The 113471-nt window shown below is 70.5% G+C and carries 102 protein-coding genes and 1 tRNA gene (2 of these 103 only partly in view); 46 read left to right on the top strand and 57 right to left on the bottom strand.

Annotated elements, in window-relative coordinates; all coding sequences use genetic code 11:
• Both frc and AC3IF1_RS12355 read left to right on the top strand, forming a co-directional pair.
• On the top strand, window positions 1-326 hold the 3' end of the coding sequence (frc, locus tag AC3IF1_RS12360) for a formyl-CoA transferase (protein ID WP_489217749.1). 952 nt of this gene lie to the left of the window's left edge; only the last 326 of its 1278 coding nucleotides appear in the window; its start codon lies off the left edge, out of view; the stop codon is at window positions 324-326.
• A gap of 234 nt (window positions 327-560) precedes the next feature.
• A complete protein-coding gene (locus AC3IF1_RS12355) occupies window positions 561-1493 on the top strand; it encodes a methionyl-tRNA formyltransferase (RefSeq protein ID WP_489217748.1) in 933 nt (310 codons plus the stop codon).
• 15 nt (window positions 1494-1508) lie between these two features.
• On the opposite strand, the gene AC3IF1_RS12350 is transcribed toward AC3IF1_RS12355, so the two are convergent.
• Window positions 1509-2177 carry a class II aldolase/adducin family protein gene (locus AC3IF1_RS12350; RefSeq protein ID WP_489217746.1) on the bottom strand — a complete coding sequence of 223 codons (669 nt, stop codon included), beginning with the start codon at window positions 2175-2177 and terminating at the stop codon, window positions 1509-1511.
• An 87-nt stretch (window positions 2178-2264) separates the two neighbouring features.
• Window positions 2265-3542, bottom strand: a complete 1278-nt coding sequence (gene oxlT / locus AC3IF1_RS12345) for an oxalate/formate MFS antiporter (protein WP_489217744.1) — start codon at window positions 3540-3542, stop codon at window positions 2265-2267.
• Between the two features lie 474 nt (window positions 3543-4016).
• Here oxlT and AC3IF1_RS12340 point away from each other — a divergent pair, with 474 nt between their 5' ends.
• The 4 genes from AC3IF1_RS12340 (at window position 4017) to AC3IF1_RS12325 (ending at window position 7025) form a co-directional block, all read left to right on the top strand.
• Window positions 4017-4709 (top strand): GntR family transcriptional regulator, encoded by a 693-nt coding sequence (locus tag AC3IF1_RS12340; RefSeq protein WP_243967096.1) that lies wholly within the window; start codon window positions 4017-4019, stop codon window positions 4707-4709.
• Between the two features lie 227 nt (window positions 4710-4936).
• A complete protein-coding gene (locus tag AC3IF1_RS12335) occupies window positions 4937-5221 on the top strand; it encodes a hypothetical protein (protein WP_489217743.1) in 285 nt (94 codons plus the stop codon).
• A 132-nt stretch (window positions 5222-5353) separates the two neighbouring features.
• Window positions 5354-6403, top strand: a complete 1050-nt coding sequence (locus AC3IF1_RS12330) for an HD-GYP domain-containing protein (protein ID WP_243967094.1) — start codon at window positions 5354-5356, stop codon at window positions 6401-6403.
• 127 nt (window positions 6404-6530) lie between these two features.
• Complete coding sequence (locus AC3IF1_RS12325) at window positions 6531-7025, top strand: CAP domain-containing protein (RefSeq protein ID WP_243967177.1); 495 nt, start codon at window positions 6531-6533, stop codon at window positions 7023-7025.
• Window positions 7026-7031: 6 nt separating this feature from the next.
• Here AC3IF1_RS12325 and recJ read toward each other — a convergent pair whose 3' ends face one another.
• The 8 genes from recJ to AC3IF1_RS12285 all read right to left on the bottom strand — a co-directional run bounded on the left by recJ (window position 7032) and on the right by AC3IF1_RS12285 (window position 16712).
• Window positions 7032-8849 carry a single-stranded-DNA-specific exonuclease RecJ gene (gene recJ, locus AC3IF1_RS12320; protein WP_489217742.1) on the bottom strand — a complete coding sequence of 606 codons (1818 nt, stop codon included), beginning with the start codon at window positions 8847-8849 and terminating at the stop codon, window positions 7032-7034.
• Window positions 8850-8987: 138 nt separating this feature from the next.
• A complete protein-coding gene (locus AC3IF1_RS12315; RefSeq protein WP_243967091.1) occupies window positions 8988-10388 on the bottom strand; it encodes an NAD(P)(+) transhydrogenase (Re/Si-specific) subunit beta in 1401 nt (466 codons plus the stop codon).
• 4 nt (window positions 10389-10392) lie between these two features.
• A complete protein-coding gene (locus AC3IF1_RS12310; RefSeq protein ID WP_243967089.1) occupies window positions 10393-10848 on the bottom strand; it encodes a proton-translocating transhydrogenase family protein in 456 nt (151 codons plus the stop codon).
• Between the two features lie 24 nt (window positions 10849-10872).
• Window positions 10873-12102, bottom strand: coding sequence for a Re/Si-specific NAD(P)(+) transhydrogenase subunit alpha (locus AC3IF1_RS12305; protein ID WP_489217741.1), 1230 nt, complete (start codon window positions 12100-12102; stop codon window positions 10873-10875).
• A gap of 203 nt (window positions 12103-12305) precedes the next feature.
• Complete coding sequence (locus tag AC3IF1_RS12300) at window positions 12306-12599, bottom strand: aa3-type cytochrome c oxidase subunit IV (RefSeq protein ID WP_243967087.1); 294 nt, start codon at window positions 12597-12599, stop codon at window positions 12306-12308.
• Between the two features lie 118 nt (window positions 12600-12717).
• Window positions 12718-14079, bottom strand: a complete 1362-nt coding sequence (locus AC3IF1_RS12295; RefSeq protein WP_243967086.1) for an ABC1 kinase family protein — start codon at window positions 14077-14079, stop codon at window positions 12718-12720.
• 165 nt (window positions 14080-14244) lie between these two features.
• Window positions 14245-14556 (bottom strand): type II toxin-antitoxin system death-on-curing family toxin, encoded by a 312-nt coding sequence (locus AC3IF1_RS12290; protein ID WP_489217739.1) that lies wholly within the window; start codon window positions 14554-14556, stop codon window positions 14245-14247.
• A gap of 284 nt (window positions 14557-14840) precedes the next feature.
• On the bottom strand, window positions 14841-16712 hold the full coding sequence (locus AC3IF1_RS12285) for a M3 family oligoendopeptidase (RefSeq protein ID WP_489217737.1): 1872 nt from the start codon (window positions 16710-16712) through the stop codon (window positions 14841-14843).
• Window positions 16713-16959: 247 nt separating this feature from the next.
• Between AC3IF1_RS12285 and AC3IF1_RS12280 the strand changes: the two genes are divergently transcribed.
• The 3 genes from AC3IF1_RS12280 (at window position 16960) to AC3IF1_RS12270 (ending at window position 22323) form a co-directional block, all read left to right on the top strand.
• Window positions 16960-18444, top strand: a complete 1485-nt coding sequence (locus AC3IF1_RS12280) for a sigma-54-dependent transcriptional regulator (RefSeq protein WP_243967082.1) — start codon at window positions 16960-16962, stop codon at window positions 18442-18444.
• 245 nt (window positions 18445-18689) lie between these two features.
• Entirely contained in the window at window positions 18690-20684 is a 1995-nt protein-coding gene (locus tag AC3IF1_RS12275) for a L,D-transpeptidase family protein (RefSeq protein WP_489217735.1), read from the top strand.
• Between the two features lie 124 nt (window positions 20685-20808).
• Window positions 20809-22323, top strand: a complete 1515-nt coding sequence (locus AC3IF1_RS12270) for a peptidoglycan L,D-endopeptidase MepK (RefSeq protein ID WP_489217733.1) — start codon at window positions 20809-20811, stop codon at window positions 22321-22323.
• A 92-nt stretch (window positions 22324-22415) separates the two neighbouring features.
• Here AC3IF1_RS12270 and AC3IF1_RS12265 read toward each other — a convergent pair whose 3' ends face one another.
• From AC3IF1_RS12265 to AC3IF1_RS12195, 15 genes are all read right to left on the bottom strand, one after another.
• Complete coding sequence (locus AC3IF1_RS12265; protein WP_489217732.1) at window positions 22416-22664, bottom strand: hypothetical protein; 249 nt, start codon at window positions 22662-22664, stop codon at window positions 22416-22418.
• 201 nt (window positions 22665-22865) lie between these two features.
• Entirely contained in the window at window positions 22866-25556 is a 2691-nt protein-coding gene (ppdK, locus tag AC3IF1_RS12260; RefSeq protein ID WP_489217731.1) for a pyruvate, phosphate dikinase, read from the bottom strand.
• A 222-nt stretch (window positions 25557-25778) separates the two neighbouring features.
• Entirely contained in the window at window positions 25779-25922 is a 144-nt protein-coding gene (locus AC3IF1_RS12255) for a DUF3096 domain-containing protein (RefSeq protein ID WP_243967076.1), read from the bottom strand.
• 225 nt (window positions 25923-26147) lie between these two features.
• A complete protein-coding gene (gene pufC, locus AC3IF1_RS12250; RefSeq protein WP_243967075.1) occupies window positions 26148-27251 on the bottom strand; it encodes a photosynthetic reaction center cytochrome PufC in 1104 nt (367 codons plus the stop codon).
• A gap of 10 nt (window positions 27252-27261) precedes the next feature.
• The gene (pufM, locus tag AC3IF1_RS12245; protein WP_243967074.1) at window positions 27262-28242 is read right to left on the bottom strand and encodes a photosynthetic reaction center subunit M; all 981 of its coding nucleotides are present in this window, start codon (window positions 28240-28242) and stop codon (window positions 27262-27264) included.
• A gap of 89 nt (window positions 28243-28331) precedes the next feature.
• Window positions 28332-29156, bottom strand: coding sequence for a photosynthetic reaction center subunit L (pufL, locus tag AC3IF1_RS12240; RefSeq protein ID WP_243967073.1), 825 nt, complete (start codon window positions 29154-29156; stop codon window positions 28332-28334).
• Window positions 29157-29234: 78 nt separating this feature from the next.
• Window positions 29235-29423, bottom strand: coding sequence for a light-harvesting antenna LH1, alpha subunit (pufA, locus tag AC3IF1_RS12235; protein ID WP_243967072.1), 189 nt, complete (start codon window positions 29421-29423; stop codon window positions 29235-29237).
• Window positions 29424-29433: 10 nt separating this feature from the next.
• The gene (gene pufB / locus AC3IF1_RS12230; RefSeq protein ID WP_210028951.1) at window positions 29434-29670 is read right to left on the bottom strand and encodes a light-harvesting antenna LH1, beta subunit; all 237 of its coding nucleotides are present in this window, start codon (window positions 29668-29670) and stop codon (window positions 29434-29436) included.
• 124 nt (window positions 29671-29794) lie between these two features.
• Complete coding sequence (locus AC3IF1_RS12225; protein WP_243967071.1) at window positions 29795-30016, bottom strand: hypothetical protein; 222 nt, start codon at window positions 30014-30016, stop codon at window positions 29795-29797.
• 35 nt (window positions 30017-30051) lie between these two features.
• On the bottom strand, window positions 30052-31518 hold the full coding sequence (gene bchZ, locus AC3IF1_RS12220; protein WP_489217730.1) for a chlorophyllide a reductase subunit Z: 1467 nt from the start codon (window positions 31516-31518) through the stop codon (window positions 30052-30054).
• Window positions 31518-33062 carry a chlorophyllide a reductase subunit Y gene (gene bchY, locus AC3IF1_RS12215; protein ID WP_489217729.1) on the bottom strand — a complete coding sequence of 515 codons (1545 nt, stop codon included), beginning with the start codon at window positions 33060-33062 and terminating at the stop codon, window positions 31518-31520. The genes bchZ and bchY overlap by 1 nt, the downstream gene beginning before the upstream one ends.
• A gap of 3 nt (window positions 33063-33065) precedes the next feature.
• Window positions 33066-34070 carry a chlorophyllide a reductase iron protein subunit X gene (locus AC3IF1_RS12210; RefSeq protein ID WP_243967066.1) on the bottom strand — a complete coding sequence of 335 codons (1005 nt, stop codon included), beginning with the start codon at window positions 34068-34070 and terminating at the stop codon, window positions 33066-33068.
• Window positions 34067-35005: a chlorophyll synthesis pathway protein BchC gene (gene bchC, locus AC3IF1_RS12205; RefSeq protein WP_489217728.1), complete on the bottom strand. Its 939-nt coding sequence runs from the start codon at window positions 35003-35005 to the stop codon at window positions 34067-34069. The genes AC3IF1_RS12210 and bchC overlap by 4 nt, the downstream gene beginning before the upstream one ends.
• A gap of 93 nt (window positions 35006-35098) precedes the next feature.
• Window positions 35099-36259: a methyltransferase gene (locus AC3IF1_RS12200; protein WP_489220383.1), complete on the bottom strand. Its 1161-nt coding sequence runs from the start codon at window positions 36257-36259 to the stop codon at window positions 35099-35101.
• Window positions 36256-37125 (bottom strand): polyprenyl synthetase family protein, encoded by an 870-nt coding sequence (locus AC3IF1_RS12195; RefSeq protein WP_489217727.1) that lies wholly within the window; start codon window positions 37123-37125, stop codon window positions 36256-36258. The genes AC3IF1_RS12200 and AC3IF1_RS12195 overlap by 4 nt, the downstream gene beginning before the upstream one ends.
• A 107-nt stretch (window positions 37126-37232) precedes the next feature.
• Here AC3IF1_RS12195 and crtD point away from each other — a divergent pair, with 107 nt between their 5' ends.
• The 10 genes from crtD (at window position 37233) to AC3IF1_RS12145 (ending at window position 51057) form a co-directional block, all read left to right on the top strand.
• The gene (gene crtD / locus AC3IF1_RS12190) at window positions 37233-38768 is read left to right on the top strand and encodes a 1-hydroxycarotenoid 3,4-desaturase CrtD (RefSeq protein WP_489217726.1); all 1536 of its coding nucleotides are present in this window, start codon (window positions 37233-37235) and stop codon (window positions 38766-38768) included.
• The gene (locus AC3IF1_RS12185; protein ID WP_243967062.1) at window positions 38765-39628 is read left to right on the top strand and encodes a carotenoid 1,2-hydratase; all 864 of its coding nucleotides are present in this window, start codon (window positions 38765-38767) and stop codon (window positions 39626-39628) included. Before crtD ends, AC3IF1_RS12185 begins: the two co-directional genes overlap by 4 nt.
• 114 nt (window positions 39629-39742) lie before the next feature.
• On the top strand, window positions 39743-40981 hold the full coding sequence (locus AC3IF1_RS12180) for a glycosyltransferase family protein (RefSeq protein WP_489217725.1): 1239 nt from the start codon (window positions 39743-39745) through the stop codon (window positions 40979-40981).
• Window positions 40978-42258, top strand: a complete 1281-nt coding sequence (locus tag AC3IF1_RS12175; RefSeq protein ID WP_489217724.1) for a glycosyltransferase — start codon at window positions 40978-40980, stop codon at window positions 42256-42258. Before AC3IF1_RS12180 ends, AC3IF1_RS12175 begins: the two co-directional genes overlap by 4 nt.
• On the top strand, window positions 42246-44198 hold the full coding sequence (locus AC3IF1_RS12170) for a glycosyltransferase (protein ID WP_489217723.1): 1953 nt from the start codon (window positions 42246-42248) through the stop codon (window positions 44196-44198). The genes AC3IF1_RS12175 and AC3IF1_RS12170 overlap by 13 nt, the downstream gene beginning before the upstream one ends.
• A complete protein-coding gene (locus AC3IF1_RS12165) occupies window positions 44195-46036 on the top strand; it encodes an ABC transporter ATP-binding protein (protein WP_243967057.1) in 1842 nt (613 codons plus the stop codon). The genes AC3IF1_RS12170 and AC3IF1_RS12165 overlap by 4 nt, the downstream gene beginning before the upstream one ends.
• On the top strand, window positions 46036-46914 hold the full coding sequence (locus tag AC3IF1_RS12160) for a hypothetical protein (protein WP_489220382.1): 879 nt from the start codon (window positions 46036-46038) through the stop codon (window positions 46912-46914). The genes AC3IF1_RS12165 and AC3IF1_RS12160 overlap by 1 nt, the downstream gene beginning before the upstream one ends.
• Before the next feature lie 74 nt (window positions 46915-46988).
• Window positions 46989-48899, top strand: a complete 1911-nt coding sequence (locus AC3IF1_RS12155) for an ABC transporter substrate-binding protein (RefSeq protein WP_489220381.1) — start codon at window positions 46989-46991, stop codon at window positions 48897-48899.
• Window positions 48896-49912, top strand: a complete 1017-nt coding sequence (locus AC3IF1_RS12150; RefSeq protein ID WP_243967056.1) for an ABC transporter permease — start codon at window positions 48896-48898, stop codon at window positions 49910-49912. The genes AC3IF1_RS12155 and AC3IF1_RS12150 overlap by 4 nt, the downstream gene beginning before the upstream one ends.
• The gene (locus AC3IF1_RS12145) at window positions 49909-51057 is read left to right on the top strand and encodes an ABC transporter permease (RefSeq protein ID WP_489217722.1); all 1149 of its coding nucleotides are present in this window, start codon (window positions 49909-49911) and stop codon (window positions 51055-51057) included. Before AC3IF1_RS12150 ends, AC3IF1_RS12145 begins: the two co-directional genes overlap by 4 nt.
• An 18-nt stretch (window positions 51058-51075) precedes the next feature.
• Here the strand turns inward: AC3IF1_RS12145 and AC3IF1_RS12140 are convergent, their stop codons facing one another.
• On the bottom strand, window positions 51076-53247 hold the full coding sequence (locus AC3IF1_RS12140) for a sensor histidine kinase (protein WP_489220380.1): 2172 nt from the start codon (window positions 53245-53247) through the stop codon (window positions 51076-51078).
• 100 nt (window positions 53248-53347) lie between these two features.
• Window positions 53348-53689 carry an Rdx family protein gene (locus AC3IF1_RS12135; protein ID WP_243967054.1) on the bottom strand — a complete coding sequence of 114 codons (342 nt, stop codon included), beginning with the start codon at window positions 53687-53689 and terminating at the stop codon, window positions 53348-53350.
• A gap of 167 nt (window positions 53690-53856) precedes the next feature.
• Here AC3IF1_RS12135 and AC3IF1_RS12130 point away from each other — a divergent pair.
• Window positions 53857-53931, top strand: a tRNA-Val gene (locus tag AC3IF1_RS12130).
• 151 nt (window positions 53932-54082) lie between these two features.
• Complete coding sequence (locus AC3IF1_RS12125) at window positions 54083-55615, top strand: acyl-CoA carboxylase subunit beta (protein ID WP_489217721.1); 1533 nt, start codon at window positions 54083-54085, stop codon at window positions 55613-55615.
• A gap of 27 nt (window positions 55616-55642) precedes the next feature.
• On the opposite strand, the gene AC3IF1_RS12120 is transcribed toward AC3IF1_RS12125, so the two are convergent.
• Window positions 55643-56104 carry an ABC transporter ATPase gene (locus AC3IF1_RS12120; RefSeq protein WP_489217720.1) on the bottom strand — a complete coding sequence of 154 codons (462 nt, stop codon included), beginning with the start codon at window positions 56102-56104 and terminating at the stop codon, window positions 55643-55645.
• Between the two features lie 73 nt (window positions 56105-56177).
• Window positions 56178-57098: a metallophosphoesterase gene (locus AC3IF1_RS12115; protein WP_243967051.1), complete on the bottom strand. Its 921-nt coding sequence runs from the start codon at window positions 57096-57098 to the stop codon at window positions 56178-56180.
• Window positions 57099-57295: 197 nt separating this feature from the next.
• Here AC3IF1_RS12115 and hemC point away from each other — a divergent pair, with 197 nt between their 5' ends.
• On the top strand, window positions 57296-58219 hold the full coding sequence (gene hemC / locus AC3IF1_RS12110; protein WP_243967049.1) for a hydroxymethylbilane synthase: 924 nt from the start codon (window positions 57296-57298) through the stop codon (window positions 58217-58219).
• A gap of 12 nt (window positions 58220-58231) precedes the next feature.
• Here the strand turns inward: hemC and AC3IF1_RS12105 are convergent, their stop codons facing one another.
• From AC3IF1_RS12105 to AC3IF1_RS12095, 3 genes are read right to left on the bottom strand one after another with little or no spacing between them, the layout of a single operon-like run.
• A complete protein-coding gene (locus AC3IF1_RS12105; protein WP_489217719.1) occupies window positions 58232-58378 on the bottom strand; it encodes a hypothetical protein in 147 nt (48 codons plus the stop codon).
• Window positions 58379-58387: 9 nt separating this feature from the next.
• Window positions 58388-59458: a phytoene/squalene synthase family protein gene (locus tag AC3IF1_RS12100; protein ID WP_243967046.1), complete on the bottom strand. Its 1071-nt coding sequence runs from the start codon at window positions 59456-59458 to the stop codon at window positions 58388-58390.
• The gene (locus AC3IF1_RS12095) at window positions 59439-60962 is read right to left on the bottom strand and encodes a phytoene desaturase (RefSeq protein WP_489217718.1); all 1524 of its coding nucleotides are present in this window, start codon (window positions 60960-60962) and stop codon (window positions 59439-59441) included. The genes AC3IF1_RS12100 and AC3IF1_RS12095 overlap by 20 nt, the downstream gene beginning before the upstream one ends.
• 236 nt (window positions 60963-61198) lie before the next feature.
• Here AC3IF1_RS12095 and fcl point away from each other — a divergent pair, with 236 nt between their 5' ends.
• The 3 genes from fcl (at window position 61199) to AC3IF1_RS12080 (ending at window position 63946) form a co-directional block, all read left to right on the top strand.
• The gene (gene fcl, locus AC3IF1_RS12090; protein ID WP_489217717.1) at window positions 61199-62170 is read left to right on the top strand and encodes a GDP-L-fucose synthase; all 972 of its coding nucleotides are present in this window, start codon (window positions 61199-61201) and stop codon (window positions 62168-62170) included.
• 63 nt (window positions 62171-62233) lie between these two features.
• A complete protein-coding gene (locus tag AC3IF1_RS12085; protein ID WP_489217716.1) occupies window positions 62234-63271 on the top strand; it encodes an SGNH/GDSL hydrolase family protein in 1038 nt (345 codons plus the stop codon).
• A 3-nt stretch (window positions 63272-63274) separates the two neighbouring features.
• Window positions 63275-63946 carry a GDSL-type esterase/lipase family protein gene (locus tag AC3IF1_RS12080; protein WP_489217715.1) on the top strand — a complete coding sequence of 224 codons (672 nt, stop codon included), beginning with the start codon at window positions 63275-63277 and terminating at the stop codon, window positions 63944-63946.
• Here the strand turns inward: AC3IF1_RS12080 and ilvD are convergent, their stop codons facing one another.
• Window positions 63947-65776, bottom strand: coding sequence for a dihydroxy-acid dehydratase (ilvD, locus tag AC3IF1_RS12075; protein ID WP_489217714.1), 1830 nt, complete (start codon window positions 65774-65776; stop codon window positions 63947-63949). It lies immediately after the preceding gene.
• Window positions 65777-65900: 124 nt separating this feature from the next.
• Here ilvD and ade point away from each other — a divergent pair, with 124 nt between their 5' ends.
• Together ade and AC3IF1_RS12065 are read left to right on the top strand one after the other, a co-directional pair.
• On the top strand, window positions 65901-67622 hold the full coding sequence (ade, locus tag AC3IF1_RS12070; RefSeq protein WP_489217713.1) for an adenine deaminase: 1722 nt from the start codon (window positions 65901-65903) through the stop codon (window positions 67620-67622).
• Between the two features lie 88 nt (window positions 67623-67710).
• The gene (locus AC3IF1_RS12065; RefSeq protein ID WP_243967039.1) at window positions 67711-68136 is read left to right on the top strand and encodes an organic hydroperoxide resistance protein; all 426 of its coding nucleotides are present in this window, start codon (window positions 67711-67713) and stop codon (window positions 68134-68136) included.
• 133 nt (window positions 68137-68269) lie between these two features.
• Here the strand turns inward: AC3IF1_RS12065 and AC3IF1_RS12060 are convergent, their stop codons facing one another.
• From AC3IF1_RS12060 to AC3IF1_RS12035, 6 genes are all read right to left on the bottom strand, one after another.
• A complete protein-coding gene (locus AC3IF1_RS12060) occupies window positions 68270-69103 on the bottom strand; it encodes an HTD2 family dehydratase (RefSeq protein ID WP_489217712.1) in 834 nt (277 codons plus the stop codon).
• A 1-nt stretch (window position 69104) separates the two neighbouring features.
• A complete protein-coding gene (locus AC3IF1_RS12055; RefSeq protein WP_489217711.1) occupies window positions 69105-70253 on the bottom strand; it encodes an acyl-CoA dehydrogenase family protein in 1149 nt (382 codons plus the stop codon).
• A 10-nt stretch (window positions 70254-70263) separates the two neighbouring features.
• On the bottom strand, window positions 70264-71013 hold the full coding sequence (locus tag AC3IF1_RS12050) for a glucose 1-dehydrogenase (protein WP_489220379.1): 750 nt from the start codon (window positions 71011-71013) through the stop codon (window positions 70264-70266).
• Between the two features lie 17 nt (window positions 71014-71030).
• Window positions 71031-72185 (bottom strand): CaiB/BaiF CoA transferase family protein, encoded by a 1155-nt coding sequence (locus AC3IF1_RS12045; protein ID WP_489217710.1) that lies wholly within the window; start codon window positions 72183-72185, stop codon window positions 71031-71033.
• A gap of 150 nt (window positions 72186-72335) precedes the next feature.
• On the bottom strand, window positions 72336-75506 hold the full coding sequence (locus AC3IF1_RS12040; protein WP_489217709.1) for an efflux RND transporter permease subunit: 3171 nt from the start codon (window positions 75504-75506) through the stop codon (window positions 72336-72338).
• A 49-nt stretch (window positions 75507-75555) separates the two neighbouring features.
• Window positions 75556-76839 (bottom strand): efflux RND transporter periplasmic adaptor subunit, encoded by a 1284-nt coding sequence (locus AC3IF1_RS12035; RefSeq protein WP_489217708.1) that lies wholly within the window; start codon window positions 76837-76839, stop codon window positions 75556-75558.
• Window positions 76840-77126: 287 nt separating this feature from the next.
• Here AC3IF1_RS12035 and AC3IF1_RS12030 point away from each other — a divergent pair, with 287 nt between their 5' ends.
• Window positions 77127-77354, top strand: a complete 228-nt coding sequence (locus AC3IF1_RS12030; protein ID WP_243967031.1) for an HOOK family protein — start codon at window positions 77127-77129, stop codon at window positions 77352-77354.
• Between the two features lie 418 nt (window positions 77355-77772).
• A complete protein-coding gene (locus AC3IF1_RS12025; RefSeq protein WP_243967030.1) occupies window positions 77773-77952 on the top strand; it encodes a hypothetical protein in 180 nt (59 codons plus the stop codon).
• Here AC3IF1_RS12025 and AC3IF1_RS12020 read toward each other — a convergent pair whose 3' ends face one another.
• From AC3IF1_RS12020 to AC3IF1_RS12010, 3 genes are read right to left on the bottom strand one after another with little or no spacing between them, the layout of a single operon-like run.
• A complete protein-coding gene (locus AC3IF1_RS12020; protein WP_489217707.1) occupies window positions 77953-78174 on the bottom strand; it encodes a hypothetical protein in 222 nt (73 codons plus the stop codon). It abuts the gene before it with no gap.
• Complete coding sequence (locus tag AC3IF1_RS12015) at window positions 78161-78772, bottom strand: cysteine hydrolase family protein (RefSeq protein ID WP_243967028.1); 612 nt, start codon at window positions 78770-78772, stop codon at window positions 78161-78163. Before AC3IF1_RS12015 ends, AC3IF1_RS12020 begins: the two co-directional genes overlap by 14 nt.
• A complete protein-coding gene (locus tag AC3IF1_RS12010; RefSeq protein WP_489217706.1) occupies window positions 78772-79884 on the bottom strand; it encodes a GNAT family N-acetyltransferase in 1113 nt (370 codons plus the stop codon). The genes AC3IF1_RS12015 and AC3IF1_RS12010 overlap by 1 nt, the downstream gene beginning before the upstream one ends.
• 235 nt (window positions 79885-80119) lie before the next feature.
• Here AC3IF1_RS12010 and AC3IF1_RS12005 point away from each other — a divergent pair, with 235 nt between their 5' ends.
• From AC3IF1_RS12005 to ureG, 6 genes are all read left to right on the top strand, one after another.
• Window positions 80120-81133 carry a LysR family transcriptional regulator gene (locus tag AC3IF1_RS12005; RefSeq protein WP_243967026.1) on the top strand — a complete coding sequence of 338 codons (1014 nt, stop codon included), beginning with the start codon at window positions 80120-80122 and terminating at the stop codon, window positions 81131-81133.
• A gap of 93 nt (window positions 81134-81226) precedes the next feature.
• Complete coding sequence (locus AC3IF1_RS12000; RefSeq protein ID WP_489217705.1) at window positions 81227-81847, top strand: urease subunit gamma; 621 nt, start codon at window positions 81227-81229, stop codon at window positions 81845-81847.
• Between the two features lie 2 nt (window positions 81848-81849).
• Window positions 81850-83577: an urease subunit alpha gene (ureC, locus tag AC3IF1_RS11995; protein WP_489217704.1), complete on the top strand. Its 1728-nt coding sequence runs from the start codon at window positions 81850-81852 to the stop codon at window positions 83575-83577.
• Between the two features lie 135 nt (window positions 83578-83712).
• Window positions 83713-84204, top strand: a complete 492-nt coding sequence (locus AC3IF1_RS11990; RefSeq protein ID WP_243967170.1) for an urease accessory protein UreE — start codon at window positions 83713-83715, stop codon at window positions 84202-84204.
• Window positions 84137-84880: an urease accessory protein UreF gene (locus tag AC3IF1_RS11985; RefSeq protein WP_489217703.1), complete on the top strand. Its 744-nt coding sequence runs from the start codon at window positions 84137-84139 to the stop codon at window positions 84878-84880. Before AC3IF1_RS11990 ends, AC3IF1_RS11985 begins: the two co-directional genes overlap by 68 nt.
• Window positions 84881-84898: 18 nt before the next feature.
• Window positions 84899-85519, top strand: coding sequence for an urease accessory protein UreG (gene ureG / locus AC3IF1_RS11980; protein ID WP_243967168.1), 621 nt, complete (start codon window positions 84899-84901; stop codon window positions 85517-85519).
• A gap of 30 nt (window positions 85520-85549) precedes the next feature.
• Here the strand turns inward: ureG and AC3IF1_RS11975 are convergent, their stop codons facing one another.
• Window positions 85550-85774 (bottom strand): hypothetical protein, encoded by a 225-nt coding sequence (locus tag AC3IF1_RS11975; RefSeq protein ID WP_489217702.1) that lies wholly within the window; start codon window positions 85772-85774, stop codon window positions 85550-85552.
• Between the two features lie 188 nt (window positions 85775-85962).
• On the opposite strand from AC3IF1_RS11975, the gene AC3IF1_RS11970 reads away from it, so the two are divergent.
• Window positions 85963-86166: a DUF3311 domain-containing protein gene (locus AC3IF1_RS11970; RefSeq protein WP_243967022.1), complete on the top strand. Its 204-nt coding sequence runs from the start codon at window positions 85963-85965 to the stop codon at window positions 86164-86166.
• Window positions 86163-87623 carry a sodium:solute symporter family protein gene (locus tag AC3IF1_RS11965; protein WP_489217701.1) on the top strand — a complete coding sequence of 487 codons (1461 nt, stop codon included), beginning with the start codon at window positions 86163-86165 and terminating at the stop codon, window positions 87621-87623. Before AC3IF1_RS11970 ends, AC3IF1_RS11965 begins: the two co-directional genes overlap by 4 nt.
• Window positions 87624-87686: 63 nt before the next feature.
• On the opposite strand, the gene AC3IF1_RS11960 is transcribed toward AC3IF1_RS11965, so the two are convergent.
• Genes AC3IF1_RS11960 through AC3IF1_RS11945 form a run of 4 tightly spaced genes read right to left on the bottom strand, consistent with a single transcriptional unit; the run spans window position 87687 to window position 91111 of the window.
• Window positions 87687-88460, bottom strand: coding sequence for an ABC transporter permease (locus AC3IF1_RS11960; RefSeq protein ID WP_489217700.1), 774 nt, complete (start codon window positions 88458-88460; stop codon window positions 87687-87689).
• Window positions 88457-89368: an ABC transporter permease gene (locus AC3IF1_RS11955; RefSeq protein WP_489217699.1), complete on the bottom strand. Its 912-nt coding sequence runs from the start codon at window positions 89366-89368 to the stop codon at window positions 88457-88459. Before AC3IF1_RS11955 ends, AC3IF1_RS11960 begins: the two co-directional genes overlap by 4 nt.
• A complete protein-coding gene (locus AC3IF1_RS11950; protein WP_489220378.1) occupies window positions 89365-90411 on the bottom strand; it encodes an ABC transporter ATP-binding protein in 1047 nt (348 codons plus the stop codon). The genes AC3IF1_RS11955 and AC3IF1_RS11950 overlap by 4 nt, the downstream gene beginning before the upstream one ends.
• A 13-nt stretch (window positions 90412-90424) precedes the next feature.
• The gene (locus AC3IF1_RS11945) at window positions 90425-91111 is read right to left on the bottom strand and encodes a Crp/Fnr family transcriptional regulator (RefSeq protein WP_243967016.1); all 687 of its coding nucleotides are present in this window, start codon (window positions 91109-91111) and stop codon (window positions 90425-90427) included.
• 198 nt (window positions 91112-91309) lie between these two features.
• On the opposite strand from AC3IF1_RS11945, the gene AC3IF1_RS11940 reads away from it, so the two are divergent.
• Window positions 91310-92287 carry a UDP-3-O-acyl-N-acetylglucosamine deacetylase gene (locus AC3IF1_RS11940; RefSeq protein ID WP_489217698.1) on the top strand — a complete coding sequence of 326 codons (978 nt, stop codon included), beginning with the start codon at window positions 91310-91312 and terminating at the stop codon, window positions 92285-92287.
• Between the two features lie 13 nt (window positions 92288-92300).
• Here AC3IF1_RS11940 and AC3IF1_RS11935 read toward each other — a convergent pair whose 3' ends face one another.
• Window positions 92301-93371 carry an HD-GYP domain-containing protein gene (locus AC3IF1_RS11935; RefSeq protein ID WP_489217697.1) on the bottom strand — a complete coding sequence of 357 codons (1071 nt, stop codon included), beginning with the start codon at window positions 93369-93371 and terminating at the stop codon, window positions 92301-92303.
• A gap of 312 nt (window positions 93372-93683) precedes the next feature.
• On the opposite strand from AC3IF1_RS11935, the gene AC3IF1_RS11930 reads away from it, so the two are divergent.
• Window positions 93684-95549 (top strand): ABC-F family ATP-binding cassette domain-containing protein, encoded by a 1866-nt coding sequence (locus AC3IF1_RS11930; RefSeq protein ID WP_489217696.1) that lies wholly within the window; start codon window positions 93684-93686, stop codon window positions 95547-95549.
• 6 nt (window positions 95550-95555) lie between these two features.
• Here the strand turns inward: AC3IF1_RS11930 and AC3IF1_RS11925 are convergent, their stop codons facing one another.
• Window positions 95556-96857: an aspartate aminotransferase family protein gene (locus tag AC3IF1_RS11925; protein WP_489217695.1), complete on the bottom strand. Its 1302-nt coding sequence runs from the start codon at window positions 96855-96857 to the stop codon at window positions 95556-95558.
• Window positions 96858-96952: 95 nt separating this feature from the next.
• Between AC3IF1_RS11925 and AC3IF1_RS11920 the strand changes: the two genes are divergently transcribed.
• Complete coding sequence (locus AC3IF1_RS11920) at window positions 96953-97807, top strand: LysR family transcriptional regulator (protein WP_489217694.1); 855 nt, start codon at window positions 96953-96955, stop codon at window positions 97805-97807.
• Between the two features lie 13 nt (window positions 97808-97820).
• Here the strand turns inward: AC3IF1_RS11920 and AC3IF1_RS11915 are convergent, their stop codons facing one another.
• Window positions 97821-98552: a hypothetical protein gene (locus AC3IF1_RS11915; RefSeq protein ID WP_489217693.1), complete on the bottom strand. Its 732-nt coding sequence runs from the start codon at window positions 98550-98552 to the stop codon at window positions 97821-97823.
• A 718-nt stretch (window positions 98553-99270) separates the two neighbouring features.
• Complete coding sequence (locus AC3IF1_RS11910; RefSeq protein WP_243973948.1) at window positions 99271-100602, bottom strand: MFS transporter; 1332 nt, start codon at window positions 100600-100602, stop codon at window positions 99271-99273.
• A gap of 184 nt (window positions 100603-100786) precedes the next feature.
• Between AC3IF1_RS11910 and AC3IF1_RS11905 the strand changes: the two genes are divergently transcribed.
• Window positions 100787-101860 carry a WcbI family polysaccharide biosynthesis putative acetyltransferase gene (locus AC3IF1_RS11905; RefSeq protein ID WP_489217692.1) on the top strand — a complete coding sequence of 358 codons (1074 nt, stop codon included), beginning with the start codon at window positions 100787-100789 and terminating at the stop codon, window positions 101858-101860.
• A gap of 82 nt (window positions 101861-101942) precedes the next feature.
• Entirely contained in the window at window positions 101943-102971 is a 1029-nt protein-coding gene (locus tag AC3IF1_RS11900; protein ID WP_243973946.1) for an alpha/beta fold hydrolase, read from the top strand.
• Here the strand turns inward: AC3IF1_RS11900 and AC3IF1_RS11895 are convergent.
• Window positions 102940-103671 (bottom strand): dihydrofolate reductase family protein, encoded by a 732-nt coding sequence (locus AC3IF1_RS11895; RefSeq protein ID WP_489217691.1) that lies wholly within the window; start codon window positions 103669-103671, stop codon window positions 102940-102942. The genes AC3IF1_RS11900 and AC3IF1_RS11895 overlap by 32 nt on opposite strands.
• A gap of 314 nt (window positions 103672-103985) precedes the next feature.
• Here AC3IF1_RS11895 and AC3IF1_RS11890 point away from each other — a divergent pair, with 314 nt between their 5' ends.
• From AC3IF1_RS11890 to AC3IF1_RS11875, 4 genes are read left to right on the top strand one after another with little or no spacing between them, the layout of a single operon-like run.
• The gene (locus AC3IF1_RS11890; RefSeq protein WP_489217690.1) at window positions 103986-104423 is read left to right on the top strand and encodes a GlcG/HbpS family heme-binding protein; all 438 of its coding nucleotides are present in this window, start codon (window positions 103986-103988) and stop codon (window positions 104421-104423) included.
• Between the two features lie 2 nt (window positions 104424-104425).
• Window positions 104426-106012: a peptide ABC transporter substrate-binding protein gene (locus AC3IF1_RS11885; protein WP_489217689.1), complete on the top strand. Its 1587-nt coding sequence runs from the start codon at window positions 104426-104428 to the stop codon at window positions 106010-106012.
• Window positions 106009-106932: an ABC transporter permease gene (locus AC3IF1_RS11880; protein WP_489217688.1), complete on the top strand. Its 924-nt coding sequence runs from the start codon at window positions 106009-106011 to the stop codon at window positions 106930-106932. Before AC3IF1_RS11885 ends, AC3IF1_RS11880 begins: the two co-directional genes overlap by 4 nt.
• Window positions 106929-108032, top strand: a complete 1104-nt coding sequence (locus tag AC3IF1_RS11875) for an ABC transporter permease (protein ID WP_489217687.1) — start codon at window positions 106929-106931, stop codon at window positions 108030-108032. Before AC3IF1_RS11880 ends, AC3IF1_RS11875 begins: the two co-directional genes overlap by 4 nt.
• Before the next feature lie 2 nt (window positions 108033-108034).
• Here AC3IF1_RS11875 and AC3IF1_RS11870 read toward each other — a convergent pair whose 3' ends face one another.
• From AC3IF1_RS11870 to AC3IF1_RS11850, 5 genes are all read right to left on the bottom strand, one after another.
• Window positions 108035-108991 carry a D-2-hydroxyacid dehydrogenase family protein gene (locus AC3IF1_RS11870; RefSeq protein WP_489217686.1) on the bottom strand — a complete coding sequence of 319 codons (957 nt, stop codon included), beginning with the start codon at window positions 108989-108991 and terminating at the stop codon, window positions 108035-108037.
• 106 nt (window positions 108992-109097) lie between these two features.
• Window positions 109098-110015, bottom strand: coding sequence for an alpha/beta fold hydrolase (locus AC3IF1_RS11865; protein ID WP_243973940.1), 918 nt, complete (start codon window positions 110013-110015; stop codon window positions 109098-109100).
• A 30-nt stretch (window positions 110016-110045) separates the two neighbouring features.
• Window positions 110046-111710 carry a dihydroxyacetone kinase subunit DhaK gene (locus AC3IF1_RS11860; RefSeq protein ID WP_489217685.1) on the bottom strand — a complete coding sequence of 555 codons (1665 nt, stop codon included), beginning with the start codon at window positions 111708-111710 and terminating at the stop codon, window positions 110046-110048.
• Window positions 111711-111927: 217 nt separating this feature from the next.
• Window positions 111928-112866, bottom strand: a complete 939-nt coding sequence (locus AC3IF1_RS11855) for a carbohydrate ABC transporter permease (protein WP_489217684.1) — start codon at window positions 112864-112866, stop codon at window positions 111928-111930.
• A protein-coding gene (locus AC3IF1_RS11850) for a carbohydrate ABC transporter permease (RefSeq protein WP_489217683.1) crosses the window boundary here: on the bottom strand, window positions 112863-113471 show its 3' portion. The gene runs 348 nt beyond the window's last position; 609 of the gene's 957 nt are visible here — the last part of the coding sequence; the start codon falls outside the window, past its right edge; it ends in the stop codon at window positions 112863-112865. Before AC3IF1_RS11850 ends, AC3IF1_RS11855 begins: the two co-directional genes overlap by 4 nt.

The following is a 113471-nucleotide window of genomic DNA, read 5'->3' as shown; positions in this document are numbered from 1 at the left end:
TGTCGAAGTTCGAGGCGATGGACACCCTGAACAAGCACGACATCCCCTGCGGGCCGATCCTGTCGATGAAGGAGATCGCCGAGGACGAGGCCCTGCGGAAGACCGGCACCATCGTGGAGGTCGATCACCCGACCCGCGGCAAGTACCTGACGGTGGGCAACCCCATCAAGCTCTCGGCGAGCCCGAGCGACGTGGTGCGCTCGCCGCTGCTCGGCGAGCACACGGAGGAGATCCTGCGCAGCGTGCTCGGCTACTCCGAATCGGAGTTCGACGAGATCGCGAATTCGGGGGCGATCGGGTCGGTCCAGAAGATCGCTGCGGAATGAACTAATCGCCGCCGCCAACGGCGGCGATCGGATATCGCGGTCACCCTGGGCGGCCTGGTCGGGCCGCCCGAAGCGCCGCGTCTCGGATATCGGAACCGGCGCGACGACCTGCTGTTTTGAGTCGCATCGTCCGTCTCCGAGCGCCGATGACCGCATATCGGGACGGGTCTCGCTCCGCTCGGAGTTTCCTCATCTGTCCCCACGGCCCGGGTGGGACGACGCTCAGGAGCTTGCATGCGCATCGCCTTCATCGGTCAGCAGGATTTCGGAAAAGCCGTGCTGGAGGCGTTCCTGAAGCGGGGCGACACGGTGGCCGCCGTCTTCTGCGCGCCGGAGAAACCGGGCGCGAAGCCGGACGTCCTGAAGACCGCGGCGGAGGAGAAGGGGCTCCCGGTCTTCCAGTTCCCGAGCCTGAAGAGTCCCGAGGCCGAGGCGGCGATGCGCGGCCTCGACGCCGATATCGGCATCATGGCCTATGTCCTGCAGTTCGCGCCTCAGAGCTTCGTCACCATCCCGAAGCACGGCACGATCCAGTATCATCCGAGCCTGCTGCCGCGCTATCGCGGGCCATCGTCGATCAACTGGCCGATCGCCCGGGGCGATGTCCAGACGGGCCTCACGATCTTCCGGCCGACGGACGGGCTCGATGAGGGGCCGGTGATCCTCCAGAAGACCTGCCCCATCGGCGCAGATGCGACGTTGGGCGAGGTCTATTTCGATGCCCTCTTCCCGATGGGGGTGGACGCGATGCTCGAAGCGGCCGACCTCGTCGTGGCCGGCCAGCACATCGAGGTCGATCAGGATGAGGACGCGGCGACCTACGAGGGCTGGTTCCGCGCCGCCGAGGCCGAGATCCATTGGTCGGCCCATGCCGAGCAGATCTACAACCTGATCCGCGCGGCCAACCCTGCCCCCGGGGCCTGGACCACCCTCGATGGCCGGAAGCTCCAGATCTTCGATGCCTGCCTGCACCCGGTACGGCGGCTGGCCGACGTGAAGGGCAAGCCCGGCGAGGTGATCGCCGTCGATGAGGACGGGTTCAGCGTCTGCGCGCAGGGCGGCCGGATCGCGATCCGCAAGGTCAAGGCGGAGGGCGGCAAGAAGGTCTCGGCCGCCGAGTATGCCAAGGAGACGGGGCTCGCAGTCGGTCAGACGCTCGGCCGCTGAGGCGGCCGAAAGCTCTCAACCGCGGTCCCGATCCGGTCCGGCGGCATTCAGCCCATAGCCGCGGAAGCGTTCGACCGTTGTGCCGATCTCGTGATCGGACAGGATCGTCGGCGTGCCGACCTGAAGCGCCACCGCGTATTGGTGGCAGAGCGTCTCCAACTCGACGGCGAGCCAGAGGGCCTTCTCCAGGCTCGCCCCCGCGGCGATCATGCCGTGATTGGCCAGGAGGCAGACCGTGCGGTCGGCGAGCGCGGCGAGCGCGAGATCCGACAGCTCCGCGGTGCCGTAGGGCGCATAGGGGGCGCAACGCACGTTCGGCCCCCCGAAGGCCGCGATCATGTAGTGGACCGCCGGGATCTCCCTCCGGCACAGGGCGAAGGCCGTGCAGTAGACCGGATGTGCATGGACGACGGCGCCGCAATCCCGCCGGGACGCGAGGATGTCGCGATGGAAGCGCCATTCCGATGAGGGCTTCTGATCCGGTGGGTGCGTGCCGTCGAGGGCCATGGGGACCACGTCGTCCGGCCCCATCCGCGCCGTGGGCAGGCCCGAGGGCGTGATCAGCAGGCCGTCGCGGAAGCGCACCGAGACGTTGCCGGAGGTGCCGCGGTTCAACCCCTGCGCGTCGAGATCCCGCGCCGCCGCCACGACGCTCTCCCGCGCGCTGCGCTCGTCCCTGTCCATGACCGATCTCCGGAAGGCCCGGCCCCGGGTAGGCGCAAAAGCCCGACGCCGTAAAGGCGCCGGGCTCTCCGGTGTGCGCGCGGCGGGTTACTGGGCCAGCGCCGGGGCGAGGCTGGTGTCCCGCTTCCTGGTGTAGGCCGCGCGCATCGGCTTCAGCACGAAGAGCGCCAGCAGGGCCGCCAGGATGTTGAGCGCGGCGGCCGCCAGGAACACCGTGTGCCAGCTTCCGGTCATGGTCGTGAGCACGCTGGTATACGGGACGATGAGCGCCGCCGTGCCCTTGGCGGTGTAGAGCAGGCCGGCATTGGTGGCCGCGTATTTCGACCCGAAGGTGTCGCCGCAGGTGGCGGGGAACAGGGAGTAGATCTCGCCCCAGGCGAAGAACACGAGGCCGGTCAGCAGCACGAAGGCGATCGGGTTCTGGCCGAGCTGGCTGAGCGCGTAGATGCCGAGCCCCTCGATGGCGAAGGCGACGAACATCGTGTTCTCGCGCCCGATATGATCGGAGACCCAGCCGAAGAACGGCCGCGTGACGCCGTTGAGCACCCGGTCGAGGGTCGCCGCGAAGGTCAGCGCCGGCAGCGTGATCCCGAGCAGCGAGACCGGCACGTCGGCGATCTTGAAGTCCTTTGCGATGGGGCCGAGCTGCGCGGTCGCCATCAGGCCGCCGGCGGCCATCATGACGAACATGGCGTACATCACCCAGAAGATCGGCGTGCGCACCATCTCGGAGGGCTTGAAGTCGCGCTTCGACTGGCTGACCCGGGCGACATCCGGGACCTGACCCTTGGCCGGCGCCCGCAGGAACAGCGCGATCAGCATGACGATGACGCCCTGCCCGATGCCGAAGGCGAAGAACGCGGCCTCGTAGCCCTGGGCTTTGATCATCGCCTGGATCGGCACGACGGTCAGCGCCGAGCCGGCGCCGAAGCCCATCGCGGTGATGCCGGCGGCGAGGCCGCGGCGGTCCGGGAACCACTTCAGCGAGTTGCCCACGCAGGTCCCGTAGACCGCGCCGGCCCCGGTCCCGCCGATCGCGGCGGCGATGTAGAGCATGGTGAGGGTGTCGGCGTAGGCGTTCATCACCCAGGCGACGCCGCAGAGCAGCCCGCCGAACAGGGTGACGATGCGCGGACCGTACTTGTCGACGAACCAGCCCTCGATCGGGACCAGCCACGTCTCCGTGACCACGAACAGCGTGAAGGCGACCTGGATCGCCGCCCGGTCCCAGCCGTGGCGCTCCTGCATCGGATTGACGAAGAAGGTCCAGCCGTACTGCATGTTGGCGATCATGCACATGCAGACGACGCCGAAGGCGAGTTGCAGCCAGCGGCCGCGCCCCACGAGTCTGCGGATCTCAGACATTCGCTTCCCTCCCAGCCAGTTTTATTGTTGTCGATGATCTCGTGCGGTCTGTATGCCCCGCCATGCTACGCAGCGGCAGAGCAAAGCGACCGCCATGCGTTGAAAAATTCTTGCGTCACCGAAAAATTAAGTCTTCCGGTCCGAAGTCGTGTTGCTCGAACGACTTCGACAACAATTGGTCGACGGTATGCCAGCAGAATGGTGCTTATATTGCGGGTTCGTGTCAATCGAACTTGCAGAAAAATACATGGTCCCGGCTCGGGATTAAAGAGGCAGTCCGGGACGTGAAGCCAGACATGGCCCGGCGGCGGTGTCTTGCGACGGTGTGCGCTCCGGGCATCACGTCGCCGTCAGAGGTCTGTGGGCGTGGTCCGAGCTCGACTAGGATCCGGATAAGGTTTGCGTTAGTCCACAGAGACGCGCACGACTGAGAATGCGTGCGGTACATCATGCATGTGAGCCGCCGGACCAGGGATGTCGAACTCCGAACCGCTGAGCGTCAAGCCGATCGTTGCCAGTTCAAGTCTCCGGACCTTGGCCTATGAGGCACTCAAGACAGCCATCACCAACATGGACATCTATGGGCGGCCGGACGAGGTGCGGCTCGACGAGCGCAAGCTCTCGCAAGATCTGGGCGTCAGCCGCACACCGGTGCGCGAGGCGCTGACGGTTCTTGAGCAGGAGGGCTTCGTCCGCTCGGAGGCGCGGCGCGGCGTGTTCGTGATCAAGAAGAACAAGCGCGAGATCGTCGGCATGATCCACGCCTGGACGGCGCTGGAGAGCATGGCGGCCCGGCTGGCCTGTACCGGAGCCACGGATGCGCAGTTGCGGTCCCTGCGGGATTCGTTCCCGGAGTTTTACGAAGGCCAACCGTCCGAACACATCGACGAATACTCGGATGCCAACATCCGCTTCCATCAGCGGATCATCGCGCTCGGCCATTGCGAGGCGATCGCCGACCTCACGAGCAATCTCCTGATGCATGTCCGCGGCATCCGCAGCACGGCGCTGCGCCAGGGCGATCGGGCGGAGCGGTCGATCCGCGAGCACGTGGCCATCATCGCCGCGCTCGAAGCCCGGGATGCCGACCTGGCCGAGCGGCTCGTGCGCGAGCACGGGCTCGGCCTCGCCCAGCACGTCGACACCTACGGCGATTACCTCGACTGATCGCAGCTGGACTGCCCCCTCGGGGAGCGCCGAGCGCATCCGCATGCCGCCCGGTTATGGAAAGCGGTCGCGCCTGAACGGGACTATGTCGCAGGCGATGCTGCGATCAGTGAGGTTTCGCCGGGGCATCGGCCGACCGCACCGCAGCATCGCGTCAAGACGGGCGCGGTCCGCGACCTCGGCACTCTGTACCCCGCGCCCGTCCGACGACATCGCGAACCGGTGTTTTGAGCCCTGACGGCGCGTCATGCACCGGCGGCATGGTCGGCATTCCGTATCTGGTATACCAGTTTGCGGAGCGGCATGACATCTACCGCATCGCAACATACGGCCTGTCCCGCCGCTTCGGAGTGCCCCCCATGATCGCCAGCTTCGCTCTGATCTTCGTCGCGTTCGCGGCCTGCCAGGCCGTCCTCACCGTCAAGTTCGCGGATTTCGTGAGCCCGGCCGGTGATTCGGATCGCGCCGCCACCACGCCCGCGCGCGCCGTGGGCAGCGCCAGACTCGCCTGACATCGATTGCTCGGATCGCGCTGACTGCTTAGGGTTAACACTTTCCTCGGAACTTCCCGTTAGGGTCAACGCATCGTTGACCAAGCGGGCGGGGGAGCAACCGTGTTGGCCCTCGGCGCGACAGATGGAACATTGAACCAGCCGTTCGTCCTGCTGATCTCCGATCGGCCGACGGAGCGGGCGGCGCTGGAGCGGGCCATCGCGCTGGTGATGGATTGCCGCGCCCTCGCGCCCCAGGCCGCGATCCCGACCGCGCGGCCTCACCTCATCCTCCTCGACGTGCCGCCGGACCGGGCCGCCGCGCTCGAACCGGCCCTCACCTTCCCGCGGCCGCCGGTGCCGCGTCTGGTCCTGGCCCGCGGCGCAGGTCCGATGCCGCCCGCCCCGCATCTGCGTCAGATTCCCGCCGCCGCTCCGCGCCAGATCGTCCTGGCGAACGCCTTCGCCATGATCGAGGAGGCGACGCGATCGGTGGCGACGCGTGAGCGACGATTGCTGGAGCAGGTGACCGGCGCCACCGCGATCGTGACCGAACTGTTCGACAGCGCCGCCCTCGGTGCCGGGCTCCAGCGGGCCGATGTCGAACGGGGGACCGAACTGGTGCTCGCCGCCGTGTCGGAAGCGGGTATCGGCGCCTGGCTCGACGCGGTCTGGCGCCACGATATCGGCGTGTATCAGCATACGCTCGGCGTCGCCGGCCACGCCGCGACCTTCGGATCGCAGATCGGCCTGAGCCGCGGCGATCTCAGTCGGCTCGTTCGCGCCGCCCTGCTGCACGACATCGGCAAGTCGCGGATCCCGGTCGAGATCCTCAACAAGCCGGGGCCGCTTGATCCCGAGGAATTGCGGCTGATGCAGCGCCATCCCGATATCGGCGCCGCCCTGCTGCTGGCGCAGGGGGAGTTCGAGGGCGCGGTGATCGACGTGGTGCGCCACCATCACGAGCGGCTCGACGGCAAGGGATACCCGGACCGCCTCGCAGGCGCGGCCGTCACCGACCTCGTCCGGATCGTCAGCATCTGCGACGTGTTCTCGGCCCTGACCGAGCGCCGCACCTATCGGCAGCCCGCCACCGCCGCGGAGGCCCTGGCCATCATGGTCGAGAGCCATGGCCATCTCGACACCGATCTCCTGCGCGCCTTCGCGCCGGCGATGCTCGGGGGCAACGCCCTGGCGGCCTGACCGCACCGGGCGTGGCGCCGCGGCCACGACCGTGGCCAACGGACCGCGCCCCTCCGAGCCCGCCGCGCTTTCGCCGCAAGGCGGCCGGAGGGAGGCTGGCGATTTCCTCGAACCCGCTGTCCGGACCGTGCCGATCCTCACCCGCACCCTCGCCGCCGCCTTGCTGCTCGCCCTCGCCGGATGCGGCGGCCTGTCCTTCACCCCCGAGCCGAGCGTCGAGAACGCGACGCAGACCACGGTTCTGGACGAGGTCGCGGCTGCGGCGGCGATCTCGGCCTACCGCGTCCAGCACGGGTTGAGCCCGGTGATCGTCGATCCGACCCTGGTCAAGGCGGCGGCCTTCCAGGCGGGCAACAATGCCCGCAACGGGCAGCTCAGCCACGAGATCGGCGGCAGCTTCACGTCGCGCATGGCGTCGGCGGGTCTGGCGAAGTCCTATGCGGCCGAGAACCTCAGCGCCGGCTCCGAGACCCTGGAGCAGGTGCTCGCCCGGTGGAAGGCCAGCCCCGAGCACAACAGGAACATGCTGATCCCGCAGATCCGCCGGATCGGCATCGCCCGGGTGGACGCCCCCGGCACCCGCTACAAGCGGTTCTGGGCGCTGGTGATGGCCGGCGCCTGAAGCCGATCAGGGATCCGCAACCGCCAGATCCACGATCCGCAGCTGCGCCCGTTCGGCACCGCGCCAACGGTCGCACGACAGGGTGCCGGCGACGTGCATCTCGCGCCCGATCCCGTTCAGCAGGGCGAGGCCGAGGGGCCGCTCCGCGGCCCGGAAGCAGATCGCCCCCACGGCTTGCCCATCGCGGCTGCGCAGGCGCGCCCGGACATGGCTCGACCCGACCAAGGCCGCATCGACGAGCCGGTGCCGTCCGAGGGCGAAGACCGGCTCCGGCGCGCCCTGTCCGAACGGGCCGGCCCGCTGGAGCAGCCGGACGGTCTCGGCCGTGGCGCCGCCGGCGCTGAGTCCTCCGTCGATCAGCAGGGCCTCCGCCGACCGTGCCAGGGCGATGCTGGCCCCGAGGAGGGCGGTGAGATGCGCCTCGAAGCGCGGAATGTCGTCGGCCCGCAGGGTCACGCCCGCCGCCATCGCGTGCCCGCCGCCCTTGCTGGCGATCCGGGCCTCCACGCAGGCGCGCACCGCGAGCCCGAGATCCGCCCCGGGGATCGAACGGCCCGAGCCGGTGGCGCTGCCGTCCGGACGGATCGCGAAGGCGAAGGCCGGCCGGTTGAAACGGTCCTTCAGCCGCGATGCGATCAGGCCGACGATGCCCGGGTGCCATGCCGCGTTCGCCGCGACCAGCACGGCCCGGGCGGGATCGCGGGTCACCGCGTGGTCCATCTCGGCCTCGGCCTCCATCACGGCCTGCGCTTCGATGGCCTGACGCTCGCGGTTCAAGTGATCGAGATCGGCGGCGATACGGGTGGCCTCGTGCGGATCGGCCGTGGTCAGCAGCCGGGCGCCGAGGGCCGAATCGCCGATGCGACCGCCGGCATTGATGCGCGGCCCGAGCACGAAGCCGAGGTGCCACGCCTCGGGCGGCTCGCTGAGCGAGGCGGCGTCGAGGAGCGCCGTCAGGCCGGTCCGGCCGCGATGGCGCATCACCGTCAGCCCCTGGGTCACGAAGGCCCGGTTGAGGCCGGTGAGCGGCACCACGTCGGCGACGGTGGCGAGGGCCACGAGGTCGAGGGCATCGGTCAGGACCGGCTCGGGGCGGTCCGGGCCGAAGAATCCCTCCTGCCGCAGGGCGCGGCTGAGGGCGACGAGGGTCAGGAACACAACACCGGCCGCGCAGAGATGGCCGAGGCCCGAGAGATCGTCGAGGCGGTTCGGATTCACCACGGCGCGGGCCGGGGGCAGCACCTCGGCGGCGGCGTGGTGATCGAGGACGATCACGTCGAGGCCCGATTTCTCGGCCTCCTCCAGGGGGCCGTGGCCGCTGGTCCCGCAATCGACGCAGACCAGCAGGGTCGCGCCGTCCGCCGCGAGCGCGGTGATCGCCGCGATGTTGGGACCGTAACCCTCGGTGATCCGGTCCGGGATGTGGATCGGCACCTGAAGGCCGAGGCTGCGGAGATAGCCGGCCAGGAGGGCGGCGCTCGCGGCACCGTCGACGTCGTAATCGCCGAACACCGCCACGGTCTCCCGCCGCCGCACGGCGCGCATGAGGCGGCGGACGGCCGCGTCCATGTCGAGCAGCGTGTCGGGATCCGGCATCAGGTCGCGCAGGCGCGGGGCGAGGTGACGCGCGGCGTCCTCCGGGGCCACGCCCCGGCCGGCGAGGACGCGGGCGAGCAGCTCCGGCAGCCCGTGGGCCTGCACCATCTTGGCGATGTGGTTCTGGACGGCCGCGCCGCCGCAACGCTCCTGCCAGCGTCGGCCGGTCACGGAGGCGGCGACACCCAGGAAGGGCGGCGGATCGGCGAGGAGCGCGGCGCAGGACACGGGGCCATCCTACACGGGCCGGATCACGGAATCCCGGGCCTGACCGCAACAGCCGGCTGCGCCGAGACGACCAATCCCTGAAACGAGACGGGGCGGGCATCGCTGCCCGCCCCGGCCGACCGCGCGCGGGTCGGCGCTTCAGAGTGCCTTGAGGATGTTGTCGACGACCTTCTTGGCGTCGCCGAACAGCATCATCGTGTTGTCGCGGAAGAACACCTCGTTCTCGACGCCCGCGTAGCCGGAGCCCATGCCGCGCTTGATGAACAGCACGGTCTTGGCCTTCTCCACGTCGAGGATCGGCATGCCGTAGATCGGCGAGGCCTTGTCGGTCTTGGCCGCCGGGTTGGTGACGTCGTTGGCGCCGATCACGAAGGCGACGTCCGCCTGCGGGAACTCGCCGTTGATGTCCTCGAGTTCGAACACCTCGTCGTAGGGCACGTTGGCCTCCGCGAGGAGCACGTTCATGTGGCCCGGCATGCGGCCCGCCACCGGGTGGATGGCGTATTTCACGTCGACGCCCTCCTTCTTGAGCATGTCGGCCATCTCGCGGAGCGAATGCTGCGCCTGGGCGACCGCCATGCCGTAGCCCGGGACGATGATGACCCGCTCGGCGTTCTTCATGATGTAGGCGGCATCGTCCGACGAGCCCTGCTTCACGGGCCGCGTCTCGACCTGCCCGCCGGCGGCGGACGCCGCGGCATCGCCGCCGAAGCCGCCGAGGATGACCGAGATGAACGACCGGTTCATCGCGTGGCACATGATGTAGGACAGGATCGCGCCCGAGGAGCCCACCAGCGAGCCGGTGATGATCAGCGCGAGATTGCCCAGGGTGAAGCCGATCCCCGCCGCGGCCCAGCCCGAGTAGGAGTTGAGCATCGACACGACCACCGGCATGTCGGCGCCGCCGATCGGGATGATGATCAGGCCGCCGAGCACCAGCGCGACGATGACGATCAGCCAGAACAGGGCCTTCGACTCGGTGCCGATGAACAGGGCGATCAGCAGCACAAGGCCGGCAGCCAGCAGCGCGTTGATGAGATGGCGCTGGGGTAGCATGATCGGCTTGCCGGACATCCGCCCGTCGAGCTTGGCGAAGGCGATCACCGAGCCGGTGAAGGTGATGGCGCCGATGGCGACGCCGAGCCCCATCTCGAACAGCGACTGCTTGTGGAAGTGGCCGTTCTCGATGATGCCGAAGGCCTGCGGCGCGTAAAGGGCGCCCGCCGCCACGAACACCGCTGCCAGGCCGACCAGAGAGTGGAAGGCCGCCACCAGCTGGGGCATGGCGGTCATCGGCACGCGCTTGGCGATCACGGCGCCGGCGCCGCCGCCGATGCCGAGACCCAGCAGAACCAGGATCCAGGCGCCGAACCCGGCCGGCGGATGGCCGACCAGGGTGGTCAGGATCGCCAGCCCCATGCCGATCATGCCGTACAGGTTGCCCTGCCGGGAGGTGGTGGGGTGCGAGAGCCCCCGCAGCGCCATGATGAACAGGACGCCAGCGACGATATACAGAAGGGAGGAGACGTTCTCTGACACCGGCTCAGCCCTTCTTCTTGTACATGCCGAGCATGCGCTGCGTGACCAGGAAGCCGCCGAAGATGTTCACGCTGGCCAGCACGATGCCGATGAAGCCGAAGAACCGGGCGAAGCCGGTGCCCTTCTCGATCAGCGGGACGCCGACCGCGAGGATCGCACCGACGATGATCACCGAGGAGATCGCGTTGGTGACCGACATCAGCGGGGTGTGGAGGGCCGGGGTCACCGACCAGACCACGTAGTAGCCGACGAAGATCGCCAGCACGAAGATCGCCAGACGGAACACCGTGGGGTCGACGGCACCGCCGGTGGCGGCACTGAGGCCGTGGCCCATGCCGTCGGCGATGGCCTGGGCCTGATCGGCGGCGTTGCGCGCCACGTCGGCGGCGGCGCGGGCGGCGTCGGCCAGCACGCGGGCCTGATCGGTCGCCTGATCGGGAGGGATGATGACGGTTGCCATTCTGCTACTCCTCTCGACGGGGGATCACTGCGCGCCCGCCGGGGCGGCCGTGCCGGACGCCTTGTTGGCCTCCGACTTGGACAAGCCCACGGACGCGGCTTCCGACGCGGCGCCGTCGCTCTTGGACTGGAAGGATGCGTGGGTGACCGAGCCATCCCGGGTCAGGTTCGTGGCCTTGACCAGCTCGTCGTCCCACTTGATGGCCAGCGCCTTCGACTCCTTGTCGATCAGGGTCTCGACGAAGGCGTAGAGGTTGCGCGCGTAGAGGCTGGACGCGGTGGCGGCGAGCCGGCCCGCCACGTTGACGTGGCCGACGATCTTCACGCCGCGCTCGTTGGTGACGACTTCGCCCGCCTTGGCGCCGGCGACGTTGCCGCCGCGCTCGACTGCGAGGTCGACCAGGACAGAGCCCGGCTTCATGGACGCCACCATCTCCTCGGAGACGAGCTTCGGCGCCGGGCGGCCGGGGATCAGCGCCGTGGTGATGACGATGTCCTGCTTGGCGATGTGACCCTTCACCAGCTCGGCCTGCTTGGCCAGGTAGCCGGCCGACATCTCCTTGGCGTAGCCGCCCTTGGTCTCGGCCTGCTTGAACTCGTCGTCCTCCACCGCGACGAACTTCGCGCCGAGGGACTCCACCTGCTCCTTGGTGGCCGGGCGCACGTCGGTGGCGGTCACGATGGCGCCGAGGCGGCGCGCGGTGGCGATGGCCTGGAGACCAGCGACGCCCACGCCCATCACGAAGACGCGGGCCGCCGGGACCGTCCCGGCGGCGGTCATCATCATCGGCATGGCGCGGCCGTACTCGGCGGCACCGTCCACGACCGCGCGGTAGCCGGCGAGGTTCGCCTGCGAGGACAGCACGTCCATGACCTGCGCACGGGTGATGCGGGGCATCAACTCCATGGCGAAGCCGGCCACGCCGGCATCGGCCATCGCCTTGAGGGCGTCCTCGTTGCCGTAGGGGTCCATGATCGCCACCACGGTGGCGCCGTGCTTGAACAGCGGCAGCTCTTCGGCGCTCGGGCGCCGGACCTTGAGGACGAGATCGGCGTCGCGCGCAGCGTCTGCGGCGCTGCCGGCCACCTCGGCGCCGGCCGCCTCGTACTCACCATCGAGAAGACCGGCTTTCACGCCGGCGCCGGACTGCACCACCACGTCGGCGCCGAGGGCCTTGAACTTCTTGACGGTCTCCGGAACCGCGGCCACGCGCGGTTCCGCGGAGTCCGTCTCGGACAGCACAGCGATGCGCATGCGAGGTTTCCCCTGGATAAGCTCGGCCCTTCGAATGCGCGAACCGACGCGGCTTTTCGAGACTGGGACCGGCGATGAAATAATGAAACCGCGTTGAATGTAACTTGTGGCCAATCGAATCGAGAGCCACGCGTCAGCGCCCCGGGCCGATCACCGGGCATGCGGCCCGTCGGCGGGAGGCGGCCGGGGCCGCCCCGGCGGATTCAGGCGAAGAACAGGTACAGCAGGAGCAGGATTGCGACGACGAGCGGGCCGCGCCAGCCGACGGCGGGCGCCAGGGCCCCAACGGCGCCGGCCGCGCCCGCGAGGATCACCCCGAGGATCGCCAGCAGCCACGCCTCACGGATCCCGCCGATGGCGAGGGCCAGAACCCAGCAGATCACGACGCCGGTGGCGATCTCGACGAAGCGGACGAAGCCGCGATAGGTCTGCTCGTGGGTCTTCGCGTCCATCGCCGGGCTGTAGGTGTGCCCGGCCACCGTCTCACTCTCGGCCATCGTGCGCTCGTGTCCCTAGACGCGACTTCTTGCGGTCACGGTGGGATGTAGCTCAAGCGTTTATCTGCCGCAATCGGACGCCCGCAATTGATCACGCCCCAATCGGGTGCCGAGCCGTTCAAGCGGGCGTGGCCAACCCCGCCGCGGTGAGGGCGCGGCCCTGGCGCTTCGCCAGTTCGTCCAGGGAGAAATGCTCGATCTCCGCCTCGAACAGCCGGTGGTAGTTCAGCTCCGAGCGCAGGTGGAGGAACACGGCGCCAAGCCCCACCGCCGCGCGATCCATGAACACAAATTCCTGAGGCACCGTCACCGGCCCCCGTTCCTTGAGGGCCTGATGCACCTGGAAAGCCTGGTGGCGGCCGTAATCCCCCGGCTTCACCCCGTCTGCGACGGTGCGGGTCCGATCCTCCAGGAGCGGGCCGTAGATGAACCGCGCCCAGATGTTCAGGATGTCGATCTTCTCCTTGTCGAGGGCCTTGAAGCCCCAGACCTCGTAGGCATGGACGATGCGGGCCGAATCGCCCTCGAGGAGGCCGCGGTAGAGGTCCACGACGCCGCCGACGAAGCGAGGATGGAAGATCCGCACGCAGCCGTAATCGAGCAGGTTGATGCCGGCCGCCTCCCCGCCCTCGGAGAAGACCGTGTAATTGCCGAGATGCGGATCGCCGTGGATCACGGCGGCCCGGCTGAACGGATGCCACCACGCCTTGAACATCGCCTGCGCGATGCGGTTGCGGATCTCGACCGGCTCCTCGGCGAAGCCCAGGATCTTGTCGCCGTCGAGCCAGCCGAGGGTCAGCAGGCGCTTGGTGGACAGGTCCGGGAAGACGCTGGGGACGCGCACCGCCGCGATGTCCTTGAGCACGGCGCCGTACAGGGTGGCGTGCTTGGCCTCCCGCTCGTAATCGAGCTCCTCGCGTACCCGGGCCCCAATCTCCTTGGCGATCTCGCGCGTATCGAGCCAGGAATTCATCCGGCGGTGGAGGGCGAACGCCACCTCCAGTTGCTTGAGGTCGGCCTCGACGGCCGATTGCATGTCCGGATATTGGAGCTTGCAGGCGAGCCGTGTTCCATCCTGTCCGGTGGCGCGATGGACCTGACCGAGGGAGGCCGCGGCGGCGGGCTTCAGGTCGAAACTGCCGAACCGCTGCTGCCATCCGGCGCCCAGCTCGGACTGCATCCGGCGCTTCACGAAGGCCGCGCCCATGGGCGGCGCGTCGGCCTGGAGCTTCTGGAGTTCGGCGGCGTATTCGGGGGGCAGCAGGTCCGGGACGGTGGCCAGGAGCTGGGCCACCTTCATGATCGGGCCCTTCAGCCCGCCGAGCGCCTGGGCGAGCGCCGCGGCGTTGGTGGTGCCCTCCTTGCCGAACAGCCGCGACATGGCCATCCGCGCGGCGACACCGCCGACATTGGCGCCGACGCTGGCGTAACGCCCGGCGCGGGCGGAGAAGCGGTTGGCTTCGCGATCGGTCTCGGCCATTGTCCAGGATCTTCCTCGGTGCTGACGAGGACATAAGTCGTTCCGCACCGCGCACCAGACGGTAGGGGCGCTGCGCCGCGGCGGCTCAGGGCGCCGGCCCGTTGTCGCGGATCCAGCGGGCGAGGCCGGAATCGTCGATCGCGTCGGCCGCGAGGCCGCGTATCGTCACCGCGGCCTCGGCCTCGTCGGCGACGACGTCGTTGAGGCCCGGGACCGTGATGAGCCCCGGCAGGGCAGCCCCCTGTTGTGGTCGACGAACGGGTGGGTCTGGGCGATGCCGAACGCGTAAGCCGCGGCGCGTTCGATATCGGCGCCATCCTCGACATGGGCAACGCGGTTGATCGGCCGTCCCAGCGCCGATTCGAGCGCCCCCTCGTCACGTATGCCAGTGGGCCCGCCGAACTGCTTCCGGTGCAGCCCGTGGAACGCCGTGACGAGTTCGCCCGTGAGCCGGACGATCTCGCGATCGGTGGTCATCTCGCGAGTTCTGGCAGGGCGTTCCGATAGGTTTTTGTGGCCTTCTCCGCGACCTTCATGCCTTTCTCGAAGGCGGGGCCGTGGGACGACGGCCTGACGGAGCCATCGGCGTCCTCGGTGACGCAGCGCCAATCGTCCTGAGCCAGATTCAGGCGGCTGACGAAATCCTTCGGCAGGATCAGGCTGGTCGAGTTCCCGACGCGCCTGACCTCGAGCGTCAGGGTGATCTCCGCGGTGTCATACGGCGCGTATGACGCCGCGGAGCCTGGGCAGCAGGTGGTTGGCTAGGCGTAGCCCTCCATCCCCTCCAGCTCGACGATCATCCCTTCGATCATCCCGAGGCCGATCTGCCAGAAGCCCGGATCCTTGGCGTCGAGGCCGAAGGGGGCGAGCAATTCGCCGTAGGGCTTCGAGCCGCCGGCCGCGAGCAGGGCGAAATAGCGCTCCACGAAGCCCTCCTCGGCCTGGGCGTAGACCCCGTAGAGGGAGTTCACGAGGCAATCGCCGAACGCGTAGGCGTAGACGTAGAACGGCGAGTGGATGAAGTGCGGGATGTAGGCCCAGAACGGCTCGTAACCCGAATCCAGCGCGATGGCCGGTCCGAGTGATTCCGCCTGGACCGAGAGCCATAGGGCATTGATCTGATCCATGGTCAGCTCGCCCTTGGCGCGGGCCAGATGCACCTTCCGTTCGAACGAGTAGAACGCGATCTGGCGCACCACGGTGTTGATCATGTCCTCGACCTTGGCGGCGAGCATGGCCCGGCGCTGGGTCGGATCGGTGGTCGCCGCCAGCAGCTTGCGGAAGGTCAGCATCTCGCCGAACACGCTGGCGGTCTCGGCGAGCGTCAGCGGTGTCGGCGCCATCAGGGCGCCGTTGGGCCCGGCCAGTACCTGATGGACGCCGTGGCCGAGCTCGTGGGCGAGGGTCATCACGTCCCGGGGCTTACCCTGGTAGTTGACCAGCACGTAGGGGTGGACGGAGGGCACCGTCGGGTGCGCGAAGGCGCCGGGCGCCTTGCCGGGGCGGGTCGGCGCGTCGATCCAGCGCTCGTCGAAGAAGCGCCGGGCGATCCCGGCCATCTTCGGCGAGAAGGCGTCGTAGGCGGAGAGCACCGTGTCGCGGGCCTCCGTCCACGGGATCGTGCGCTGCTCGACCTTCGGCAGCGGCGCGTTGCGGTCCCAGTAGGGCAGCGTCTCCTGCCCGAACCACTTGGCCTTCAACTTGTAATAGCGGTGCGACAGGCGCGGATAGGCCGCCCGCACGGCGTCCACCAGCGCCTCGACCACTTCCGGCTCGACCCGGTTGGCGAGATGGCGCGCCTCGGCCACGTCCTTGAAGCCGCGCCAGCGGTCGGAGATCTCCTTGTCCTTCGCCAGGGTGTTGGTGATCAGCGTGAACACCCGCAGGTTCCCGCGCAGCACCGTGCTGATCGTCTCGGCGGCCTCCTTGCGGACGGCGCCGTCCGGATCCTGAAGCTTGTTGAGGGTCGGCTCCAGCGGCATCTCCTCGCCCTGGACCGTGAAGCGCAGGGCGGCGATCGTCTCGTTGAACAGCCGGTCCCAGGCGGCGTTCGACGTGACCGACTTCTCGAGGAACAGCTTCTCGGTCCGGTCGTCGAGCTGGTGCGGCTTCTCCCGGCGGAGATCCTCGATCCACGGCGCGTATTGGGCGAGCGGTCCCTCGGCCATCGCGGCGTTCATCACCGCGTCCTCGACCCGGTTCAGTTCGAGGGCGAAGAACAGCAGGTCGGCCGAGGCGCTGGTCAGGCGCTCGCGGGTGTCGCCGTAGAACTTGGCCCGGGCCTCGTCGGTGGTGTCGCCGGAATAGACCAGCCCGGCGAAGGACATCAGCTTGCCGAGCAGGTCCTCGATCCGCTCGTAGGCGCGCACCGCCTCGGCGAGGCGCCCGGATGCGTCCGGCCCGGCGGCCATCTCCGCGATGCTTCCGGCATAGCTCTCCGAGAAGCGGCGGCACTCCTCCTCAGCGCGGGTCATGTCGGCGGAGAATTCCGGCGCGTCGAGGCCGGAATAGAGGTCGGACAGGTCCCATTCCGGGAGATGGCCGAGGTCGGCGGCCTTCGCGGCGGCGCGGGCAGCGCTCACACCCTCGGGCAGACGGACGTTCACCGGCGCGGCGGTGTGGCTCGGCATCATAGCGTGCGTTCCTTCAAACGGGCGTGGCTCCCTACCCTGATATCGAGTGGGCCGCCACGCGTTCAACGCGGCGGGTTGGCGGGGCCCTCCGCCGAGCCCCGGGGGAGCCGGGCAAACGTCGTTAAGCGCCACTTTACGTCTCTCGGTCACCCTGCGGATCGAAACGGAACACGTGCCGAATCGGAATCTGCGCCCGGGATCGATCCCGGGCTGCCGGCCCGAGCCTCGCGCCGGTCAGGGAGCCGCCATGTCCACCACCGTGCTCATCGTGGACGACGATCCGGTCCAGCGGCGCCTCGCCGAGGCGGCGGTGCGCCGGTTCGGCTTCGAGGCCCGGGTCGCCGAGACCGGGGCGGACGCGCTCGCCCTGCTCAAGACCGAGGGCGCGGACGTGGTCCTGCTCGATCTCGTGATGCCGGGGCTCGACGGGCTCGGCGTGCTGGCCGAGATGCGCAAGGGTGGCCTCGCAACACCGGTCATCGTGCAGACCTCCAACGGCTCCATCGACGCCGTGGTCACCGCCATGCGGGCCGGCGCGGTCGATTTCGTGGTCAAGCCCGCGGGCGCGGAGCGGCTGCAGGTCTCGATCAAGAACGCCCTGCGGGTCGACACGCTGGAGGAGGAGGTGCGCCGCATGCGCCGTCGCGCCTCCGGGGCGCTGACCTTCAAGGATCTCACCTCGAAGAGCCCCGACATGGAGCGGGTCATCCGCCTCGCCGAGCGTGCGGCGAAGTCGAACATTCCGGTGCTGATCGAGGGCGAATCCGGCGTCGGCAAGGAGGTTCTGGCCCGGGCGATCCAGGGCTCGGGGGACCGGCGCGGCAAAGCGTTCGTCACGGTCAATTGCGGCGCGATCCCGGAAAACCTCGTGGAATCGACCCTGTTCGGCCACGAGAAGGGGGCGTTCACGGGCGCCACCGAGAAGCATGCCGGCAAGTTCGTGGAGGCCTCGGGGGGGACCCTGTTCCTGGACGAGATCGGGGAATTGCCCCTCGACGCCCAGGTGAAGCTGCTGCGCGCGCTCCAGGAGGGCGAGGTCGATCCGGTCGGCGGCAAGCGCGCGGTGCGGGTCGACATCCGCCTCGTCTCGGCGACCAACCGCTCGCTCCTCGACCTCGTGAAGCAGGGCCGCTTCCGCGAGGACCTGTATTACCGTCTCAACGTGTTCCCCATGACGCTGCCGCCGCTGCGCGCGCGCCGGGAGGACATCCCCGATCTGGTCCGCTCGTTCTGCGCCCGATTCTCCGCTGAGGAGGGCAAGCGCGTCCGGGCGATCACCCCGGAGGCGATGGCGCTGCTGACCCGCTATCCCTGGCCCGGCAACGTCCGCCAGCTGGAGAACGCCCTGTTCCGCGCCGTGGTGCTCGCCGACGGCGACGAGCTCACGGTCGCCGAATTCCCGCAGATCGCCGCGCAGGTCGAGGGCTTCGATGTCCGGATCCCGCCGGCGCCCAGCCAGCCGTCGACGCCGTCCTACGCCCCCGAGCCGGTGCGCGAGATCGTCCGCGTCGAGGTGCGCGACCCCCACGCCATGTCGCTCGTCGCCGAGGAGACCGGCGAGATGAAGCCCATGGATGTGCTGGAGGCCGAGATCATCCGCTACGCCCTGCAATTCTATCGGCAGCGCATGTCGGAGGTGTCGCGCCGCCTCGGGATCGGCCGATCCACCCTGTACCGCAAGCTGAAGGACCTCGGCCTCGAGGGCGACGACAAGGCCGAGGACGCGGCCTGACCGGCGTTCAGGTGTGCTAGCGCACCGGGCGGGCGACGGAGCTGCCCGCCCAGTCTTCATGCCAAGCTCTTACACGAAAACACTCGATCTTCGTGACATCCAGAAATTCTGCAGCATTGATAGCAAGTCGGCATCGGTATAGCGCGGCTTCGACTACTCAAGACTGCGGTTGCCCAACGCCACGCTTGGGCGGATAATCACAATCCAAGCGTGCGGCCCTGCTGCCGCTTTCCCGGGAGATCACGATGCGCGTCCCGCGCTCCAGCCTGATGGCGCTGGCCGCCCTGATGACCGGAACGCTGGCCTCGGCCGGCGCCTTCGCCGCCGAGATGGCCGCGCTCGACAAGGCACCGGTCGATACCCCGGCCCCGGCCCCGGCGCAGTCGCCATCGCCGGAACCGGGCCCCGCCCCGGCCGCGCTGCCGGATTACAAGCCCGAGGCACCGGCCGCCGAACCGGCCCCGGCCCCGGCGGCTGCCGCACCCGTCGCCCCGACCGATCCCCTCGGCGCCGCGGTGTTCGCCCGGCTCGCCGATCCGGCCCCGCTCCTGCTGCGCCTGACCACCCGGGACCGCGACGCGATCCGTTCGCTCTACGAGGCCCGCGTCGACAAGCCCCTCTGGATCGCCGACGGCGGCTGGAGCGAGACCGCGAAGGCGGTCTCGGCGCGGCTGGCGGCGGCCGGGGAGGACGGACTAGACGCCCGCGCCTACACGATCCCGAACCTCCCCGAGAAGCCGGACGCGAAGGCGGTGGCCGACGCCGACCTTCGCCTCTCGGCGGCGGCGGTTCTCTATGCCCGGGATGCGCGGGGCGGCCGGGTCAACCTCGCCTCGATCTCGCGTCTGATCACCCCGACCCTGGACCTTCCGGCCGGCAACGACGTCCTGGCCAAGCTCGCCGACGCCGGTGCCAAGGCCGGAGAGACCCTGCAGGCCTACAACCCGGCGACGCCCGGCTATCGCGCCCTGAAAAGCCGGCTCGCGTCGCTGCGTGGGCCGGCCCCGGCGGCGGCGAAGCCGTTGCGGCTGCCGACCGGACCCGCCCTGCGGATCGGCATGCGCGATGCCCGCGTCCCGCTGCTGCGGGCGCATTTCGATCTGGAGAACCGCCCGGCCGGGACGCTCGATCAGGGACCCGGTGAGCCGGACACTTACGACGCCACGGTGGCCGATGCAGTCAGCCGCTTCCAGCGCAGCCACGGGCTGCCCGCCAGCGGCGTCCTGAACGTCCAGACCGTCCTGGCGCTGGCCGATCCCGGACGCGCCAACCGACCGACCGGCGGCGAGGCCGAGCTGATCGTCAACATGGAGCGGTGGCGCTGGCTGCCCGGCGACCTGGGTCCGGACTACATCCTCGTCAACGTCCCGGAATATCGCCTTCGGGCCTATCGCGGCGGGGTTCTGCGGGACGAGGCGCGGGTGATCGTCGGCAAGCCGGACTCGCGCACGCCGCTCTTCTCCGGGCTGATGGAATACGCCGTCGTCAACCCGTCGTGGTACGTGCCGCCCTCCATCCTGAAGACCATGGCGCCGAAGCTCGCCGGATACGGCGGCAAGACCTGGGGCGGCTACGAGGTCGTGCGGCACGGCGGCCACATCGCGCTGCGCCAGCCGCCGGGGGAGCGCAACGCCCTCGGCTTCATCAAGTTCATGTTCCCGAATCAGCACGCGGTCTATCTGCACGACACGCCGAACCGCTCGCTGTTCTCGGCCGCGAAGCGCGACTTCAGCCACGGCTGCGTGCGCGTCGATGATCCCTTCCGTCTCGCCGACACCGTCCTGCCGAACTGGTCCGCGGAGCGCCTTAAGAAGCTGATCGGCAAGGGGGAGCGCACGATCCGGCTGCCGGAGAAGCTGCCGGTCCACCTCGCCTACTTCACCGCCTACGTGGACGACGGCGGCAGCTACCGCACCCTGCCCGACCTCTACGGCTACGACGCGCCGATGCGCGCGGCCCTGGGCCTGCCGGGCGGCGGCGGTCCGGCCCTCGCCCGGCTGCCGGACGAGCCCTCCCGAAAGAAAGCCGACAGCGTGCCGACGCCGCCCCAGGCCCGCACCGCCCAGCGCCACCCGACTCATCGCCGCGTCGCCGACGATTGGCCGGACGATCGCTACGAGGAGGTCGAGCCGACGCGCCATCTGCGCCGGGCCGCGCGCGCCGGTGGCGCGCCGGAATACGGCGAGCCCGGCCTATGGACCCCGGCGCCGCAGCAGGCCGCGCCCCGGAGCTGGTGGTAGGCTTCGCCGCCACCCGCAACTTTCACGTGCGGGACCACACATCCGGGCACGATTTCGCCACGGTCCAACCTTAACCGTTGCCGCCGATAGCCGCGCGCGATCCGCGCCGGCCGGACGGGAGTGGATGAGGACCATCGTGCCGAGCCTTCTCCACGCCCTTCGACGGGTCACCCTCGCCCTGTCCGGCATCGCGTTCGGCCTCGCCGCCGGGACCGCGGAGACCGAGAACGCGGTCGCCAACGGCGACACCCGCACGCTCACGATCTACCACACGCATACCCAGGAGAGCGCGACCATCACGTTCAAGCGTGACGGGCGCTACGACCGTGCGGCCCTCGATCAGCTGAACTGGCTCCTGCGCGACTGGCGCATCAACGAGCCGACCAAGATGGATCCGCGCCTGTTCGATACGGTCTGGGAGGCCTATCGGCAGGTCGGCGCGGGCCAGCCGATCCACATCGTCTCGGCCTATCGCTCCCCCGGCACCAACGCGATGCTGCGCCGGCGCTCCAAGATGGTGGCGGAGTACAGCCAGCACATGCTCGGCAAGGCGATGGACTTCTTCCTGCCGGACGTGCCGATCGACCGGATCCGCGAGGTCGGGCTGCGGATGCAGCGCGGCGGCGTCGGCTGGTATCCGCATGCCGGCACGCCCTTCATCCATCTCGACGTCGGCTCGGTGCGGATGTGGCCGCGCATGACCCACGACCAACTCGCCCGCCTGTTCCCGGACGGCAAGACCGTGCTGCTGCCGAGCGACAACCGGCCGTTCCCCCGCTACGAGGAGGCCAAAGCCGAGATCCTCGCCCGGGGCGGCACCGTGGCCGGCATCACCACCCAGATGGCCGACGGCGAGGAGGAGGACGGGCCCAGCCTGTTCGGCTTCCTGGCGAGCCTGTTCGGGGGCGGCCGATCCGAACCCGCACCCCCGCCCGCACCGCCGCCGGTGGCCGTGGCGGCGAAGACCCGCCGCGCCCCCGTCATCGCCGTGGCGAGCGCCGATCCGCAGGATCCGGTGGGGACGCGCGCCGCCCTCGCCTACGCGGCCCCCGCCGCCGACGACGCCCTGCGAGGCTCGCTGGTCCAGCGCGAGTTGGCGAAGGCGTCGGGCGGGCGGGACGCGGACGCGAAGTCCCTGCTGACCGCGGACCGCCCGGCTCCGGCGATCGACGACGCCGTGGCCGTGGTGGCGCCGCTGCCGCCGCGCCGGCCCTCCGACCTCGCCGCCGTCGCGGCGGCCCTCACTATGCCGCTGCCGCCGCCACGCCCCGTACAGTTCGCCGCCCTGGATGGCGGCATGGCCAATCTGGCGGCGCCGGGCGAACTCCGCGCCCTGGCGCGGGCAACCCTGCCCGAGCCGGTCCACCCCCGCACCCTGGTTGCCCCGAATGCCGACGCCAAGGCGCAGCTGCGCGCGCTGTTCGAGGCGGCCTCGTCCGGGCCCGTGACGGCGCCCGCGAGCCGCAGCGCACCGGTCCGAATCGCCGCCACCCGGGTCCGTGACGCCGCCCCCGACGCCGTCGTGGCCGCGGCCCCCGAGCGCCTGGCGACGCGGTTCAGCACCCGCAGTCCCGGGGACGATCTCACCGCGGCGCGGTTCACCGGCTCGGCGGCGCGGGCACCGTCCGGCGGACGCTGAGCCGGCGGCTCGGCGGGACGGCGCTGCCGATCCGTCAGGCTCTGGCTGCCCGGGACGTTTGCGTTGAACTCTGGCTGGTCCCGCTCAGCGCCTCAGCGCAGGGGCTTCGCAAGATCGACCGCCAGGGCGGCGACGAGCGTCGCGACGTAGCCGTCATCCGGCATGGCGGCGATACGCTCCGCCTCCTCACCGCTGTTCGCGGCAACCGATGTCGCCAGCAGGAGCGCGGTGATCAACCCGCCCCCGACGGCCGTCAGGGCCAGGTAGGCGCGCCGCGCTGCCCGCGGCGTTACCGCTCCGGTCTCGCTGAGGCACAGCGGTGTGGAATCGAGCTGCATCATGGCCGGTGATTCTGACGGGTTATGCTGGACCCGCCGCGGATCGATAAGACGCACGCACGATCAGTCGGCTCAACGGGGCAACGTGCCGTACCCGGCCGGGTTCGCGACGGGGGACGGATTTTTCAAATGGTATTGGTCCGTTTGGTTGACGAACCCGCGGGAGGGCACCGGCCGGCCCCCTCCCCGTCCTGTCGCAGCCGCTCAGCCTTCCTTGCCGGACACCTTCCCGAGCGCCGCCTGGGCCGCCGCGAGGCGGGCGATCGGCACCCGGTAGGGCGAGCAGGACACGTAATCGAGCCCGACCTCCTGGCAGAAGCCGACCGAGGCCGGGTCGCCACCGTGCTCGCCGCAGATGCCGAGCTTGATGTTCGGACGGGTCTTGCGGCCGCGCTCGACGCCGATGCGCACCAGCTCGCCGACACCCTCCTGGTCGATGGTGATGAACGGGTCGGCCGGAAGGATGCCCTTCTGGGTGTAGGGGCCCAGGAAGGTCGCGGCGTCGTCGCGGGAGATGCCCAACGCCGTCTGGGTCAGGTCGTTGGTGCCGAACGAGAAGAATTCGGCGGTCTCGGCGATCTGGCCGGCCATCAGCGCCGCCCGGGGCAGCTCGATCATGGTGCCGACCTGATAATCGAGGGTGGCGCCCTTCTCCGAAGCCACGGCCTTGGCCATGGCGTCGATGTGCCCTTTGACGATGTCGAACTCGGCGCGGGTGAAGACCAGCGGTACCATCACCTCGGGGGTGACCGGCGCGCCGGTATCGGCGGCGGCCTGCACGGCCGCCTCGAAGATCGCCCGGGCCTGCATCTCGGCGATCTCCGGGAAGGCGATCGCCAGGCGGCAGCCGCGGAAGCCGAGCATCGGGTTGTGCTCGGACAATTCCCGCATCCGGTGCCGGATCTTCTCCTCGGACACGCCGGTGGCCTTCACGACCTCGGCGACCTCGGCGTCGGTATGCGGCAGGAACTCGTGGAGCGGCGGGTCGAGCAGCCGGATCGTCACCGGCAGGCCGGACATGATCGTGAACAGCTCCAGGAAGTCCTGGCGCTGGTAGGGCAGAATCTTGGCCAGAGCCGCCCGGCGGCCCTCGGCGTCGTCCGCCAGGATCATCTCGCGGACCGCGATGATGCGGTCACCCTCGAAGAACATATGCTCGGTGCGGCACAGGCCGATGCCCTCGGCGCCGAAGTTGCGCGCGGTGCGGGCGTCGGTGGGCGTATCGGCGTTCGCCCGGACCTTCATCCCCCGGAAATCGTCGGCCCATTCCATCAGCGTGGCGAAGTCGCCGGAGAGCTCGGGCTCCAGCATCTTCACCGCGCCCTGGATCACCTGGCCGGTCGATCCGTCGATGGTGATCCGGTCGCCGGCCTTGAGCGTGACGCCGCCGACCGTAAGGGTCTGCGCCTTGTAGTCGATCCGGATCGAGCCGACGCCGGACACGCAGGGCTTGCCCATGCCGCGGGCGACCACGGCCGCGTGGCTGGTCATGCCGCCGCGGGTGGTCAGGATGCCCTCGGCGGCGTGCATGCCGTGGATGTCCTCGGGCGAGGTCTCGATCCGCACCAGGATGCACTTGCGCTCGGCCTTGCGGTGCGCCTCCGCGTCCTCGGAATTGAACACGATCTCGCCGGTGGCCGCGCCGGGCGAGGCCGGCAGGCCCGACGCGACGACCTTGCGCTCGGCCTTGGGGTCGATGGTCGGATGCAGGAGCTGGTCGAGGGCGCCCGGCTCGACCCGGCCGATCGCCTCCTCCCGGGTGATCAGCCCCTCCCCCGCCAGGTCCACGGCGATGCGCAGGGCGGCCTTGGCCGTGCGCTTGCCGTTCCGGGTCTGGAGCATCCAGAGCTTCCCCTTCTCGATGGTGAACTCCATGTCCTGCATGTCGCGGTAATGGCTCTCCAGGATCCCGTAGATCCGGGTCAGCTCCGCGAAGCTCTCGGGCATGGCCTTCTCCATGGAAGGCTTGTCGCTCTCGGCCTCGATGCGGGCCTTCTCGGTGATGTTCTGCGGAGTCCGGATGCCCGCCACCACGTCCTCGCCCTGAGCGTTGATCAGGAACTCGCCGTAGAGCGCCTTCTCGCCGGTGGAGGGGTTGCGGGTGAAGGCGACGCCGGTCGCCGAGGTGTCCCCCATGTTGCCGAACACCATGGCCTGCACGTTCACCGCCGTGCCCCAGCTCTCCGGGATGCTGTTCAACTCCCGGTACTTCTTGGCCCGCGGGATCATCCAGGAATCGAAGACCGCGCTGATCGCCCCCCAGAGCTGGTCCTCCGCGCCCTGCGGAAAGTCGGAGCCGTGCTCGTCGCGGACGATCTTCTTGTAGGTCTGGATCAGGGTCTTCCAGTCCTCGGCGCCGAGTTCGGTGTCGAGGTCGAAGCCCTTGCCCTCCTTGTAGTGCTCCAGCGCCTCCTCGAAGGCGTGGTGCTCCACGCCGAGCACGACGTTCGAGTACATCGTGATGAAGCGGCGGTAGGAATCGTAGGCGAAGCGCTCGTCCTCGGCCTCCTTGGCGAGCGCCAGGACGGTCTGATCGTTCAGGCCGAGGTTGAGCACCGTGTCCATCATGCCGGGCATCGAGGCCCGGGCGCCCGAGCGGACCGAGACCAGCAGCGGGTTCGTGGCGTCGCCGAACCGGCGGCCCGTGAGCGTGCCGATCTGGCCGAGCGCCTCCGTGACCTGAGCCTTCAGCTCCGGCGGATAGGACTTGCCGTTGTCGTAGTAGGCGGTACAGACCTCGGTGGTGATCGTGAAGCCGGGGGGAACCGGCAGGCCGAGGTTGGACATCTCGGCGAGGTTGGCGCCCTTGCCGCCGAGCAGGTCGCGCATCTGCGACTTGCCCTCCGCCTTGCCGTCGCCGAAGGCATAGACCCACTTCGCGCTGCCGGTCGCCATGTCGATCCCGTCCGTCTCTGATGCCCGGCGCGCGCCGAGCCGATGGGCGGGGTTGGACCATCACGCACCGCAACGCAAGATGAACACCCGGCGGCGTTGTGCGCACGCGGCTGACGGCGATGGCGGTCTGTCAGACCGGCGCCGTTCCCGACCCGATCCCGCGGTGGCTCCGGCGCGATGGAGGACGGCCCGCGCCCGTTCACCGCGGCGCGGCGCCGACGCTCACCGGAGGATGCCCAGTCCGAGCACGCCGACGACGATCAGATAGATCGCCACGATGTAATTGAGGAGCCGCGGCATCACGAGGATCAGGATCCCGGCGAGGATCGCGATGAGCGGCTGGAGGTTCGAGATGGTGATCGTCACGGGCGCCTCCCGGGGCCGAGCTTGGCCGCCGATATCGACGCCCCTACCCCACGGAGGTTCCCTGAAGCTTGAGCGGAGCGGCCGGAAAGTCCGACCGCCCCCACAATTCCAAGCCTCACGGATCTTCACCCAGGGACGGGATCCGTGAGGTTCGTCGGCCCCCCGCCGCTGCTCGGTCGCGCGGGCAGACCCCGATGAGTCGGGCTCATCGAGGTCTGGTCAGGGTCAGGGTTTGGGCGTCGGCGTCTGGGTGCCGGGGATCGGATCCTTGGCCTCGCCGGTGGGCAGGTTCACCGCGACCGTCGGGTGCGCCAGCTCCGGATAGGGCTCGATCACGTTGGCACCGTTGAGCGGCTTGTTCGCGCCGTTGTGGCAGGTGGCACAGTTGATCTTCGGCGCATCGCCGAGCGCCCCGAGGCGGTTGCGGGGAAACGTCGAGGTCAGCGGCGTCATGTAGTCCTGGTTGAGGTCGCGGACCATGCGGATGCCGTACCAGGCATGGACCCGGTTGGGGGTGCTGGTGTCCCACTGCGCCACCGAGCGGGTGTTGTGGCAGAAGGTGCAGTTCACCCCGAGCGACTGGGACATGCTGATCATGATCGCGAAGGTCTTCTCTGCGTCCTGGATCGGCTTGCCCTTCGACACCGGCAGCGCCGTCGTGGCGTTGACGCGGACCGCGTCCTCGGACGTGTCCTTGTACTGGTAGAAGGCCTGGTAGACGTCGTAGGGCAGCGAGGTGTTGCCGACCTCCGCGGAGGCCAGGTTCTGGCTGTTATTGCGCGGGATGAACCGTCCGGCGCCCTGGACCGGGTGGTCGAACCAGATGTTGGCCGGCACCGGATTGCCGCGGTGGCAGGTGTAGCAGGTCACGCCCGCCTCATGGACGTGATTCTCCTTCCAGGACGAATTGATATACTGCGTCATCTGCAGCATCCGCCGGGCGACGCGCTTCTGGTAAAGTTCGTCGGAGGCCATGTTCTCGGTGCTGTGGCAGTAGGTGCAGCCCTGCTGGGGCGCGACCCACTCGGTGATCGACACCATCAGCCGGTTGAACTGCTCGGCCGAGAGGTCGCCGAGCACCTGCACGTTCTCGTAGACCGCCGAGGCCTTGTCGCCCCCCGCCTCCGCCGGGTCGGCCGGGGCCGGCGCGACGTTGGCGGCGGTCAGCGCCGCGTTGCCGGCGCGGGTGCGGATCAGGTCCATCCCGGTGCCGCGGAAGCCGGTCTGCTTGACCGCCATGGGCGGGTGGGTCCAGCCCGCGCCGCCGAACATCGCGATGGTGAGGAACAGGGCCAGCGCCCCGCCGACTACCGCCAGTATCGTCTTCATGACGGCCTCCTCACGGCTTCATGCCGGGTGCGAGATGGGCGGGATCGATGATCGGTCCGTAGACCTGCGGATAGGACGGCGCGACGCCGTGCTTGACCGCCCAGAGGTACCAGTTGTCGACCACGGTGCCGGTTAGCAGGATGCCGATGCCGCCGGTGAGCGTGGTCAGGACCGCGAACCACCAGGCCCAGCGGTGGATCGACTCCATCGTGGCGTTGAAGCCCATGGTCCAGCGCCAGAACAGGGCGGCGCGCTCGGTCGCCGTGCCGCGGTCGACGATCTGGTCGATCTCACGCTCGGCGCCGTAGCGCGAGCAGGCCAGGATCGTGCCCCCGTGCATCGCGAACAGCAGCGTCGATCCGTAGAGGAACGTGATCGAGAGCATGTGGAACGGGTTGTAGAACAGGTTCCCGTAGCGGAGCGAGAAGGCCGCCGTCCAATCGAGGTGCGGGAAGATGCCGAAGGGGACCGCCTCCGACCAGGAGCCCATCAGCACGGGGCGGATGAAGCCGAGGACGAGGTAGAGCCAGATCGCCGAGGCGAAGGCCCACGGCACGTGGGTGCCGAGACCCAGGGCCCGCGCCCGCCGATAGAGGTGGACCCACCAGAGCAGGATCGCGGCGGTGAGGAAGAAGCCGGCGATCAGCCACCAGCCGCCCTCGTTGAGGGGCGGCAGGACCTTCAGGCCGTATTTCGGCAGGGGCGGTTCCAGGGCGAGCCAGGGCAATTGCCGGACGAACTGGACGGGACTCCAGTTCACCGAGGCCCACATGTTGAGGCCGATGATCTCGAAGGCGATCAGCCCGCAGACCATCGATAGGGCCGCGATGTAGCCGATGTAGATCGGCCCGACCTGGCTGTTCCCGAAGAGCCCGAACAGGTAGCTGTTGAACGGCTTGCCGACCCGGTCGTCGATCTCGACCGGGATGCCCTGCTCCGGCTTCAGGGGGCGGACTTGAACCTGCGTGAAGATGTTCTGGTAATAGGCCATCGCCCGCCCTCCCCGGTGAGCCGCGCGAGCCGCCGGCCCGCCTCATCCCGTGTGGTTTCTTTTCGGTCGCGTGGTGCGCCGTCCCGCCCTCAGCGCCAGACCGGCAGGTTGAGCCACCAGCCCCACCATTGCGGCCAGCCCTGCGTCCAGAACGGCCCGCTGATCACGATGCACACGGCGCTCCAGAACCCCGCCGACAGGGCCAGGAACAGGCCCAGGCGGTGGATGCCCAGGGTGCCGATCGAGTAGCCGATCGTGTCGCGGAAGAAGGTGTCCTCGTGCTCCGGGGTCTTCACGGTCTCACCCTTCTTCGGGTTGGTCGCCGCGAGGATCAGGCCGCCGTGCATCGCCAGGGCCAGCGTGGTCGTGAAGAAGAACGTCACGGCCAGCATGTGCGCCGGATTGTAGTGGAAGTGGAGGTACTGGTACCCGGTGTTGGACACCCAATCGAGGTGGCTGAGGATGCCGTAGGGGAAGCCGTAGCCCCAGGCGCCCATCAGGAACGGGCGGATCACCTCCAGGGTGAAGTAGGCGAAGATCGCCATCCCGAAGGCCGCCGGCACGTGGTAGCCGATGCCGAGCTTGCGGCAGATCTCGACCTCGCGCAGGGCCCAGGAGACGAAGGAACCGAGCGCGCAGAACGTGATGATCTGCCAGAGCCCGCCCTCCCTGAGCGGGGCGAGCTTCAATCCGTAGCTGATGTCGGGGGGCGCGATGTTGATCTGCCAGACGTTCCAGGTCGGGCCGATCGCCGCGCCGTAGATCACCAGGGCGGTGCCGAGCACCGTGAAGAAGATCCCGACAACGCCGAAGAAGCCGACGAAGAACGGCCCGACCCAGAAGTCGAACAGGTCGCCGCCGAGCAGCGTGCCGCCGCGAATCCTGTATTTGCGCTCGAAGCTCAGCATCGCCATGGCGGCTGCTCCCCAGTCAGGCCGAAGAAGGGATGGGGGGTGACCGCGGCCCTCGCGCGCCGCGGTCCGGACCGGCACTCAGGCCGGCAGTTGCGGCAGCGCGAGCGTGATCGCGTTCGCGGCCTTGTTGTTCTTCGGGCCGTCCAGCCAGTTGAACCGGTCGGTCGAGAGCAGAATGAAGTGGATCAGCAGCGCCAGGATGAAGAGGAAGGTGAACAGGGCCACCAGCGTGCGCCGCGGATCGAACAGCAACCAAACCTTGTGCATCCGATCCTCCTCAACCGATCATCGTGACGAGGGCGTGGGCCGCATCGCGGACGCCTTCGAGCGAGGCATAGCCCTGCGGTCCGGGAAGCCACGGGCGCCACAGCCAGACGAGGATGTGGGCGACCACGGCGATCGCCGTGAAGATGAGGAAGCTCGTCAGGAAGATCGCGTGGAACTCCTTGGCTTCCGGTTCCGTCAGCCCGGACAGGCTGCTCGGTCTTTCTGTTGCAACGGGTCCACCGGCCATCGTTCAGACCTCCGTGTGTTGGCCGCGCTTCTGACGAAGCGCGACGGGTGCTGCCGTGTTGCTCTAGGCGGTCACGGCTTGACTTCCCCCGCGTCACCGGACGGAAGCGTCTCGGACAGGGCGTTCAGCCCATGAAGGCAAAGGGAATGGCCTGGACGGCCATGGCGCGGGCCTCGCCGAAGACCGAGCGGCGCGCCGGTACCAGCCCCGGGCGCGCCGGAGCGCGGGTCGGCATGACCCGGTTCAGCGTCGCCGCGGCGAGGAAGAACGGGTAGGTCGCCGCCAGGATCAGCCGGAATTGGATCTCTTCCTGGTGCTGGCGGGCGGTCGGGACCATCGTTCGCATCGTCAGGTCTCCTCTGGGTGAAACGGAAAGGCGGCTCATGCGGGGACACCCCCGGCGAGATCGGCCCGGGCCCGCGCCACATGGGCGGGCGCGACGGCGGCGGATTCGGCGTTGCGGGCGGCGCGCTCGGCGGCGTCCCGCAGGCGTTTGGCGGCGGAGATCCGGGCCAGAACCGGCTGCGCCTCGACCAGGTCGTCGAGGGCCGCGCGCGCGGCCTCGTCCCAGGGCAGCTCGCGATGGTGGCGCGCCGGGGTCGCCTCAACCTTGTCCATGTCGCGGGCGAGCGGCAGGATGTGGAAGAGCGTGTCGAACAGGGCGTTGCAGACCTCTTGGACGAGGTAGGTCGCGCCGGAAAAGCCCATGAACGGCGTTCCGGTGTGCCGCCGGATGATCGCCCCCGGGAACGAGGCCGGGACGTAGGTCGCGCGGGCTCCGCATTCCGCGAGGTACATCCGCTCGTTGAACGAGCCGAACAGGACCAGCGGCGGCCTGGCGGCGATGGCCTTCCGCACGGCGTCGTTGTCGGGCTTGAGGCCCGGCGACCGTCCGAAGGCGAAGTGGCAGGGCAGGCCCATCTCGTCTTCGAGGAAGTGGCGGACGCCCCGGGCGTAGGTCTCGGTGGCGACGATGCCGAAGCTCGCGGTCCCGAAAAAATCCTGCGTCACCGACCGCCACAGGTCCCAGACCGGCTTGATGGTCGTGTGCCGCTCCCGCTCGATGAACGGCTCCGGATCGAGGCCGAGGATCGCGCCGAGGGAACGCAGGAACTTGGTGGTCGACAGGATGCCGATTGGCGCCTGGAGGTAGGGCCGCTCCAGATCCTCGCAGAGCAGGCGGCCGAACTCCCGGTAGAGGCAGATATTGGCGTCGGCGTTGACGAGCTTGGGCACGTCCGCGAGGTGCGAGCCCAGCGGGAAGGTCAGGTTGACTTCGGCGCCGATCCCCTCGACCAGCCGCCGGATCTCGGCGAGGTCGGAGGGCATGTTGAAGGTGCCGTAGGCCGGGCCGATCAGGTTGACCCGCGGCTTCTCGCCGGGCTTCTTCTCCGGCCGGGCCGGGATGCCCTTCTTGGCGAATTTCTTGGCCCCGTATTCCTGCCAGAGCCAGCGCATGGCCCGGTCGGCCGCCTGCCACTGGTCCTCGTCGATGGTGCGCGGCAGGAACCGCTGGAGGCCGGTGCCCTCGGGGGTCACGCCGCCGCCGATCATCTCGGCGATGGAGCCGGTGACGACCACGCTGGGCAGTCCGGGATCGAGGGTGGCGTGGGCGCGTTTCATCGCGCCCTCGGTGCCGTGGCGTCCGAGTTCCTCTTCCGCCAGCCCGGTGACGACGATCGGAAGCTCGTGCGGCGGCAACGCGTCGGTGTAGTGCAGCACCGAGGTCACCGGCAGGTTCTCGCAGCCGACCGGTCCGTCGATGACGACCTGAAGACCCTTGATCGCCGTGAAGACGTAGACCGCGCCCCAGTAGCCGCCGGCCCTGTCGTGATCGAGGATCAGCATCACGCCATCTCCCCGATCGGCTTCGCTGCGCCCTCGATCTTCGGGCCCTGGCGCCTCTGCGGCACCTCCTGCCAGACGCCGGCGGCGTAGCCGGTGCCGACGCCCTCGAAGAAGTCGCGCATGGCGTCGAACCGCGCCTTGTTGCCGAGCGCGGCGTTAATCACCGTGGCGAGGGATCCGGCGCCGGCCGCGCCCATCAGCGGGCGGGCCGAGATCAGGTTGGTGAAGTAGAGCGCGGGGGTACCGCGCTCCTTGGCCCGCTGGACCACCGGCGTCGTGCCGATGGCGAGGTCGGGCTTGAGCGAGTCGAGGGCGTAGAGGTCGTCCTCCAGGGAGGCGCGGTACTGCACCTGCGTGCCGCGGGCTTCCAGCCAGTCGCGGTCGGCTTCGGACCACGGCGTGCGCGGGCAGGCGGTGCCGACATAGGGCACCTCGGCGCCGCTCTCGACGAGGAGGCGCGCCACCAGCAGCTCCGAGCCCTCGTAGCCCGAGAGCGTGATCCGGCCCTTGATCGGCATCGCGGCGAGCGCCCCGCGGATGCCGGGCAGGATCCGGTTCTTGGCCGCCTCGACGGTGCCGCGGGCGACCCCGCAGGCCGCGCCGATCCGGTCGAGCCAGTCGGCGGTACCGTCGACGCCCACCGGCGCGGAGCCGACGATCGGCCGGCCGGCGGCCTCGAACTCGCGGATCGAGGCCGTGTAGAACGGGTGGATCGCCGCCACGGCGGCGCAATCAAGGGCCGCGTAGAGCTCCCGCCACTCCCGGGTCGGCACCACCGGCCCGGCCGCGAGGCCGAGGGGCTCGAGCAGCGCGCCGATCACCACCGGGTCGGCGGGAAAGACCTCGCCCAGCAGCGCCACGCTCGGACGCTCCGAACGGCCGCCGCGGGGCGCCGCCACCGGGCCCTGCTCGGCCTCCGAGCGGGCGACCTTGAGCATGGCGCCGGCCAGAACGTCCTTGGCCTCGGCATGGGTCGGGACACCGAAGCCCGGGACGTCGATACCGATCACCCGGACGCCGTCGATCTCCTTCGGCAGCAGCCGAAGCGGGACGCCCGAGGCGGTCGGCACGCAGAGGTTGATAACGACGACGGCGTCGTAATCCGCGGGCTTGGCCGTGGCGTAGACCGCCTCGCGGATGTCCTCGAACAGCTTGCCTGTGACCAGCGTCTCCGAATTGAACGGCACGTAGCCGACGCTGCGCCGGGCTCCGTAGAAATGCGACGTGAAGGTCAGGCCATAGACGCAGCAGGCCGATCCCGAGAGGATCGTGGCGGTCCGGCGCATCCGGAGGCCGACCCGGAGCGAGCCGAAGGCCGGGCACATGCTCTGCGGCTGGTCGTGCGGCCCCTGCGGGTAGTCCTCGCGGAGCTGCGCCAGCGTCTCCGACATCCCGGCCGCCTCGGCGGCTTCCCGCATCGCGTCCTTGCCGGAATGGCAGCCCAGCCCGTCGCCCTTCGTGGCGTCGAGGTTGATCGCCTCGGCCGGCGGGGCGGCGGCGCGGGGGCGGGCCCGCAGATCGGCGATGTCGAGGGAGACGGCCATGCCTCAAACCTCGTCGTAGACGACTTCGAGGGACGGCTTGGTCACGTGGGCGACGCCGCACATGTCCTCGTGGGTCGCCGGGACCAGCACCACGTCGCGGCCGGTCACGTCGCTGGAGAACAGGCCGAGCAGCCCGTCCTGTGTCAGCGGCGTTGGCCGGTGCGGCGCGGCGTCGGCGACGTTGGCGGCGAGGTCGGAGAACAGCGAGCCCCAGCGGCTCTCCGGCCGGCCGATGATCTCGTAATTCGCGCTCTTGCGGCGGATGTCGTCGTCGGCCGGGATCGAGGCCAGGACCGGGATGCCGGCGGCGTCCGCGAAGGCCTGGGCCTCGCCGGTGCCGTCGTCCTTGTTGATCACCAGGCCGCCGACCCCGACATTGCCGCCGAGCTTGCGGAAATACTCCACCGCCGAGCAGACGTTGTTGGCGACGTAAAGGGATTGCAGGTCGTTCGAGCCGACGACGATGACCTTCTGGCACATGTCCCGGGCGATCGGCAGGCCGAAGCCGCCGCAGACCACGTCGCCCAGGAAGTCCAGCAGGACGAAGTCGAAGCCCCAATCGTGGAAGCCCAGCTTCTCCAGCAACTCGAAGCCGTGGATGATGCCGCGGCCGCCGCAGCCGCGTCCGACTTCCGGGCCGCCGAGTTCCATGGCGTAGACGCCGTCGCGCTTGAAGCAGACGTCGCCGATGGCTACCGCCTCGCCGGCGAGCTTCTTGCGGGTCGAGGTCTCGATGATGGTCGGGCAGGCCTTGCCGCCGAACAGCAGCGAGGTGGTGTCGCTCTTCGGGTCGCAGCCGATCAGCAGGACCTTCTTGCCCTGCTGGGCCATCATGTAGCTGAGATTGGCCAGGGTGAACGACTTGCCGATGCCGCCCTTGCCGTAGATCGCGATGATCTGCGTCTCCTTCTTCACCGGGGCGGTCGGGACCGCGTCCGGCTCGATCGCCGCTTCGGCGCGGAGCTGGGTGGCCTGGCTGAGGGCGGCTTTGTTGAGCTGAACGTTCACGCGGCGTCCCTCCAGTCGAGAATCATCTTCAGGCAGGCGGGATCGGCGAAGGCTGTGCGATAGGCGTCCTCGGCCCGAGCGGCCGGGGTGCGGTGCGTGATCAGCCCGTCGAGATTGAGCCGGCCGCCCTCGATCAGCGCCGTCACGGCGGCGAGATCCTCGGGGCGGAATTCGGCGGAGATCCGGATCCGGGCCTCCCGCATGAAGGCGGGGGGGAAGGTGAAGCTGAGCGGCGCCTCGTAGAAGCCGGCCAGCACGATCTCGCCGCCGGGGGCGAGGCGGGCGATCAGCGCGTCCAGCCCGGAGGCATCGCCGCTCACGTCTGTGACGACCGCGTAGTCGCGCCGCGGATCCGCCTGGGGCGTCACCACCGGGTAGCCGTGGTCCCCCGCGATGCGGGTCAGGTCCGTCTCCCACACGGTGGGCTCCGCGCCGGCCACCAGGGTCAGGCGGGCGAGCAGCCGCCCGAGCACCCCGTGCCCGACGATCAGCGGGGTCGCGCCGGGACGGATTCCGCCCAGCGCCCGGTAGGCGGTCGCCGCCAGGGCGAGCAGGCAGGCACGGTCGCCCAGCGCCGCATCCACCGCAACGAGACGCGCGGCCGGCGCCACGAGATGGGAGGCGGCGCCGCCGAACAGGCCGCGCACGGGGCCGAAGCAGCGCGCCCCCGGGACGTAGACGGTCTGGCCGACCCGGACCGCACCGGCGGCATCGGCCTCCACGACCGTGCCCACCGACTCGTAGCCCGGCACCAGGGGATAGCCCATGCCCGGGAACGGCGGCATCCGGCCCGACCAGAGCAGACGCTCGGTCCCGGTGCTGATCCCGCTCCAGGCCACGGCGACGACCGCGTCGGCCTCGCCGGGAGGGGTCAGCGGAAGATGCTGGATGGCGAGGCGCTCCGGTCCTTCGAGGATGACGGCGAGAGCGTCCATGGCTGGGAGATTCCGCCCTGTGTGACGCGACTCTCGCCGATCGGAGCCGCTAAGTGTCATCCTAGATAGACACATCAAAGCGTCAAGTCATTCTTACGCAAGCGGGCCCGTTTTTTGGGCGACGAGCACGCGGGTGAGCAGCGGACGCCGCGTCGGCCGCTCGCGGACGGCGGTGAAACCGGCGGCCGTCAGCATGGTGTGGAGCTCCTCGCGGCGGCGCGGGCGTCCGGATCCCATCGCCAGGAGGTAGAAGCCGAAATAGGCGTCCCCGACCGGCTCGGCGCCGGGCGTGCCGGCCATCGGCTCGGCCAGCAGCAGCAGCCCGCCCGGCGCCAGAGCGCGGTGGGCCGCCGCGAGCAGGGCCTGCGCCGGGCCGTCGTCATGGTCGTGGACTACGCGCACCAGCGTGATGGCGTCGGCGCCCGCCGGCAGATCGGCGTGGAAGTCGCCGCCGCGGCAGGCGATCCGCTCGGACAGGGCCGCCCGCGATAGGCGCGCCGCGGCCCGTTCGGCGACGGCGGGCAGGTCGAACAGGGTGAGTCGCGGCCCGGCATGGCGCGCGGCGACGGCCTCCAGGAAGGCCCCCTCGCCGCCGCCGACATCCATCAGGTGCCGGATCCGGGACAGGTCGCAGGCGTCGAGCACATCCTCCGAGATGAGCGCCTGCGAGGCGCCCATCAGGCCGCCATAGGGGGCGACCGTCCGCGCATCCCCCTCCGCGCCGGTGGCGTAGGGCCAGTAGCCGGAGAGGCGCGTCGGCGGCGCCTGCCCACGCAGGAGCGCCACCGGATCGGCGAGGTCGGTATAGAGCAGCGCGTGATGCGCGACCATGGCGCCGATCCCGGGGTTACCGACCAGGGCCGCGCCCAGATCGGCGAGCCCGAACCGGTCTCCTGGGAGGGACCGCAACAGCGCGAGGGATTCGGCCGCCCGCAACAGGCGCCGGGCGTTCTCCGGCGGCAGGTCGAGGCGCGCCGCCAGGGCATCGACGGTCAATGGACCCGCCGCCAGGATGGCGAACAGGTCGAGCCGGATGCAGGCGGCGAGCACCTGTGCGTAGACGAAGCCGGCGCAGAGATCGAACAGTGCCCGGGTATTCCGGCGGGCGATGCCCCGGGTCAGCGGGAAGCCCGCTGCCCACCGCTGGAACCGCGGGCTCGCCACCAGACGATTGCGCCACGCGAGCCACCGGTCGCGCAGGGCCGTCGGGACCGGCGCCGCGGCACCGGACCCCGGGAGCGAGCCGGCGCTCAGGCTGCGACCGCGCGCAGGCGCGCGGGCAGGAACAGCCGCGCCTGCGCCTCGATCTCGGCGGTGAGTGCGGCCGCGCCGGGGCAGGCCGGGATCGCCGCCACCGCCTCCCGGGTCAGGCGCGACAGGCGGTCCAGCGCGCCGCCGGTCCCGAGCAGAGCCGCCGCGTTGGGGCGCCCGAGCGTGGCATCGCGCCCCGCCGGCTTCCCGATCTCCTCCTGGCGGCAGGCGACGTCACGCAGGTCGTCGGCGACCTGATAGGCCTCCCCGAGGCATTCCCCGAGGCGCCGCCACGGCTCCGGCTCTGCGCCGGCTGCGGCCGCCCCGGCCGCCGTGGCGGCGGCGAACAGGGCCCCGGTCTTGGCCTGCTGATAGTCGCTGAGGCTCACATGGGCCTCGGATTCCCAGGCCTGTCCCGCCGCGATGCCGGACGGCGAGCCCGCGGCCCGGCCGAGCAGCCCCACCAGGCGGACCAGCCGTCCCTGATGGGGGCCCGCGGCCCGGGCCAGGGTCTCGAAGGCGAGGACGATCAGCGCGTCGCCGGTCAGCACGGCGATCGGTTCGCCGAAGGCCACGTGGACCGAGGGCTTCTGGCGCCGCATCGGCGCGTCGTCGAAACAGGGCAGATCGTCGTGGACCAGGGAGGCGCAGTGGAGCAATTCGATCGCCGCCGCCGCCGCTTCGGACCCGGCGGGATCGTCGTCGCCGCAGGCGCGGGCCACCGACAGGCACAGGCGTGGGCGAATCCGGTGCCCGCCCGGGAAGACGGCGTAGCGCAACGCCTCCGCCAGCAGGGGGGGCGCGCCCGGCGCCTCCGCGTAGGCTACGGCGCGATCTAGCGCCATCTCGATCCGCCGGCCCGACTCCATCGCGTTGCCTCCTGTGTGATGTTGGCTTGTCAGCGACAGGTGTCATTTCTTATTGACACTCCGGTGGCGGGAGATCAATCCCTCCCGGGGTGCAGAGCGGGGCGAACGTGGCGCAGGAACGCGTCGTCGTGATCGGGGCCGGGATCGGCGGCTTGGCCGCCGCCCTCCGGCTGGCGCAGGCCGGCCTCGACGTCACCGTCCTGGAACGGGCCGCGCGTCCCGGCGGCAAGATGCGCAGCGTTCCGGTCGGAGACCGGGCGGTCGAGGCCGGGCCGACCGTCTTCACCATGCGCTGGGTGTTCGAGGAGCTGTTCGCAGAATGCGGCGCGCACCTCGAAGACCGGGTTGCGCTGACGCGGGCGAACCTCCTTGCCCGGCACGCCTGGAGCCGCACGGAACGGCTCGATCTGTTCGCCGATATCGAGGCCTCGGCGGCCGCCGTCGAGGCCTTCGCGGGCCCCCGGGAGGCCGAGGGCTACCGGCGGTTCTGCGCCCGCTCGGCGGAGGTCTACCGCACGCTGGAGGGGCCGTTCATCCGCGACGGGCGGACCAGCCCGGCGGGCCTCGCGCAGCGGGTCGGGCTGTCCGGGCTCGGCGATCTCTGGCGGATCCAGCCCTTCGCCACCCTGTGGTCGGCGCTCGGCACGTTCTTCCGCGATCCGCGGCTGCTGCAGCTGTTCGGACGCTACGCCACCTATTGCGGCGCCTCGCCGTTCAGCGCGCCGGCGACCCTGATGCTCGTCGCCCATGTGGAGCAGGCGGGAGTCTGGACCGTGGCGGGGGGCTTGAGCGCCCTGGCGCGGGCGGTGGCGGATCTCGCCGCCGCGCGGGGCGCGGCGTTCCGCTACGGCGCCCATGTGGAGCGGATCGTCGTCGAGCGCGGCCGGGTCGCCGGGATCGTGCTCGCGGGCGGCGAGCGGATCGCTACCGACCGCATCGTCTGCAATGCCGATTGCGCCGCCCTGGGGGCCGGGCTGCTCGGGCCGGACGCGGCCGCGGCCGGCGCGCGGCTGGCGCCCGCCGAGCGCTCGCTCTCGGCCGTGACCCTCTGCACCGCGGCGGTGCCCACGGGCTTCCCCCTGGCCCACCATTCCGTGTTCTTCTCGCGGGACTACCGCGCCGAGTTCGACGCGATCCTGCGCGACCGGCGCCTGCCCGACGACCCGACCGTCTACATCTGCGCGCAGGACAGGACCGAGTCCGGCACCGTTCCCGCCGGACCGGAGCGGCTGCTCCTGCTCGTCAACGCCCCGGCGGATGGCCGGGACCGCCCGCTCACGCCGCCGGAGATCGAGACATGCACGCGGACCCTGTACCGCCGGCTGGAGGCCTGCGGGCTGAGCCTGGACGCGGCGTCGGCCCCGGCGGTGACGACGCCGGCGGCGTTCGAGGCCTTGTTTCCCGGGACGGGGGGCGCGCTCTACGGCCGGGCGGCACAGGGCTGGGCGGCGACGTTCAAACGGGCCGGGGCGCGGACGGCGGTGCCGGGCCTCTATCTGGCGGGGGGCTCGGTCCATCCGGGCCCCGGCGTGCCGATGGCGGCGCAGTCGGGCCGGCTGGCCGCGGCGGCGATCCTGGACGACCTCGCTTCGACGGCCCGGTCGCCCAGGGCGGCTACGCGTGGTGGTACGTCGATGCGGTGAGCGACGACGGCCGCCAGGGCCTCACGATCATCGCGTTCATCGGCAGCGTGTTCTCGCCCTACTATGCCTGGAGCGCCGAGCGGGATCCGTTCGCCCATTGCGCCATGAACGTGGTCCTCTACGGCGCGCGCAGCCGCTTCGCCATGACGGAGCGCCGGGGCCATAGCCTGTCGCGGGACGCCGACCATATCGCCATCGGTCCGAGCGCCATGCACTGGGACGGCACGGCGCTGACGATCCGCATCGACGAGCGCGGTGCGCCCCTGCCCTTCGCCCTGCGCGGCACCGTCCGGCTGGAGCCGCCGGGCTTCACCGCCGGCCCGTTCCACCTCGACCGGGCCGGACGCCACCGCTGGTGGCCGATGGCACCCTCCTCCCGCGTCGAGGTCGATTTCGCGCAGCCCGGCCTGCGCTGGAGCGGGAGCGCCTATTTCGACACCAATGACGGCGACGAGGCGCTGGAGGCGGCGTTCTCCCGCTGGACCTGGTGCCGCGCCGACCTGCCGGACGGCGCGGCGATCCTCTACGACGTGCATCACCGGGAGGGCGGCGGCCAGAACCTGTCGCTGCGCTTCGCCCGCGACGGCAGCCGCCGCGAGATCCGCCCGCCGGTCGCCGCCGCCCTGCCGGCGACCCGCCTCTGGCGGGTGGGCCGGGAGACCCGCAGCGACGACGGCCGCGCGCGGGTTCTCGCCACCTACGAGAACACGCCCTTCTACGCGCGCTCGCTGCTCGCCTCGACGCTCTGCGGCGAGCCGGTCCGGGCGATGCACGAGAGCCTGTCGCTGGATCGCTTCCGGAACCCGCTGGTGCAGCTGATGCTGCCCTTCCGCATGCCGCGGCCGCCGGTGGTCCGGTAGGGAGGGCTGCCGTGCCGCCGCCGGGCGGGCCGCTCAGTGTTTACCCGGTGACCCCGCTTGTGCGAGAGGGCGGCGGCTGCGATCCTCGCGCCGTCAACCGAGGCGGTCACCGGCATGCGAGTCGACGAGGCGTCAATCGGTCCGCGCGTTCTCATCTACAGCCACGATACGTTCGGGCTGGGGCACCTGCGCCGCTCGCGGGCCATCGCCAACGCCATCGTCGCGTGCGACGGCCGGGCCCAGGCGATGATCGTCTCGGGTTCGCCGGTGATCGACCGCTTCGCCTTCGCCCCCGGGGTGCGGACGGTCCGGCTGCCCCCGGTGACCAAATCCGCGGATGGGGAATACAGCAGCCTCGACGCGGCCGTCCCCCTGGTCCGGACCGTGGCCCTCCGCTCGGAGGTGATCGCCCGCAGCTGCGAGACCTTCGATCCCGACATGATCATCGTCGACAAGGAGCCCGCCGGGTTCCACGGCGAGCTGCTGCCGACCCTGGCATGGGCCGCTGCCCGTGGCATCCGCCTGGTCCTCGGCCTGCGCGACGTGCTCGATGAGGCCGACCGCCTCGTGCCCGAGTGGGAGCGCAAGGGCGCCGTCGAGACCATGGCGCGCTTCTACGACGAGATCTGGGTCTACGGGCTCAGCCGTATCCACGAGCCCCTGGCGGCGCTGCCGATGGACCCGGCGCTGACCGCGCGGATCGCCGCCCGGCTGATCTTCACGGGCTATCTGCGCCGCGACCTCCCGGAGCGGCGCCCCGGCCGCGAGGAGCCCGCCATGGCGAGCGGCCCGTTCATCCTGGTCACCGCGGGCGGCGGCGGCGACGGCGCCTCCCTGATCGACTGGGTCATCGCCGCCTACGAGGCTGATCCCGGCATCCCGCTGCCCGCCCTCGTCGCCTTCGGGCCGTTCCTCGACGCCGCGACGCGCGACGGGTTCGACGCGCGCATCCGGGCGCTGTCCGGGAAGATCGCCGCGATCACCTTCGACAGCGAGATCGAATTCCTGATGGGCAAGGCGGCCGGCGTCGTGGCGATGGGCGGCTACAACACCTTCTGCGAGATCCTGTCCTTCGATCGCCGGGCGATCCTGGTCCCCCGCACGGAGCCGCGCCGGGAACAGGCGATCCGCGCTCTGGCGGCGGAGCGGCTGGGCTTGGTCCGGGTCCTGATGGAGGCGGAGGGCCGGGCGCCGGACCGCATGGCCGCCGCACTCCGGGCCCTGCCGGACCAGACCGAGCCGTCGCGGGTCCTGATCCCGGGCCTGCTCGGCGGCCTCGACGCGGTCGCCCGCCGGGTCCGGGCGCTCGCCGGGTCCGGCATCGGCCGCCCGCGTGTGCGGGCCTACTCGTGACGCACAGGCGGATCGCCGTGGTGCTGAAAGGCTATCCGCGGCTGTCCGAGACCTTCATCGCCCAGGAGATCCTGGCGCTGGAGCAGCGCGGCCTGCCCCTGGAGATCTGGTCCCTGCGCCGCCCGACCGACCGGGCGCGCCATCCGATGCACGCGCAGATCCGCGCCCCGGTCACCTATCTGCCGGAATACCTGCACACGGCGCCGCTGCGGGTGCTCCGGGGCCTCCTGGCGGCGTTGCGGCGGCCGCGGTTCGGCGCGCTGCTCGCGCTGTTTGCCCGCGATCTCCGGCGCGACCGGACGCTCTCGCGCCTGCGCCGCCTCGGGCAGGCCCTGGTGCTCGCCCGGGAACTGCCCGCCGAAATCGCCCACATCCACGTGCATTTCCTGCACACGCCCGCCAGCGTTGCCCGCTACGCCGCCCTGCTGACCGGACGCGGCTGGAGTTTTTCGGCCCACGCCAAGGACATCTGGACGACGCCGGACTGGGAGCTGATCGAGAAACTGAATGACGCGCTCTGGGGTGTGGCCTGCACCCGCGACGGCCAGGGGCGGCTCGACCGCCTGGCTCCGGGCCGGACGCGCCTCGCCTATCACGGGCTCGACCTCGGCCGCTTCCCGGCACCGCCTCCGCCCCGGGAGGCGCGCGACGGCAGCGATCCGGCCGCACCGCTCCGGTTCCTCTGCGTGGGGCGGCTCGTGGCCAAGAAGGGGCACGACGACCTGATCGACGCCCTCGCCTCCCTGCCCGCCACCCTGCATTGGACCCTCGACCTGATCGGCGGCGGCGCGTTGCGCCAATCCCTGGAGGCGCGGGTCCGCGACCGGGGCCTCGCCGGACGGGTGACGTTCCGGGGCGCCCTGGCGCAACCCGACGTGATCGCGGCCATGCGCGCGGCCGACCTGTTCGTGCTGCCGACCAAGCCCGGCCCCGGCGGCGACCGCGACGGCTTGCCGAACGTGCTGATGGAGGCCGCGAGCCAGGCCCTGCCGATCCTCGCGACCGCCTTCGCGGGGACGCCGGAATTCATTGCCGACGGCGTCCAGGGACTCCTCGTCCGGCCCGGCGATCCGGCGGCGCTGCGGGCGGCCCTGATCCAGCTGGCCCAGGATCCGCACCGGAGAGGTCGCCTCGGCGCGGCGGCGCGGGCGCGGCTCGTGACAGACTTCTCCGAGGCGGCGGCGGTGTCGCTGATCGCGGAGCGGCTGCGGACTTCGGCAGGCCTCGCGACACCCACGCCTCCGACCGCGACGGAGGTCACCGCGTGCGCGTCCTGATCGCCGTCACGCACCTGCTCGGCGCCGGGCACCTGACCCGCGCCGCGGCCCTCGCCCGGGCCTTCGCGGATGCCGGCCACGAGGCGATGCTGATCTCCGGCGGGGTGCCGGCCCCGATGGTGCGCCTCGACGGCGTCCGTCTCGTCCAGCTGCCGCCGCTCAAGATCGCCGGCACGGATTTCTCGACGCTGCTCAAGCCGGATGGGGCGCCGGCGGATGCGGCGTGGCTGGCGCGCCGCCGCGCCCTGATGGACGAGACGGTCGGGACCTTCGCGCCGGACGCCGTCGTGACCGAGCTGTTCCCCTTCGGTCGCAGGGCCCTGGCGGCCGAGTTCCTGGCCCTCGTCGAGGCCGCGCATGCGAGCGTGCCGCGCCCGCTCGTGCTCGCCTCGGTGCGCGACATCCTGGTCGCCTCCGAGAAGCCGGAGCGGATCGCCCAGGCTCATGCCCGGGTTGCCGCCTTCTACGATGCCGTGCTGGTCCACGGCGATCCGGCGCTCGCGCCCCTCGACGCCTCCTGGCCGCTCGATGCCGAAACCGCGGGAAAGCTCCGCTACACCGGCTACGTGGACGAGGGGACCCGTTCCGCCGCCGGTGACGCGCGCGCCGGCGTGCTGGTCGCCGCCGGATCCGGGCCGGCCGGGCTGGTCCTGCTGCGCGCCGCCGCCGAGGCGGGCCGCCGGCAGCCGGAACTCGGCTGGCGGATCCTGGCGGGACACGGCGTGCCGGAGGCGGCGCTGTCGGCGCTCGCCCGCGGCCTGCCGGAGGGCGTCCTCGGCCGCGCCCGGACCGATTACCGGACCCTGCTGGCCGGGGCCGCGGTCTCGGTGAGCCAGTGCGGCTACAACACCGCCACGGATCTGCTGGCGGCCGGGACGCCCGCGGTGCTGGTGCCGTTCGAGGCCGGCGGCGAGACGGAGCAGCGGCTGCGTGCCGAGCGCCTCGCCGCCCGCGGCCTCGCCCGGGTCCTGCCGGAGGCGGAACTGAGCGCCGATACGCTGCTCCGGGCGGTGGAGGCGCAGCGCGCGGCACCCCCGCCCGGACCCCACGGGATCGACCTCGGCGGGGCCCGGCGCACGGTCGAGATCGTGGCGACGCTCCATGCCGGCCGACGCGGGGCGGGCCATCCGACGCGCCCGGCAAGCCCCGGCTTTCAGGCCCTGCGCCGAGCCCTCGACGCGATCGCCGGGCGCGGCCTGTCGGTGCCTTTCCTGTGGCGCGACGACGACGCGGTGACGGCGACACCGGCGCTCGACCGGTTGATCGAGCTGGCACAGACCCGCGGCACGCCGATCCTGCTCGCCGCCATCCCAACCGGCATCGATGCCGCGCTGGCACGACGCCTCGAGACGGCGCCCGAGGTGCGCGTCGCGGTCCACGGCCTCGCGCACCGGAATCACGCCCCGCCCGGCGCCAAGCCCGCGGAGTTCGGCGCCGACCGGCCCCTGAGCGACCTGCGCGCGGACGCCGCCGCGGGTCTGCGGATCGCCCGGGAACGCGTATCGGAATCGATCCTGCTGCCGGTTTTTGTGCCGCCGTGGAACCGCCTCGCCCCGGCGCTCGCCGCGCTCCTGCCGGAGCTCGGCTATCGCGGCCTTTCGGCCGCCCCGGGACCGCCGATCCCCGGCCTGCGCCGGATCGACGCCACCCTGGACCCGATCGACTGGCGCGGCACGCGCTCCCTGCGCGAGCCGGAACTGATGCTACGCGCGCTCGCGGACGACATCACGCGGGTGCCGGACCGGCCGATCGGCCTGCTGACCCACCATCTCGTCCAGGATGCGGCCGTCTGGCGCTTCGTCGAGGATCTGCTGGCCGTCCTCCTCGGACATCCGGCGGTGCGTGTCCCGGATCCGCGGCGTCTGTTCGACCGTAGCGCGATGGACAGGGGCGGCGCGGCACCCCATCATCCGGGCTTCCAGATCGTGAGGACTGGTTGAGCGCGCTCTTGTCCATACGCGATCTCGCGGTCGCGTTCCGCACGGAACCGACGCCGTTCGAGGCGCTGCACGGCCTGTCCCTCGACGTGAACCGCGGGCGCACGCTGGCGCTCGTCGGGGAGTCGGGGTCCGGCAAGTCGGTAACCGCGCAGGCGATCCTGCGGATCCTGCCGCCCTCCGCGGCCATCACCCGCGGCCAGATCCTGCTGCGCGACGGGTCCTCGGAGATCGACATCGCGCAACTGCCCGCCGAGGGCTCGGCGATGCGGGCGATCCGCGGCCAGCGCATCGCGATGATCTTCCAGGAGCCGATGACTTGCCTGTCACCGCTCCATACGATCGGCGATCAGGTCGGGGAGGCCCTGCGCATCCACACCGGCGCCGGCCGACGGGAATCCGATGCGCGCACGGAGGAGGCCCTGGCCCGCGTCGGTTTCCCGGATCCGCGCCGGGCGCTGCGGACCTACCCGTTCGAGCTGTCGGGGGGCCTGCGCCAGCGTGCCATGATCGCCATGGCGCTGATCCTGAAGCCCGCCCTGGTGGTCGCCGACGAGCCGACCACGGCGCTCGACGTGACCACGCAGGCCCAGATCCTGGCGCTGCTGGCCCGGCTTCAGGAGGAGAGCGGGATGGCGATCCTGCTCATCACCCACGATCTCGGCGTCGTCGCCAACATGGCGCACGACGTGGCGGTGCTCTACCGCGGCCGCCTCGTGGAATCCGGGCCGCGCGACACGGTGATGCGCGCCCCCGGCCACGCTTATCTGAGGGCCCTGCTCCACGCGGTGCCCCGGTTCGACATGGCCCCGGGCGAGCGGCTGACGCCGATCCGCCCGGCCCAGGCGGAGATCCCGCCGGCGCGGGCGCCGGCGCCGCTGGCCGGTCCGCTGCTCCAGGTCGAGGGCGTGAGCAAGACCTTCACCCTGCGCTCCGGCCGCCTGTGGCAGAAACCCCGGCTCGTCCACGCCGTCTCCGATGTGTCCCTGAGCCTCGCGGCCGGGCGGACGCTGGGCCTCGTCGGCGAATCGGGCTCCGGCAAGACCACGGTCTCGAAGATGATCATGCGGGCGCTCGCCCCGGATTCGGGCCGGATCCTGTTCGACGACGGCGGCGGCCCGCGGGACGTGCACGGCCTGTCCGGCGACGCCCTGTTCGCCTACCGGCGCAATGTGCAGTTCGTGTTCCAGGATCCCTACGCCTCCCTCGACCCGCGCATGACCGTGCGCCAGATCCTGTCGGAGCCGATGGAGATCCACGGCGTCCCGGCCGGCGAGCGGCGGGCGCGCTGCCGGGCCCTAATGGCCATGGTCGGCCTCGAACCGGGCGGCCTCGGCCGTTACCCGCATGCCTTCTCGGGCGGCCAGCGCCAGCGCATCGGCATCGCCCGGGCGCTCGCCCCGAACCCGCGCCTCCTGGTGCTCGACGAGCCGGTCTCGGCCCTGGACGTATCGGTGCAGGCGCAGATCCTGAACCTGCTCAAGGACCTCCAATCGGCCCTCGGCCTGTCCTTCCTCATCGTGTCCCACAACCTGGCGGTGATCGACTATATGGCGGATACGATCAGCGTGATGTGCCGGGGCCGGATCGTCGAGGAGGCCCCCCGGGCCGCCCTGTTCCGTCGGCCGGTCCATCCCTACACGCGGGCGCTCCTGGCCGCCGTGCCCGATCCGAGCCTGGATCACCCCCTCGATTTCGCGGCCGTGGCCACCGACCGGAACGACCCGTCCCGCTGGGAGGCGCCGTATCGGCTCGACCCCGACGAGGCCGGCACGATGCGGGCGATCGAGCCCGGGCACCGGGTCCGGTTCGGCGGTGCCGCCGAGGCCGTGGCCGCATGATCCAGCCGCGGCCGCCCGTCCTGCTGGAACGCCTGCGCCGGAAGGTGCTGTCGCCGCTGTTCGACCGGTTGGGCTACGACCTCGTTCCCGCCGCCCCCGATTGGAGCCACCGGCCGACCTCGCCGCGCGAGGTCGCGACGCTGCTCGAGTCCGCAGCGGCCATCCTGGAACGCGACCTCGCGGCCGCCGGCCTCGTGCCGGACGGCGACGTGCTCGAACAGGTCCGGGCGTTCTGGTCGCTGATCCCGACCGCCCCCGTGCGGCAGCGGCGGGGCGGCAGCGGCTTCAACGGCGCGTTGCAGCTCTACGTGGCGATGCGGGCGCTCAAGCCGGATTGCGTGATCGAATCGGGGGTGTTCCGCGGGCTGACCACCTGGGTGATCCGGCAGGCCTGTCCACGCGCGGCGATCGTCTGCCACGACCCCGACCTGTCGGGCCTCCAGTACCGCGACGCCCGCGCACGCTACAGCACCGCCGACTGGTCGACGGCCGATTGGTCGATGCTCGATCCGGCCGCCACGGTGGCGTTCTTCGACGATCATGTGGCGCAGGGCCGGCGCGTCGTGGAGGCGCATGCCCGGGGCCTGACGCGTCTGCTGTTCGACGACGACGCGGCCGGCCACCGCATCCACGCCCATGGCGGACCCGCGCATCCGACCATCGCGATGATCACCGGTCCCGCGCACAGCCCGGAGCCGATCCGCTGGACCCGCAACGGCCGCCAGTTCGAGCAGCCGGCCGACGATGCGCTGGTGCGGCAGGCGTCCGGGCTGATCCAGCGGTCGCACGCCTTCGACGACCTGCACCGGGCCACCGGCTATTCCCCCGCGCGGCTGACCTATGTGGGCCTGCATCCTGTGTCGGGAGGCGGGTCGTGAGCGAGGTCGGGACCGGCGCCGGTTTCCTCGCGACGCTCCTGGAGCAAGCGGACTCGCGGGTCGACGAAGGCGATGTGTGTCCCGTGTCTCGTGAGCCGACCCACGCGCGCGGCATCTCGCGCCGCACCCTTGTCGCTGGCCTCGGCGCCGCCGCCCTTGTCGGTCCGCGAATCGCCCGCGCGGAGGGCGAGACCCCCGCCCCGCCCGAAAATCCCCTGGCGGTCGACCTCGCCGCCCGGGGGCGCCGGGTCGGCAGCGCCGGCGGGACGATCCGGACCCTGATCGCCAAGGCCCGGGACGTGCGCTACCTCTCGGTCTACGGCTACACCCGCCTCGTCGGCTACGATGCCGACCTGAATCTCCGGCCCGACCTGCTGGAGCGGGTCGATGTCGAGGGCGGCCGCTTCACCTTCACCCTGCGCAAGGGACACCGCTGGTCGGACGGGCAGCCGTTCACCGCCGAGGATTTCCGCTACTACTGGGAGGATGTCGCCAATGAGAAGGCGCTGAGCCCCGAGGGGCCGCCGGCCTTCTTCCTAGTGGACGGCAAGCCGCCGCAGGTCGCCTATCCCGATCCGCTCACGATCCGCTATACCTGGGAGCGGCCGAACCCGATCTTTCTCCCGGCGCTGGCCGCGCCGCGCGATCCGCTGATCTACCGGCCGTCGCACTACCTGAAGCCGGTCCACGCCCGCTACGTCGGCCAGGAGGCGGCCGAGGCGAAGGCCAAGGCGCAGAAGCTGCGCAGCTGGGCGGCCTTGCACAACCGCCTCGACGACAATTACGAATTGAACAACCCGGATTGCCCGACCCTTCAGGGCTGGGTGCCGCGGACCCGCTCGCCGGCCACCCGGTTCCGGTTCGAGCGCAACCGCAGCTATCACCGCGTCGACACCGCGGGCACGCAGCTGCCCTACGTCGATGCGATCGTGATGGACGTGGCCTCGCAGGGTCTGTTGGTCGCCAAGACCAATGCCGGCGAGGCCGACCTGATGTTCCGTGGCTTGGCGATGCCCGACATCCCGAGCCTCAAGGAGGGCGAGAAGGCGCATGGCTACCGCACCAACCTCTGGCCGGTGGCCCGCGGTTCGGAGATCGCGCTCTATCCGAACCTGACCACGGCCGATCCCGTCTGGCGGCGGCTCAACCGCGATCTGCGCTACCGCCACGCCCTGTCGCACGCCATTGACCGGCGGACGCTGAACAACACGCTGCTGTTCGGGCTGGGCACCGAGGGCAACGACACGATCGTGGCGGATAGTCCGCTCTACGCGCCGGAGCTTCGAACCCTCAACGCCGGCTACGATCCGGCCCAGGCCGCGAGTCTCCTGGACGCGCTGGGCCTGACCGGCCGCGACGGCGCGGGCATCCGCCTGCTGCCCGACGGACGGCCCCTGGAGATCGTGGTGGAGAGCGACGGCGAGGCCGAGATGGTGCTCGACGCCCTCCAGCTGATCACGGAATTCTGGCGCGAGGTCGGTATCCGCCTCATCGCCAAGCCCCAGGAGCGCACGAATCTGCATCGGCGCTCGATCGGCGGCCTCACCGTGATGGTGGCCGCCCAGGGCCTCGACCTCGCGGTGCCGACCGCGATCATGCCGCCGACGGAATTGAGCCCGGCGCAGCCGGAGCATTATTCCTGGCCGGCCTGGAGCCTCAGCGCGGAAAGTCACGGCAAGAGCGGCGAGCCCTGCGATGTCGCGGACGTCCAGCGCCTCCTCGACCTCGACCGGCAATGGCGCGACACCACCGATGCCGGGACGCAGGCGACGATCTGGCGCGAGATGCTGATGAATCACGCCCGCAACACCTGGGTGATCGGCACGGTCGCCGGCGCGCTCCAGCCGGTGGTCGGCGCGGCCCGCCTGATCAACCTGCCGCAGCGCGCCCTGTATTCCTGGGAGCCCACTGCGATGATCGGCGTCCAGCGCCTCGACGAGATATTCTGGGATAGCGGCGCCGGTCCGCGCGCGGAGGTCCGGTGATCGCGCCGCTGCTCCGGCGCGTCGCCACCATGGCGGCCACGCTCCTGGTCATCTCGGTGCTGGTTTTCGTCATCATCAAGCTGCCGCCGGGCGACTATCTGACCAACCGCATCATGGAGCTGCGCGCCACCGGGGACGCGACCTCCGTGGCCAAGGCCGAGCTGCTGATCCACCAATACGGGCTCGACCGGCCGGTCTGGCAGCAATACCTGATGTGGATCGGGGCGATGCCGGGGCCGGCCGGCTTCTCCGGCCTGCTCCAGGGCGATTGGGGCTGGTCGTTCGAGTACGACAAGCCGGTGGCGGATGTCATCGGCGACGCCCTCTGGCTCACGCTGCTGATCAACCTCACCGCGGTGATCTTCGTCCATCTGGTGGCGATCCCGGCCGCGCTCTACTCGGCGACGCACCGCCACACCGTCGGCGACGCCGTCGTGACCCTCCTGGGCTATGTCGGGCTCGCGGTGCCGGGGTTCCTGCTGGCGCTGATCCTGCTGTTCTACGCCAACCGCTGGTTCGATCTCTCGATCGGCGGCCTCTACGATTCGGCCCTGACCAACCAGCCCTGGACCTGGGCCAAGATCCGTTCGCTCCTGGCGCATCTCGTCGTCCCGACCCTGGTGATCGGGCTCGGCGGCACGGCGGCGATGATCCGCCGGATGCGGGCGAACCTGCTGGACGAGCTCGCCAAGCCCTACACGGTGACCGCCCGCGCCAAGGGCCTCCCGCCCGTCAGGGCGCTGGTGAAATACCCGTTCCGGATGTCGCTCAACCCGTTCGTGGCGGATATCGGCAACCTGCTTCCGCACTTGGTCTCAGGGTCGGTCCTGGTCTCGCTGGTGCTGAGCCTGCCGACCGTCGGGCCGCTGCTCCTCGACGCGCTGCGCAGCCAGGACCAGTTCATGGCCGGCTTCATCCTGATGTTCGTCGCCGCCCTGACGCTCGTCGGCATGCTGATCTCGGACCTGACCCTCCTCTGGCTCGATCCGCGCATCCGCATGGGGTTGCGATGAGCGACGCGATGCCCGCCGCCGGCCATTTCGTCGACCCGCTGCCCTTCGAGCCGGATGCCCGCGCCGAGGGCATGGCGGGCAGCGCCTCGGCCTGGCGGCTGATCCTGCGCAAGTTCCTGCGGCACCGCCTCGCCGTGGCCTCGGCGCTGATCCTGCTGGCGCTCTACGCGATCGTGCCGTTCGTGGAGCTGCTGGCGCCCTATGGACAGGCGCGGCGCAACGGCGATTTCCTCTACGCGCCGCCCCAGGGCGTCCACCTGGTCCACGACGGGCGCCTCGCCGGTCCGTTCGTCTACCCGTACCGGGCGCATCTCGACCTCGACACGTTCCGCCGGGACTACGTGGTGGATGAGGGCGCACCGCAGCCCCTGCGCTTCCTGTGCCGCGGGGACGGCTACGATTGGCTCGGCCTGATCCACGGGGATCTGCACCTCGTCTGCCCGCCGGAGACCGGCACCTTGTTCCTGTTCGGCACCGACAAGCTCGGGCGCGACCTGTTCTCCCGGATGATCTACGGCGCGCGGATCTCCCTCACGATCGGCCTCGTCGGCGTGGCGATCTCCTTCGCGCTGGGCCTGCTCCTCGGCGGCGTCGCGGGCTATTTCGGCGGGCTGGTCGATGCCGGCGTGCAGCGCCTGATCGAGGTCGTGCGCTCCCTGCCCGAATTGCCGCTCTGGCTCGCCCTGTCGGCGGCCCTGCCGCCGAACTGGAGCCCGCTCCTCGTCTTCTTCGGCATCACGGTGATCCTGGGCCTCCTCGACTGGCCGGGTCTCGCCCGGGCGGTGCGGGGCAAGCTCCTGGCGCTGCGCGAGGAGGATTTCGTCCAGGCGGCCGAGCTGATGGGCGCGTCCCCGGCGCGGGTGATCGGCCGGCACCTGATCCCGAACTTCATGAGCCACCTGATCGCCTCGGCGACGCTGTCGATCCCGACCATGATCCTCGGCGAGACCGCCCTCTCCTTCCTGGGCCTCGGCCTGCGTCCGCCGGTGACGAGCTGGGGCGTGCTGCTCAACGAGGCGCAGAATCTCGCCGCCGTACAGATCTACCCGTGGCTGCTGCTCCCGGTCGTGCCCGTCCTGGTCACGGTGCTGGCCTTCAACTTCATGGGCGACGGCCTTCGCGACGCCGCCGACCCGTATCATTGACGGGCGGCGGATCCGGGATCATCCGGCCAACGGCAGCGGTGCGATCCGGGCGGGCGCCACGGCGCTCTTGCGCTCGATCAGGCCCGGGGGCGGCACCGGCGCGTCGATGGTGCAGACGACGCCCCCGGGCTCGTAGGTCAAGGCGACCTCGCCGGCGAGTTCCCGGGCGAGGCTGCGCTCGATCAGCCGCGATCCGAAACCCGTCCGGGTCGGCTTCTTCACCGGTGGCCCGCCGCGTTCCGACCAGCGGAGCGCGAGGCGCGTCTCGGTCTCGCGCCGCACCGTCCAGGCGATCTCGACGACCCCGCCCTCGGCGGAGAGCGCGCCGTACTTGACCGCGTTGGTGCCGAGCTCGTGCAGCGCCATGGCGATCGACAAAGCGAGGCGCGGCGGCAGGCGCAGGGGCGGCCCCGCCACCCGGAAGCGCGAGGCGCGGCCATCGCCGGATTCGAGCGGCCGGATCGCGTCCGCCACGACCGCCGACAGTTCGGCCCCCTCCCAGCTCTCCCGGGTGAGCACGTCGTGGACCCGGGCGAGCGCCAGCAGGCGCGCCTCGAACGCCGCCCGGGCGGCGTCGGCCTCGGCGCCTTCGAGGCCGCGCAGGGACTGGGCCGCGATCGACTGGACCGTGGCCAGGGTGTTCTTCACCCGGTGATTGAGTTCGTGGATCAGGAGCAGCAGGTGCTCCTCGGCGTTCTTCGCATCGGTGATGTCGATGTTGCAGCCGGTATAGCCGAGGAAGTTGTGGTCGTCGTCGAGGCGCGGCACGCCCTCGCAGCGCAGCCAGCGCACCGCCCGTTCCCGGTCGATGACCCGGACCTCGATGCGGAAGGACGCCCGGGCCTCGAAGGCCTCGGTGAAGGCAGCGCGGAACCCCTCGAGCTCCTCCGGGTGGACGATCCGGTGCCAGCCCTGATTGGCGAGTTCCGCCGCCGGCGTCCCGAACATGTGCTCGAAATGCAGGTTGGCGAAGCTCACCTCCCCGGTCTCGTCGGTCATCCAGATCAGGGCCGGCGCCGAATCGGCCATGTGCCGGAATCGGGCCTCGCTCTCGCTGAGCGCCGAGAGGCCGCGCCTGGTGTCGGCCAGCGCCCGGTCCCGCTCCTCCTCGCGGGTGCGCAGCCGGAGCGAGGCCTCCGACAGGACCAGGCCGAGCCGCTCGATCTCGTGGACCGGCGAGGACACCCGGGGGATCGCCTCGCCCCGCGCCAGGGCGGGTCCAGAGGCGGCGAGCAGACGCAGCGGCCGGGAGACCCGCGACCAGAGATTGACCGCCAGCAGCGACGAGGTGGCGAGCACCAGCAGGCCGAACCCCGCGAAGGCCCAGATCCAGCGCCGCACCCGGGCGTCGACGAGGGCCTGGGGGATGCTGGTGGCGACCATCCAGCCGGTCAGGCGGGAGCGCGCCTCGATCACCACCACGGGCTTGTGCTGGCGGTCCTGGCCCTCCCACACCCCGGGGGTCGCCGATTGGACCTGCCGGAGGCTGGCGAGCCGCGGCCGGCCGATCACCGAATCAGGATCGGGCAGACGCGCCAGCACGACGCCGTTGCGGTCGCTGATGCCGGTCGTCCAGCCCGGGACGACCTCCCGGGACAGGATCCCCTGGAGGCGGGACAGCGGCACGGTGAAGCTCAGGATGTAGCCGACCTCGCCGTCGATCATCACGGGGACGCCGACCGCGTAGGTCGACTCGCCGGGGGTCGGACCGGGGACGAAGCCGCTGACCATGGCGCGCTGCGTGCCCCGGGCGAGTTCCTGGTCGAACGGGACCGCCATGATCGGCATCGGCGCACTCCGCGGCACGCCGGTGTTGACGACCTCCTGGCCGTTGGGCCGCCGGAGCAGGACGTCGAGGTCGATCGAATCGCGCACGAGCCGGGCCTGGGCGTCGAAGGCCTCGAAATCGCCCTGGCGGATCCGCGGCGAGGTCGCCAGGGTCTGTAGCACCGAGACGAGACCGGCCGTATCGCGGTCGAGCGACAGGCCGATGCCGCGCACGTTCTCGCGCGCATCCTGCTCGAACCGCGCCCGCTCGGCCGAGGCGTAGCGCATCAGCAGGATGCTGGTGAACAGAAGGCCCGGTCCGATCAGCGCGATCACCAGCGCGATCAGATAGACCTGCGTGGAGAAGCCGTTGCCGGCGAAGCGGTGCAGCCGCCGCGCCAGCCATGACCGGCGCGCGGGCATCACCGCCGGGAGCCCGCCGCCCTCGGCCTGATGGTCCGGACTCAAGCGGGGCCCGTCCCCGGCCCGCGGCGCTCCGCGGGCTCGTCACCGTTCCCTCGCCTCATGACCGGTCGATATGGCCGAGATCGCGCTCCGGGTCGAGGTGGTCCCGCACCCGCTGCTTCAGGGCCTTCACGTCGGGGAAACCGCCATCCCGCACCCGCTCCCACAGCAGGGCACCGTTCAGCTCGATCCGGAAAGCGCCGCCCGTCGCCGGGATCAGAGCCACCTCTCCGAGATCGTCGCGGAAGGTCGAGAGCAGCTCCTGCGCCATCCAGGCGGATCGGAGCAGCCAATTGCACTGCGTGCAGTAGGTGATCGCGACGCGCGGCCGCTCCGCCCGAACCGGGGCCTCACCCGTCACGTCGCTGCCGGGATTCACGTCCGCTGGCCCCTCGTGCATCCGGGCACAGCGCATTGTGTCACGGGGCTTGTCAACCTCGCCGCCGCGTGACGCTTGACGCCCCGGCCCGCCACGCCCTAGAAGGCCCGGCATCCGGTCGCCGGTGCCCGGGTGGCACATCCGCACAGGCGACGCGGCGTCTCCGCCTCCCGGCGGGTCCCCGGTACGGACGGTTAGCACAGCGGTAGTGCGTTCCCTTCACACGGGAAAGGTCGCAGGTTCGATCCCTGCACCGTCCACCAGCCCCCCTCCCGATGGCCGATCGCCCGATGCGCCGCGTCGGTTTGCCGCCCGAAAAGCCCGTGCTAAGGGCGCTCCATCGGTCAATGCATAAGCTTGGACCGGCCCGATCCGGGCCGCAGGTTCCGGGCGGCGGAAGGGTGGGCGACAATCATGAAGGACATCCTCGACAGGCTCGAAGAGCGCCGGGCGCAGGCCCGCCTCGGCGGCGGTGAGCGGCGCGTCGAGGCGCAGCACAAGCGCGGCAAGCTCACCGCGCGGGAGCGCATCGAACTCCTCCTCGACCATGGGTCGTTCGAGGAATTCGACATGTTCGTGCAGCACCGCTCCACGGATTTCGGCATGGAGAGCCAGAAGATCCCCGGCGACGGCGTGGTGACCGGCTGGGGCACGATCAACGGCCGGACGGTCTTCCTGTTCTCCAAGGATTTCACGGTGTTCGGCGGCTCCCTGTCGGAGGCCCATGCGCAGAAGATCGTGAAGGTCCAGGACATGGCGCTGAAGATGCGCGCCCCGATCATCGGCATCTTCGATGCCGGCGGCGCGCGCATCCAGGAGGGCGTTGCGGCGCTGGGCGGCTACGGCGAGGTGTTCCGCCGCAACGTCATGGCCTCGGGGGTGATCCCGCAGATCTCGGTGATCATGGGCCCGTGCGCGGGCGGCGACGTCTACTCGCCGGCCATGACCGACTTCATCTTCATGGTCCGCGACACGAGCTACATGTTCGTCACCGGCCCCGACGTGGTGAAGACGGTGACCAACGAGGTCGTTACCGCCGAGGAACTCGGCGGCGCCAAGGTCCACACCACCAAGTCGTCGATCGCCGACGGCGCCTTCGAGAACGACGTGGAGGCGATCCTCCAGATCCGCCGGCTGCTCGACTTCCTCCCGGCCAACAACATCGACGGCGTGCCGGAACTCACGAGCTTCGACGATGTCGATCGCCTCGATGCCTCGCTCGACACCCTGATCCCAGACAATCCGAACAAGCCCTACGACATGGGCGAACTGATCCGCCGCGTCGTGGACGAGGGCGATTTCTTCGAGATCCAGGCGGCCTACGCCCGCAACATCATGACCGGCTTCGGCCGGATCGAGGGGCGCACGGTCGGGTTCGTGGCCAATCAGCCGATGGTGCTGGCCGGCGTGCTCGACGCGGACGCGTCGCGGAAGGCGGCGCGGTTCGTGCGCTACTGCGACGCCTTCGGCATCCCGATCGTGACCTTCGTCGACGTCCCGGGCTTCCTGCCGGGAACGGCACAGGAATATGGCGGCCTGATCAAGCACGGCGCCAAGCTGCTCTTCGCCTACTCGCAGGCGACCGTGCCGCTCGTGACGCTCATCACCCGCAAGGCCTTCGGCGGCGCCTACGACGTCATGGCGTCCAAGCATGTCGGCGCGGACGTGAACTACGCCTGGCCGACCGCGCAGATCGCCGTGATGGGCGCCAAGGGCGCGGTGGAGATCATCTTCCGCAGCGAGCTGGGCGACCCCGAGAAGATCGCGGCGCGCACCGGCGAGTACGAGGATCGGTTCCTGTCGCCCTTCGTGGCGGCCGAGCGCGGCTACATCGACGAGGTCATCATGCCGCACTCGACCCGGCGCCGGATCGCCCGGGCGCTCGGCATGCTGCGCACCAAGAAGATGGAGCAGCCCTGGAAGAAGCACGACAACATCCCGCTCTGAGGCGGGATCGGCGGCCGGAAGCTGGGTTCAGCTCCGGTCGCTGTGCTCGATGACCGCACAGAGGGTCAGCGGCCCCTTGTCGGGGGAGACCATCGCCGAGCACGTGACGCGGGCGCCGCCGAGGTCGACGTTGCTGTGGCGCAGACGAACCGACGCCGCCTGCGCCTTGCGTGCGGCTTCGGTGATCACCGCGGCGTCGATGCCCGTGACCGCGTGGCCGGCATGGCCGAACAGGTCGTAGTAGCTGTCCGGCGGATTCTCGCCCCGGAACTGGGCGCCCACCGAGGACAGGTCCGGTTCCCCGCAGGCGAGCGTCAGCGTCATGTCCGGACTGGCCGTGAAGTTGGCGTAATCGCTCCGGCGCTCGGTCGCCTTGGCGGCGGTCTCGGCCGTGACCTTGTCGACGAGGGTGTCGCAGGACTGGGCCCGGGCCGGTCCGGGGGCGGCCGTCAGGCAGGTGAGGGCGAGAAGGGGCAGGAGCGCGCGCATGTGGGGCAGGTAGCGCGGCGATGCCGGAAAAACGAGCGGCGCGGCGTTCCGGCGCGGGCCCCGCCCTGCCCGATCAGACGGCGGCGGGCGACGCCTCGACCTGTCCGAGTTCCAGCAGGACGATCTCCGGCGGAACGCCGAGGCGGACCGGGATCCGGCTCATCCCGAAGCCGCCGGACACGATCATGTGACGGCCGTCCTGCACGATGTGACCGTAGGAATAGTCGTGCCCGCGGACCTTGCGGATCGCCGGGGAGCGCCCGAACAGGCGGATCTGCCCGCCATGGGTGTGGCCGGCCAGCGTGAGGGAGACCCGCTCGGGCACGCGCACGAAGATATCGGGCTCGTGCACCATCAGGATCACCGGCGCCGCATCGGTGACCGCCGCGAGGGTCTGGGGCACGTCGGCGTGGCTCAGCGACATCCAGGTTCCGGTGAACGGCTGCTGGTCGGCGAGGCCGGCGAGCCAGAACGGGCGCCCGTCCTTGACCAGACGGACGGCCTGATTCTCCATCACGGGGATGCCGCGCGCCTCCAGCAGTCCCTTGACCGCGGGCGTCCCGCGCCGGGCCGACTGGACCGCCTCGTCGTCCCACCAATCGTGGTTGCCGAGGATCGCGTGGGTGCCGAGGGGGGCCTTCAACGCCTCCATCATCCGGGCGAACTGGCCGAGGGGCAGCTTGCGCCACGCGATCCCCCCCGCCGGGTAGTCGCCGAGGAGCAGCACGAGATCGGGCTTGAGCGCATTGGTGGCGTCGACGATCTCCGCGACCCGGTCGAAGGGCATGTACGGCTCGCAGATGTGGAAATCCGCCAGCACCGCCACGCGCAGGCGGAGCGCCGGGTCCCAGTGCGGCAGGGCCGGCGCGTAGGAGGTCACCACGAGCCGGTGCATCGGCTCGATATCGAGGGCGTAGACGCCCGTTGCCGCCGTCATCCCGACGCCCGCGCCGAGGCCGGTCAGGAACTGCCGTCGACTCGGCAGGATCAGCATCGCACCATTCCGTTGGCCCTGAATCTCGCCGTGAGCGGCTAGGCGCGCAGTCCGGCGAAAGCGGGGCCGACTCGCGCCGCCCGTGAGCTTGACATGCGCCGGGTTCAGCAACTCTGAATCCCTAACCGGACCGTGGCCTGACGTGAAGGCCGGTCTATAAGGCCCCTCCCCGTCCCGCGAAGAAGATCCGGACCCAGATGTTGAACCGTCCCCTGCGCATCGGCACCCGCGGCTCCCCGATGGCGCTCGCGCAGACCGGGATGGTGCGCGACCGGATCGTCGCGGCCAATCCGGGCCTCGAGACCGAACTCGTGGTCGTCACCACGGTGGCCGACAAGATCCTGGACCGGCCGCTCTCGGAGATCGGCGGCAAGGGCCTGTTCACCAAGGAGCTGGAGCAGGCCCTGTTCGCCGGGGAGGTCGATGTCGCCGTCCACTCGATGAAGGACGTGGAGACCTGGCTTCCCGAGGGCCTGACCATCGCCTGCATCCTGGAGCGCGACGATCCGCGGGACGCGTTCCTGTCCCCGCATGCCGACGGCCTGGCCGGCCTGCAAGCGGGTGCGCGGGTCGGCACCTCGTCCCTGCGCCGGGCCGCTCAGGTACTGATGCGCCGGCCGGACCTCCGGGTCGTCCCGCTGCGCGGCAACGCCAACACCCGGATGCGCAAGCTCGAATCCGGTGAATGCGACGCGACGCTGCTCGCGCTGGCCGGCCTCCAGCGCCTGGGCCTCGAGGCCATGGCGCGCAGCGTGCTGTCGGTCGAGGATATGCTGCCCGCCGTGGCGCAGGGGGCCCTGGGGATCGAGTGCCGGGCGGACGATCGCCCGATCCACGCCTTGCTGGCGCCCATCGCCTGCGCCCGCACCACCACCGCCGTCGCCGCCGAACGGGCGCTGCTCGCCGAACTCGACGGCTCGTGCCGGACGCCGATCGCCGCCCTGGCGCGGATCGAGGGCGAGACCCTGTCGCTCGACGGCCTGCTGTTTCTGCCTGACGGCAGCCGCCACTGGTCGGTGTCCCGACAAGGACCGGCCGCGGAGGCCGAGCGGATCGGCCGCGAGGCCGGGGCGGCCCTCAAGGCCGCGGCCGGCGACACCTATGTGTGCGAGCTGAAATAACTGGGCCCCGGCTCACCGGGTGCCATCTGGGCCGCCGCCCGGTCGATCACGATCGCGGCGGATGCTCCGGCGCACGGCGACCAGCTGCCAGACGCCCAGACCGAACACCACGGCGAAGGCGAGGCCGAGATCGAGCACGGCGAAGAGCTCCTCGCCCATCTCCGGAACTCAGGACGGCGCGGACCGGCCGAAGGCCTCGCGTTCGCGGAGGCGCTCGATCAGGTCGAGGACATGAACCGCGCGGCCGCCCACATCCCACCAGGGCCGCAGGGCGGGCCGCAGGCGGGCGGGATGGCGCGGATTGCGCGCGACCGCCTCGACCAGGAACGCCGCCTGCGGCAGCACCGGCGCGGCGAGGTCCGCGGCGACCGCCTTCATGCGGGTGGCGCGGGCGATCAGGGCGAGCTTGCGGGCGCCCCCCACGCGGGCCCGGCGGCTGACCGAATCGTGCCCGCAGGCGGCGATCACGCGGCCGATCTCCGCGTAGATCAGGCCCGCGGCGCGGATGGCCGGTCGGCAGCGGGGCGGAAGCGCGTCGATCCCGGCCTCGGCGCGGGCGTAGAGCCGGTCGGCCTCGGCCAGAAGCCGGGCTACGATGGCGGCCAGCGCCGGGCTCGGGCGCGGATCGGCCAGGAAAGCCTCCGGGTCGAGCCCGGCCTCCTGCATCCAGTCGAGCGGCAGGTAGAGCCGGCCCATGCGGGCGTCCTCGCCGACATCGCGGGCGATGTTGGTGAGCTGCATGGCGGCCCCGAGGTCGCAGGCGCGGGCCAGGGCCTCCGGGGTCCGCACCCCCATGATCAGCGCCATCATCGCCCCCACCGAGCCGGCGACCCGGGCCGCGTAGGCGTGGAGGGCGTCGAGATCGGCGTAGCGCCGCCCCGCTGCGTCCCAGGCGAAACCCTCGATGAGCGCCCGCGGCAGCGCCTCGGGGATCGCGAAGCCGGCGACGATCTCCGAGAAGGCCCGGTCGGCGGGCGTGTCGGCCGGCTGGCCGGCATAGGCGCGGCCGATCCGCCGATCGAGGCGCGCCACCGCCGCGTGGCGGGCCTCCGGGTCCGTCGCCTCGTCGACGAGGTCGTCCGACAGGCGGCAGAAGGCATAGAGCCCGTAGGCGGCCTCGCGGACATCCCCCGGCAGGAGCTGCCCGGCCGCGAAGAAGCTCTTCGAGCCGCGCCGGATCGCGGTGCGGCAGGCGGTCCGGTCGGCCGCGGCGGCGAATTCAGGCGGTAACGCGGGCATCGGGGACCACGCTGTCGAGGATACGGGCGGAGGAGAGGACGCCGGGCAGCCCGGCGCCGGGATGCGTGCCGGCGCCGACCAGATAGAGGTTGCGCACGTTGCCGGAGCGATTGTGCGGTCGGAACCACGCCGACTGCGTCAGCACCGGCTCAAGGCCGAAGCCGGAGCCGCGATAGCTCAGGAAATCGTCCTGGAAGTCCTGCGGCGTCGTCACCCGGGACGTGACGATCGCCTCCGACAGGCCCGGCAGCACGCTCGTCTCGAGCATCTCGGCGATGCGCCGCCGGTACGGCTCCGCGAGCGCCCGCCAATCCTGGCCGCCCGCGAGGTTGGGCACCGGCGCCAGCACGTAGAAGGCGTCACAGCCGGGCGGCGCGAGGCTCGGATCGGTGGCGGTGGGCCGGTGCAGGTAGAGGCTGGCATCATCGGCCAGGACCTTGCGGTCGAAGATGTCGGCCAGCAATCCGCGATAGCGCGGCCCGAGCAGGATCGTATGGTGATCCACCTCCGGGTAACGGCGCCGCGTGCCGAAATACCAGACGAACAGGCCCATGGACGAGCGGGCGCGCCGGAACCGGCCCGGGCTCCAGCGCTGCGCCTGCGGCAGGAGGCGCGCATGCGTCACCGCCGAATCGGCGTTCGAGACCACGAGATCGGCCGCGATGGTCTCGCCGCTGTCGAGCTCGACCCCGGTGGCCGCCCCGCCCGCGACGCGGATCCGCGCGACCTCCACGCCCAGGCGCACCCGCCCGCGCTGGCTGCGGATCAGCCGCACCAGCCCGTCGACCAGCTGGCCGGTGCCGCCCATGGCGAAGTGGACGCCCCAACGCCGCTCGAGATCCGCGATCAGGCAGTAGATCGCGCTCGCCCGGAAGGGATTCCCGCCGATGAGCAGGGGATGGAAGCTGAACACCGTGCGCAGCCGCTCGTCCCGGACGAAGCGGGAGACGACGTCGTGGACCGAGCGGTGCCCGGACAGGCGCAGCAGGTCCGGGGCGATCTTCAGCATCGCGCTGACCCGCCCGAACGGGACGTGGCCGAGCTGCTCGAACCCGATCTGGCAGACGGCGCGGCTATGGGCCATGAAGCGCTCGTAGCCGGCGACATCCTGGGGTGCGAAGCGGGCCACCTCGGCGCGCATGCGCTCGGGATCGCCGCTATAGGCGAAGGACGTGCCGTCCGCGAAGCGGATCCGGTAGAACGGATCGACCGGACAGAGCGTCACGTCGTCCGACAATTTGCGCCCGGCGAGGGTCCAGAGTTCCTCGAACAGCTGGGGCGCCGTGACGATGGTCGGCCCGGCATCGAAGGTGAAACCGTCCTGGCGGTGGACCCGCGCCCGGCCGCCCGCCTGTTCCAGCCGCTCCAGCACGGTCACCCGGTAGCCCCGGGCCCCGAGGCGCACGGCCGCGGCGAGGCCGCCGAAGCCCGAGCCGATGACCACGGCATGCGGTCGCCGATCGGCCTCTTGCACCACGCTTTGATCGACCGCGAGTGTCAGCATGGCTTGACACTATCGCGCCGGTTCGCCGGTCCGCAAGGGCGAATTGCGATGGCGCACGGATGCCGGCGATGGGGCCTCGGATACGGCCGGGCCCGATGCCTCGGCGCGAATGCCCCAAGGGCCGTTGCGACGATGCCATGCGCGGCAGAAATTCCATGGTCGCGCGGCGATTATCCGATCGAACGGCGCTATAGGGCCGTGGTGAGAGGCGCTTTCAACGGGACATGGGACGTGTGATGGACGGTCGCGATCAGACCATCTTCGTGGCGGGCCACCGGGGCATGGTGGGCTCGGCGATCGTGCGCCGCCTGCGGGAGCGGGAGCGCGCGCGGATCCTGACGGCCGACCGGCAGGCCCTCGACCTGCTCGACCAGGCCGCGGTCCGGCGCTTCTTCGCCGAGAACCGGATCGATCAGGTCTACCTCGCCGCCGCCAAGGTCGGCGGCATCCACGCCAACAACACCTATCCGGCCGCGTTCATCCACGAGAACCTGCTGATCCAGGCCAACATCATCGACGCCGCGCATCGGCACGGGGTCGACCGGCTGCTGTTCCTGGGCTCCTCGTGCATCTATCCGAAGCACGCGCCCCAGCCGATGCGCGAGGACGCGCTGCTCACCGGGGTGCTGGAGCCGACCAACGAGCCCTACGCCGTCGCCAAGATCGCCGGCATCAAGATGTGCGAGAGCTACAACCGCCAGTACGGGCGGCGCTACCGCAGCGTGATGCCGACCAACCTGTACGGGCCCAACGACAACTTCCACCCGGAGAACGCCCACGTCCTGCCGGCGCTGATGCGCCGCCTGCACGCGGCCAAGGCGGAGGGCCGCCCGGCGGTCACGGTCTGGGGCACGGGCCGGGCGATGCGCGAGTTCCTGCACGTCGACGACATGGCGCGGGCCAGCGTGTTCGTGATGGAGATGGACGACGCGGTCTACGCGGCCAACACCCGGCCGGACCTGTCGCACATCAATGTCGGCACGGGGGAGGATTGCACGATCCGGGACCTGGCCGAGGCGCTGGCGCGGGTGATCGGCTACGACGGCGCGCTGGAGTTCGACGCGTCGAAGCCCGACGGCACGCCGCGCAAGCTGATGGACGTGTCGCGGCTCAGAGCCATGGGCTGGCGGCCGCAGGTCGGCCTGGAGGACGGCCTGCGCCAGACCTACGCCTGGTTCCTCGACAACCACGCCACCCTGCGGAGCTGAGCGGGGGCCAGCGACCCGCGCGGGGGCGCCGCCATTGACGTATCGATCGGGAGGAGAGGGCTCATGGCCGAGCGGCGGTCCGATGCCGACGAACACATGCGACGGCAGAAGTTCCTGAAGGTCTTCCAGAACTTCGATGCCAACACCCGATTTCCCGCACCCTACGTGCAGTTCGCCGGGAAGCCACTGGCGGTCCTGTCCGAGAAGGGCTGGCGCTACGACGTGCTCGGCTACCGCAACGACACGCATGCGGAGCCGCGCCCGCCCTCGGAGACCCTGCGCGTGTTCGTGGTCGGCGACAGCACGCTGGTCGACGGGCAGGTTTTCGCCGACACCATACCCGGCCGAATGGAGACCGGCCTGAAGCGGGTCCACGGCGAGGGCGCGCGGGTCTACAATTTCGGCGTGATCTCGGCCTGCCTGAACCAGATGATCGCCCTGATCACGAGCCGGCTGATGGATCTCCAGCCGGACGTGATCCTGATCGTCGGCGGCGGCACGGACATCTTCCAGCCGTGGAGCTTCGATCCGCGGGCGGGCTATCCCTACAACCAATTCGCCAGCGAATGCCTCTACGAGTACTTCTTCGATCACCGGAGGATGGAAGCCGATACGGAGGAGCTGTCCTACGAGAGCCTGCAGGAGATGATCTTTAACCGTCTTGAGAACCTGCGGGTGCTGACCAACTGGCAGTCGGACATCTGGGAATGGGAGGTGGTGCGGCAATTCGAGCTGTCGTTGAAGCGGCTGGCCCGGCTCGCACCGGGCATCGGCGCACCGGTCCGCTTCCTGCTCCAGCCGACCGTCGTCCGCAAAGCGGAGCGCGTCGGCGAGGAGGCCCACGCCGCCTCCGGTACGTTCCTGGCGTATCTCGACCGGCAATACACGCGCTTCGAGGGCGTTCTCGACCGCCTCGACGCCCAAAGCGGCGCGGACGCGCCCTTCGCGGTGCGGGACCTCGGCCGGTTGTTCGAGGGCGAGAGCCGCCTCCTGTTCACCGACATCGTGCACGTGACCTCAGAGGGCCGGCAGATGATCGCCGACCGGCTCCTGGCGGAGGTCGCCGATGCGCTCGGCGCCCGCGCCGGATCGCCGGCCTAGGCCATGACGGGGCCGATCGTCTTCATCGGGGATTCGATCACCGAGCAATGGGGCTTCCACCGCGCCGCGACCTTCGCGGCTCATGACCTCATCCCCCGCGGGGGATCCGGGCAGACGGCGCGCTGGATCACCATGCGGTTCCGCCGCGACCTGGAGGAGACGGGAGCCCGGGGCGTCCATCTCCTCTGCGGGGTCAACGATATCGGCCGCAACGAGGGGTTCTTCGTCCCCGCCGACGAGATCGCCCGGACCATTGCCGGCATGCTCGACGAGGCGCGGGCGATGGGCGTGACGGCCTGGGTCGGCTCGATCATGCCGGCCGCCCGGATCCCGTGGAACCCGGAGGTGCCCGACGCTCCGGCCATGATCGCGGCGGTCAACGCGTGGCTCCGGGAGCACGCGCAGGCGCACGGCGCCACCTACATCGACTACCATTCCGTCCTGGCGGACAAGTCCGGCGGGCTGCGTCGGTCCTACGGCACCGACGGGCTACATCTGAGCCGGGCCGGCTACGCGGCGATCGAGCCGCTGATGCTCTCGGCCCTCGGCCGCGTTGCGCCCAGGGCGGGGGCCGACGCCGCTGCCGCACCGGCCCGCGGAGCGGCGCGGCGGCGCGTCGCTGGCCTCGCGGCGGTGCTCGCCGCGGTCGCCGCCCGGGTCCGCCGCAACCGCTGATCAGAGACGGCGCACCGCCCCGTGCGCCGCGCTGGTGGTCAGCATCGCGTAGGCGCGCAGGGCCGCGCTGACCTTGCGCTTGCGCGGGGCCGCCGGCTGCCAGCCCGCCGCCGCCTGCGCCGCCCGCCGCCGCTCGAGCTCGTCCGGCGCGACCTCCAGGTGGATGCTCCGGGCCGGGATGTCGATGGCGATGGTGTCGCCGTCGCGCACGAGGCCGATCAGGCCGCCCTCGGCCGCCTCCGGCGAGACGTGTCCGATCGACAGCCCCGAGGAGCCGCCGGAGAATCGCCCGTCCGTGACCAGGGCGCAGGCTTTGCCGAGCCCCTTCGATTTCAGGTAGCTCGTCGGGTAGAGCATCTCCTGCATGCCGGGGCCGCCGCGCGGGCCCTCGTAGCGGATCAGCACGACCTCGCCGGCCGAGACCTTGCCGTTCAGGATCCCGTCCACCGCCGCGTCCTGGCTCTCGAACACCCGGGCCGGCCCCGAGAAGGTCAGGATCGAGGCGTCGACGCCCGCGGTCTTCACGATGCAGCCCTGCTCGGCGAGGTTGCCATAGAGCACGGCGAGGCCGCCATCCTGCGAGTAGGCATGCGCCGCGTCGCGGATGACCCCGCCCTCCCGGTCGAGATCGAGGTCGTCGAAGCGGGATTCCTGGCTGAAGGCCACCTGGGTCGGCACGCCGCCGGGGGCCGCCCGGTAGAAGGTCTGCACCGACGCGCTCGGGCCCACGCGCACGTCCCACCGCGCCAGGGCGGCGGCGAGCGTCCCGGCCGAGACGTTGCCGGCTGCCGTATCGATCAGCCCGGCCCGGTCGAGCTCGCCCAGGATTCCCATGATCCCGCCGGCCCGATGCACGTCCTCCATGTGGACATTGGCCACCGCCGGGGCGACCTTGCAGAGGACCGGCACCCGGCGGGACAGCCGGTCGATATCGGCCATGGTGAAGGGCACCTCACCCTCGTGGGCGGCGGCCAGCAGGTGCAGCACCGTGTTGGTCGACCCGCCCATGGCGATGTCCAGCGTCATGGCGTTCTCGAACGCCTCGAAGCTCGCCACTGCCCGCGGCAGCACGCCGGCATCGTCCTGCTCGTAATGGCGGCGGGCGAGGTCGACGATCAGGTGTCCGGCCTCGACGAACAGGCGCCGGCGGTCGGCATGCGTCGCCAGCACCGAGCCGTTGCCCGGGAGGGCCAGCCCGAGGGCCTCGGTGAGGCAATTCATGGAATTGGCCGTGAACATGCCGGAGCACGATCCGCAGGTCGGGCAGGCCGAACGCTCGATCACCTCGACATCGGCGTCCGAGATCCGGTCGTCGGCGGCCGCGATCATGGCGTCGACCAGATCGACCTTCCTGGAGATCCCCGGGAGCTGGACCTTGCCGGCCTCCATCGGGCCGCCGGAGACGAACACCGTCGGGATGTTCAGCCGCAGGCACGCCATGAGCATGCCGGGGGTGATCTTGTCGCAATTCGAGATGCACACCATCGCGTCGGCGCAGTGCGCGTTGACCATGTACTCGACGGAATCCGCGATCAGCTCCCGGGACGGCAGCGAGTACAGCATGCCGTCATGGCCCATGGCGATGCCGTCATCAACCGCGATGGTATTGAACTCCTTGGCGACGCCGCCGGCGGCCTCGATCTCCCGGGCGACGAGCTGCCCGAGATCCTTGAGGTGGACATGGCCCGGCACGAACTGCGTGAACGAGTTCACCACCGCGATGATCGGCTTGCCGAAATCGCCGTCCTTCATGCCGGTGGCGCGCCACAGGCCGCGGGCGCCGGCCATGTTGCGGCCGTGGGTGGTGGTGCGGGAACGATAGGCGGGCATCGCGAGCTTCGATCGGTTTGAAGGTGCAGGGCTTCTGCGCCCGCCGCCGCGCGGCCGCAAGCGTCGCCGCGGGCCGTGCATCCGTGGCATGCTCCTGGCAGATGCCGGGGTGGAGCGAGGCGTGATGGATCAGGTGGACTTCCTGCGGCGGGCGATCGACCAGGGCCAGGGGCGCGTCGAGGCCGACCTCGTCCTGAAGGGGGGCCGCTTCCTCGATCTCGTCACCGGCGACATCGTCGCCTCGGACATCGCGATCTGCGGCGACCGGATCGTCGGCACCTTCGGCACGTATCGCGGGCGGCGGGAGATTGACCTGTCCGGCCGCATCGTCGTGCCGGGCTTCATCGACACGCATTTCCACGTCGAATCCTCGCTGATGCCGCCGCAGGAATTCGAGCGCTGCGTCCTGCCCCACGGGGTCACGACGGGGATCTGCGACCCGCACGAGATGGCCAACGTCCTCGGGACCGAGGCCTTCAATTGGTTCCTGGACTCCGCCGGGACGCTGGCCATGGACCTGCGGGTGCAGCTCTCCTCCTGCGTCCCGGCCACCGACCACCTGGAGACGTCGGGGGCGCGGATCTCCGCCGCGGACCTGCTGGCCTTCGCCGGCCATCCCAAGGTGATCGGACTCGCCGAGTTCATGAATTTTCCGGGCGTGCTCGCGGGCGATCCGGGCGCGTTGGACAAACTCGCGGCGTTCCAGGGCCGGCACATCGACGGCCACGCGCCGCTGCTGCGCGGCGCCGCGCTCAACGGCTACATCGCGGCCGGCATCCGCACCGAGCACGAGGCGACAACGCCCGAAGAGGCGATGGAAAAACTGTCCAAGGGCATGACCGTGCTGATCCGGGAGGGCTCGGTCTGCAAGGACCTGCATGCCCTGGCGCCGATCCTGACCGAGCGCACGGCGCCGTTCCTGGCCTTCTGCACCGACGACCGGAATCCCCTGGATATCGCCGAGGAGGGGCATCTCGACCACATCATCCGCACCGCCATCGCCCTCGGCGCCCCGCCGCTGGCCGCCTACCGGGCGGCGTCGTGGTCGGCCGCGCGGGCCTTCGGCCTGTTCGACCGCGGCCTCGTCGCCCCCAGCCAGCGCGCCGACCTCGTGGTGCTCGACGATCTGGAGAGCTGCGCCGTGTGGCAGGTCTTCGCCGCCGGGCGACCGGTGGACGCGGCGCTGTTCGACGCGCGGCCCCCCGTGACGCCGATCGGCCGCGGCAGCGTCCGCGCGCGGCGCGTGACGGGCGCGGATTTCGCCGCCCCGGGCTCCGGGCCGTCGACACCCGTGATCGGCGTCGTCCCGGGCCAGATCATCACCCTGCGCCACGATCTGAGCCTGCCCTACGTCGGCGGCGAGCGCCGGGTCGACCTTGATCAGGATGCCATCAAGGTCGCGGTCGTGGAGCGCCACGGCCGGACGCCGCCGGGGGAGCGCGGGATCGGCGTCGCCTTCGTGAAGGGATTCGGCCTGAAGCGCGGCGCCATCGCCTCGTCGGTCGGGCACGACAGCCACAACATCACGGTGGTGGGCGTCGACGAGGCCGACATGGCCGTCGCGGTGAACCGACTCGGCGAGATCGAGGGCGGCTTCGTCGTGGTCGAGGGCGGCCGCGTGCTCGCCGAGATCGCCCTGCCGGTCGCCGGCCTGATGAGCCTGATGCCGTTCGAGGCGATCCGGCACGCGCTGGTGGCGCTCAGGGCCGCCGCGCGCAGCCTCGGCGTGGTCCTGCCAGAGCCGTTCCTGCAGGTGGCGTTCCTGCCGCTGCCGGTCATCCCGCACCTCAAGATCACCGATCGCGGGCTCGTGGATGTCGACCGGTTCATGCTGATCGATCCTTGAATTTCGATTGCGCAAAATCTAAATCGGGGCTGTGCAGCCGGCGGCAGGCCCCTAGATGCCGCCCTTGCCCTGAAACCGGAGATTGCCGATGTCCGTCGACGTGAAGTACCGCACCACCGCCACCGCCACCGGAGGCCGCGACGGCGCGGCCCGGACCGCCGACGGCAGCTTCGAGGTCAAGCTCTCGACCCCGAAGGAACTGGGCGGCGCGGGTGGTCCGGGTGCGAATCCGGAGCAGCTCTTCGCCTCCGGCTACTCGGCCTGCTTCCTCGGCGCCATGAAGGCCGTCGCCCCGTCGCTGCAGCTGAAGGTCCCGGCCGAGACCAGCGTCACCGCCGATGTCGGCATCGGGCCGCGCTCCGAGGGGGGGTTCGGCATCACCGCCGACCTGAAGGTCAGCCTGCCGGGCCTCGACCGCGCCGACGCGCAGAAGCTGGTGGACGCCGCCCATCAGGTCTGCCCGTACTCGAACGCCACCCGCGGCAACGTGAATGTCGGCCTGACGCTCGCCTGAGCGCCTCTATCGATCCGTCCCTCATCCCGAATTGCACCCGCAATGCGGTGTGCCCTCGGGGTGAGGGTGCGTCTTGCACAGTCGCGGGACGACGGCGTGATTCGGTGCGAGCCGTGACCGGCCGAACCCGCTCTCACACCTCTGCGTGCGCCCGCATGCAGACGCCGCGCGCTGCATTCAGCGTCACGCCCTCGAACCGCTCCCCAGTCCGCCGGCCGCAGACGCAAAAAATCTGGTTGGCGGTCATCGGCGAGAGGCCGCGATAGCGAAACAGCCGCGGAACCTGCCCGAGCATCGTGGCGGCGAGGTTCATCAGGAGCGTCGCCTGCATCGGCCCGTGGACCACGAGGTCGGCATAGCCCTCCACCTGCGTGGCGTAGGGCTGGTCGTAGTGGAACCGATGACCGTTGAAGGTCATGGCCGAGTAACGGAACAGGAGCGTCGGCGTCGCCGGCACGGACCAGACCGTATCGTAGGCACCCGGATCGTCGCGCTCGGCCGCGGCCGCTGCCCCGGTCTGCGCGCCGGCGGCTTCCCGATAGACGATGTCCTGCCGCTCCCGGATCGCCACGCCGCGGTCGGTGGCGACCGCGTGCTCGACCGTGACGAAGCACAGCCGGCCGCTGCGCCCATCCTTGAAGGCCACATCCCGCACCGTCTCGGTCCGGGTGACGTGGTCGCCCCCGCGCAACGCAGATAGAGTCTCGATCTGCCCACCCGCCCACATCCGGCGCGGCAGCGGCACCGGCGGCAGGAAACCACCCTTGGCGGCATGGCCGTCCGGCCCGAGAGACTCGGCGGGCGCCGTCTCCGGGGCGAGGCACCAGTGCAGGGCCGGCGGCGCCGTCCCGTCAGCGACCGGCGCCAGATGCGGCGCGAAGGTGGCGCGGAACTCGGCCAGCAGCCGCGGCGTGACGAGGTCCGATTGCGTGCGGGTCCGGCCGATCCAGGCGGCGAAGTCCATCATGTCAGTAGGAGCGCGGCAGGCCGAGCACGTGCTCGGACAGGTAGGCCAGGATCAGGTTCGTGGAGATCGGCGCGACCTGGTAGAGGCGGGTCTCGCGGAACTTGCGCTCCACGTCGTATTCCTCCGCGAAGCCGAAGCCGCCATGGGTCTGGATGCAGACGTTGGCCGCCTCGAACGAGGCGTCGGCCGCCAGCATCTTGGCCATGTTGGCCTCCGCCCCGGGATTCGCGCCGCCCTCGTAGAGGGCGAGCGCCTCGCGCACCATCAACTCGGCCGCGCGCATGTTGGCGTAGGCCTTCGCGATCGGGAACTGCACGCCCTGGTTCGCGCCGATCGGCCGGCCGAAGACCGAGCGCTCCCCCGCATAGGCCCTCGCCCGGTCGATGAACCACTTGGCGTCGCCCACGCATTCCGCGGCGATCAGGATGCGCTCGGCGTTCATGCCGGACAGGATGTAGCGGAAGCCCCTGCCCTCCTCGCCGATCAGGTTCTGCGCCGGGACGCGGAGATTGTCGAAGAACACCTCCGTGGTGGCGTGGTTCATCATCGTCCGGATCGGGCGGATGGTGAGCCCGCTGCCCCGCGCCTCGCGCATGTCGACGAGGAGCACTGACAGCCCGTCGGTGCGCTTCATGCCCTCGGCCCGGGGCGTCGTGCGGGCAAGCAGCAGCATCAGGTCCGAATGCTCTGCGCGGCTGGTCCAGATCTTCTGGCCGTTGACCACGTAGTGGTCGCCCTCGCGGCGTGCTGTGGTCTTGAGGCTGCCGGTGTCGGTGCCGGAGGTCGGCTCGGTCACCCCGAAGGCCTGGAGCCGCAGGCGTCCTTCGGCGATCGCCGGCAGATACGCCGCCTTCTGGGCGTCGGATCCGTGCCGCAGCAGCGTACCCATCGTATACATCTGGGCGTGACAGGCGCCGCCGTTGCAGCCCGCCCGCTGCACCTCCTCCAGGATCGCCGCCGCCGCGGAGAGCGGCAGGCCGGAGCCGCCGTATTCCTCCGGGATCAGGACCGACAGGTAGCCGCTCTCGGTCAGCGCGTTCACGAACGCGGTCGGGTAGGCCATCTCCCGGTCGAGCGCCCGCCAGTACGGGCCGGGGAAGCCCGCGCAGAGCTTCGCCACGGCCTCGCGGATCTCGGTATAGGCTTCCATGGCAGGCTCCTCAGGCGGTGCGCCCGCCATCGACCGGCAGGTCGACGCCGGTGATGAAGGCGGCTTCGTCGGAGGCGAGGAACAGGGCTGCCGCCGCGATGTCGCTCGCCTGGGACAACCGCCCGAGCGGGATCGAGGCGATGAACCGCGCGCGGTTCTCTTGCGTATCGGGCATCCCCATGAACTGCTCGAGCAACCCGGTCGCCCCCATGACCGGGCAGAGGGCGTTCACCCGGATCTTCCAAGGCGCCAGCTCCAGGGCCAGCGACTTCGAGGCCAGGCTCGCCGCCCCCTTGGAGGCGTTGTACCAGGTGAGCCCGGGGCGCGGCCGCAGAGCCGCCGTCGAGCTGACGGTCAGGATCACGCCGCCGCCGCCGTCGCGCATGAGCGGCGCCACCGCCCGGACGAAGTGGAAGATCGACTTCACGTTCACCCGGAAGACCCGGTCGAACTCGTCCTCCGTCACCTCCAGCAGCGGCTTGTTGCGGTGGGTGGTGCCGGCATTGTTGACGAGGATGTGCAGGTCGCCGAACCGCTCCCGGGTCGCCGCGACGGCGGCCTCGACATCGGCGGCCGCGCCCACATCCGCACCGACCGCGAGGGCATTCGCGCCGATCTCGCCCGCCACCCGGCCGACGGCCGCCGCGTCGATGTCGACGCAGGCGACCCGGGCCCCCTCGGCGGCGAAACGTTGGGCGATCCCCGCCCCGAAACCGCCGCCAGCCCCCGTCACGATCGCGACCTTGCCCTCGAGCCTCATCGTCACCTCCCGTTCGGTCATGCGATCCGCCCTCCGCTTCCAGGGGGCGCGAACTCGGCCCGGATCCGCGCAGTGTGCTGGCCGATTTCGGGGACCGGACCGAGCGCCCGCACCTGCCCGTTGATCAGCACAGGCGGCGCCACGATCCGGGCGGGTCCGGCTTGTGTCTCGACCACACTGCGCACGAGGGCCGGATGCGCGGCCAAGTCTGCCAGCGTGTTGACGAAGCCGTAGGCGGTCCCGGCGGCCTTCAGCCGGGCCGCCGCCGCCTCACGGGACAGCCGTACCAGCGCGGCCCCGACCCGGAGATCGACCGCGTCCCGATTGGCCACGCGGGCCGTGTTCGACGCGTATCCCTCGGCGGTGGCGAGGTCGGGGTCCTCCAGCACCGACGCACAGAAGCGGGCCCATTCACGCTCGTTCTGGATCGAGATCAGCACCAGGCTGTCATCGGCCGTGGGGAAGGCGCCGTAGGGGCAGATCGACGGATGGGCGAGGCCGACCCGCTGCGGGACCCGGCCTGTGCCCTCGAAATAGAGCAGCGGCACAGTCATCCAGTCGGCGGCGGCGCCGAACAGGCTCACGTCGAGGGCACAGCCCTGCCCCGAGATTCCCCGGGCGATCAGCGCCTCCAGCACGGCGGCATGGGCATCCATCCCGCAGGCGACGTCGCAGACCGAGACGCCGACGCGGCCGGGCCCGGCCGGATGGCCGGTGATCCCGGCGAGCCCGCTCTCGGCCTGGACCAGCAGGTCGTAGGCCTTCATGGCGCTGTAGGCGTGGCCGGTGCCGTAGCCGGAGATGTCCACGGTGATCAGCCGCGGGTAGCGCGCGCGCAGGTCCGCCGCGCCGAAGCCCGCCCGGGCGGCGGCACCGGGGGCGAGATTCTGCACGAACACGTCGGCCCGGGCGAGGATCGCGTGCAGGAGGCGCGCATCCTCCGGATCCTTGATGTCGGCGACGAGGCTCTCCTTGCCGCGGTTGAGCCAGACGAAGTAGCTGGCCAGCCCGTTCACCGCATCGTCGTAGCCGCGGGCGAAATCCCCCTCCGGGCGCTCGATCTTGATGACCCGGGCGCCGGCATCCGCGAGCCGCGCGGTGCAGTAGGGCGCGGCCACCGCCTGCTCCAGGGCCAGGACGGTCAGCCCGCGCAGCGGCAGGGTCTGGCTCATGCGCGTCCTTCGATTCTACGCGGCCCCGCGGGGCCGGACCCGGCTCACCTGGGTCGGCCTCGGCCCGCGCCAAGCGGGGTCCGGTGACAGGGCCGCGCTGCCGTGAGCGTCAGACTGGCTTCCGCGTCGCGCTGCGCGCGGGGACGCGGATCACTCCGCCGCGCGGAGCGCGGGCGGTCCCCGGACTTCCTCGACCGGCTCCGCCTCGGGATCGGCCAGGGCCGCGTCCACCGCCCCGGGCTTGTCCCGGAAGGAGAAGCGGTGCGCCAGCCGGTCGAGGTAGATGTAGATCACCGGCGTCGTGAACAGCGTCAGGATCTGGCTGACCGCGAGGCCGCCGACCATGGCGTAGCCGAGCGGCTGCCGGATCTCCGAGCCAGTCCCGGTGGCGAACATCAGCGGGATGCCCCCGAGCAGGGCCGCCATGGTGGTCATCAGGATCGGGCGGAAGCGCAGCAGCGCGGCCCGGCGGATCGCCTCCTCGGGGGTCAGCCCCTCCTCGCGCTCCGCCACGATGGCGAAGTCGACCAGCATGATGCCATTCTTCTTCACGATGCCGATCAGCAGGATGATGCCGATGAGCGCGATCAGGCTGAAATCGTACCCCGCACACATGAGCACCGCGAGGGCGCCGACGCCGGCCGAGGGCAGCGTCGACAGGATGGTGATCGGGTGGATGAAGCTCTCGTAGAGGATGCCGAGGATCAGATAGACGACGAACAGAGCCGCCAGGATCAGCAGCGGCACCGTCGAGAGCGATTGCTGGAAGGCCTGCGCGGTGCCCTGGAAGCCGCTCACCACGGTTTGCGGCACCTGGAGGTCGCGCATCGCCTGGCCGATCGCCTCCGTCGCCTGGCCCAGCGCCACGTCCGGGGCGAGGTTGAAGCTGATCGTCACCGCCGGGAACTGGCCCTGGTGGTTCACGGCCAGCGGCGCCACCGGGTCGGTGGTCCAACGGGCGAAGGCCGCGATCGGCACCTGGCCGCCGCCGTTGGGCGCCTTGATGTAGATTTTGTCGAGGCTCTCGACGCTGCCCTGCAGGGCCGGAAGCACCTCCAGCACCACGTGGTAGCTGTTGAGCTGGGTGAAGTACTGCGCGATCTGCCGCTGCCCGAAGGCGTCGTAGAGGGTGTCGTCGATCAGCTGGGGCGTGATCCCGTAGCGCGAGGCGGCGTCGCGGTCGATCGACAGCGTCAGGGTCGTGCCCCGGGTCTGCTGGTCGGTGGCGACATCGCGCAGTTCCGATAGGGTCTTCAGCCGGTCGAGGATCCGCGGCGCCCAGGTGTTGAGTTCGGCGAGGTCCGGGTCTTGGAGCGTGTATTCGAACTGCGTACGCGAGGTCCGGCCGCCCGTGCGCACGTCCTGCGTGGCCTGGATGAAGGTGCGGATGCCCGCGACCTGATCGAGCTTCGGGCGCAGGCGGCCGATCACCTGGAACGCGTTGACGTCGCGCTCCTCCCGGGGCTTGAGCGTGATGTACATGCGGCCCGAGTTCAGCGCCTGGCCGTTGCCGCCGAGCGACATGCCGACGGTGGCCACCGCCGGGTCGGCCTGGACGATCGCACCGACCTTCTCCTGGAGCGTCATCATCGCCGAGAAGGAGATGTCCTGTCCCGCCTCGGTGACGCCGATCATGAAGCCGGTGTCCTGCTGCGGGAAGAAGCCCTTCGGGATCGCCACGAACAGGTAGCCGGTCAGCGCCAAGGTGGCGAAGAAGACCAGGAGCGTGACCTTGCGGAATCGCAGGGCGACGTCGAGGGCGTCCTCGTAGACCGAGAGCAGCCAGTCGAACCCGGCCTCGCTCATCCGGTAGAGGCGGCCGTGGCGCTCGGCGTCGTGCGGCTTGAGCAGCCGGGCGGCCATCATCGGCGTCAGCGTCAGCGACACGAAGGCCGACACCGCGATCGTCATCGACAGCACCACGGCGAATTCGCGGAACAGACGGCCGATGATGCCGCCCATCAGCAGGAGCGGGATCAGCACCGCGATCAGCGACACCGAGATCGACACGATGGTGAAGCCGATCTCGCCCGCGCCCTTGAAGGCGGCCTCCATCGGCCGCATCCCCTCCTCCACGTAGCGGCTGATGTTCTCCAGCACGACGATGGCGTCGTCGACTACGAAGCCCACCGAGATGGTGAGCGCCATCAGCGAGAGGTTGTCGAGGGTGTAGCCCGCGATCCACATCAGCGCGCAGGCCCCGAGCAGCGCGAGCGGCACCGTCACGCTCGGGATCACCGTCGCCCAGAAGCTGCGCAGGAAGACGAAGATCACCGCCACCACCAGCACGATGGTGAGCAGCAGGGTGAACTGCACATCCTCCACGGAGGCGCGGATGGTCTGGGTCCGGTCGCTCAGGATCCCGATCTTGATCCCGGCCGGGAGGGTGGAGGTCAGGCGCGGCAGCTGCGCCTTGATGCTGTCCACCGTGTCGATCACGTTGGCGCCGGGCTGCTTGAACACCACCAGGAACACGCCGCGCTGGCCGTTGGTCCAGCCGGCCTGCTTGGTGTCCTCGGAGCCGGCCACCGCGTGGCCGATGTCGCGCACGCGCAGGGGCGCGCCGTTCTGGTAGGCCACGATCACGGCGTCCCAGTTCTTGGCCTCGGTGAGCTGGTCGTTGGCGTAGATCGTGTAGCTGTGGCTGCCGCCGTCGATACTGCCCTTGGGGTTGTTGACCGTGGTCAGGGTGAGCTGCGTGCGCACGTCCTCCAGCGACAGGCCCTTGGCTACGAGCTTGGCGGGATCGACCTGGATGCGGATGGCGGGCTTCTGCTGGCCGCCGATGAAGACCTGCGCGACGCCGGAGATCTGGCTGATCCGCTGGGCGAGCTGCACGTCGACGGCATCGTCGACGTCGATCAGGGGCAGGCTGTCGGAGGTGGCCGAGAGCAGGAGGATCGGCGAATCGGCCGGGTTGACCTTCCGGTACGTCGGCGGGCTCGGCAGGTTCTTCGGCAGCTGGCCGCCGGCGGCGTTGATCGCCGCCTGGATGTCGCTCGCCGCACCGTCGATGTTGCGGTTCAGCTCGAACTGAACGGTGACCGTCGAGATCCCGAGGGAACTCGTCGAGGTCATCTGCGATACGCCCGGGATCTGCGAGAACTGCCGCTCCAGGGGCTGCGCCACCGAGGACGCCATGGTCTCGGGGCTGCCGCCGGGGAGCTGCGCCGTCACCTGGATCGTCGGGAAATCCACCTGCGGCAGCGGGGCGACGCCCAAGAGCGGATAGGCCACCACCCCGAGGAACAGGATGCCGACCATGATCAGCGTGGTCGCCACTGGGAACCGGATGAACGGCGCCGAGATGCCGCCCTTCATCGCCGGGCCCGCCCGAGTCGTGAGACCGCCGTCGCGGCGTGAAAGCTCATCAGCGTTGAGCCTCCACCCGGCGCGCGGACGTGTCCGGCGCCTCCGCCTGGGCCGCCCGGGACGCTGTCGGCTCACCGACGAGGCTCCCGTCCTGGACCTTGTACTGGCCGGCGGTGATCACCCGCTCGCCGGCTTTCAGGTCGCCGCTCAGAATCTGGGTCCGGCCCGAATCGGAGCGCCCGGCCTTCAGGGCGCGCTGATGGGCGTGATTGCCGTCGTCCACCACGAAGGCGAACAGGCCGTCCGGTCCATGCTGGACCGCGTTGTCGGGAACCGTGGTGGCGACGGCGACGATGCCGACCCGCATCTTGGTGGAGACCGACAGGCCGGGCCAGAGGGCGTGGTTCCGGTTCTCGTACACGGCCTTGAGGCGGATCGTGCCGGTCGCCGTGTCCACCTGGTTGTTGAACAGGGCGAGCTTGCCGTCGGCGAGCTTGGTGAGCCCGTCCGAACTCCAGGCTTCCACCGGCACGTCGCCCTTCCGCAGGGCCGCGGTGATGGCGGGCAGCTGATCCTCCGGCGCGGTGAAGACCACGAAGATCGGCTCCACCTGGGTGATCGTGACGATCGGGGTCTGGCCGGCGGCGTTGACGATGTTGCCGATATCGACCTGCCGGAAGCCGGTCACGCCGTCGATCGGCGCGCGGATGGTGGCGTAGCCGAGCTGGGTCGACGCATTGTCGATCGCGGCCTGATCGGAGGCGACCTGCGCCGTGAGCTGTGCGACCAGGGCGGTCTGCGTCTCGGTCTGCTGCCGCGACGCGTAGGCGCCGAGGCCGGTGTACCGGACGAGATCCGCTTTGGCGTTGTTGAGGTTGGCGGTGTCCTGCTCCTTCTTGGCTTTGGCCTGGTCCATCGCCGCCTGATAGGGGCGCGGGTCGACCTGAACGAGGATGTCGCCCTTGTGGACGGCCTGGCCTTCGCGGAAGGCGACCTGCTGGATCTCGCCGTCGACGCGCGTGCGTGCCTGAACGGTGTTGTAGGCCTGGACGGTGCCGAGACCGTTCGACACGAGCGCGAACGGCCCCTGCTCGACGGTTCCGAGGGTCACGGGCACGGGACGCGGGGCGGCGGCCTTCGGCTTCTCGGCGGGCTGGCCGAGCCGCGTATAGCCATAGGCACACCCGCCCGCGAGGGCGAGCAGGACCAGGATCGCCGCGAAGGAGCGGCCGCGCCGCGACCCGCGCGCGACCGGATCGCGCCGCCGGTCGACCCCGCCTGGCGCCGCATCGATCTCACGCGATCGCGATGCGGCGCGATCATCCTCGTCCCCGCTCAGCATGCGCTCACGTCCGCCTCCCGGTCCGGCCCTCGGTCGAACCTGAGTATTTTGCATTCAATAGCATACAATCCCCACCGCCGACACCGATGCGATACACCGAGCCGGGGAATCGTGGCCGGGACAGGGCGTGCAAATCCGGGTGTCGCAGGGTAGCTTCGCGGCCGCCGCTCCGCAGCGGCCAGCGATCGCCCGTCCCGGCGTCGCGTGGCCCAACCGGCGCTGAGCGGCATCGCCCATCACCGACAGGCCGGCGTTGCCGCACCCGGCCGAAGAGACCAGGACGCTGCATGATCTCCACGCTGGAACTGGACGGATTGCAGGAACTTCGCGCCGCGCTCATCGAGGAGCGGCAGATCCTTGTGGCGTCGGTGCGAAAGCTGCGCGAGACCCGGCGGCAGAAGGGCACGTTCGTCCTGGGCGACGGCTCGGAGGCCGGGCCGCGGCTCGTGGCGCTGCAGCAGCAGATCGAGGTGGTCGAGTCCGTTATCGCCACGCTGATGGAATCCCAGACCTGACACGCTCGGCTCGCAGAGCGCCCGGCACGCCGAGTTCCCTCGGCGGATATCGCGATGGTCTAGGCCATCTTGATGTCCATCTTGTTTCTGAGATCTACGCCGTGTCGTGCCCCATGCAATCTTGTAATGACAAAATATTAATCACACGTCACGGACGAAACGAATGATTTCAATCTCGTAAATGGTCAGAGACTGGCTCGAGTCCATTACGGTTCTGTCATCGAGGTCCATAGGCCGGACATGTTCGGAGCACGGTGCCGATGCCGGTCCGCGACAGGCCTTCAGTCCGGTGTGGCGGAAACTGGGGCGGATGGATGTGACGATGGCGGCGCATTGTCGACGCCCAGCCTGCCATTCGGCTGGACCGCTCGATCCCTGGGCGGTAGCGGACGACAAATCAGCGCACGGAACCCGTACGATGGACGCCTTCGATCACACCGCAGCGGCCCGCGATGCCGACGCACGCGTCGCGCCGCAGCCCAAGGCCGAAACGATCGCCCTCTGGCTCGCCCTCGACGCGGAGCGGCGGGCCCGCGACGAGCGGACGGCGCGGCTGCGCGCCATGCGCCTCATCGGCGGCGAAGACGACGCGAGCTGATCAGTCGTCGCCCGGGCCCCCGTCCGGCTGGCGGGCCGCCAGCGCGAAGCCGACCGCCATCGCCGCGGCCTCGGCATGGGCGATCAGCGTCGGATCCCCGGCGTCCCGCGCGGCCTGGAGGAGCGCGATCGCGTGGCGTCCGAGGCGCTGATCGATATCCGCGTCCCGGGCGAACACGGCGCCGCCGGCGGCATTGTCGTGGCTTCGGTCAATCATGGGCATGCGTCGGTCTTGAGATGGAGGCCGTCGTCCGGAAGGGCGCCGAGGCGTCGATCCAGGCCTGCGTGTCCGTGACATCCGCGAAGGCGCGCAGCACGGCGCTCACCGAGCGATGGATGTCCTCGGCCGCGATCCCGTCGAGGGCGTGGCTGGCGGAGGCGTCGCACAGAAAGGTCACGTCCTGCCCGCGGTGATAGCCGTCGATCGCGGTGGCCAGGCAGGCCGCCTCGCCGGCAAAGCCCGCGACGACGAGGGGCGGGCTGCCCCGCTCCATCACGTCGGCGAAGGCCGGGCTGGCGTAGCAGGACGGTCGATCCCGATCGAAGATCATGTCGCAGCCCAGCGGCTCGAAACCCTCGATCCAGCGGGCGAATCGGGTGCCGGCCTGAAACAGGGGCGCGCCGATCCAGCGCACATAGGCGACCTGGATGCCGCTGTCCCGGGCATGGCCGAGGGCGCGGCGGCAATTTTCCAGGGCCGGGCCGATGCGCGGGAGCGCCAGCGGCCGGCCGGCGATCTCATATTCCTGCTGCATGTCCACCAGCACCAGCACGGGGACGCTGCGCGGCCGACGGTAGAGGATCGGATTCGTCTGGCGCATCACACCGCGACCTTCCGATCGACGGAGGGCCGGGTGACGGCGCGGGCACGGGAGCGGTCGAGGGCCCCCGCGCGATGCCAGCGGCCCTCGGGCCGGATGATCACGTAGGGATCGACGCCGAGCCCGATGGCCTGGGGATGGAGCTCGGTTTCCAGCAGCATCTCGACATAGTCGAAATCCGAGAAGACCAGTTCCTGCGCCCCCTCGAAGACCGCGAAGCCGAAGCGGCTCCAGAACCCGACGAGGCGCTTCTGCGCATGCCCGTAGAGGCGGCGGTAGCCCTTCACCCGGGCCAGTTCGATTCCCGCGCGGACGAGGGCGAAGGCCATGCGGGTGTTGCGGTACTCGGCCCGCACCGCCAGGCGTTCGATCTTGGCGAAGTCCGCGAAGAAGCGGATGCGCAGGCAGCCGGCGGGCTCATCGCCGACATAGCCGATGAGGTGGGTGGCCGAGAGGTCGTTGCCGTCGAACTCCTCCTCGTAGGGGCAGGCCTGTTCGGCCATGTAGACGGCGGCGCGCAGCGCGATGACGCGGGCGAGATCCTCCATGCTGCGCGCGACCGCGACGCTGGTGCCGGTCCCGCCGGGGCGGTGGCTGTCGTAGGGCGGTGCGGGCTCGGCCTTCGGCCCGCGGGCGAAGTGGTAGAGGCCGCCCTGTGCGGCGCTCGGTGCTTCGAAGCCGAGGGCCGTCAGCAGGCTCGCGCCCTCCGGCGTCGCCGCCCGGGCGTAGAAGTCGACGCCCTGGTAGTTCGGGCTGGAGAGGCGGTCGAAGACCAGGCTGACGCCGCCGGCCAGACGCCGCCGCGCGTAGACGGCCCAGACATAGATGCAAGCGGGGCGTTCGTGCTGGCCGGCCAGCATCGCGTCCGGCGGATCCGCCGCGTCGAAACGTCCCGCCTTGAGTGCGGCGAGGCCGTCGGCATTCAGCATCAGGCAGGCGACGAAGCCGTCGCCCCGTGGCGCGGCGGCGTCGAATCTGTGCCGATGGGCGATCGCCATCACACTATCCGGGTTGCGCGACATCACCCGCTGAACAGTCTTCAGCGGTGCGAGGTCCGGCAGATCGACCCGCGCGGCCGCGATGAGCCGTTCGAGATCGCGTGACGCCGGCATGAAGATCACGAGGTGGCGGGCGACGCGATTGACCTTGAGCGCGCCGAGTGCGTGCCGCTGCCGCGGAGAGACTTGGGAAGACCCAAGATGATCCACGTCCGTCGCGACGAAATGGGAGCGTGCAATGTGCACCGTCATCGGATGACCTGACATTGAGGTACGGATTGACGGTTCAGCACTTCGCATCTAGCGCACTCCCTGTATGTGCAAAATTTGGAACAGGGGCGTTCCGTAGATGGAACAGACGGAGGCGGGCCGGGGCGTGATGCCCGACTGGCAGAGCATCCGCGTCTTCCTGACCCTCGAGCGCTCCGGGAGCTTCCGGGCCGCGGCCTCCAAGCTCGGCGTGTCGGTGAATTCGGTGCGTCGGCGGATCGCCGATCTCGAAACCCTGATCGGCGCGCCGCTGCTGACGCGCCACGTGGACGGCATCCGTCTGACCTCGGAGGGACACGCGATCCTGGAGGCCGCCGCCCGCATGGAGACCGCCGCGTTCGGCCTGATGCGGGCGGGGGAGACCGCGCCCTTCGCCGAGGCCGGCGAGGTCCGGATCGCGGTGACGGAAGGGCTCGGCGCGTTCTGGCTTGCGCCGCGCCTGGTCGAGTTTCAGCGGGCCAACCCGCGCCTGACGGTCGATCTGCGCTGCGCGATGGAATCCGCCGATGTCCTCCGTCTGGAGGCCGACGTGGCGATCCAGCTGTCGCGGCCGACCAGCCCCGATCTGCGGCTGGTCAAGCTGGGCCGCATCCACCTGATTCCCTACGCGGCGCGCGAATACGAGCAGACTTACGGGCTTCCCGCCGCACCGGAGGATCTCGCCCGCCACCGGATCGTGGTCCAGGCCAGCAGCCAGACGATCCGCCTGGAGGATTTCAGCCGCGAGCTGCCGGGTTTCCCCGCCTCGGTTCCGATCGCGCTGAAGATCAACGTCAGCAGCGCGTATTACTGGGCAATCGCCAAGGGGGCGGGGATCGGTCTCCTGCCGACCTACGCCAGCGCGATCGGGGCGCGGGTCATACCGGTGGACAATCTGGGCCGGTTCAGCCTGGACATCTGGCTGACCTATCATCCGGACGCGGAGCGGATCGAGCGGGTGCGCCGGACGATCGACTGGCTGCGGGCCGCCTTCGATCCGAAGCGCTATCCCTGGTTCCGGGACGAGTTCATCCATCCCCGGGACCTGCCCACCGCCATCAAGGGCGAGCCGCTTCCGGATCTGTTCGCCGGCTTCACCGGCATGACACCCTGAGGGCGGCCGGCCCGTCACGCGGCCCGATCAGGCTCCCTTGACCGCGCCGCGCGCATGATCCTTGCTCCGGCCGTCGCGACGACGAGGTTGCCCGTGCTGCTGACACCCCGCGAGAAAGACAAGCTGCTGATCGCCATGGCGGCCCAGGTGGCGCGGAACCGTCTGGCCCGGGGCGTCAAGCTCAATTATCCGGAGGCGGTGGCGCTGATCACCGACTTCGTGGTCGAGGGCGCCCGGGACGGCCGCACCGTCGCCGAGCTGATGCAGGCCGGCGCCACCGTCCTCACCGCCGATCAGGTGATGGAGGGCGTATCCGAGATGATCCACGACATCCAGGTCGAGGCGACGTTCCCGGACGGCACCAAGCTCGTGACCGTTCATCATCCGATTCGGGGGGCGGCCTCGGCGGACGTGCCCGGCGTGGTGACGCCCCTGCCCGGCGAGATCGTGTTCAACGCCGATGCCGAGCGCACCGTGATCGAGGTTGCCAATACCGGGGATCGACCGATCCAGGTCGGCTCGCACTACCATTTCTACGAGGTCAATCCGGGCCTCGTCTTCCCGCGCGAGCAGGCCCGCGGCAAGCGCCTCGACATCGCGCCCGGGACCGCGGTGCGCTTCGAGCCCGGGTCCACCCGTGAGGTCACGCTGGTGCCGCTCTCCGGCGGCCGCACCGTCTTCGGCTTCCGCGGTGACGTGATGGGCACGCTCTGACCATGGCCAACACACCCAAGCCCGCGAGCCTCCCCCGCTCCGCCTATGCCGACATGTTCGGCCCGACCACCGGCGACCGCATCCGCCTCGCCGACACCAGCCTGGAGATCACGGTCGAGCGCGATTTCACCATCTACGGCGAGGAGGTGAAGTTCGGCGGCGGAAAGGTCATCCGGGACGGGATGGGCCAGAGCCAGGTGACCAATGCCGCCGGTGCGGTCGACACGGTGATCACCAACGCGGTCGTGCTCGACCATTGGGGCATCGTGAAATGCGACGTCGGAATCGTGCGCGGCCGGATCTTCCGGCTCGGCAAGGCCGGCAATCCGGACGTGCAGCCCGGGATCGACATCATCGTCGGCCCCGGAACCGAGGTGATCGCCGGTGAAGGGAAGATCCTGACCGCCGGGGGCTTCGACAGCCACATCCACTTCATCTGCCCGCAGCAGATCGAGGAGGCGCTCTGCTCGGGCGTGACCACGATGCTCGGCGGCGGGACCGGGCCTGCGCACGGCACCTTCGCCACCACCTGCACCCCCGGACCCTGGCACATCGCCCGGATGATCGAGGCGGCCGATGCCTTCCCGATGAACCTCGCGTTCGCCGGCAAGGGCAACGCCTCGCGCCCCGAAAGCCTGATCGAGATGGTCCGGGCCGGGGCCTGCGCGCTGAAGCTCCACGAGGATTGGGGCACCACCCCGGCGGCGATCGATACCTGCCTGTCGGTGGCGGATGCCCACGACGTCCAGGTCATGATCCACACCGACACGCTCAACGAATCGGGCTTCGTCGAGGACACGATCGCGGCCTTCAAGGGCCGGACCATCCACGCCTTCCACACCGAGGGCGCCGGCGGCGGCCACGCGCCGGACATCATCAAGGTCGCCGGCCTGCCGAACGTGCTCCCGTCGTCGACGAACCCGACACGGCCCTACACGCGGAACACCATCGACGAGCATCTCGACATGCTCATGGTCTGCCACCACCTCGACCCGTCGATCCCGGAGGATCTCGCCTTCGCGGAGAGCCGGATCCGCCGCGAGACCATCGCGGCCGAGGACATCCTGCACGATCTCGGCGCGCTCTCGATGATGTCGTCGGACAGCCAGGCCATGGGCCGGGTCGGCGAGGTCGTGATTCGCACCTGGCAGACCGCCGACAAGATGAAGCGCCAGCGCGGCGCCCTGGTGGGCGACACCTCCGGCACCGACAATCTGCGCGCCCGCCGCTACGTGGCGAAGTACACGATCAACCCGGCGATCGCGCACGGCGTGTCGAAGCACATCGGCTCGGTGGAGCCCGGCAAGCTCGCCGACCTCGTGCTCTGGACGCCGGCCTTCTTCGGGGTGAAGCCGGACCTCGTCATCAAGGGCGGCAGCATCGCGGCCGCGCCGATGGGCGACCCGAACGCCTCGATCCCGACGCCGCAGCCGATGCATTACCGCCCGATGTTCGGCGCCTACGGGCGCGCGCCCTTCGCCACCGCCCTCACCTTCGTGTCCAAGGCGGCCGTCGAGGACGGGTTGCGGGACCGTCTCGGCGTGCAGAAGGAGTTGGTCGCGGTGGAGAATGTCCGGGGCGGCATCTCGAAGGCGAGCATGGTGCTCAATGACGCGACCCCGGTCATCGAGGTCGATCCCGAGACCTACGACGTCCGCGCCGACGGCGAGCTCCTCGTATGCGAGCCCGCCGAGGTCCTGCCGATGGCCCAGCGTTATTTCCTGTTCTGAGCTATCGTGGTGCCGACGGACAGGAGGGCATCGATTGCGCGCTCTTTCCCGAGCAGCCCCCCTTCGGCATCGAACAGCCGCTGGCCGACGGCTTTCTGCCGAAGGAGCCCGACCTCATTGACCCGTCCTGAGGCCATGATCCGCGCCACCCGCATCCTGCGCCGGGACGCCCTGTCCGGCGGCGAGATCGTCGACCGCGTGATCCTCGACCACGGCGACCGGCACCGCCGCCGCGTCGCCATGCGCGGGGCCGGCGGCTTGGGATTCCTGCTCGACCTCCCGGAACCGACCGTACTGGAGGACGGCGACGCCCTGGTGCTGCAGGACGGGCGCCTCGTCTGGGTCGAGGCCGCGCCGGAGCGGCTGCTGGAGATCCGCGCGCCGAGCGACCGTGCCCTCAAGCGCCTGATCTGGCATATCGGCAACCGCCACATCCCGGCCGAGATCGGCACCGACGCCGTCTGGATCGCCGACGATCACGTGCTCGCCGACATGGTGCGGGGACTCGGCGGCAGCGCCGAGCCGGTGGTGCGCCCGTTCCGCCCCGAGGGCGGGGCCTATGCCGGAGGCCATGGGCACGACCATCCGCATGGCGGAGACCATCATCATCACGATGCCCATGGTTGAGCCCCTGGAGGCGCTCCGGCTGACGGCGTGGCTGTCGCCGGGCTACCCTGTGGGCGCCTACGCGTACTCGCACGGCCTGGAATGGGCCGTGGAGGCGGGCGATGTGCGCGACGAGGCGAGCCTGACGGCCTGGCTCGGCGATGTCTGCGCCTGCGGCTCCCTGCGCAACGACCTGATCCTCGCAGCCCACGCCCACCGCGCCGGGCGGGCCGGCGACGGGGACGCCCTCGCCGACCTCAACGACCTTGCCCTGGCGCTCGCCCCGTCGCGCGAGCTGCACCTAGAGACCAGCCAGCAGGGGCGCAGCTTCCTCGACGCGACCCTCGGGGCCTGGCCCTGCGGGCCGCTGGCGGCACTGGCCGAACGCCTGCCCGGCGCCCTCGCCTATCCGGTGGCGGTCGGTGCCGCCGCCGGGGCGCACGCCATGGCGGCGGGCCCCGTGCTGGCCGCCTACGGTCTCGCCTTCGTCCAGAGCCTCGTCTCGGCGGCGCTGCGGGCGGCGCCGGTGGGCCAAGCGGCCGGGACGCGGATCGTCGCCGCCCTGGCGCCCTGCCTCGTGGCGCTGGCGGCCGATGCCGGCAGCGCGGATCTCGACGTCCTCGGCTCCGCCACGTTCCGTCTGGACCTCGGCTCGTTCCGGCACGAGACCCAGTATTCCCGCATCTTCCGCTCCTGAGGGCGCTGCATGACCCCCGTGACTGGTTCCGCGAACGGCCCCCTCCGCGTCGGCATTGGCGGCCCCGTCGGGTCCGGCAAGACCGCCCTGATGGAGCAGCTCTGCAAGCGCTTCCGCGACCGCTACGAGATCTGCGCGATCACCAACGACATCTACACCAAGGAGGATGCGCGCATCCTGACGGTGGCCGGGGCGCTGCCGGAGGAGCGTATCCTCGGGGTCGAGACCGGCGGCTGCCCGCACACCGCGATTCGCGAGGACGCCTCGATCAATCTCGCGGCCGTCGCCGAGATGAGCCGGCGTTTCCCGAAGCTCGATCTGGTTCTGATCGAATCCGGCGGCGACAACCTCGCGGCGACCTTCTCGCCGGAACTGGCCGACCTCACCCTCTACGTCATCGACGTGGCCGGGGGCGAGAAGATCCCGCGCAAGGGCGGCCCTGGCATCACCCGGTCGGACCTGCTGATCGTCAACAAGACCGATCTGGCGCCGCTCGTCGGCGCGGACCTGTCGGTGATGGAGGCCGATACGCGGCGGATGCGCGGGACCCGCCCCTACGTGTTCGCGTCCCTGCGCGATGGCGCGGGCGCCGACGCCGTGGCGCGCTTCGTCGAGGAGGCGGGCGGGCTGGGCCGCTGACCCGGGCGGACGGAGCCGGACGGCGGCCCGTTACCGCCCGGCCTCGGCCGATCGCGTACGGACCGGCGTGGCGGGCCGTACGCCCATCAGACCATCCAGGCGGCTCATCCGGGCACTGAAATCGTTCATCGCGCTCTGGCGCGCCTGGATGGCGGCGCTGAGCCCGGGCTTTGCCGGATTCCGAGCCGGGCGCGCTTCGGCGACGGGGGCCGCGAGGAACGCGGCCAGGGAGAGAAAGGTCAGGGTGCGGGTCATCGACGGCGTCCCTCACGATCGGCCGCGGCGGTCGCGGTCGCGGACGGGACAAGGATAGGATCGCCCGAAGCGTAGCCGTGTGCGTCGGCGCACCCCCCGCGCGGGCAGGCCTTCTCGAGATCCGCGATTGACAGCCGCCCGGGACTGATTCAACCCGAAGGATTGATGGCTTCTGGACGGTATCGCGCATGCGAAACCTGCGATGGCTCGCCGCCCTGCCGTTCATCGGCATACTGATCGGGCCCTTCTTCTTGAATCGGGTCGAACCGTTCGTCCTCGGGCTGCCGCTGCTCCTCGCCTGGCTCGTGTTCTGCGTGATCGGGACGTCGGTGGTGATGGCGCTGATCTACAGGGCGGATCCCGAGAATCGCGCATCCGGGGATCCCCGATGAGCGTCGCCCTCGCCATCGTCGCGGCCGGCTTCGCGCTGGCGATCGGCCTCGGACTCTACGCCCGGCTGGGCCGCGAGATGGGCCTGGAGCAATGGACCGTCGGCGGGCGCGGCTTCGGCACCGCCCTGGTCTTCCTGCTGATGGCCGGGGAGATCTATACGACCTTCACGTTCCTCGGCGGGTCCGGTATCGCCTACGGGAAGGGCGGCCCGGCCTACTACATCCTCTGCTACCTGACGCTCGCCTATGTGACCTCGTACTGGCTGCTGCCGCCGGTCTGGCGCTACGCCAAGCAGCACGGCCTCTACACGCAGCCCGACTTCTTCGCGCGGAAATACCGGAGCCCGGCCCTGGGCATGCTGGTGGCGTCGGTGGGGCTCGTCGCGCTCGTCCCCTACCTCGTGCTCCAGCTCAAGGGCCTCGGGATCATCGTCTCCACGGCGTCCTACGGCGCCATCTCGTCCACGGCTGCGGTCTGGATCGGCGCCGCCGCGCTCACGGCCTACGTGGTCGTGTCGGGGGTGCACGGTTCGGCCTGGACGGCGGTGATCAAGGATACGACCATCCTGGCGCTGGTGATCTTCCTCGGGATCTACCTGCCCCTGCACTATTACGGCAGCTACGACGGCCTGTTCCGGGCGATCGAGGCCGCCAAGCCGGGATTCCTGGCCCTGCCCGAGCGCGGCCAGAGCCCGGTCTGGTTCTCCACCACGGTCCTGCTCACGGCGCTCGGCGGCTACATGTGGCCGCATACCTTCGCGTCGCTCTACACGGCGCGCGAGCCCGGCGCCTTCCGGCGCAACGCGGTTCTCCTGCCGGTCTACCAGCTGATCAACCTGTTCGTGTTCATGATCGGCTTCACGGCCGTGCTGCAGGTGCCCGGCCTCGCCGGATCCGAGGTCGACCTGTCGCTGTTCAAGCTGTCGCTGGCGAGCTTCCCGCCCTGGTTCATCGGCCTGATCGGCGCCACCGGCGTGCTCACCGCGCTGGTGCCCGGCTCGATGATCCTGATCGCCGGCGTCACCCTGGTGGCCAACAATCTCGTCCGGCCGATGCGGCCCGGCATGGACGACGCGGCGACCGCGCGGCTGTGCAAGATCCTGGTGCCGGTCCTGGCCCTGGTCTGCGTCGGGTTCACCCTCAGCGGCGGCGATACGATCGTGCAGCTCCTGCTGATGGGCTACAATTTCGTGACGCAGCTGTTCCCCTGCTTCATCGCCAGCCTGCTGCCCCGCAATCCCCTGAACCGGCCGGCGGCGGCGGCGGGGATCGTGGCCGGCGTCGCCACCGTGGCGGCCACGGTGCTGAGCGGGTTCAGCCTGTCGAAGCTCCCGATCCTGGGACCGCTCCAGGACGTCAATGTCGGCGTCGCCGCCCTGGTGGTGAACCTCGTGGTGACGGCCGCGGTGGCGCGCCTGACCCGCGCCGACACGACGTCCCAGGCCCAGGTGGCCTGAAGCCGCGTCCGGACGGGCGTCCCGCGACCCGGGGCACGGTCCTGTCTTGGACGGCCGGATCGCTCAGGCCCGCCCCCGGCGCGCCGTCAGCCAGGAGGCCAGGAGCACCGCCGCGCTCACGAGGCCGACCAGCAGGGTCGAGGCGGCGTTGATCTCCGGGTTCACCCCGAGCCGGACCTGGCTGTAGAGGCGCATCGGCAGCGTCGTCGAACCCGGCCCCGAGACGAAGCTCGCGATGACCAGATCGTCGAGCGACAGGGTGAAGGCGAGGAGCCCCCCGGCCGCCACGGCCGGCGCCAGCAGCGGCAGGGTGATGGTCGTCAGCACCCTCATCGGCGGGGCGCCGAGATCGGCGGCGGCGTCCTCCAGGGTCCGGTCGAGGCCGCGCAGGCGCGCGGCGACCACCACGGCCACGAACCCGGTGCAGAAGGTGGCGTGCGCGATCACGATGGTGACGAGTCCGCGGTCGAGTCCGATGCCGATGAACATCAGCAGCAGCGACAGGCCGATCATCACCTCCGGCATCACGATCGGCCCGAAGACGAGACCGGTGAACAGTGCCCGTCCGCGGAAGCGGCGCTGCCGCTCCAGGACGAGCGCCGCCAGCGTCCCGAGGATCGTGGCGATGAGGCTCGCCAGGATCGCCACCTTGAGCGAGACCCAGGCCGCGGCCAGCAGGGGCGCATCGGCCAGCAGGGCCCCGTACCACCGGGTCGAGACCCCGCCCCAGACGGTGACCAGGGGCGAGGCGTTGAACGAGTAGGCGATCAGCACCAGGATCGGCAGGTAGAGGAAGCCAAGCCCGGCGACGAGGGCGGTACGGGTGACCCAGGTCACGGCGCATCCCCCTCGCCCGAGCGCAGGCTGTCGCGGAACAGCACCACCGGGCCGATCACGATGGCGAGGATCAGGACGGCGACCGCGGAGGCCAGGGGCCAGTCCCGGTTCGAGAAGAACTCCGTCCACAGCACCCGGCCCAGCATCAGGGTCTCCGAGCCCCCGAGCAGGTCCGGAATGACGAATTCGCCCACCATCGGGATGAAGCACAGGGCTGCGCCGGCCGCGATGCCGGGCAGGCTGAGCGGCAGCGTCACGCTCCAGAACACCCGGGTCGGCGCGGCGCCGAGATCCGCCGCGGCCTCCCGCAGGGCGGGGTCCAGGCGGTTCATCACCGCGTAGAGCGGGAGCACCATGAACGGCAGGTAGGCGTAGACAAGACCGATGATCACCGCGGCGTTGGTGTTGAGGATCGTCAGCGGCTCGGCGATCAGTCCGAGCCGGAGCAGCACGAGGTTGAGCAGACCCTCCGGCTTCAGGATCGCGATCCAGGCGTAGACCCGGATCAGGAAGCTCGTCCAGAACGGCACGACCACCAGCGCGACGAGGAGCGGCTGCCAGCGGGACGGCGCCCGCGCCAGGGCATAGGCCAGGGGCGTGCCGAGGGCGACCAGGATCAGGCTGGCCAGGGCGGCGTAGCCCAGCGAGCCCAGCGCGGCGTCGCGGTAGAGCGGGTCGGCTGAGAGCGTGGCGTAATTGTCGAAGTTCAGGGCTTCGAGGAAGCTGGACCAGCCATCGAGGCCGCCCCGCCAATCGAGCACCGGAAGGTAGGGCGGTATCGCCGTCGCCGGTTCCGACAGGCTGATCTTGAGGGTGATGGCGAAGGGCAGAAGGAAGAAGGCCGCCAGCCAGACGAAGGGCGGCAGACGGACCAGCCGATCGAACAGGGTCCGCGGCTTTCCGCTCATGCCGGGAGGATCACCGCGGCTTCGGCCGCGAACCCGGCGCAGGTCTGCGATCCCGGCGGCAGGTCGGCATCGGCCGGGCGGCCGCTGGCCCGAAGGATTCCGCCGTCCGGCAGGCGCAGGGTTCGGCGCAGGCGATCCCCCAGGAAGGTCGCCTCCGCCACCGTGACCGGCAGTCCTGTCCCGCCGAAGACCAGATCCTCCGGACGCACCGCCACCACCACCGCCGCGCCTTCGGCCAGCGCCGCGGCGGCGATCCCCCGGACTTGCCCGTGCGCGGTCTGCACGGTGCGCGCACCGCCCGCCGCGTCCGGTCCGAGGCGCCCGGGAAGGAGGTTCACGTCGCCGAGCAGCCCCGCCACGAACCGGTTCGCCGGCCGCCGGTAGAGTTCGGCCGGCGGTCCGACCTGAACCAGCCGGCCGGCCTCCATGACGCCGATCCGATCGGCGAGCATCATCGCCTCCTCCGGATCGTGGGTCACGACCACGAAGGCGGTGCCCAGGCGGCGCTGCACGGCGCGCAATTCGCCCTGGGTCTCCTCCCGCAGGCCCCGGTCGAGGGCGCCGAGGGGCTCGTCGAGCAGGAGCAGCTCCGGCTCCCGGGCGAGCGCCCGGGCCAGGGCCACCCGCTGCCGCTGGCCCCCCGAGAGCGTCTCGGGACGGCGGTCGCCGAAGCCTTCGAGGCGGACGAGCCGCAGCAGCTCGGCGACCCGCACGGCGGCCTCGCTCCGGCCCATCCCCTTGAGGCCGTAGGCGATGTTGCCGGCCACACGCATGTGCGGGAACAGCGCGTAGGACTGGAACATCATGTTGACCGGGCGCCTGTGCGGCGGCAGCCCGGTGATGTCCCGGCCGCCGAGGCGAATCCGGCCGGAACTCGGCCGTTCGAACCCCGCGATCATGCGCAACAGGGTGCTCTTACCGCAGCCGGACGGGCCGAGCAGGCAGAAGAATTCCCCGGGTTCGAGGGCGAGCGTCACCGAATCGACGGCCGGATGCGCGCCGAAGCGCTTGGTCAGCGCGTCCAGTTCCAGGCGCGGCGGCATGCCCGACACGGGATCAGGAATCCTCGCGCAGGGCCTCGGCGACGCGTGCTTCGAGGAGGTCCGGCCGGCGCAGGACCAGGGCGCCGCGGGTCCGGTCGACCAGGCCCTCCGCGGCCATGGCGGTGAATTCCCGGGTGACCTGCTCCCGTCGGCACCCGATCCGCGCGGCGAGGACGTGGTGGTAGGGCGGCGGCGAGACCACGCGCTCGCCGGAGGCGCCGGTCCGCGGCACCGAGAGGCGCAGCAATTCGGCGTAGAGGCGATGCTTCAGATCGAGGAGGGCGTGCTCCATCAGCCGCGTGTTCAATTCGCGCACGCGCTTGGCGAGGAGACGGAACAGCCGGTCGGCGATCGCCTCCGAGGCGAAGACCATCTGCCGGAACACCGCCGCCGGCACCACGCAGACTTCGCCGCGGGTCAGCGCCGTGACGTTGGCCGAGCGCCCGATCCCGTCGATCGCGGCCAGCTCGCCGAAGAACGCGCCGCCGCGCATCTCGCCGAGAATCACCTCCTTGCCGGACTGGGTCCGGTTGAGGATGCGAACCTCGCCGGAGGCGATGAAGTAGACGTCGGTGGAGATGTCGTCGAAGTCGACCAGCACCTCGTTCTCGTCGAAGCGCCGCCAGTGGCACCGGGATTCGTAGGTGTTGAGCTCGATGCCCGGGTCCTTGAAGAAGGGTATGGTCCCCAGCCGCGCCATCGATGCTGTTCCCTCAACTCCAGTCCGGCCTCCGTCCCTGCCCAAACGGGTGCCGGCCAGCAGATCTCGGGACGGGAGCGGCCCGCACGGTTTAGCTGGACGCTGCGACTGCAGCGCTCCATCCACGGGGCGGAGATGATCGTGACCGTCACTTGCCGGCCGGTCAAGCCGGGCCCGGGTGAACAGGAGTTTATTGGCGTGGATCAGGATATCCGGGCTACATGCCCGGCCTCCCTGCCAAGCCTGCCGCAGCGGGCGATTCCGATGCACCATGATGTGACGATCACGCGTTTCGATTCCCGGACGTCCGTGCCGGTCCCGCGCCTCCAGGCCACGCTGACCCGCCCGTTCGAGCGGTCCGGGCAGAGCCTGCATTCCGGCCGGCATGCCACCGTGCGCGTCTGCCCGGCGCCGGCCGATCACGGCATCGTCTTCCGCCGCCGGCTGAGGGACGGGCGCGTCATCGACATCCCGGCGCTCTGGTACCATCGGGAATCGCAGCCGCTCTCCTCGGCGCTGCGGCGCGAGGGCATTCTCGTCCGCACCATCGAGCACCTGATGGCGTCTCTGAGCGTCCTGGAGATCGACAATGCGGTGGTCGAGATCGATGCGGACGAGCTACCGATCTTCGACGGGAGCGCCACGCCCTGGTGCGAGGCGATCCGGGCATCGGGCCGGAGCGAGCAGGCGCAGCCCTGCCGTCAGATCCGGGTGCGCCGCACCGTTTCGGTGACGAATGGGCGGCGGCACATCCGCATCGAACCCGGTACGGGTCTTCACGTGACCGGCCATATCGCGCTCTCGCATTTCGGATCGGTCGACTGGTCGGGGGCCATCACCCCCGAGACCTTCGTGACCGAGATCGCACCGTCGCGCAGCTTCGGCCGGTTCGCGCGCGCGATGGCCGGACGCGCCTTCGGGTATGTGGCGCGGAAGGATTTCCTGCAGGGCGTCTCTCGGCATTCGGCGGCGCTCCTGGTGCGCGGCCACGTGCTCGGCGGGATGCGCGTGCCGGGTGAGCCGGTGCGGCACCGCGTGCTCGACCTGATCGGCGATCTGGCCCTCGTGGGTCATCCGGTCGAGGGATGGGTCACCGCCTTCCACACCGGACACGAGCTGAATCACGCCCTGGTCGCGGCGCTGATGCAGGACGAGACCGCCTGGGAACTGGGCTGAGGTCCGGCCGCGCTCAGGCGGATGCGCGGTAGGGCATCTCGCAGGCCGTGGCGACGGCTCCGAAGGCGCGCACCAGATCGGTGTCGAGCTTCGCGCCCATGGCCTTCAGGATCGCGTAGGCTTCGTGGGCCGGCTTCGGCGCCTTGTAGGGCCGCGCCTCGATGAGGGCCGCGAAGATGTCGGAGATCGTGATCAGCCGCACGAGGTCCGGGATCTCCTGGCCGCGCAGGCCATCCGGGTAGCCCGAACCGTCGAGATATTCATGGTGCGAGCGGACGACCGAGAGGGTGAGCGCGTCGTAATGCCCGTTCAGCAGCATCGCGTGGCCGATGGCTGGGTGGCGATCCATCTCGCACCGCTCCGCGGGCGTCAGTGGTCCCGGCTTGTTCAGGATGGCCCGCGGGATCTTGGCCTTCCCGATGTCGTGGAGCAGGGCGCCCTTGATCAGGTAGCGCGAATCGATGTCGTTGAGGCCGAGCGTCCGGGCGAAATCCGCTGCGAGGCCGGCCACGCTGAGGCAGTGCCGGTGCGTGGCGTCGTCGAAGCTCGCGACGACGTCGAGCCAGTCCCGGACCTTGGCGTCGCGGATCGCCCGATTGACCAGGACAGCACCGGATTCGACGGTCGCCAGCGCCGGGGCGCCATCCGCACGGAAGATGGCCACGAAGGCGTCCCGGGATGCCGTGGCTTGATGCCGAAGGTCGCCGCCCCCCGGAGGTCGCGCCGTGGCACCCGCCGCCAGGGCGGTGACCGTGTTGAGCAGCAGGGCGCTCGCCGCCGAGGCCTGCAGCACCTTGGTGGCTCCGAGGGCGGACGCCTGGATCTCGCCGCGGCCGAGATTGCCGTGGATGAGGGCGAGGAATGGCGTCTCGGGGCCGCGCACCACCGCGAGGGCTTGGCGCAGGCGCCGCAGGGATTCGGATGTCAGCGCGCTCACGTCGCTGATGATCAGCGCGGCTCCGGAGGGTGGCGCAGCGTCCCCGTAGAGATCGTGCAGCGACACGTCTCCATCGCCACCGAGATTGCGCGCCAGACGGCCGGCGCGGCTGACGTCGTCGGTGAGGATCAGGGTCCGGCCCAACACGTGCCTCCTGTCATACCGTAGGCCGGCGCAAAGTCTCGGAGATCATGGCGCGACGATCGATGGCATGGTCCGACGCGATGCTCTCCAGCCATGTCAGCCAGCGTCCGTATCAGACGTTTCGTCGGCTGCACTACTGCGCGACGGCCAAAAATGCCGCGCGAATGCTGCAAATTCGTTAAACGCCCTGCTGGCAATGCAGTTTTTCGCAGCCGCTTCAGGAAGCCGCCCGGGGTCGGTCGCGCGGTGGGCCCCGCCGACACCGCACGGCAGCCGGCGCTTGCCTCGCCGCTTGCAGACGGCCAGAACGCCGCCATGCTAAGCGTCAACGACCTCACCTACCGCATCGGCGACCGTCTGATCCTGGATTCCGCGACCTTCACGATCCCGGAGGGCGCCCGCGTCGGCCTCGTGGGGCGCAACGGTGCCGGCAAGACCACGCTGTTCAAGGCGATCCTCGGCGACCTGCCGGTCGACGCGAAATCGGTGTCGCTGCCGAGAGGCATGCGCATCGGCGCGGTCGCCCAGGAAGCCCCGGCCGGCCCGGAGACCCTGCATGCGGTGGTGCTCGCCGCCGATACCGAGCGGGCCCGGCTGATGGCGGAGGCCGAACACGCCGACGGGCTGCGCCGGGCCGAGATCGAGACGCGGCTGGTCGATATCGGCGCCCACTCGGCCCCGGCCCGCGCCGCCGCGATCCTGCACGGGCTCGGCTTCGACGCGGCCGCGCAGGCGCGGCCCTGCTCGGATTTCTCCGGCGGCTGGCGGATGCGGGTGGCGCTGGCCGCCGTGCTGTTCTCGGAGCCCGACCTGCTGCTGCTGGACGAGCCGACCAACTACCTCGACATCGAGGGCACGCTCTGGCTCTACGATTACTTGGAGCGCTACCCGCGCACCGCGATCGTCATCAGTCACGACCGGGATCTGCTCGACACCAGCGTTGACCACATCCTTCACCTCGACCGCGGCAAGCTCACCATCTACCGCGGCGGCTATACCAGCTTCGCCAAGCAGCTCTCCGAGAAGCGCACGCTGCTCGCCAAGGCCAAGGTGAAGCAGGATGCCGAGCGGGCGCATCTCCAGAGCTTCATCGACCGGTTCAAGGCGAAGGCCACCAAGGCGCGCCAGGCCCAGTCCCGGGTGAAGCGGCTGGCCAAGATGGAGCCGATCGCGGCGCTGCTCGAGGACGACGTGCCGGTGATCCACCTGCCGAGCCCGGAGAAGCCCCTGTCGCCGCCGATCGTCGCCATGGAGCGGGTCAAGGCGGGCTACGGCGACCGGATCGTGCTCACCGGCCTCGATCTCAGCCTCGCCCCCGACGACCGCGTGGCGCTGCTCGGCGCCAACGGCAACGGAAAATCGACCTTCTGCAAGCTGATTGGCGGCCGGCTCGGGCCGCTCGCCGGCGAGGTCAAGCGTTCCTCGAAGATGGAGGTCGCCTACTTCGCCCAGCACCAGCTCGACGAGCTGCGCCCCGCCGAGAGCGCCTACGCGCATGTCCGCACCCTGATGCCCGACGTGCCGGAGGCGAAGGTGCGCTCGGCCACCGCCCGGCTCGGCTTCGGGGCCAACAAGGCCGATACCCCGGTTGAGAAACTCTCCGGCGGCGAGAAGGCGCGGCTGCTGATGGGGCTCGCGGCCTTCCACGGCCCGCACCTGCTGATCCTCGACGAGCCGACCAACCACCTCGACATCGAGAGCCGCCAGGCCCTGGTCGAAGCGATCAACGACTACGAGGGCGCGGTGATCCTGGTCTCCCACGACCGGTTCCTCGTCGAGGCCTGCGCCGACCGGCTGTGGCTGGTGGCGGACGGCACCGTGAAGACCTTCGACGGCGACATGGACGATTACCGCCGCTTCGTCCTGTCCGGCCCGGAGCGCGAGGCCGAGCGCGACGTGGAACCCGCGGGCGGCCAGAAGGCCGAGGCGCGCCGCGCCGGTGTCGAGCGCCGCGCGGCCCTCGCCCCGCTCCGGAAGCGCCTGGACGCGATCGAGGCACGCATGGCGAAGCTGACGGCGGCGATCCAGAAGATCGATGCGGCGCTGGAGGACGGCTCGGCCTTCCGGGAGAACGCCGCCAAGGCCGGCGAGATCGCCCGGATGCGCGCCGACGCCGCCGGCGCCCTCGCCGCCGCCGAGGAGGAATGGCTGACGGTCAGCGCCGAGATCGAGGCGGCCTGAGCGCCACTACAAGGCGGCTTCGATCGCGCGTTCCAGGATCGACACGCCGAGGTCGATCTCCGCGTCCGTGGCGGTGAGCGGCGGCGCGATGCGGAACACGCCGCCCATGCCCGGCAGCTGGACGATGTTCATGCTCAGCCCGAGTTCCAGGCAACGCCGGGTGATCGCGTCCCCGAGGTCGGGTGCCGGCACCTTCGTGGCCCGGTCGGCGACGATCTCGACGCCCTGGAGCAGGCCCCGGCCGCGCAGGTCGCCGATGCAGGCGAAGCGCTGCTGGAGCGCGCGCAGCCCTGCGGTCAGCCGGGCGCCGGCCGCCTCGGCCCGCGCCACCAGCCCGTCGCGCTGGACGATCTCCAGGACCTTGAGGCCGACCGCCGCCGGCAGGGGGTCGGAGACGTGGGTCGTGTAGAACAGGAAGCCGCGGGCGTGGCAGAGATCCTCGATCTCCGGCGTGGTCATGACCGCCGCCAGCGGCAGGCCGGCGCCGAGCGTCTTGGACAGGGTCAGGATGTCCGGCACCACACCGTCCCGCTCGCAGGCGAACATCAGCCCGGTGCGGCCGATGCCGGTCTGGGCCTCGTCGAGGATGAGCAGCATGCCGCGCGCGGCGCATTTGCGCTTCAGCGCGCCGAGATAGCCCGGGGGCAGCTCGAGGATGCCGCCCGAACTCAGGATCGGTTCCGCGAGGAACGCCGCCAGGTTGCCGGTCGATTGCCGGTCGATCAGCGCGAAGGCGTAGTCGAGCTCGGTCTGCCAGTCCGGCACCCCGTCCTTCTCGAAGGCGGGGCGGTAGGCGTTGGGCGCCGGGATCGCGAAGGAGCCGACCGGTGCGGGTCCGTAGCCCTTCCGGCCGGCGCTGTAGGTCGCCGACGCGGCTCCTGCCGTCATCCCGTGCCAGGATTGGGCGAAGCTCACCACCTCCCAGCCGCCGGTGGCGAGCTTGGCCATGCGCAGGGCCGCCTCGTTGGCCTCCGCCCCCGTGGTCAGCAGCAGGGTCCGTTCAAGCCCGCCCGGGGCGAGCCGGGCCAGCTCCGTGGCGAGGTCGACCACCGGCCGGCTCAGCATCCCGCTGAACAGGTGGTCGAGATGGCCGACATGGTGCGTGGCGACGGCGGCGATCTCGGGATGGCCGTGGCCGAGGATGGCGCTCATCTGGCCGGACGTGAAATCCAGGATCCGCCGGCCGTCGGCGTCGTAGACGAAACTCCCCTCGGCGCGCTCGACGATGAGCGGCGCGAAGGTGCCGCCGTAGCGCACCAGATGCCGGCGCGCCCGCATCCAGAAATCCGGGTCGTCGTTCCGCGCCATGGTCGCTCCGGCTCCCTCATCGCACCCGGCCATGGTAGAGCCGGCGCGCGCGCTGCGGCAGCTTATAGTTCTGAACGGAGAGTTCAGGGATCTTGATGGCTCGAAGCCTCGACATCGACCTGCTGCGCAGCTTCGCCAGCGTCGCGGAGACCGGTGCGCTCAGCCGGGCCGCGGATCGGGTCGGCCGCAGCCAAGCCGCGCTCAGCATGCAGATGAAGCGACTCGAGGATCTCGTCGGCCAGCCGCTCCTGACGCGCACGGGGCGCGGGGTGCTTCTGACGGTGCAGGGCGAGCGTCTGCTGGTCCATGCCCGCCGCATCCTGGTTTCGCACGACGATGCCCTGGCGGAGTTCTCCGGCGGGAGCCTGAGCGGCAGCCTGCGCTTCGGCTGTCCGGACGACTACGCGCAGGCCTTCCTGCCGGCCCTGCTACGCGGGTTCGCGCAACATCACCCGGCGGCGGCCATCGCGGTGATCTGTGCCGCGACACCCCGACTCGAGGCGCTGCACGCCCGCGGCGGACTCGACCTGGCTCTGGTATCGACCCCGCTCGCCGCCGAGCGCGACATCCTGCGGCGCGAGGATCTCGTCTGGGTGATCCCGCGCGACCGCTCGGCGACGTGGTCCGACCCGCTGCCGCTCGCCCTCGGCGATCCCGACACGCTCGATCATCGGGCGGCGATCGCCGCGCTCGACCGCGCCGGGCGCGGCTATCGGATCGCCTACGCGAGCGGCAGCCTGTCGGGGCTCCTGGCGGTGGTTCGCTCGGGTCAGGCCGTGGCGGTCCTGACCCGGTCCGCGGTCCCGGGCGATCTGCGCGTCCTGGCGCGCGCCGGCGGATTGCCGCCGCTCCCACGGATCGGCGTCACGATCCGGATCGATGAGCGGCACGCCTCACCGCTGGCGCGCGCCTTCGCCGCCCATGTCCGGGCGGTGCTCCCGGTCTTGTGAGCCGGCGCGACCGCTAGGCATCTCGGTTGGCGTCATCGTGGACAGCGACGGGATGAGCCATCGCCGCCGCACTGCCCGGATCGGAGTGCTTCGGCCAGGCGAGCACGATGTCCTCGTTGTCGACGGCGATCCAGTTGATGCGTGTGCCCGGATGGTTCTGGCCGAACGATTTATAATTATCGCTGTTGCACAGGAGGTAGATATCTTTCTCTAGAACCGCAATTCCACTATCGTTGACGACCTTGCGCAGGTCCGGATACACGTTGGTGTCCGCCAGTCTGAGGCCGCGAAACTTGCGGCTGGCAATGTCCGGAAACGCGGCGCTCCAGGCTGCCATGACCCGCGGGGTGTCGTATTCAACGACGAGATCCGTGCCGATTCGGCGGGTCGGGATGCGGTCCAGCCGGACATCCTCGGTCCAGTTTCGGTTGGCGGCGCTGCTCGCCTTGCCCGGTTCCGGAGAGACGACCGGCGCCGAGGCCGCGGCCGTCGCCGCCTCGGTGGTCCGCGATCCGTGGCCGAACCGGGTGTCGAATTCAACGACTTCGACGGCCAGCGTGGTCGTCCGCGTCAGGGTCAACATCGCGTCCGCAGTCCCGGGCGACAGCGCGTAAGCCGGCCTGGGATCGAGGGTCGCCGGCGCGACGGGCGAGACGACGTTCGATGCCGCGATCGAGACTGCGTCGGCATGCGGAGACTTCTGTGCGGCTGCGGCGACCGCAGCCATCGAAGGTACATAGTCCATCTCAAAATCTCCCAGCCGCTGAGCCGATCGGAATTCCCCCGCCTCCCACGCACGTTCTACGCTATCAACCATCGGTTGATAGTAGATCCTTGTCCGGATTATTTGTGATATTCGACCGTAGATTAATATTTTTCGCTGAACGCGTAATTCTGACCATCCCGACGCGAAGTATTGTCCCGCCGACGTAACGAAAGTCCACGCCTGCCGATGACACGCGGCTGCGGGCAGCCGATTCTTGCAGAGCGCCGAGTCCCGACCCGTATGCCGTTTCGAAAAGCCCAGACCCTCGTCCGGCGTTCAGAGCGCCGAAACGCACGATCGACGACAATCATGGATCTCGCGACGGGCCTGCCGAACCCGTTTAGCGGGCGGTGAGTGGACGAGCATGGAGGCCTCGACCCTCGTGCACCCGGCGGGCATCATGCCTGCTGGCACTTCGTCCTAGGGCTTCATGCCCTATGGTTCGCAATGTGTGCGGCGGCAGGCTGATCTGTCAACGGCAAGATTCGGTCAAACAGGATATTTTGCGAATCTATCGACGCGAGCCTCTAAGAACGCTTTCGAGCTATATATTTCTGGCTCGATCGATTGTTTTGTGAAGAGAAGGCCGAATTAACAGCGTCACCGCCGGATCTCTCAGAAATCGGCGTCCGAAGATAGACATTTGCCGCGGTGACCGCGCGGCGGCGGGCGCGTGTTCATCGGGCTTCGCGACCGGTCAGGCCCGAACCGCAGACACCGGCTGCGTCTGACGGCGTCCGAGGCCGAGGACGAGCAGGCAACCCAGCCCCGAGAGGACGACCAGCGGAAGGAGGCCGAGGGGGTAGCTGCCCGTGGCATCCTTGATCACGCCGAGCAGATACGTGCCCACGAAACCGCCGATGTTGCCGATGGCGTTGATCTGCGCGATGCCCGCCGCCGCCGCACCGGCCGAGAGCCACTCGGTGGAGAGCGCCCAGAACGGCCCCTTGACCATGTAGGTGGCGGTCACGGCGAGGCAGAGAATCAGGATGGTCGGCAGCAGCTGCGCGGTGGCGATCGAGGCGGCGAGGCTCAGCGCCAGCAGGCCCAGGGGGATCGCCGTGTGCCAGACGCGCTCGCGCCTCCGGTCGGAGGAGCGGCCCCAGAGGATCATCAGCACCGAGGCCACGCCGAACGGGATCGAGTTGAGCAGCCCGGTCTCGAGGTTGGTCAGGCCGAAGGATTTGATGATCTGCGGCTGCCAGAGGGACAGGCACTGACTGGCGCCGGAGGCGCCCGCGTAGATCAGCGAGGCGGCGAGCACGTAGCGGTTGCGCATCACCGCGAAGACCGAGAGATGCCGGGCCGGCGCCGCCTCGCCCTGGACCACGGAGGCGCGCTCGGCGGCCAATCGGTCCTGGAGCCAGGCGCTCTGCTGGGGTGTCAGCCAGCGCGCCTTGCCGGGTCCGTCGGGCAGCAGGAAGAAGGCGGCGAGACCGAGCAGCACCGCCGGTGCCGCCTCCAGGATGAACAGCCATTGCCAGCCGCGCAGGCCCATCATGCCGTCGGTGTTGAGGATCGCGGCGGAGATCGGCGAGCCGAGGAAGCTCGAGATCGGGATCGCCACCATGAAGACGGCCACGATCCGCCCCCGGTAGGCGCGCGGGAACCAGTAGGTCAGATAGAGGATCACCCCCGGGAAGAAGCCCGCCTCCGCGGCGCCCAGCAGCAGGCGCACGGCGTAGAAGGATGTCGGCCCGACCACGAAGGCCATGGCGGCGGAGACCAGCCCCCAGGTGATCATGATCCGGGCGATCCAGATCCGGGCGCCGAATCGCTCCATGGCGAGGTTGCTCGGCACCTCGCACAGCACATACGAGACGTAGAACAGGCCGCCGCCGAGCCCGAATTGGGCGGCCGAGAGCCCGATATCGTGGTTCATCTGCAGGGCGGCGAAGCCGGCATTCACCCGATCGACGAAGGCGATGAAGTAGGCCAGCATCAGGAACGGCAGGATCCGCCAGGTCACCCGGCGCAGGGTCGCCCGCTCGATCTCGGGCAACGCCGCCTCGATAGGTGTCGGGGCCATCCTGGTCTCCTCGGCTCGCCGGCCCCGGCATGGAACAGGCGCGCAGCGCAGGCCAGACGCCACGGGCGACAGTGCCGCCACTCTGTCATCGTGTGGCCTCGCGGCCGTGACCGGTTGGCGACACCCGCGAACACACCGACGGTTGCGGTTTGCCCGCGGCCCGCGGACATGCGAGAGAAGCCGCATGTTGACCGTCGATAGCCTCTGGCGCGCGCGGCATCGCCTCGCGCAGTTCGGGAAGAAGCGGACCGGATCGCCGCGCATCCTCGTCATCGGCGTCTGCCAGGCCGGTTCGATCGCCAAGGCGATGCGCTATCTCCTGCCCGACGCGCAGGTGGATTTCGTCTCGGCGTTCACGGCCGCCCGCCGCTTTCCCCGCCTCGCCGACCTGATGGCGCTTGCGGATGGGTACGACCACGTCTTCTCCAGCATCTATCTGCCCCGGTTCAAGGGCGGCGGCACGATCGACACGCTGCGGACGCACCCGAAGGTGCGGCTGATCCCGACGATCGTGTTCGGCGCCTATCACCCGGACCTCGTGCATGTGGGCGTGCAGGATGCCGTCACGCTCAACGGCCTGATCTCCGGCCCCATGGGGCATTCGCACTCCGCGATCACGCTCTACGCCTATCTGGCCGGCTTCACGCAGGCCCAGGCCCTGCGCCTGTTCGCGGAACCGGTCTTCGAGCGCCTGGGCTACTTCGATCTGTGGGACGAGTCGGTGTCCTACCTGCGCGGGCTGGGCCGCCAGGCGGATTACGACCTCGACACGCATCTGACGCGCTGGGCGCGTCGCGGCTGCTTCATGCACTCGATCAACCACACGAAGCTGTACGTCGTGTCCGACCTCGCCCGGGGCCTGCTGACCAAGGCCGGCGTCCCGTTCGAGGCCTGTGACCTCGACGCCTTCCTGCCGGACGACCTCGGCGGCCAGGGCAGCTGGCCGGTCTATCCCGAGATCGCCCAGCATTACGGCATCGCGGGCAGCGCCCTGTTCTTCAAGGCCGAGACCCGCCGCTCCGGCCCGGCCCGCACGATGAGCCGGACGGAGTTCGTGGCCGCGGCCTATGCGAATTACGACCGCCGCGCGCGCACCCTCCTGATCTCCCAGCGCGTCCAGGGCTGGCGTAACGACCCGCCGACCGTGGATTTCCTGCGCGAGGCCGCGGGCCGCGGCGAGGCTCCGGCCCGTTCGACGGCGCGGGTCCCGGCCGTGAACGCGGGCGGGTCCGGCAGTTTCGCCGGACACGCTTCGTAGGACGTCGCGGTCCGGCACTTCCCGATCCTCCCGGCGTTGTCGCGCACCGCCCCACCTGCGGGCGCGACGTCGAGGTATCCCGATGAGCCCGAAATCCCCGCATCGCGCCGGCCGCGCCGCGGCTGCGGCGGCCCTGACGCTCGTGGGCTCGGCCGCCGGCCTCGTGGCCTGGAGCCGGCTCGCCCGGCACCGGCACCAGCCCTTGCCGCCCGCCCTGCCCGGCCGGCACGAGCGGATCGCCACACGGCGGGCCGGGGACCTGTCGCTCTACAGCTCGACCGAGGCCGAGGGGGTGCCGCTCCTGCTGATCCACTCGATCAACGCGGCCGCGAACGCCTACGAGGTGCGGCCGCTCTACCTGCATTTCCGGAGCGCGCGACCGGTCTACGCCCTGGAGCTTCCGGGCTTCGGCTTCTCGGAGCGGTCGCGCCGCCGCTACACGCCGCGCCTGATGGTGGAGGCGATCCACGCCGCGGTGGACGAAATCCGGCGGCGTCACGGGGGCGTGGCGATCGACGCCCTGGCGCTGTCCCTGTCCGCGTCCTTCCTCGCCCGGGCGAGCCTGGAGCGTTCGGACGCGTATCGCAGCCTCGCCCTCGTCAGCCCGACGGGATTCGACGGACAACTCTCGGGCGAGGCGCCGCCGGACGGTCACCGCGGCCGCGACTGGCTGCTCGACCTCCTCGACCGGGCCCCCTTTGGCCGGCCCCTGTTCGACGCGCTGGTGACGCGACCGAGCATGCGCTTCTTCCTGCGGAAGACCTTCGGCTCCACGGAGATCGCCGAGGATCTCATGGACTACGATTATCTCTCGGCGCACCAGCCGGGCGCCGAGCATGCGCCCTGGTGCTTCATCTCCGGCCACCTCTTCCCCACCGACACGACGCGCCTCTACGAGCACCTGCGCCTGCCGGTCTGGCTGGTCCACGGCATCCGCGGCGACTTCGTGGATTACCGGCTCCTGCCGCGGGTCGCCGACCGTCCGAACTGGCGGATCGAGACCCTGCCGACCGGCGCGTTCCCGCATTTCGAGCAGCCGGAGGCGGTCACCGCCGCCTACGCGGCGTTCCTGGCAAGCCTCACGTCTGGGCCGGCGGATCGACCGGCGTGATCCGGTAGCGCAGCCAGACGACACCGCCGGACAGGCGCTCGCATTCGGTCAGGTCGAGCCGGCGCCGGCCGCCCATGGAGTCGTCCTCCGTTCCGGCGAAGTCGAAGACCGCCGGCGTCCCCGACAGGCCGTCCACCGCCGGTGCGAGGAGCAGGCTCAGCTCGTCGATGACGCCGGCCTTCAGCATCGAGCCGTTGATGTGGCCGCCGCCCTCGACCAGCAGGCGCTCGATGCCGAAGAGCGTCCTGAGCTTCGTCACCGCCACGCAAAAATCGACCTCCCGGTCCCCCGCGAACAGGTACGACTGGCCGCCGGCCCGGAGCGCCCGCAGATGCGCGTCCGGCACGGAGTCGGTGAGCACGACCACGACATGGTCGCCCTCGATCTCGTTGCGCGCGCGCCAATCCAGGCGTCCGCGCGCGTCGAGCGCCACCGCGTAGCCGGGTGCGTCGCGGCGCGCCACGTGGTCGACGCGGTCGAGGGGGCCGTCGTCGGGGATCGGCGCCGAAAGCGGCGCGGCGCTGTCGGCATAGCCCTGCATGGTCACCCGTCCGCACATCCAGGCATCGCCCTTCAGCTCGCCGTGGACCCGCTCGTAATGGCTGTCCGCGTCCAGGGTCTTCCAGCGCCGGGTCTTGATCCGGCCGTCCACCGAGGCGGTCATATGGCAGATCACGTGGGGGCGTTGGTCCGATGTCATGCCGTCTCCCAAGGTGCGTGGCCGCCGGTTGGTTCGTCGCGCTCGATCCGGCAAACTAGGCGAGCCGGTCTCCCCGCCCAGGCCCCGCTCGAGCCGTTCCCGATCGCGTGGCGACGGGGAACGGCTCTAAGCCCTTGATCGGACGCGCTCGCTCACGCCGAACCGGTATCCACGTCGGCGGCCCGCGCTCCACCTCTCCGATCCATGCGGCGGGTCTCACTGCCACGCGCGTCGAGGGCGGCAGTGGACCGGCCGCGGCCCGATCCCGTAAGAATGGCGATGCCCCCCGAAACGCCGCCCTCCGCTGGACACCGATGATCGACCTGACCCTCGAAGCTGCCCGCCTCATCGTGGATACCGCGCTCCGTGCGGCGCGGGAACGCGGGCTGAAGCCGCTGGCCGTCGTGGTCTACGATGCCCGGGGGGCACTGAAATGCGCCGCGGTCGAGGACGGCACGTCCCTGCGCCGGGCCGAGATCGCCTCCGGCAAGGCCAACGGCGCCCTGGCGTTGGGGCTCGGCTCCCGGGCGATCCACGCCCGGGCGGAGGCGCAGCCCTACTTCGTGGCGGCCGTGACCCATCTGGCGGGTCCCGCCGCCCTGGTGCCGGTGCCCGGCGGCGTCCTGATCCGCTCCGGCGACGGCCGCCTCCTCGGCGCGGTTGGCATCTCGGGCGACACCTCGGACAACGACGAGATCTGTGCGGTGGCCGGGATCGAGGCCGCCGGCCTGGTGCCGGAGACCGGCGCCTGAGCGTGCGCCCGCGCCGACGCGACTGGCTCGCCGGGGCCGCCGCCCTCGCGGCGGTGCGGCCCGCCCGCGCCGCCGAGCCACTCTACCGCCGCGGCAACGACGCCGATCCCGAGACCCTCGACCCGCACCGCTCGTCCACGGTGGCGGAGGCGCACATCCTGCGCGACCTCTGCGACGGCCTGCTCACCTACGACAATCACGGCGCCATCATCCCGGGCGCCGCCCGGGCCTGGACCGTCTCGGAGGATGGGCTGAACCTGCTCTTCGACCTGCGGCCCGACGGCCGCTGGTCGAACGGCGAGCCGGTCACGGCGGACGATTTCGTCTATGCGTTCCGCCGCATCCTCGATCCGGCCACCGGGGCGAAATATGCCGAGATCCTGTTCCCGATCCGCAACGCCGCCGCCGTGAACCGCGGCGGGAAGCCCGCCGACGCCCTCGGGGTCGCCGCCGAGGGGCCGCTGCGGCTCGCGATCACCCTCGAACAGCCGACCCCCTACATCCTGGAACTCCTGACGCACCAGACTGCCCTGCCGGTCCACCGGGCCTCGGTGGCGCGTTACGGCGACAGCTTCACCCGGCCCGGCAATTACGTCACCAACGGCGCCTACCGGCTCCGCGATCAGGTGCCGGGCGGCGCGATCACCCTGGAGGCGAACCCGCACCATCCCGACGCGGCGAGCCTCGCGATCCGGCAGGTCGCGTTCCTGCCGACGCCCGACATGGCCTCGGCGGTGCGCCGCTACGCTGCCGGGGAGATCGACTCCCTGGCGGATTTCCCGGCGGACCAGGTCGCCGACCTGCGCCGCCGCTTCGGCCCGCAGGTGGTGCTCGGCCCCGCCCTCGGGCTCGCGGCCCTGGCGATCAACACCCGCAAGGCCCCGTTCTCGGACCGGCGCGTCCGTCAGGCTTTGTCCCTCATCATCGACCGGGAATACCTCGCCGACGGGCTCAACGGCGGCACCATGAGCCCGGCCTATTCCCTGTGCCCGCCGGGCCTCGACAATTACCGGACGCCCCCCGAGACCGAGGGCCGCCTCGGCCTGCCGATCGACCACGAAGAGACCGCGCGCCGCCTCCTCGCCGAGGCGGGCTTCGGCCCCGACCACCCGCTCACGGTGGAGTACCGGTTCAACGTCAGCGACAACAACCGCACCGTGGCGGTGGCGATCGGCGAGATGTGGCGCGACCTCGGGATCGTGACCCGCTACGTCTACACCGACGCCAAGACGCATTTCGCCTATCTGCGCGACGGCGGCGACTTCGACGTGGCGCGCATGAGCTGGATCGCCGACTATTCCGATCCGCAGAACTTCCTGTTCCTGCTCCTCAGCGGCAACGACGGCCTGAATGTCGGCCACTGGTCAGACCCCGCCTTCGACGACCTGATGGCGCGCGCCGCCGCCGAGCGCGACCTCGCCCGGCGTGCCGCCTTGCTCCACGACGCGGAGGCGATCGCCCTGCACGAGCTGCCCTGGATCCCGCTGATGCATTACCGGTCCAAGGCGTTGATCGCCCCGCGGCTGCACGGCTACCACCCGAACCTGCGCAACGCCGCGCCGACGCGGTTCCTGAGGCTCGACGCGTGATCCGCTTCATCCTGCGCCGCCTCGCGCAGGCGGTGCCGACGCTGCTCGCGGTCGTGACCGTCAGCTTCTTCCTGATGCGGCTCGCCCCCGGCGGTCCCTTCGACATGGAACGGCCGCTGGCGCCCGCCGCCATGGAGAACCTGCGCCGGGTCTACGGGCTGGACCGGCCGCTGATCGCGCAGTTCGGCACCTACCTCGCGGCGCTGGCCCGGGGGGACCTCGGTCCGTCCTTCTCGTTCCGGGATCAGAGCGTCCTCGACCTGATCGCCCGGGGCCTGCCGGTCTCGGCGACGCTCGGCGCCCTGGCCCTGGTCCTGGCCGTGAGCCTGGGCGTCGGGCTCGGCGTCGCGGCGGCGCTCCGACGCGGCGGCGCCCTCGACCGCCTCCTCGGGATCGGTGCGGCGCTGACCCTGTCGCTGCCGAGCTTCGTGGTCGCGCCGCTCCTGCAGATCGCCTTCGGTCTGAGCCTGCGCTGGCTGCCCCTGAGCGGCTGGGACGGCGGTGCGCCGAGCCATCTCGTCCTGCCGGTGGTCACCCTGGCCCTGCCGCAGGTGGGGGCGCTGGCGCGCCTGACCCGGGCGTCCCTTGGAGAAGTCCTGCGCACGCAGCCGGTGCGGACGATGCGCAGCCTCGGCCTGCCGCCGCTCCGCGTGACCCGGCACGCGCTGCGGGGGGCGCTGCTACCGGTGGTCGCCTATCTCGGGCCCCTCGCCGCGTCCCTGCTCACCGGCTCGGTGGTGGTCGAGACGATCTTCGGCCTGCCCGGGATCGGCCGCTATTTCGTCGAGGGGGCGCTCAACCGCGACTACACGCTGGTGATGGGCACGGTGCTGCTCGTCGCCGCGCTTGTGATCGCCCTCAACCTCGCCGCCGACCTCGCCTGCGCGTGGCTCGATCCCCGCCTGCGGGTGGCGGCGTGAGCGCGGCACCGGCGCGGTCGGGACCCGCAGGACGCGCCCTGGCGCGCCTTTTTCGGACGCGCCCGGCGATGGCGGCGCTCGCTGTACTGATCGGGATCGCCCTGGCCTGCCTCGCCGGTCCGGGCTTCACCGGGCACGATCCCGAGCGGGCCTATCCGGATCTCCGCCAATTGCCGGCCGGCCTCGCGGCGCAGCCGGATGCCGCGCATCTCGGCCCGGCCCTGGAGCGCCTCGCCTTCCGGATGCGGGCCCGGCTCGACGCCGTGGCGCGCGACGGCGACACCCTGCGCCTGACCCTCGGCTCGGAGGCAGGCGTCGACCGGCGCAGCCTCGTCTACCTGCCGCGCTCGGCACTGTTCGGCGCACCGGAGATCCTGGAGGACCGGGACGGCGGCCGCGGGCTCGTGGTCGCGGTGCCGCTGCGGCGCCTGTACTTTCCCCTCGGGACCGACATCCAGGGCCGCGATCTCCTGACCCGCTGCCTCGTCGCCGGCCGGATCTCCTTGGCGATCGGCCTCGCGACCAGCCTCGTCGCCCTGCTGATCGGGGTCGCCTACGGCGCTACGGCGGGCTTCCTGGGGGGGGGCGCGGATGCCGTGATGATGCGGTTCGTGGATGTGCTCTACGCCCTCCCCTTCGTTTTCTTCGTCATCCTGCTGCTGGTGTTCTTCCGCTCGAGCCTCGTGCTGATGCTGGTTGCCATCGCCGCCGTCGAATGGCTCGACATGGCCCGGGTGGTCCGGGCCCAGACGCTGTCGCTGCGCGAACGCGACTTCGTCCGCGCGGCCCGCGCCCTGGGGGTCGGCACGCCCGGCATCATCGCCCGCCACATCGTGCCCAACACCCTCGGCCCGGTCGCGGTGACCGCGACGCTGCTGGTGCCGCAGGTGATCCTGCTCGAGAGTTTCCTGTCGTTCCTCGGGCTCGGCGTGCAGGAGCCGCAGACGAGTTGGGGTGTGCTCGTCGCGGACGGGGCGCGCGCGATCGAGGCGGCGCCCCACATGCTGGCCGCCCCGGCGCTCTTCCTGATCGCCACGCTGGTGGCACTGAACCTGTTCGGCGACGGCCTCGCCGACGCGCTGGATCCACGTTCGGATTAGCCTCAGCCCAGTTGCCGGATCGGCGCGCCGGCGAGCCAGGCCTCGATATCCTCCACCGCCTGGGTGAAGAACGTCCGGTAATTGTCGCGCGAGACGTAGCCGAGATGCGGCAACGCCAGGACGTTCGGCAGGTGCCGGAACGGGCTGTCGTCGGGCAGCGGCTCGGTTTCGAACACGTCGAGGCCGGCACCGGCGATCCACCCCTCCCGCAGCGCCTGCACCAGAGCGGCCTGATCGACGATCGGTGCCCGGGCGGTGTTCACCAGATAGGCGGTCGGCCGCATGCGGCGCAGTTCCGCCGCGCCGACGAGCCCGCGCGTCCGGTCGCCGAGCACGAGATGGATCGTGACGACGTCGCTCGCCTCCAGCAGGGCCTCCTTCGAGGCCGCGCGCGCCACACCGGCGGCCGCCGCCCGGGCCTCGTCGAGGTTCGGGCTCCAGGCGATCACCCGCATGCCGAAGGCGTGCCCGATGGCGGCGACCCGCGCGCCGATCTTGCCGAGTCCGAGGATGCCGAGGGTGGCGCCCGCGAGGTCGGTCCCGATCGTGCTCTGCCACGGACCGCCGGTGCGGAGATTGTGGTTCTCGCGGGGGAGCTGGCGGGCGAGCCCGAGGATCAGCGCCCAGGTCAGCTCGGTCGGCGGCGCCGGGCTCGATTCCGTGCCGCAGACGGTGACGCCCCGCCCCCGGGCCGCCGCGACATCGATGGCGAGGTTGCGCAGGCCGCTGGTCACCAGCAGTTCGAGCCGCGGCAGCCGCTCCAGCAGAGCCGCCGGGAACGGCGTGCGCTCCCGCATGATCACCAGGATCTCGGCCTCGGCGATCCGCGACACCAGCGCGTCCCGGTCCGGGATGTGCTCGGCGACGGCGGAGACGGCGACGCGATCGGACAGGCGCGACCAGTCGGCCAGCGACAGGGCCGCCTGCTGGTAGTCGTCGAGGATCAGGCAGGTTCGCATGGCGGGTGCTCATCGCAGTGTCGCGCCGCCGGTAATCCGCGGCACCGGGCGGCGTTCCCGTGCGCGGAAGGCCGCCGCGCGCCTGCACACAGGCCTGGATCCGCCATCACGGGTGCTGCCGGCCCCGGTGGCGCGCCAGGAATTCCAGCACGGCGGCGTTGAAGGCATCGGGGTTGTCCCGGTTCATCGCGTGGGCGGCGTTCGGGATCACGATGGCCGCCGGGATCGCCGGGTTGCACGTGCGCGCCGCGGCGAACCCCTCAGGATACCGCTTGGGACTGCGTTCGCCGGTCAGCGTCAGGATGGGAAAGCTGAACTTGGCGATGTCCGAGCAGGTGATGTGACCGCGCTCGCCGCTGTCGACGCCGGTGCCGAGATTGTCGAGCAGGATCTCCTTCTGCAGTGCCGAACGCTTGGCCCAGGTCCCGGGCCCGTTCAGGCCGTCGGTGAATTCCTGACCCGCCTTCTCCTTGTCCCCCGCCGCGAGGTTCACCCGCAGCCGCGAGACCAGACCCTTGACCTCCCCGGCCATCGCCTGCGTTTCAGGTGTCTCGGGAAGCAGACCCTCCATCCCGCTGGCATCTTCCAGGATCAGCGTCCTGATGAGTTCGGGGTGCTCCTTGGCCACGGTCAGGACCACCGCACCGCCCCGGGAGTGGCCGAGCAGATGCACCGGTCCGAGATTCAGCTGTTGAATCAGCGCGGCGACATCGGCGGCGTGCTGGGCGATGGAGAAATCCTCACCGACGCCGTTCCACCGTTCCGGATAATAGTGGCGCAGGCTGAGCGCGAAGACGCGGTACGCCTTCGCGAGCGCCGGCACCTGGGCGTACCAGATCCGGTAATCGCCGAGCGAGCCGTGCACCAGCACGACCGGCTCGCCAGATCCGGTCTCCTGATAGGTGAGCGGATAACCCGCCACGGACACGGATTTCACCCCGTCCGGGATCGCCCATTGCGCCTGTGCGCAGGTCGGCTGCCCCAAGCACAGCCCGAGCGCCAGCGCAGCCATCATCGAACGCATCACGTATCCTCTTCCGCGTCGTGTCCGTTGTCAGGGTGTTTGCGGGGCCCAACCGTGTCCGCCCCGGTTGTCCGATCCAGCCAGCGCCGCGAAGGCCTCCGCGACCCCCGCGGCGCCCGGATCCCGCACACCCGCGAGGTCACCGGCGGCGAGGTAGCTGGACCGGCCGGCTCCGGCGCGGTCCATCCGGGCCGTCGCCTCGGCGCCCGCGCGGGCCGCGGCGGCGGCGGCGGCGAGGCCGCCATCCCTCAGGGCCTTGACCGCGGGGATCAGGGCGTCGAGGAGCGTGCGGTCACCCAGGCTGGCCCCGCCGTAGGCCTGGACCCGCGCCACGCCCTTGGCCAGCGCCTCGGGCCAGGCGGCCCCGTCGGCGAGCCCCGCGGCGGTCGCGGCGAAGAAGATCGAACCGAGGACGCCGCTCGATCCGCCCACGGCGCGGCCGATCCGCTCGGCGAGCGCCCGGCACAGGGCGGCGGGATCGGCCTGCGGCAGGCGGTCGAAGTCGGCCTGGACCGCCCGCGCCGCCCCCGCGAAGGTGGTGCCGGCATCGCCGTCGCCGACCTTCGCGTCGAGGGCGTTGAGGCTGTCCTCGGCGGCGATCAGCTTCCTGGCCACGGCGGCGATCCGGGCGGCCGTCACCGCCTCGTGCGACGGCGTGAAGACCTCCCCTGCGAGCCCCTCGGGCAGCGGGCGCAGGCGCGGCGGCACGACCCGCATGGCCGCGGGCCAGGCCGGCACCGGAACCGGCGCCAGGAGCGCTGCTTCGAGCTCGTCGTCGAGGGGCAGGACGGACAGCGAGGCGCCGTGCATGTCGAGCGCCGTCATCAGCGGCGCCGGACCGAGCAGGAGGCGGACACGCTTGCCGAGGCCGGTGGCCAGCACCGCCCGGGTCAGGGTCTGCATCTCCAGCGCGGAGGTGGAGCCGAGATTGTTCACGAGGAGCGCCAGCCGGTCGGCGCCCGCGACCGCATCGGAGAGGCGCTCCGCCATCATCCGCGCGAGTTCGCTGACCGGGGGCAATGGGATGCGTTCCGCGCCGGGCTCGCCATGGATGCCGAGGCCGAGCTCGGCCTGCCCCTCGGCCAAGCGCTCGCTGCGGGGCGAGCCGGGGATCGTGCAGGTCGAGACCGCGATGCCCAGCGACTTCGCCGCGGCGGCACGGTGCGCGAGGGCCGCCACCGCCTCCAGCGCGGCCCCCGCCTCGGCGGCGTGGCCCGCGACCTTGTGAACGAACAGCGTGCCGGCGATGCCGCGGGGCTGCCGGGCTTCGGCCAAGGCGATGTCGTCGGAGACGATGACCGTCTCGACCCTGTGGCCCAGCGCCCGGGCGCGTTCGGCGGCGAGGCCGAAATTGAGCCGGTCGCCCGCGTAGTTCTTGATGACGAGCAGGCAGCCGGCCGGTCCCGACACGGCGAGGATTCCCGCCAGCACCGCGTCGACGCTCGGCGAGGCGAAGACGTCGCCGCAGACGGCCGCACTCAGGAGGCCGGGTCCGACGAAGACCGCATGGGCCGGCTCGTGGCCGGAGCCGCCCCCCGAGATCACCGCCACCCTGCCGGGATCGGTCTCGGCGCGCAGCACCACGCGGATGCCGGGATCACCGTCGAGCCGGGCGAGGCGTCCGCCGCTCGCCGCCAGCAGGCCGTCGATGGCGTCGTTGACCAGGGTGGCACGGGCGTCGATGAAATGGGCCATGGCGTGACCTTCGGGTGGGCCGGTCCGCGATTCTCGTCAGCGGCTCTTGGTGCAGTGTCCGCATGATCGCGCCGCGCTGGCAACAACCACCGCCCCTGCGAGCGGAGCGGTGACGGTCGAACGCGCGCGCAATGTCCGGCCGTTCCCCCTCAGACCTCATCCTGAGGTAACCGTGCCAGCGGGCCTCAAAAAAGCCCTCCCGCGCGCCGGCCTGGCATCACTCCTTCACGGCGCCGGTCAGTGCCGAGACGTAATACTCCACGAAGAACGAGTAGAGGATCACCAGCGGTAGGGAGCCGAGCAGCGCGCCGGCCATCAGCGAGCCCCACTTGTAGACGTCGCCATCGACGAACTCGCTGACCACGGCGATCGGCACGGTCTTGTTCTGCGTCGAGGACAGGAAGGTCAGCGCATAGATGAATTCGTTCCAGCACAGCGTCAGCGAGAAGATCCCGGCCGAGATCAGCCCCGGGAAGGCCAGCGGCAGGACGATCTTGGTCAGGATCTGCCACCGGCTCGCGCCGTCCATCAGCGCGCATTCCTCCAGCTCGTAGGGGATGGTCTTGAAGTAGCCCATCAGCAGCCAGGTCGAGAACGGGATCAGGATCGTCGGATAGGCCAGGATCAGGGCGATCGGCGAATCGAACAGGCCATAGGCCTGGACGATGGTGGCCAGCGGGATGAACAGGATCGAGGGCGGCACCAGGTAGGCGAGGAAGATCGCCGCGCCGACCCAGCCGGCCCCCCGGTAGCGGACCCGCACGCAGGCATAGGCGGCGAGGACGCTGGCAAACAGCGACAGCGCAGTGGCGGCCACCGACACGTACATCGTGTTCCAGAGCCAGCGCGGATATTGCGTCTCGAACAGCAGCTTGTGGATGTGCTTGAATGTCGGATCCACCACCCAGAACGGGTTGTAGTGCTCCATGTCGATCAGCTGCGCGTCCGGTTTGATGGCGGTGAGCGCCATCCAGTAGAACGGGAACAGCAGCACGACGAGGATGACGAGCAGCGGCAGGTAGGTGGTGACCAGCCGCCGGGGCAGGCGGTCGAGATAGGCCATGCCCTCCGAATTGTCGGTGAGCCCGGCCGGCGGCCCCGCCAGGACGGGGGCGAGGTGCGGATCGGCATGGGCCGGCGGTGCGGGCGCGCTCATCGGTCGGACTCCCCGGCCTGCCAGGCCCGGCGCTGAAGGCCGAACCATGAGATGCCGATCGCGGCGAGCAGGAACGGCACCATGGCGGTGGCGATCGCCGCCCCCTCCCCCAGCGTCCCCGAGAGGATGCCGCGCTGGTACGACAGGGTCGCCATCAGGTGCGTGGCGTTGACCGGGCCGCCCCGGGTCATGGCCCAGATCAGCTGGAAATCGGTGAAGGTGAACAGCACCGAGAAGGTCATCACCACGGCGATGATCGGCGTCAGCAGCGGCAGGGTGATCCGCCAGAAGATTTGCCAGTTCGAGGCGCCGTCGAGCGTCGCCGCCTCGTAGAGCGAGGGCGAGACCGTCTGGAGGCCGGCGAGCAGCGTGATCGCGATGAACGGCACCCCGCGCCAGATATTGGCGAAGATCACGCAGGCCCGGGCCATGGCCGGCTCACCGAGAAAGTCGATGTTTCCCTCGATGATCCCGAGATGGCGCAGCGACCACGAGATGATCGAGAACTGGCTGTCAAAGATCCACCAGAACGCGATGGCCGAGAGCACGGTCGGCACCACGAACGGGATCAGCACGATCGACCGGACGATGGCCTTGAACGGCAT

The sequence above is a fragment of the Methylobacterium sp. E-012 genome, assembly GCF_057836545.1.
This window is presented reverse-complemented; position numbering and strand designations above follow the sequence as displayed.

Bases quoted from the DNA above. Each gene is read 5' to 3' on its own strand.
- AC3IF1_RS12355 (WP_489217748.1), top strand. From the start codon at position 561: ATGCGCATCGCCTTCATCGGTCAGCAGGATTTCGGAAAAGCCGTGCTG.
- AC3IF1_RS12350 (WP_489217746.1), bottom strand. From the start codon at position 2,177: ATGGACAGGGACGAGCGCAGCGCGCGGGAGAGCGTCGTGGCGGCGGCG.
- oxlT (WP_489217744.1), bottom strand. From the start codon at position 3,542: ATGTCTGAGATCCGCAGACTCGTGGGGCGCGGCCGCTGGCTGCAACTC.
- AC3IF1_RS12340 (WP_243967096.1), top strand. From the start codon at position 4,017: ATGTCGAACTCCGAACCGCTGAGCGTCAAGCCGATCGTTGCCAGTTCA.
- AC3IF1_RS12310 (WP_243967089.1), bottom strand. From the start codon at position 10,848: ATGGCAACCGTCATCATCCCTCCCGATCAGGCGACCGATCAGGCCCGC.
- AC3IF1_RS12305 (WP_489217741.1), bottom strand. From the start codon at position 12,102: ATGCGCATCGCTGTGCTGTCCGAGACGGACTCCGCGGAACCGCGCGTG.
- AC3IF1_RS12300 (WP_243967087.1), bottom strand. From the start codon at position 12,599: ATGGCCGAGAGTGAGACGGTGGCCGGGCACACCTACAGCCCGGCGATG.
- AC3IF1_RS12295 (WP_243967086.1), bottom strand. From the start codon at position 14,079: ATGGCCGAGACCGATCGCGAAGCCAACCGCTTCTCCGCCCGCGCCGGG.
- AC3IF1_RS12290 (WP_489217739.1), bottom strand. From the start codon at position 14,556: ATGACCACCGATCGCGAGATCGTCCGGCTCACGGGCGAACTCGTCACG.
- AC3IF1_RS12285 (WP_489217737.1), bottom strand. From the start codon at position 16,712: ATGATGCCGAGCCACACCGCCGCGCCGGTGAACGTCCGTCTGCCCGAG.
- AC3IF1_RS12280 (WP_243967082.1), top strand. From the start codon at position 16,960: ATGTCCACCACCGTGCTCATCGTGGACGACGATCCGGTCCAGCGGCGC.
- AC3IF1_RS12275 (WP_489217735.1), top strand. From the start codon at position 18,690: ATGCGCGTCCCGCGCTCCAGCCTGATGGCGCTGGCCGCCCTGATGACC.
- AC3IF1_RS12270 (WP_489217733.1), top strand. From the start codon at position 20,809: ATGAGGACCATCGTGCCGAGCCTTCTCCACGCCCTTCGACGGGTCACC.
- AC3IF1_RS12265 (WP_489217732.1), bottom strand. From the start codon at position 22,664: ATGATGCAGCTCGATTCCACACCGCTGTGCCTCAGCGAGACCGGAGCG.
- ppdK (WP_489217731.1), bottom strand. From the start codon at position 25,556: ATGGCGACCGGCAGCGCGAAGTGGGTCTATGCCTTCGGCGACGGCAAG.
- pufC (WP_243967075.1), bottom strand. From the start codon at position 27,251: ATGAAGACGATACTGGCGGTAGTCGGCGGGGCGCTGGCCCTGTTCCTC.
- pufM (WP_243967074.1), bottom strand. From the start codon at position 28,242: ATGGCCTATTACCAGAACATCTTCACGCAGGTTCAAGTCCGCCCCCTG.
- pufL (WP_243967073.1), bottom strand. From the start codon at position 29,156: ATGGCGATGCTGAGCTTCGAGCGCAAATACAGGATTCGCGGCGGCACG.
- pufA (WP_243967072.1), bottom strand. From the start codon at position 29,423: ATGCACAAGGTTTGGTTGCTGTTCGATCCGCGGCGCACGCTGGTGGCC.
- pufB (WP_210028951.1), bottom strand. From the start codon at position 29,670: ATGGCCGGTGGACCCGTTGCAACAGAAAGACCGAGCAGCCTGTCCGGG.
- AC3IF1_RS12225 (WP_243967071.1), bottom strand. From the start codon at position 30,016: ATGCGAACGATGGTCCCGACCGCCCGCCAGCACCAGGAAGAGATCCAA.
- bchZ (WP_489217730.1), bottom strand. From the start codon at position 31,518: ATGCTGATCCTCGATCACGACAGGGCCGGCGGCTACTGGGGCGCGGTC.
- bchY (WP_489217729.1), bottom strand. From the start codon at position 33,062: ATGGCCGTCTCCCTCGACATCGCCGATCTGCGGGCCCGCCCCCGCGCC.
- bchC (WP_489217728.1), bottom strand. From the start codon at position 35,005: ATGGACGCTCTCGCCGTCATCCTCGAAGGACCGGAGCGCCTCGCCATC.
- AC3IF1_RS12195 (WP_489217727.1), bottom strand. From the start codon at position 37,125: ATGGAGTCGGGCCGGCGGATCGAGATGGCGCTAGATCGCGCCGTAGCC.
- AC3IF1_RS12180 (WP_489217725.1), top strand. From the start codon at position 39,743: ATGCGAGTCGACGAGGCGTCAATCGGTCCGCGCGTTCTCATCTACAGC.
- AC3IF1_RS12145 (WP_489217722.1), top strand. From the start codon at position 49,909: ATGAGCGACGCGATGCCCGCCGCCGGCCATTTCGTCGACCCGCTGCCC.
- AC3IF1_RS12140 (WP_489220380.1), bottom strand. From the start codon at position 53,247: ATGCCCGCGCGCCGGTCATGGCTGGCGCGGCGGCTGCACCGCTTCGCC.
- AC3IF1_RS12135 (WP_243967054.1), bottom strand. From the start codon at position 53,689: ATGCACGAGGGGCCAGCGGACGTGAATCCCGGCAGCGACGTGACGGGT.
- AC3IF1_RS12125 (WP_489217721.1), top strand. From the start codon at position 54,083: ATGAAGGACATCCTCGACAGGCTCGAAGAGCGCCGGGCGCAGGCCCGC.
- AC3IF1_RS12120 (WP_489217720.1), bottom strand. From the start codon at position 56,104: ATGCGCGCGCTCCTGCCCCTTCTCGCCCTCACCTGCCTGACGGCCGCC.
- AC3IF1_RS12115 (WP_243967051.1), bottom strand. From the start codon at position 57,098: ATGCTGATCCTGCCGAGTCGACGGCAGTTCCTGACCGGCCTCGGCGCG.
- hemC (WP_243967049.1), top strand. From the start codon at position 57,296: ATGTTGAACCGTCCCCTGCGCATCGGCACCCGCGGCTCCCCGATGGCG.
- AC3IF1_RS12105 (WP_489217719.1), bottom strand. From the start codon at position 58,378: ATGGGCGAGGAGCTCTTCGCCGTGCTCGATCTCGGCCTCGCCTTCGCC.
- AC3IF1_RS12100 (WP_243967046.1), bottom strand. From the start codon at position 59,458: ATGCCCGCGTTACCGCCTGAATTCGCCGCCGCGGCCGACCGGACCGCC.
- AC3IF1_RS12095 (WP_489217718.1), bottom strand. From the start codon at position 60,962: ATGCTGACACTCGCGGTCGATCAAAGCGTGGTGCAAGAGGCCGATCGG.
- fcl (WP_489217717.1), top strand. From the start codon at position 61,199: ATGGACGGTCGCGATCAGACCATCTTCGTGGCGGGCCACCGGGGCATG.
- AC3IF1_RS12085 (WP_489217716.1), top strand. From the start codon at position 62,234: ATGGCCGAGCGGCGGTCCGATGCCGACGAACACATGCGACGGCAGAAG.
- AC3IF1_RS12080 (WP_489217715.1), top strand. From the start codon at position 63,275: ATGACGGGGCCGATCGTCTTCATCGGGGATTCGATCACCGAGCAATGG.
- ilvD (WP_489217714.1), bottom strand. From the start codon at position 65,776: ATGCCCGCCTATCGTTCCCGCACCACCACCCACGGCCGCAACATGGCC.
- ade (WP_489217713.1), top strand. From the start codon at position 65,901: ATGGATCAGGTGGACTTCCTGCGGCGGGCGATCGACCAGGGCCAGGGG.
- AC3IF1_RS12065 (WP_243967039.1), top strand. From the start codon at position 67,711: ATGTCCGTCGACGTGAAGTACCGCACCACCGCCACCGCCACCGGAGGC.
- AC3IF1_RS12060 (WP_489217712.1), bottom strand. From the start codon at position 69,103: ATGATGGACTTCGCCGCCTGGATCGGCCGGACCCGCACGCAATCGGAC.
- AC3IF1_RS12055 (WP_489217711.1), bottom strand. From the start codon at position 70,253: ATGGAAGCCTATACCGAGATCCGCGAGGCCGTGGCGAAGCTCTGCGCG.
- AC3IF1_RS12050 (WP_489220379.1), bottom strand. From the start codon at position 71,013: ATGAGGCTCGAGGGCAAGGTCGCGATCGTGACGGGGGCTGGCGGCGGT.
- AC3IF1_RS12045 (WP_489217710.1), bottom strand. From the start codon at position 72,185: ATGAGCCAGACCCTGCCGCTGCGCGGGCTGACCGTCCTGGCCCTGGAG.
- AC3IF1_RS12040 (WP_489217709.1), bottom strand. From the start codon at position 75,506: ATGAAGGGCGGCATCTCGGCGCCGTTCATCCGGTTCCCAGTGGCGACC.
- AC3IF1_RS12035 (WP_489217708.1), bottom strand. From the start codon at position 76,839: ATGCTGAGCGGGGACGAGGATGATCGCGCCGCATCGCGATCGCGTGAG.
- AC3IF1_RS12030 (WP_243967031.1), top strand. From the start codon at position 77,127: ATGATCTCCACGCTGGAACTGGACGGATTGCAGGAACTTCGCGCCGCG.
- AC3IF1_RS12025 (WP_243967030.1), top strand. From the start codon at position 77,773: ATGGACGCCTTCGATCACACCGCAGCGGCCCGCGATGCCGACGCACGC.
- AC3IF1_RS12020 (WP_489217707.1), bottom strand. From the start codon at position 78,174: ATGCCCATGATTGACCGAAGCCACGACAATGCCGCCGGCGGCGCCGTG.
- AC3IF1_RS12015 (WP_243967028.1), bottom strand. From the start codon at position 78,772: ATGCGCCAGACGAATCCGATCCTCTACCGTCGGCCGCGCAGCGTCCCC.
- AC3IF1_RS12010 (WP_489217706.1), bottom strand. From the start codon at position 79,884: ATGCCGGCGTCACGCGATCTCGAACGGCTCATCGCGGCCGCGCGGGTC.
- AC3IF1_RS12005 (WP_243967026.1), top strand. From the start codon at position 80,120: ATGGAACAGACGGAGGCGGGCCGGGGCGTGATGCCCGACTGGCAGAGC.
- ureC (WP_489217704.1), top strand. From the start codon at position 81,850: ATGGCCAACACACCCAAGCCCGCGAGCCTCCCCCGCTCCGCCTATGCC.
- AC3IF1_RS11990 (WP_243967170.1), top strand. From the start codon at position 83,713: ATGATCCGCGCCACCCGCATCCTGCGCCGGGACGCCCTGTCCGGCGGC.
- AC3IF1_RS11985 (WP_489217703.1), top strand. From the start codon at position 84,137: ATGCCGGAGGCCATGGGCACGACCATCCGCATGGCGGAGACCATCATC.
- AC3IF1_RS11975 (WP_489217702.1), bottom strand. From the start codon at position 85,774: ATGACCCGCACCCTGACCTTTCTCTCCCTGGCCGCGTTCCTCGCGGCC.
- AC3IF1_RS11970 (WP_243967022.1), top strand. From the start codon at position 85,963: ATGCGAAACCTGCGATGGCTCGCCGCCCTGCCGTTCATCGGCATACTG.
- AC3IF1_RS11965 (WP_489217701.1), top strand. From the start codon at position 86,163: ATGAGCGTCGCCCTCGCCATCGTCGCGGCCGGCTTCGCGCTGGCGATC.
- AC3IF1_RS11955 (WP_489217699.1), bottom strand. From the start codon at position 89,368: ATGAGCGGAAAGCCGCGGACCCTGTTCGATCGGCTGGTCCGTCTGCCG.
- AC3IF1_RS11950 (WP_489220378.1), bottom strand. From the start codon at position 90,411: ATGCCGCCGCGCCTGGAACTGGACGCGCTGACCAAGCGCTTCGGCGCG.
- AC3IF1_RS11945 (WP_243967016.1), bottom strand. From the start codon at position 91,111: ATGGCGCGGCTGGGGACCATACCCTTCTTCAAGGACCCGGGCATCGAG.
- AC3IF1_RS11930 (WP_489217696.1), top strand. From the start codon at position 93,684: ATGCTAAGCGTCAACGACCTCACCTACCGCATCGGCGACCGTCTGATC.
- AC3IF1_RS11925 (WP_489217695.1), bottom strand. From the start codon at position 96,857: ATGGCGCGGAACGACGACCCGGATTTCTGGATGCGGGCGCGCCGGCAT.
- AC3IF1_RS11920 (WP_489217694.1), top strand. From the start codon at position 96,953: ATGGCTCGAAGCCTCGACATCGACCTGCTGCGCAGCTTCGCCAGCGTC.
- AC3IF1_RS11915 (WP_489217693.1), bottom strand. From the start codon at position 98,552: ATGGACTATGTACCTTCGATGGCTGCGGTCGCCGCAGCCGCACAGAAG.
- AC3IF1_RS11910 (WP_243973948.1), bottom strand. From the start codon at position 100,602: ATGGCCCCGACACCTATCGAGGCGGCGTTGCCCGAGATCGAGCGGGCG.
- AC3IF1_RS11905 (WP_489217692.1), top strand. From the start codon at position 100,787: ATGTTGACCGTCGATAGCCTCTGGCGCGCGCGGCATCGCCTCGCGCAG.
- AC3IF1_RS11900 (WP_243973946.1), top strand. From the start codon at position 101,943: ATGAGCCCGAAATCCCCGCATCGCGCCGGCCGCGCCGCGGCTGCGGCG.
- AC3IF1_RS11895 (WP_489217691.1), bottom strand. From the start codon at position 103,671: ATGACATCGGACCAACGCCCCCACGTGATCTGCCATATGACCGCCTCG.
- AC3IF1_RS11890 (WP_489217690.1), top strand. From the start codon at position 103,986: ATGATCGACCTGACCCTCGAAGCTGCCCGCCTCATCGTGGATACCGCG.
- AC3IF1_RS11870 (WP_489217686.1), bottom strand. From the start codon at position 108,991: ATGCGAACCTGCCTGATCCTCGACGACTACCAGCAGGCGGCCCTGTCG.
- AC3IF1_RS11865 (WP_243973940.1), bottom strand. From the start codon at position 110,015: ATGCGTTCGATGATGGCTGCGCTGGCGCTCGGGCTGTGCTTGGGGCAG.
- AC3IF1_RS11860 (WP_489217685.1), bottom strand. From the start codon at position 111,710: ATGGCCCATTTCATCGACGCCCGTGCCACCCTGGTCAACGACGCCATC.
- AC3IF1_RS11855 (WP_489217684.1), bottom strand. From the start codon at position 112,866: ATGAGCGCGCCCGCACCGCCGGCCCATGCCGATCCGCACCTCGCCCCC.